The organism is Streptomyces flavochromogenes (assembly GCF_000717595.1).
Classification (GTDB): Bacteria; Actinomycetota; Actinomycetes; order Streptomycetales; family Streptomycetaceae; genus Streptomyces; species Streptomyces flavochromogenes.
Genome location: NZ_JNZO01000018.1, coordinates 113873 through 227890, shown reverse-complemented (window position 1 = coordinate 227890; position 114018 = coordinate 113873). Strand labels below are relative to the sequence as shown.

General features: G+C 72.5%; 105 protein-coding genes, 2 tRNA genes and 1 riboswitch (2 of these 108 only partly in view). Of the genes, 47 read left to right on the top strand and 60 right to left on the bottom strand.

Translation table 11 applies throughout. The annotated features are described in order from the left end of the window. The 14 genes from IF00_RS0122780 to IF00_RS0122715 all read left to right on the top strand — a co-directional run. Positions 1-923: the 3' portion of an aspartate aminotransferase family protein gene (locus IF00_RS0122780; protein ID WP_030320850.1), read on the top strand. Its footprint begins 508 nt before the window's first position; the window shows 923 of its 1431 coding nt (coding positions 509-1431); its start codon lies off the left edge, out of view; the stop codon is at positions 921-923. After that, the gene (locus IF00_RS0122775) at positions 917-1984 is read left to right on the top strand and encodes an NAD-dependent epimerase/dehydratase family protein (RefSeq protein ID WP_030320846.1); all 1068 of its coding nucleotides are present in this window, start codon (positions 917-919) and stop codon (positions 1982-1984) included. Before IF00_RS0122780 ends, IF00_RS0122775 begins: the two co-directional genes overlap by 7 nt. A gap of 12 nt (positions 1985-1996) precedes the next feature. Next, a complete protein-coding gene (locus IF00_RS0122770) occupies positions 1997-3070 on the top strand; it encodes a glycosyltransferase family 2 protein (RefSeq protein WP_051820558.1) in 1074 nt (357 codons plus the stop codon). Continuing rightward, positions 3063-4199, top strand: coding sequence for an endonuclease/exonuclease/phosphatase family protein (locus IF00_RS0122765; RefSeq protein ID WP_030320842.1), 1137 nt, complete (start codon positions 3063-3065; stop codon positions 4197-4199). Before IF00_RS0122770 ends, IF00_RS0122765 begins: the two co-directional genes overlap by 8 nt. Further along, the gene (locus IF00_RS0122760; protein WP_030320841.1) at positions 4196-5176 is read left to right on the top strand and encodes an endonuclease/exonuclease/phosphatase family protein; all 981 of its coding nucleotides are present in this window, start codon (positions 4196-4198) and stop codon (positions 5174-5176) included. The genes IF00_RS0122765 and IF00_RS0122760 overlap by 4 nt, the downstream gene beginning before the upstream one ends. A gap of 17 nt (positions 5177-5193) precedes the next feature. After that, complete coding sequence (locus IF00_RS0122755) at positions 5194-6159, top strand: aldo/keto reductase (protein ID WP_030320840.1); 966 nt, start codon at positions 5194-5196, stop codon at positions 6157-6159. Continuing rightward, on the top strand, positions 6149-8131 hold the full coding sequence (locus IF00_RS0122750; RefSeq protein ID WP_030320839.1) for an MMPL family transporter: 1983 nt from the start codon (positions 6149-6151) through the stop codon (positions 8129-8131). The genes IF00_RS0122755 and IF00_RS0122750 overlap by 11 nt, the downstream gene beginning before the upstream one ends. Before the next feature lie 91 nt (positions 8132-8222). After that, the gene (locus tag IF00_RS0122745) at positions 8223-9206 is read left to right on the top strand and encodes a LuxR C-terminal-related transcriptional regulator (protein ID WP_030320838.1); all 984 of its coding nucleotides are present in this window, start codon (positions 8223-8225) and stop codon (positions 9204-9206) included. Positions 9207-9345: 139 nt separating this feature from the next. Next, on the top strand, positions 9346-9600 hold the full coding sequence (locus IF00_RS0122740) for a DUF3311 domain-containing protein (RefSeq protein WP_051820574.1): 255 nt from the start codon (positions 9346-9348) through the stop codon (positions 9598-9600). Continuing rightward, the gene (gene mctP / locus IF00_RS0122735) at positions 9597-11222 is read left to right on the top strand and encodes a monocarboxylate uptake permease MctP (RefSeq protein WP_030320836.1); all 1626 of its coding nucleotides are present in this window, start codon (positions 9597-9599) and stop codon (positions 11220-11222) included. Before IF00_RS0122740 ends, mctP begins: the two co-directional genes overlap by 4 nt. Before the next feature lie 83 nt (positions 11223-11305). Next, positions 11306-11911 carry a hypothetical protein gene (locus IF00_RS0122730; protein ID WP_030320835.1) on the top strand — a complete coding sequence of 202 codons (606 nt, stop codon included), beginning with the start codon at positions 11306-11308 and terminating at the stop codon, positions 11909-11911. A 43-nt stretch (positions 11912-11954) separates the two neighbouring features. Then, positions 11955-12455: a GNAT family N-acetyltransferase gene (locus IF00_RS0122725; RefSeq protein ID WP_030320834.1), complete on the top strand. Its 501-nt coding sequence runs from the start codon at positions 11955-11957 to the stop codon at positions 12453-12455. A gap of 20 nt (positions 12456-12475) precedes the next feature. Continuing rightward, a riboswitch (cobalamin riboswitch) is annotated at positions 12476-12641 on the top strand. Positions 12642-12774: 133 nt separating this feature from the next. Beyond that, positions 12775-15150: a ribonucleoside-diphosphate reductase subunit alpha gene (locus tag IF00_RS0122720; protein WP_030320833.1), complete on the top strand. Its 2376-nt coding sequence runs from the start codon at positions 12775-12777 to the stop codon at positions 15148-15150. Then, complete coding sequence (locus IF00_RS0122715; RefSeq protein WP_030320832.1) at positions 15150-16166, top strand: ribonucleotide-diphosphate reductase subunit beta; 1017 nt, start codon at positions 15150-15152, stop codon at positions 16164-16166. Before IF00_RS0122720 ends, IF00_RS0122715 begins: the two co-directional genes overlap by 1 nt. A 297-nt stretch (positions 16167-16463) precedes the next feature. Here the strand turns inward: IF00_RS0122715 and def are convergent, their stop codons facing one another. The 8 genes from def to IF00_RS0122665 all read right to left on the bottom strand — a co-directional run bounded on the left by def (position 16464) and on the right by IF00_RS0122665 (position 24106). After that, complete coding sequence (gene def / locus IF00_RS0122705) at positions 16464-17099, bottom strand: peptide deformylase (protein WP_030320831.1); 636 nt, start codon at positions 17097-17099, stop codon at positions 16464-16466. Positions 17100-17205: 106 nt separating this feature from the next. Then, a complete protein-coding gene (locus tag IF00_RS0122700; protein ID WP_030320830.1) occupies positions 17206-18186 on the bottom strand; it encodes a tetratricopeptide repeat protein in 981 nt (326 codons plus the stop codon). A gap of 79 nt (positions 18187-18265) precedes the next feature. Then, positions 18266-19558 carry an HD-GYP domain-containing protein gene (locus IF00_RS0122695; protein WP_030320829.1) on the bottom strand — a complete coding sequence of 431 codons (1293 nt, stop codon included), beginning with the start codon at positions 19556-19558 and terminating at the stop codon, positions 18266-18268. Continuing rightward, the gene (locus IF00_RS0122685) at positions 19555-21201 is read right to left on the bottom strand and encodes an HD-GYP domain-containing protein (protein WP_245234607.1); all 1647 of its coding nucleotides are present in this window, start codon (positions 21199-21201) and stop codon (positions 19555-19557) included. The genes IF00_RS0122695 and IF00_RS0122685 overlap by 4 nt, the downstream gene beginning before the upstream one ends. Positions 21202-21350: 149 nt before the next feature. Beyond that, positions 21351-21668, bottom strand: a complete 318-nt coding sequence (gene rsrA, locus IF00_RS0122680; protein WP_030320825.1) for a mycothiol system anti-sigma-R factor — start codon at positions 21666-21668, stop codon at positions 21351-21353. Further along, positions 21665-22321: a sigma-70 family RNA polymerase sigma factor gene (locus tag IF00_RS0122675; RefSeq protein WP_030207302.1), complete on the bottom strand. Its 657-nt coding sequence runs from the start codon at positions 22319-22321 to the stop codon at positions 21665-21667. The genes rsrA and IF00_RS0122675 overlap by 4 nt, the downstream gene beginning before the upstream one ends. 242 nt (positions 22322-22563) lie before the next feature. Next, positions 22564-23205 (bottom strand): alpha/beta hydrolase family protein, encoded by a 642-nt coding sequence (locus tag IF00_RS0122670; protein ID WP_106975869.1) that lies wholly within the window; start codon positions 23203-23205, stop codon positions 22564-22566. Between the two features lie 46 nt (positions 23206-23251). Beyond that, the gene (locus tag IF00_RS0122665) at positions 23252-24106 is read right to left on the bottom strand and encodes an SOS response-associated peptidase (protein WP_030320821.1); all 855 of its coding nucleotides are present in this window, start codon (positions 24104-24106) and stop codon (positions 23252-23254) included. 50 nt (positions 24107-24156) lie between these two features. Between IF00_RS0122665 and IF00_RS0122660 the strand changes: the two genes are divergently transcribed. The 4 genes from IF00_RS0122660 to IF00_RS43960 all read left to right on the top strand — a co-directional run bounded on the left by IF00_RS0122660 (position 24157) and on the right by IF00_RS43960 (position 27697). Beyond that, on the top strand, positions 24157-24852 hold the full coding sequence (locus tag IF00_RS0122660; protein WP_030320820.1) for a M50 family metallopeptidase: 696 nt from the start codon (positions 24157-24159) through the stop codon (positions 24850-24852). Between the two features lie 20 nt (positions 24853-24872). Further along, positions 24873-26204, top strand: a complete 1332-nt coding sequence (gene aroA / locus IF00_RS0122655) for a 3-phosphoshikimate 1-carboxyvinyltransferase (protein ID WP_030320818.1) — start codon at positions 24873-24875, stop codon at positions 26202-26204. Between the two features lie 3 nt (positions 26205-26207). After that, positions 26208-27221, top strand: coding sequence for a ribosome small subunit-dependent GTPase A (gene rsgA / locus IF00_RS0122650; protein ID WP_030320816.1), 1014 nt, complete (start codon positions 26208-26210; stop codon positions 27219-27221). A 152-nt stretch (positions 27222-27373) separates the two neighbouring features. Next, on the top strand, positions 27374-27697 hold the full coding sequence (locus tag IF00_RS43960) for a DMT family transporter (protein ID WP_078944810.1): 324 nt from the start codon (positions 27374-27376) through the stop codon (positions 27695-27697). Here IF00_RS43960 and IF00_RS0122645 read toward each other — a convergent pair. After that, the gene (locus tag IF00_RS0122645) at positions 27589-28242 is read right to left on the bottom strand and encodes a TetR/AcrR family transcriptional regulator (RefSeq protein ID WP_030320811.1); all 654 of its coding nucleotides are present in this window, start codon (positions 28240-28242) and stop codon (positions 27589-27591) included. The two genes, IF00_RS43960 and IF00_RS0122645, sit on opposite strands and share 109 nt — an antisense overlap. A 121-nt stretch (positions 28243-28363) precedes the next feature. Between IF00_RS0122645 and hisN the strand changes: the two genes are divergently transcribed. Together hisN and IF00_RS0122635 are read left to right on the top strand one after the other, a co-directional pair. Continuing rightward, positions 28364-29173: a histidinol-phosphatase gene (gene hisN / locus IF00_RS0122640; protein WP_030320808.1), complete on the top strand. Its 810-nt coding sequence runs from the start codon at positions 28364-28366 to the stop codon at positions 29171-29173. Between the two features lie 183 nt (positions 29174-29356). Next, complete coding sequence (locus IF00_RS0122635; protein ID WP_030320807.1) at positions 29357-29743, top strand: CBS domain-containing protein; 387 nt, start codon at positions 29357-29359, stop codon at positions 29741-29743. A 61-nt stretch (positions 29744-29804) separates the two neighbouring features. Here the strand turns inward: IF00_RS0122635 and IF00_RS0122630 are convergent, their stop codons facing one another. Next, on the bottom strand, positions 29805-31289 hold the full coding sequence (locus IF00_RS0122630) for a catalase (protein ID WP_078944809.1): 1485 nt from the start codon (positions 31287-31289) through the stop codon (positions 29805-29807). A 94-nt stretch (positions 31290-31383) separates the two neighbouring features. On the opposite strand from IF00_RS0122630, the gene IF00_RS42790 reads away from it, so the two are divergent. Beyond that, complete coding sequence (locus IF00_RS42790) at positions 31384-31812, top strand: Fur family transcriptional regulator (protein ID WP_030320802.1); 429 nt, start codon at positions 31384-31386, stop codon at positions 31810-31812. On the opposite strand, the gene IF00_RS0122620 is transcribed toward IF00_RS42790, so the two are convergent. The 4 genes from IF00_RS0122620 to IF00_RS0122605 all read right to left on the bottom strand — a co-directional run bounded on the left by IF00_RS0122620 (position 31794) and on the right by IF00_RS0122605 (position 37140). After that, positions 31794-31867 (bottom strand) — tRNA-Met (locus IF00_RS0122620). The two genes, IF00_RS42790 and IF00_RS0122620, sit on opposite strands and share 19 nt — an antisense overlap. 72 nt (positions 31868-31939) lie before the next feature. After that, on the bottom strand, positions 31940-33913 hold the full coding sequence (locus IF00_RS0122615; protein WP_030320800.1) for a tetratricopeptide repeat protein: 1974 nt from the start codon (positions 33911-33913) through the stop codon (positions 31940-31942). A 204-nt stretch (positions 33914-34117) separates the two neighbouring features. Further along, positions 34118-34191 (bottom strand) — tRNA-Met (locus IF00_RS0122610). Between the two features lie 45 nt (positions 34192-34236). After that, positions 34237-37140, bottom strand: coding sequence for a UPF0182 family membrane protein (locus IF00_RS0122605; RefSeq protein ID WP_078944808.1), 2904 nt, complete (start codon positions 37138-37140; stop codon positions 34237-34239). 135 nt (positions 37141-37275) lie between these two features. Between IF00_RS0122605 and IF00_RS0122600 the strand changes: the two genes are divergently transcribed. Further along, complete coding sequence (locus tag IF00_RS0122600) at positions 37276-37827, top strand: PPA1309 family protein (protein WP_030320796.1); 552 nt, start codon at positions 37276-37278, stop codon at positions 37825-37827. A 68-nt stretch (positions 37828-37895) separates the two neighbouring features. Here IF00_RS0122600 and IF00_RS0122595 read toward each other — a convergent pair whose 3' ends face one another. The 4 genes from IF00_RS0122595 to IF00_RS0122580 all read right to left on the bottom strand — a co-directional run bounded on the left by IF00_RS0122595 (position 37896) and on the right by IF00_RS0122580 (position 41179). Continuing rightward, positions 37896-38984: a YlbL family protein gene (locus tag IF00_RS0122595; RefSeq protein WP_030320795.1), complete on the bottom strand. Its 1089-nt coding sequence runs from the start codon at positions 38982-38984 to the stop codon at positions 37896-37898. A gap of 66 nt (positions 38985-39050) precedes the next feature. Further along, positions 39051-39185 carry a hypothetical protein gene (locus tag IF00_RS48075; protein WP_374115399.1) on the bottom strand — a complete coding sequence of 45 codons (135 nt, stop codon included), beginning with the start codon at positions 39183-39185 and terminating at the stop codon, positions 39051-39053. A 312-nt stretch (positions 39186-39497) separates the two neighbouring features. Next, entirely contained in the window at positions 39498-39962 is a 465-nt protein-coding gene (locus IF00_RS0122585) for a molybdenum cofactor biosynthesis protein MoaE (protein ID WP_030320794.1), read from the bottom strand. Between the two features lie 107 nt (positions 39963-40069). Continuing rightward, positions 40070-41179: an SDR family oxidoreductase gene (locus tag IF00_RS0122580; protein ID WP_030320793.1), complete on the bottom strand. Its 1110-nt coding sequence runs from the start codon at positions 41177-41179 to the stop codon at positions 40070-40072. 214 nt (positions 41180-41393) lie between these two features. Between IF00_RS0122580 and IF00_RS0122575 the strand changes: the two genes are divergently transcribed. Next, entirely contained in the window at positions 41394-42824 is a 1431-nt protein-coding gene (locus tag IF00_RS0122575) for a zinc-dependent metalloprotease (protein ID WP_030320792.1), read from the top strand. Then, positions 42821-43345 (top strand): NUDIX hydrolase, encoded by a 525-nt coding sequence (locus IF00_RS0122570; RefSeq protein ID WP_030320788.1) that lies wholly within the window; start codon positions 42821-42823, stop codon positions 43343-43345. The genes IF00_RS0122575 and IF00_RS0122570 overlap by 4 nt, the downstream gene beginning before the upstream one ends. A gap of 58 nt (positions 43346-43403) precedes the next feature. On the opposite strand, the gene IF00_RS0122565 is transcribed toward IF00_RS0122570, so the two are convergent. From IF00_RS0122565 to IF00_RS0122550, 4 genes are all read right to left on the bottom strand, one after another. Further along, entirely contained in the window at positions 43404-44159 is a 756-nt protein-coding gene (locus IF00_RS0122565; RefSeq protein ID WP_030320786.1) for an AIM24 family protein, read from the bottom strand. Between the two features lie 19 nt (positions 44160-44178). Then, entirely contained in the window at positions 44179-44859 is a 681-nt protein-coding gene (locus tag IF00_RS0122560; protein ID WP_030320784.1) for an AIM24 family protein, read from the bottom strand. A gap of 14 nt (positions 44860-44873) precedes the next feature. Next, positions 44874-46526: a TerD family protein gene (locus IF00_RS0122555; protein ID WP_030320782.1), complete on the bottom strand. Its 1653-nt coding sequence runs from the start codon at positions 46524-46526 to the stop codon at positions 44874-44876. Between the two features lie 156 nt (positions 46527-46682). Continuing rightward, the gene (locus tag IF00_RS0122550) at positions 46683-47258 is read right to left on the bottom strand and encodes a M48 metallopeptidase family protein (RefSeq protein WP_030320779.1); all 576 of its coding nucleotides are present in this window, start codon (positions 47256-47258) and stop codon (positions 46683-46685) included. A gap of 213 nt (positions 47259-47471) precedes the next feature. On the opposite strand from IF00_RS0122550, the gene IF00_RS0122545 reads away from it, so the two are divergent. Further along, entirely contained in the window at positions 47472-48602 is a 1131-nt protein-coding gene (locus IF00_RS0122545; protein WP_030320778.1) for a ThiF family adenylyltransferase, read from the top strand. A gap of 68 nt (positions 48603-48670) precedes the next feature. After that, entirely contained in the window at positions 48671-50020 is a 1350-nt protein-coding gene (locus IF00_RS0122540; RefSeq protein ID WP_030320776.1) for an ABC1 kinase family protein, read from the top strand. Between the two features lie 5 nt (positions 50021-50025). Here IF00_RS0122540 and IF00_RS0122535 read toward each other — a convergent pair whose 3' ends face one another. From IF00_RS0122535 to IF00_RS0122515, 5 genes are all read right to left on the bottom strand, one after another. Continuing rightward, positions 50026-50208, bottom strand: coding sequence for a hypothetical protein (locus tag IF00_RS0122535; protein WP_030320775.1), 183 nt, complete (start codon positions 50206-50208; stop codon positions 50026-50028). Positions 50209-50332: 124 nt separating this feature from the next. Beyond that, complete coding sequence (locus tag IF00_RS0122530; RefSeq protein WP_030320772.1) at positions 50333-50656, bottom strand: hypothetical protein; 324 nt, start codon at positions 50654-50656, stop codon at positions 50333-50335. After that, positions 50653-51024, bottom strand: a complete 372-nt coding sequence (locus tag IF00_RS0122525; protein ID WP_030320770.1) for a WhiB family transcriptional regulator — start codon at positions 51022-51024, stop codon at positions 50653-50655. The genes IF00_RS0122530 and IF00_RS0122525 overlap by 4 nt, the downstream gene beginning before the upstream one ends. Positions 51025-51197: 173 nt before the next feature. Then, positions 51198-51551: a hypothetical protein gene (locus IF00_RS0122520; protein WP_030320769.1), complete on the bottom strand. Its 354-nt coding sequence runs from the start codon at positions 51549-51551 to the stop codon at positions 51198-51200. Between the two features lie 173 nt (positions 51552-51724). After that, positions 51725-53902, bottom strand: coding sequence for an ATP-dependent DNA helicase UvrD2 (locus IF00_RS0122515; RefSeq protein WP_030320767.1), 2178 nt, complete (start codon positions 53900-53902; stop codon positions 51725-51727). Positions 53903-54049: 147 nt separating this feature from the next. On the opposite strand from IF00_RS0122515, the gene IF00_RS0122510 reads away from it, so the two are divergent. Further along, positions 54050-54292, top strand: coding sequence for a mycoredoxin (locus tag IF00_RS0122510; RefSeq protein ID WP_030320766.1), 243 nt, complete (start codon positions 54050-54052; stop codon positions 54290-54292). Positions 54293-54381: 89 nt separating this feature from the next. Here the strand turns inward: IF00_RS0122510 and nudC are convergent, their stop codons facing one another. The 6 genes from nudC to IF00_RS0122480 form a co-directional block, all read right to left on the bottom strand. After that, complete coding sequence (gene nudC / locus IF00_RS0122505; protein ID WP_030320763.1) at positions 54382-55329, bottom strand: NAD(+) diphosphatase; 948 nt, start codon at positions 55327-55329, stop codon at positions 54382-54384. A gap of 35 nt (positions 55330-55364) precedes the next feature. Next, complete coding sequence (locus IF00_RS0122500; protein ID WP_030320762.1) at positions 55365-56792, bottom strand: dipeptidase; 1428 nt, start codon at positions 56790-56792, stop codon at positions 55365-55367. Between the two features lie 10 nt (positions 56793-56802). Beyond that, positions 56803-60234, bottom strand: a complete 3432-nt coding sequence (locus tag IF00_RS0122495; protein WP_051820556.1) for an ATP-dependent helicase — start codon at positions 60232-60234, stop codon at positions 56803-56805. 69 nt (positions 60235-60303) lie between these two features. Continuing rightward, entirely contained in the window at positions 60304-61113 is an 810-nt protein-coding gene (locus tag IF00_RS0122490) for a hypothetical protein (protein WP_030320760.1), read from the bottom strand. Positions 61114-61202: 89 nt separating this feature from the next. After that, positions 61203-64859, bottom strand: coding sequence for an ATP-dependent DNA helicase (locus IF00_RS0122485; RefSeq protein ID WP_063740680.1), 3657 nt, complete (start codon positions 64857-64859; stop codon positions 61203-61205). Positions 64860-65083: 224 nt separating this feature from the next. Then, positions 65084-65449 carry an MGMT family protein gene (locus tag IF00_RS0122480; RefSeq protein WP_051820555.1) on the bottom strand — a complete coding sequence of 122 codons (366 nt, stop codon included), beginning with the start codon at positions 65447-65449 and terminating at the stop codon, positions 65084-65086. A gap of 168 nt (positions 65450-65617) precedes the next feature. On the opposite strand from IF00_RS0122480, the gene IF00_RS0122470 reads away from it, so the two are divergent. The 3 genes from IF00_RS0122470 (at position 65618) to IF00_RS0122460 (ending at position 71571) form a co-directional block, all read left to right on the top strand. Further along, positions 65618-68269, top strand: a complete 2652-nt coding sequence (locus IF00_RS0122470; RefSeq protein ID WP_030320757.1) for a lysylphosphatidylglycerol synthase transmembrane domain-containing protein — start codon at positions 65618-65620, stop codon at positions 68267-68269. Positions 68270-68349: 80 nt separating this feature from the next. Further along, complete coding sequence (locus tag IF00_RS0122465) at positions 68350-69921, top strand: alpha/beta hydrolase (RefSeq protein WP_030320756.1); 1572 nt, start codon at positions 68350-68352, stop codon at positions 69919-69921. A gap of 54 nt (positions 69922-69975) precedes the next feature. Continuing rightward, complete coding sequence (locus IF00_RS0122460; protein ID WP_030320754.1) at positions 69976-71571, top strand: alpha/beta hydrolase; 1596 nt, start codon at positions 69976-69978, stop codon at positions 71569-71571. Between the two features lie 66 nt (positions 71572-71637). Here IF00_RS0122460 and moeZ read toward each other — a convergent pair whose 3' ends face one another. From moeZ to IF00_RS0122405, 12 genes are all read right to left on the bottom strand, one after another. Then, positions 71638-72816 (bottom strand): adenylyltransferase/sulfurtransferase MoeZ, encoded by a 1179-nt coding sequence (moeZ, locus tag IF00_RS0122455; protein WP_030320753.1) that lies wholly within the window; start codon positions 72814-72816, stop codon positions 71638-71640. Positions 72817-72879: 63 nt separating this feature from the next. Then, entirely contained in the window at positions 72880-73623 is a 744-nt protein-coding gene (locus tag IF00_RS0122450) for a spherulation-specific family 4 protein (RefSeq protein ID WP_030320751.1), read from the bottom strand. After that, on the bottom strand, positions 73611-74582 hold the full coding sequence (locus IF00_RS0122445; RefSeq protein ID WP_030320749.1) for an NAD-dependent epimerase/dehydratase family protein: 972 nt from the start codon (positions 74580-74582) through the stop codon (positions 73611-73613). Before IF00_RS0122445 ends, IF00_RS0122450 begins: the two co-directional genes overlap by 13 nt. Before the next feature lie 190 nt (positions 74583-74772). Further along, positions 74773-76233, bottom strand: coding sequence for a hypothetical protein (locus IF00_RS0122440; protein ID WP_245234606.1), 1461 nt, complete (start codon positions 76231-76233; stop codon positions 74773-74775). A gap of 13 nt (positions 76234-76246) precedes the next feature. Then, positions 76247-77926 carry a glycosyltransferase gene (locus IF00_RS0122435; protein ID WP_030320746.1) on the bottom strand — a complete coding sequence of 560 codons (1680 nt, stop codon included), beginning with the start codon at positions 77924-77926 and terminating at the stop codon, positions 76247-76249. 190 nt (positions 77927-78116) lie between these two features. Then, complete coding sequence (locus tag IF00_RS0122430; RefSeq protein ID WP_030320744.1) at positions 78117-79760, bottom strand: dipeptide ABC transporter ATP-binding protein; 1644 nt, start codon at positions 79758-79760, stop codon at positions 78117-78119. Next, entirely contained in the window at positions 79757-80746 is a 990-nt protein-coding gene (locus tag IF00_RS0122425; protein WP_030320743.1) for an ABC transporter permease, read from the bottom strand. The genes IF00_RS0122430 and IF00_RS0122425 overlap by 4 nt, the downstream gene beginning before the upstream one ends. Further along, on the bottom strand, positions 80746-81720 hold the full coding sequence (locus tag IF00_RS0122420) for an ABC transporter permease (protein WP_030320741.1): 975 nt from the start codon (positions 81718-81720) through the stop codon (positions 80746-80748). Before IF00_RS0122420 ends, IF00_RS0122425 begins: the two co-directional genes overlap by 1 nt. Further along, complete coding sequence (locus tag IF00_RS0122415) at positions 81717-83447, bottom strand: ABC transporter substrate-binding protein (protein ID WP_030320739.1); 1731 nt, start codon at positions 83445-83447, stop codon at positions 81717-81719. The genes IF00_RS0122420 and IF00_RS0122415 overlap by 4 nt, the downstream gene beginning before the upstream one ends. A gap of 232 nt (positions 83448-83679) precedes the next feature. Then, positions 83680-83775, bottom strand: coding sequence for an Ms4533A family Cys-rich leader peptide (locus IF00_RS47845; protein WP_342451050.1), 96 nt, complete (start codon positions 83773-83775; stop codon positions 83680-83682). A 100-nt stretch (positions 83776-83875) separates the two neighbouring features. Next, positions 83876-85258 carry a DUF3152 domain-containing protein gene (locus IF00_RS0122410; protein ID WP_030320737.1) on the bottom strand — a complete coding sequence of 461 codons (1383 nt, stop codon included), beginning with the start codon at positions 85256-85258 and terminating at the stop codon, positions 83876-83878. An 8-nt stretch (positions 85259-85266) separates the two neighbouring features. Next, positions 85267-86235: an alpha/beta fold hydrolase gene (locus tag IF00_RS0122405; protein ID WP_030320735.1), complete on the bottom strand. Its 969-nt coding sequence runs from the start codon at positions 86233-86235 to the stop codon at positions 85267-85269. A 141-nt stretch (positions 86236-86376) separates the two neighbouring features. Here IF00_RS0122405 and IF00_RS0122400 point away from each other — a divergent pair, with 141 nt between their 5' ends. The 4 genes from IF00_RS0122400 (at position 86377) to IF00_RS0122385 (ending at position 88316) form a co-directional block, all read left to right on the top strand. After that, positions 86377-86592, top strand: coding sequence for a hypothetical protein (locus IF00_RS0122400; protein ID WP_030320733.1), 216 nt, complete (start codon positions 86377-86379; stop codon positions 86590-86592). A 163-nt stretch (positions 86593-86755) separates the two neighbouring features. Beyond that, positions 86756-87415 carry a TetR/AcrR family transcriptional regulator gene (locus IF00_RS0122395; protein ID WP_030320731.1) on the top strand — a complete coding sequence of 220 codons (660 nt, stop codon included), beginning with the start codon at positions 86756-86758 and terminating at the stop codon, positions 87413-87415. Between the two features lie 127 nt (positions 87416-87542). Next, on the top strand, positions 87543-87770 hold the full coding sequence (locus IF00_RS0122390) for a DUF3107 domain-containing protein (RefSeq protein ID WP_030207540.1): 228 nt from the start codon (positions 87543-87545) through the stop codon (positions 87768-87770). A 276-nt stretch (positions 87771-88046) separates the two neighbouring features. After that, complete coding sequence (locus IF00_RS0122385) at positions 88047-88316, top strand: hypothetical protein (RefSeq protein ID WP_030320729.1); 270 nt, start codon at positions 88047-88049, stop codon at positions 88314-88316. 71 nt (positions 88317-88387) lie between these two features. Here IF00_RS0122385 and IF00_RS0122380 read toward each other — a convergent pair whose 3' ends face one another. After that, positions 88388-89110, bottom strand: a complete 723-nt coding sequence (locus IF00_RS0122380) for a ferritin-like fold-containing protein (protein WP_030320727.1) — start codon at positions 89108-89110, stop codon at positions 88388-88390. Positions 89111-89592: 482 nt separating this feature from the next. On the opposite strand from IF00_RS0122380, the gene IF00_RS0122375 reads away from it, so the two are divergent. Together IF00_RS0122375 and IF00_RS0122370 are read left to right on the top strand one after the other, a co-directional pair. Then, positions 89593-92235, top strand: a complete 2643-nt coding sequence (locus tag IF00_RS0122375) for a DEAD/DEAH box helicase (protein ID WP_030320725.1) — start codon at positions 89593-89595, stop codon at positions 92233-92235. 128 nt (positions 92236-92363) lie between these two features. Then, positions 92364-93254 (top strand): alpha/beta fold hydrolase, encoded by an 891-nt coding sequence (locus tag IF00_RS0122370; RefSeq protein WP_030320724.1) that lies wholly within the window; start codon positions 92364-92366, stop codon positions 93252-93254. Between the two features lie 21 nt (positions 93255-93275). Here the strand turns inward: IF00_RS0122370 and IF00_RS0122365 are convergent, their stop codons facing one another. Continuing rightward, on the bottom strand, positions 93276-94205 hold the full coding sequence (locus IF00_RS0122365; RefSeq protein ID WP_030320723.1) for an NYN domain-containing protein: 930 nt from the start codon (positions 94203-94205) through the stop codon (positions 93276-93278). A 174-nt stretch (positions 94206-94379) separates the two neighbouring features. Between IF00_RS0122365 and IF00_RS45115 the strand changes: the two genes are divergently transcribed. After that, positions 94380-94532: a hypothetical protein gene (locus tag IF00_RS45115; protein ID WP_086024648.1), complete on the top strand. Its 153-nt coding sequence runs from the start codon at positions 94380-94382 to the stop codon at positions 94530-94532. A gap of 94 nt (positions 94533-94626) precedes the next feature. On the opposite strand, the gene IF00_RS0122355 is transcribed toward IF00_RS45115, so the two are convergent. From IF00_RS0122355 to IF00_RS0122345, 3 genes are all read right to left on the bottom strand, one after another. Then, positions 94627-95232 carry a MarC family protein gene (locus tag IF00_RS0122355; RefSeq protein WP_030320722.1) on the bottom strand — a complete coding sequence of 202 codons (606 nt, stop codon included), beginning with the start codon at positions 95230-95232 and terminating at the stop codon, positions 94627-94629. A 284-nt stretch (positions 95233-95516) separates the two neighbouring features. Further along, positions 95517-96380 (bottom strand): PHP domain-containing protein, encoded by an 864-nt coding sequence (locus IF00_RS0122350; protein WP_030320721.1) that lies wholly within the window; start codon positions 96378-96380, stop codon positions 95517-95519. A gap of 105 nt (positions 96381-96485) precedes the next feature. Then, positions 96486-97124 (bottom strand): DUF6758 family protein, encoded by a 639-nt coding sequence (locus tag IF00_RS0122345; RefSeq protein WP_030320720.1) that lies wholly within the window; start codon positions 97122-97124, stop codon positions 96486-96488. 177 nt (positions 97125-97301) lie between these two features. Between IF00_RS0122345 and IF00_RS0122340 the strand changes: the two genes are divergently transcribed. Beyond that, positions 97302-98531, top strand: a complete 1230-nt coding sequence (locus tag IF00_RS0122340; RefSeq protein ID WP_030320718.1) for an MFS transporter — start codon at positions 97302-97304, stop codon at positions 98529-98531. A 129-nt stretch (positions 98532-98660) separates the two neighbouring features. After that, positions 98661-98933, top strand: coding sequence for a hypothetical protein (locus tag IF00_RS0122335; RefSeq protein ID WP_030320717.1), 273 nt, complete (start codon positions 98661-98663; stop codon positions 98931-98933). Positions 98934-98979: 46 nt separating this feature from the next. Here the strand turns inward: IF00_RS0122335 and IF00_RS0122330 are convergent, their stop codons facing one another. Continuing rightward, complete coding sequence (locus IF00_RS0122330) at positions 98980-99564, bottom strand: suppressor of fused domain protein (protein ID WP_030320716.1); 585 nt, start codon at positions 99562-99564, stop codon at positions 98980-98982. Positions 99565-99991: 427 nt separating this feature from the next. Here IF00_RS0122330 and IF00_RS0122325 point away from each other — a divergent pair, with 427 nt between their 5' ends. Next, positions 99992-101119, top strand: a complete 1128-nt coding sequence (locus IF00_RS0122325; protein ID WP_030320715.1) for a magnesium and cobalt transport protein CorA — start codon at positions 99992-99994, stop codon at positions 101117-101119. 25 nt (positions 101120-101144) lie between these two features. Then, positions 101145-101654 carry a hypothetical protein gene (locus tag IF00_RS0122320; RefSeq protein WP_030320714.1) on the top strand — a complete coding sequence of 170 codons (510 nt, stop codon included), beginning with the start codon at positions 101145-101147 and terminating at the stop codon, positions 101652-101654. A gap of 61 nt (positions 101655-101715) precedes the next feature. Here IF00_RS0122320 and IF00_RS0122315 read toward each other — a convergent pair whose 3' ends face one another. Then, positions 101716-102474, bottom strand: a complete 759-nt coding sequence (locus IF00_RS0122315; RefSeq protein ID WP_030320713.1) for a hypothetical protein — start codon at positions 102472-102474, stop codon at positions 101716-101718. 268 nt (positions 102475-102742) lie between these two features. Between IF00_RS0122315 and IF00_RS0122310 the strand changes: the two genes are divergently transcribed. Genes IF00_RS0122310 through IF00_RS0122300 form a run of 3 tightly spaced genes read left to right on the top strand, consistent with a single transcriptional unit; the run spans position 102743 to position 105775 of the window. Further along, positions 102743-104026: a magnesium transporter MgtE N-terminal domain-containing protein gene (locus tag IF00_RS0122310; protein WP_030320711.1), complete on the top strand. Its 1284-nt coding sequence runs from the start codon at positions 102743-102745 to the stop codon at positions 104024-104026. Further along, a complete protein-coding gene (locus tag IF00_RS0122305) occupies positions 104016-104597 on the top strand; it encodes a DUF1003 domain-containing protein (protein WP_030320710.1) in 582 nt (193 codons plus the stop codon). The genes IF00_RS0122310 and IF00_RS0122305 overlap by 11 nt, the downstream gene beginning before the upstream one ends. Before the next feature lie 44 nt (positions 104598-104641). After that, positions 104642-105775: an Mrp/NBP35 family ATP-binding protein gene (locus IF00_RS0122300; RefSeq protein WP_030320708.1), complete on the top strand. Its 1134-nt coding sequence runs from the start codon at positions 104642-104644 to the stop codon at positions 105773-105775. A 46-nt stretch (positions 105776-105821) separates the two neighbouring features. On the opposite strand, the gene IF00_RS0122295 is transcribed toward IF00_RS0122300, so the two are convergent. From IF00_RS0122295 to sigE, 5 genes are all read right to left on the bottom strand, one after another. After that, a complete protein-coding gene (locus IF00_RS0122295; RefSeq protein WP_030320706.1) occupies positions 105822-106448 on the bottom strand; it encodes a hypothetical protein in 627 nt (208 codons plus the stop codon). Positions 106449-106522: 74 nt separating this feature from the next. Continuing rightward, positions 106523-106999, bottom strand: coding sequence for a sec-independent translocase (locus IF00_RS0122290; RefSeq protein ID WP_030320704.1), 477 nt, complete (start codon positions 106997-106999; stop codon positions 106523-106525). Positions 107000-107090: 91 nt separating this feature from the next. Continuing rightward, entirely contained in the window at positions 107091-108953 is a 1863-nt protein-coding gene (locus tag IF00_RS0122285) for a trypsin-like peptidase domain-containing protein (RefSeq protein WP_078944806.1), read from the bottom strand. Between the two features lie 78 nt (positions 108954-109031). Further along, positions 109032-109982 carry an anti-sigma factor family protein gene (locus tag IF00_RS0122280; RefSeq protein WP_030320701.1) on the bottom strand — a complete coding sequence of 317 codons (951 nt, stop codon included), beginning with the start codon at positions 109980-109982 and terminating at the stop codon, positions 109032-109034. After that, positions 109979-110737 (bottom strand): RNA polymerase sigma factor SigE, encoded by a 759-nt coding sequence (sigE, locus tag IF00_RS0122275; protein WP_073912007.1) that lies wholly within the window; start codon positions 110735-110737, stop codon positions 109979-109981. The genes IF00_RS0122280 and sigE overlap by 4 nt, the downstream gene beginning before the upstream one ends. Before the next feature lie 142 nt (positions 110738-110879). On the opposite strand from sigE, the gene IF00_RS0122270 reads away from it, so the two are divergent. Continuing rightward, positions 110880-111545: an O-methyltransferase gene (locus IF00_RS0122270; RefSeq protein WP_078944805.1), complete on the top strand. Its 666-nt coding sequence runs from the start codon at positions 110880-110882 to the stop codon at positions 111543-111545. 116 nt (positions 111546-111661) lie between these two features. Here IF00_RS0122270 and IF00_RS43950 read toward each other — a convergent pair whose 3' ends face one another. Beyond that, complete coding sequence (locus IF00_RS43950; RefSeq protein WP_009997451.1) at positions 111662-111829, bottom strand: DUF3117 domain-containing protein; 168 nt, start codon at positions 111827-111829, stop codon at positions 111662-111664. Between the two features lie 312 nt (positions 111830-112141). Here IF00_RS43950 and chcB point away from each other — a divergent pair, with 312 nt between their 5' ends. Then, on the top strand, positions 112142-112945 hold the full coding sequence (chcB, locus tag IF00_RS0122260) for a 2-cyclohexenylcarbonyl CoA isomerase (RefSeq protein WP_030320697.1): 804 nt from the start codon (positions 112142-112144) through the stop codon (positions 112943-112945). Between the two features lie 26 nt (positions 112946-112971). On the opposite strand, the gene IF00_RS0122255 is transcribed toward chcB, so the two are convergent. Further along, positions 112972-113559, bottom strand: a complete 588-nt coding sequence (locus IF00_RS0122255) for a DNA-3-methyladenine glycosylase I (RefSeq protein WP_030320696.1) — start codon at positions 113557-113559, stop codon at positions 112972-112974. Continuing rightward, a complete protein-coding gene (locus IF00_RS0122250; RefSeq protein WP_030320692.1) occupies positions 113556-113882 on the bottom strand; it encodes a hypothetical protein in 327 nt (108 codons plus the stop codon). The genes IF00_RS0122255 and IF00_RS0122250 overlap by 4 nt, the downstream gene beginning before the upstream one ends. A gap of 103 nt (positions 113883-113985) precedes the next feature. On the opposite strand from IF00_RS0122250, the gene folP reads away from it, so the two are divergent. Further along, positions 113986-114018: the 5' portion of a dihydropteroate synthase gene (gene folP / locus IF00_RS0122245; protein ID WP_051820553.1), read on the top strand. 855 nt of this gene lie beyond the right edge of the window; 33 of the gene's 888 nt are visible here — the first part of the coding sequence; it begins with the start codon at positions 113986-113988; its stop codon lies beyond the right edge, outside the window.

Below are 114018 nucleotides of genomic sequence, written 5' to 3'. Positions count from 1 at the left end.
ATCAGTCCGGGTTCCAGTTCCCCGGCATCCCCGGCGTGGAGATCTTCCGGTACGGGGACCTGGCGTCGGTCCAGCGGCTCGTCACCGAACTCCGCACCGACAAGGGCGAGTCGGACGTGTACGCGATCCTCATCGAGCCGCTGTCGGCGTCGACGATGAACGAGTGCTCGGAGGAGTTCCTGCGCGGGCTCCGGGAGTTGTGCACGGCCGAGAACATCGTGCTGCTCTTCGACGAGATCTACACCGGCTGGGGCAAGACGGGCACCCTCTTCCACTTCATGCGGTACGAGGGCCTGGTCCCCGACATCCTCACCACCTCGAAGTCCTTCGGCGGCGGCAAGTCCTCCATCTCCGCCTTCGTGGCCCGCGAGCCGGTCTTCCGCAAGGCCTACGACAACCTCACGGACGCCCTTCTCCAGTCGACGTCCACCACCTACTACGGGTTCGGCGAAGAGGCGGTCACCGCCATCGAGGCCGTCAACGTGGCCGTCGAGGACGACTATCCGGCCCGCGCCCGGGACATCGAGCGGATCCTCGCCCCCGGTCTGGCGCGGATCGCCAAGGAGTACCCGGACGTGGTGGCCGAGGTCCGCGGCCACGGCGCGCTCCACGGGGTCTTCCTGCACAAGGGCCCGAAGATCCTGGAGCTGGTGACGAAGCTGGTGCCGGGTGCGATGACGAAGGATCCGCGCTTCCGCACCAAGCTCATCACCTCGTCGGTGGTCAACGCCCTCTACCGGGACCACGGCATCTACACGTACTACACGCTCAACGGCGAGAACCCGCTGATGGTCGCCCCCTCGCTGGTAGCCGAGCCGCACGAGGTCGAGTTCTTCCTGGACTGCCTCGACAAGACCCTCGCCCAGGGTCTGCCCCGTCTGCTCACCCGTTTCGTCAAGGAGAAGGTGTCGTCGCTGTGGTAGAGCGCATTGTGGTGACCGGCGGTGCCGGCATGCTCGGTTCGACCCTGATCGACCGCCTGCTCGGCGACGGCCGCCAGGTGCACTGCGTGGACCTGCGGGCCCCGCGCACGGAGCACGAGAACCTGACGCACACCGTCTCGGACGTCCGGGACGCGGTGACGATGAAGCGGGTCACGGCGGACGCGGACGTGGTGGTGCACTGCGCCGCCGCCCTGCCCAGCTACCCGGCCGACATGATCCGCTCGGTGATCGTCGGCGGGACCGAGGCGGTCCTGACCGCAGCGGAGGCGAACGCCGTGCCCCGGGTCGTGCACATCTCCTCGACCGCCGTGTACGGACTGCCGAAGGTGGTGCCCACGCCGGAGGAGTACCCGCGCGAGCCCGTCGACACGTACAGCGCCGCGAAGGCGGAGGCCGAGGAGGTCGCCGAGCGGTTCCGCGGCCGGGAGATGTGCGTACCGGTCCTGCGGCCCAAGACCTTCCTCGGGCCGGGCCGGATGGGGCTGTTCGCGATGCTCTTCGAGTGGGCCGAGGAGGGACGGAACTTCCCGGTCCTGGGCCGGGGCGACGTCCGCATCCAGATGTTCGACGTGGACGACCTGGTCGACGCGGTGGTGACCGCGATGGACGCGCCGGCCGCGACGGCCGACGACACCTTCAACCTGGGGGCCACCTCGTTCGGCACCATACGCGAGGACTTCCAGGCCGTCCTGGACGCCGCCGGGCACGGCAAGCGGGTCCGGTCGATGCCCGCGAAGCCGGCGCTCGCCGCGCTCAGCCTGCTCCAGCGCTCCGGACTCTCCCCGGTGTACGGACGCCTGCTGCACAAGCTCCTCGACGACAGCTTCGTCTCCACAGAGAAGGCCCGGGACGTCCTCGGGTTCCGGCCGAAGCACTCCAACCAGGACGCGATCCTGCGCACCTTCGCCTGGTGGCGCGAGCACCGGCGCACCACCGCCGCGCTCCCCGCCGGCGCCCGCCCCGCGAAGAAGGGCGAGGGCGTCACCAGTGTCGAACCGTGGCGGCAGGGGGCCCTCTCCCTCGCCAAGGTCCTTTTCTAGGAGAAGCCGATCATGTCCGCTCCGCTGGTCTCCGTCATCGTCCCCAACTACAACTACGGCCGCTCGATCGGCCTGTGCGTCGAGGCCGCCCTCGCCCAGACGTATCCGAACATCGAGGTCCTCGTCGTCGACGACTGCTCCACCGACGACTCCGCCGCGATCGCCGCCGCGGCCGGCGCCCGGGTGGTCTCCACCGGCGTCAACAGCGGGGTCGCGGTCGCCCGCAACCTCGGCGCCGACCTGTCCTCGGGCGAGATCCTGGTCTTCCTCGACTCCGACGTCGCCATGCACCCCGACGCCGTCGCCAAGTCCGTCGAGCTGCTCGGCTCCGGACAGGGGTACGGGGCGATCTGCGGCACCTACGAGCCGGAGCCGCTCATCCGCGACAGCCTGATCGAGGAGTACCGCTCGCTCCAGCAGTACTACCTGCTGCTGAAGTCCGAGGGGGTCATCGACACCGTCCACACCGCGATCCTGGCGATCCCCCGGCGGGTCTTCGACGAGGTGGGACCGTTCAACCCGGTCCTGCGGCACACCGAGGACCAGGACTACGGGCGGCGCATCTCGGAGCGGTACACGGTGCTCAGCTCCCTGGAGGTGCGCGGCCGGCACGACCACGACGACACCGTGCGGATCGTCCTCGACAAGGTCTTCGCGCGCGCCCGGCTCGCCGTCCCGCTCATCCTGGGCAGGCGGCACCTCCAGGGCGGCTTCGTCACCGGTCCGCGCGCCGGGGCCAGCCTCGCCGCACCCCTGACGGTGGCCGCGCTCGCCGCACCGCCTCTGTGGGGAGCGGTGTGGACGCTGCTGCCGCTCGGCCTGTTCGTCCTCGGCGTGTGGGGCGATCTGGACATGTACCGGGAGGTGCGGCGGCACCGGGGGCGGATGTTCCTCGGGTACTTCGTGGCCGTCAACTTCCTGGTGAACCTGACGGTGTTCGCGGCGATCGGTGTCGCGGGCGTGCAGTGGCTGTGCTCGAAGCGGTTCCGGCGCCTGTACGACCCGCAGCCCCGGCCGGACCTCCCGGCGGCGACGGCCGGGGCGAGCGGTGCGACCGGGGTGGCCGCGGGGGTTTCCCGTGGCTGACACGCTCGCGTCGGCCGACGCTCCGGCGGAGACCCCGGCCGCGGCCGTACGGGTCGCCCCGGCCCGGCGGCACCTGAACCGCCTCGTCCTCGGCGCGGCCCTCGCCTGGCTCGTCCTCCTCCTCGTCGAGTGGGCGGCGGACGGCCGGATCTGGCTCGGGCATCTGGTGGGCATCGTCCCGCCGGCCGCGTTCGCCCTGGTCCCGCTGCTGCTCGCCGCGCTCGCCCCGCTCGCCCGGGGCGCCGCCCGGTGGCGGAGCCTCGCGGCCGCCGCGCTCGCCCTGGTCACGGGCTTCGGACAGTCGGGCTTCGACCCGGCGGCGCTGTGGCGGCCGGAGCCGGGGACCGGGCCGGACTCCGTGCGGGTCTTCGCCTGGAACACCAACTCGTGGAACCAGCTCCTCGGCACCCAGGACCACTTCTACGCCTTCCTGAAGGCGAAGGACGCGGACGTCTATCTGCTGCACGAGTACCAGCACGTGACCGCCGACCGGAAGGGCAGGCTGCCCGTCGACGACCTGCCACGGCTGCGCCGGGAGTTCCCCGGCCACGAGGTCGCCGTCCGGGGCGAGCTGGTGACGCTCTCCCGCTTCCCGATCCTGCGGCAGCCGGCCGTGGGCCCGGCCGGCGACCTGCCGGCGGGCGCGGACTGGCAGGCGGAGTACCGGGGGAACAAGGTGCTGCGGACGGATGTGCGCGTCAAGGGCCGGACGGTGTCGTTCTACAACGTGCACATGCCGGTGTGGAACAGCATGCCGGACGGGCTGCTCTCCGCCGCCTTCTACCGCCACATGAGGGAACGGTTCTCCCCCCGCCGGGCGCAGTACGCCGGCCTGGAGGCCGACCTCGCGGCCAACCGGAACCCGGTCGTGGTGGCCGGCGACTTCAACGCGACGGCGGCGATGTCCGACCTCGACCCGCTGCGGGAGCGCCTGGACGACGCGGCGGACGTGAGCACGGACCCGTACCCCACGAGCTGGGAGGAGGGCGGCTGGAAGCCCTTCTGGCGGACCGACTGGGCGTTCACGGGCAACGGTGCGAAGGCCGAGCGCTACGAGTTCAACGAGCCGGAGAAGCTCTCCGACCACGCGGTGCAGGACCTGTGGGTGTCCCTGCCGGGGAACGGGTGACCGCCGTGCTGCTGTCCTGCGCCCTGGTCTGGGCGGTGTTCCTCGCCCTGCACCTCGCGCTGAACGGGCGCTGGTGGCCCTGGCTGGCGGTCTCCCTGCTGCCGCCGCTCGTCCTCGCCGCCGTCCCGCTCGTCCTGCTCGTGGCCGCCGCGGTCACCCGCGGGTGGGCGGCGGGGGCGCTCGCCGCGGGCTGTCTGCTCGTGGGCTGGCCGCAGAACGGGGTCAACCTGCGTGCGCTGCGCCGCCGTTCGGAGTCCGCGGAGGGGCTGCGGCTCGTCTCCTGGAACACTCAGCACTGGAACCAGGGAGGTGACCCCGAGCGCTTCTACGCCTTCCTGCGTTCCCTCACGGCGGACGTCTACGTCCTCCAGGAGTACCTGAACGGCTTCGAGGGCGGCGAGGTCTGGGACATCGACGACGAGGAGCGGATCCGGGCCGCGTTCCCCGGACACCACCTGGCCGTCGCCAACAACTCCGTGACGCTGTCCCGGTTCCCGCCCGCCGGTCCGCCCGTGCCGGTCGGCGTCTGCTCGCTCCGGGTGGACCTGCGGGTCGGCGACGGCGTCCTGTCCACCTACAACGTGCACATCCCCGTGCAGCTGACCGTGACGAACCCGCTGCGCCCGGCCTTCCTCCGGGACATGCGGCGCCGGGCCGCCGCCCGCGACCGGGAGTACGCGGCACTCGTCGACGATCTGCGCGGCAACCCCCACCCGGTCCTGGTGACCGGTGACTTCAACACGAGCGCGGCCATCGGGGACATCCGCCGGATGCCACGCTCGCTGCGCGACGCGATCGGTGCCTGCCGTTCGGTCCTCCCGGCCAGCTGGAACGCCCGTGCGCGACTGCGGCTCTGGCGGATCGACTGGGCGTTCACCGGCGGCGGCGCCCGGGTGGGCTCGTACCGCTTCCGCGACGCCGAGGGCCTGTCGGACCACCTGGTCCAGGAGCTGACCGTCACCACCCCCCACGCATGAGAGAGAGGAAAGAACCGATGGAGTACACCAACCTCGGCGGCCCCGAGGGTCCCCGCGTGAGCACCCTGTGCCTGGGAACCCTGCCGTTCGGCACCCGGATCGACGAGGCCGCCGCCTTCGCCGTCCTCGACCGCTTCCACGAGGCCGGCGGCACGTTCATCGACACCGCCAACACCTACGCCTTCTGGGAGCCGGGCGCGACCGGCGCCGAGAGCGAGCTGCTGATCGGCCGCTGGCTGCGCAGCCGGGGCGTCCGGGACGAGATGGTGCTCGCCACCAAGGTCGGCGCGCTGCCCGACCCGCCCGGTTCGGCCTGGCCGGAGTGCGCGGAGGGGCTCTCGGCCCCGGTGCTGCGCCGGCAGGTGGAGGAGAGCCTGCGGAACCTGGGCACGGACCGGATCGATCTCTACTACGCGCACATCGACGACCGGCGGACGCCGGTCGCGGAGACCATGGGCGCGTTCGGCGAGCTGGAGGACACGGGGAAGATCGGCCGGGCCGGCTGCTCCAACTTCGCGGCCTGGCGGATCGAGGAGTCGCGGGGCGCCGCGGTCGCCGCCGGGGTGCCGGACTACGCGGCCGTGCAGCAGCGGTACACCTATCTGCGGCCGCGCCCCGGAGCGGAGTTCGGGGTGAACCCGCACGCCTCGGAGGAGCTGCTCGACTATCTGGGGACGCGTCCGGAGCTGACGTTCACGGCGTACACGACCCAGCTGACGGGGGCGTACACCGATGCGGGCAAGGAGGTGCCGGAGCAGTACCGGCACGAGGGTTCGGAGCGGCGCCTCAAGGTGCTCGCGGAGGTCGCGGCGGAGCTGGGCGTGACCGCCAACCAGGTGGTTCTGGCCTGGGCGTTGGGCGGTGAGCTGCCCGTACTGCCGGTGATCGGGGCGAGTTCGACGGCGCAGCTGGACGAGACGCTCGGCGCGGTGGGGCTGCGCCTGGACGACGAGCTGAGGAAGCGGCTCGACGATGTCGACTGAACAGGCCGCACGGATACGGGATGTCGCGCTCCGCCACCGGGTGGCCGTGGGCGTGGCCTGGCTGCTCGTGCTGGTGCTCGGCGGCACGGTGGCGGTGCCGGGTCTCGGCCGGCTCGACCAGTCGTTCACCGCCTCCGGCGGGCCGGGACACCGCGCGAACCAGGCGATCCAGGAGCGGTACGGGAACGGGGCCGCCGTCGCCCCGCTGGTCGCGGTCGCGACCTGGCCGGCGGCCACGGACGTACGGTCCCCGGGCGTGGCCGGGTCGTTCGCGGACAACGTCCGGCGGGTGGCGGGGCCGGGCGCGCGGACGGTCTCGTACGCGGGCACGGGCGACGAGGGGTTCCTCGGCGCGGACGGCCGCACGGTGTACGCGCTGGTCTACCCGGGCGCCGGAAAGCCGGACCTCGCGGGGCTCACGGCCGTGGAGGAGGCCGCGGGCACCCTGCGCACGGGTCTGCGCTCGGCGCTGCCGGAGGCCCGGGTCGAGGTGACGGGCGTGCTCCCGCTCCAGCACGACAGCGCGGTGACCGGGCCGGGTGCGGTGGCCCTCGCGGTGAAGGCGGCCTGCGCGCTCGGGCTGCTCGTCCTGCTGGTCCTGGCGTTCCGCTCGCCGCTCGGGGGCCTGGCGCCGCTGCTGCTCGCCGGGGCGACCTCGGTGGGGGCGCTGGTCCTGGTGGAGGCGGTGGCCGGGTTCACCGAGATCAGCTTCATCGTGGTCTACCTGGTGCCGGTCACGGCCCTGGTGCTCGCGGTGCACCGCTGGGCGCAGCCGCCGGAGAGCGCCGCCCGGTCCGCGGTGGCGGCCGGTGCGGCGGGGGCGGCGGCCTGCGCGGTCCTGGCGCTCTTCCCGGCGGCGTTCCTGCGCTCGGTCGGGGTCGCGGGTCTCGCGGTGTGGGCGGTGGGCACGGCGGCGACCCTCACCCTGGCGCCGGTGCTCCGCCCGGTGGCGACGCGGGCGACACGGCCCCCGCGGATCCCCCGCACCTCGCGGACCCCGCGTACGCCGACGCCGGCCCGGGCCGGACGGACCGCGCGTACGACGCCGGTACGGGCCGGTCGGCTGCCCCGCCCGATCCCGGCGGCCGTCGGCCTGACCCTCCTCGTCCTGCTCGCCGGCGCGGCCACGCAGCTCCGGGTGGGCAACCCGGAGGCGCACGCCCTGGTGGCGAGCGGCCCGGCCCGCGACGGTCTCGGCCGGCTCACGGCGGCCGGGGTGCCGACAGGGGTCCTGAACCCGCTGGAGGTCCTGGTCCCCGCGGGCGAGGACGCGGAGGCCGTGGCCGCGCGGGCGGCCCGGGTCCCCGGGGTGCTGCTCGCGGCGGCACCCGAGGCGGCCGAGTGGCGGCGCGACGGTTCGGCCGTGGTCGTGGTCGTGCCGGAGGAGGAGCCGATGACGGCGGCGGGGGCGGCGACGGTGACGGCGCTGCGGTCTGCGTTCAAGGGCGGGAGGCCCCCGGCTCTGGTCGGCGGCTCGGGCGTGGTCGACCGTGATCTCGTGGACGGCGTCTACCGGCTCCTCCCCTACGCGGTCCCGGCGGCCGCCCTCGCCGCCTTCCTCGCCCTGGCCGCTCTCACCGCGGCGGGCACGGCGGCCCGCGCCGTGTGCCGTGCCCTCCTCGCCGCCGTCGCCGCGGCGGGCGCGCTCACGGTCCTGTGGCAGTGGGGCCCGCCCGGCACCGGGGCCGTCACCGGCTGGGTCCCTCTCGTCGTCGGCGCCTTCGCCTTCTGCGTGTCGCTCGACCGCTCGGTGGCGTCGGCGGCGGGCGGCCCCTCGTGGGCGGGGCCCGTGGCGGCCGGGGCGGGCGCGCTCGCGGTGCTCGCGGTCGGGGTCGGCCCGCAGGTCGAACTGGCCCTGCTCGTCTCGGGTTTCGCGATGGCGGCGCTGTTCGACGCGTCGGTCGGCCGCCACCGTGCCCCGCCCGGTTCCCCCGCGCGTCCCATACCCCGGACTTCACTCCAATTGGTCTAGACCTAGATGGCCCCTCCCGCTTAGCATCGACGACCGCGATCACGATTGCGGGGCGGTCGCGGCACGGAACGCGACGAGGGGGAGACAGGGGATGCTGGAGGCGCTCGGCATAAAGGAGTCGACGGAGGCCGTCTACCGCTTGCTCCTGGAGCGACCCGAGTACGACGTGACGGAGATGGCGGCCCATCTGGGCCGACCCGAGCCCGAGGTCCGCGAGGCGCTCGCCTGTCTCGCGGACCTCAAGCTCGTGCTGATGGACGACTCCTCGGGCGAGGTCGAACCCTTCAACCCGGACGTCGGCTTCTCCTTCCTGCTCTCCCGCGCCGAGGCCGAGCTGAGCAAGCGGAAACGCCAGGTCGAACGGGCGGGACGGGCCGTGGCAGGCATCCTCGCCTCCTACGCGGACCACTCCGAGCCGGGCGTCCGGCACGACCTGGTGGACCGCATCACCGGCCTCGACAACGTTCGGGAACGTCTGGAGGACCTGGCCGCGAACGCCCGGACCGAGTGCCTCTCCCTGCTCCCGGGCGGTGCGCAGCTCCCCGACACCATGGACGCGAGCCAGCCGCTCGACCAACTCGCCCTGGAACGCGGCGTGAAGATCCGGTCGATCTACCAGGAGAGCTTCCGCAACGACCCGCCGACCGTCGAATACGTGCGCTGGTACTGCGATCTCGGCGGCGAGGCGCGGACCGTTCCCGTGGTGCCGATGCTCATGGTGATCGTCGACCGGGAGGCCGCGCTCGTCCCCGTCGACCCGGAGGACGGGCGCGCGGGCGCCCTGGAGGTCCGCAGCCCCGGCCTGGTGCACGCGCTCGTCGTGCTCTTCGACCGGCTGTGGGACGCGGGCACCCCGTTCGGCGAGAGCCCGCGCCGCGACGAGCACGATCTCTCACCACAGGAAAGGGAGTTGCTCATGCTGCTCGGCATCGGCTGCACGGACGACATCGCCGCCCGGCGACTCGGGATCTCACTGCGGACCGTACGCCGGATGAGCTCGGAGCTGATGAACCGGCTCGGCGCGCGCAGCCGGTTCGAGGCGGGCGTGCGGGCCGCCAAGGAGGGCTGGCTCTGAGCACCGCGCCGGGGGACCGCTCCCACGACGCGGCTGACGGAGTCCCATCCGTTATGCGGACAGGGGTTCCATGGAGCGGAACAGTCCCCTAGATTTCCCCAGCATTACCGAGGTGATCAGCGAGGGGACCGGAATCGCCATGCCAGAAGCGACACAAGGGAAACAACCCACCATCACGCCCCTGAGAGTGGTGATCGCGCTCTGCCTGTTCGCGCCGTTCGTGGCGATGCTCTGGGTGAGCTCGTACGCGAAGGTCGAGCCGCTCTTCGCGGGCATCCCGTTCTTCTACTGGTACCAGATGCTCTGGGTGCTGGTCTCCACCGCGCTCACCATGGTCGCGTACAAGCTGTGGCAGCTGGACCAGCGTGCCCGCAAGGGGGGTGACGAGCGATGAAGGACGGCGTGAACGGCGTCGCACTCGCCGTCTTCATCTTCTTCTTCCTGGCCGTCACGGTCATGGGATTCCTCGCCTCGCGCTGGCGCAAGGCCGAGAACGAGAACAGCCTCGACGAATGGGGCCTGGGCGGCCGGTCGTTCGGCACCTGGGTGACCTGGTTCCTGCTCGGCGGCGACCTCTACACCGCGTACACCTTCGTCGCCGTCCCGGCGGCCATCTACGCGGCCGGCGCGGCCGGCTTCTTCGCCGTCCCGTACACGATCCTGGTCTACCCGCTGATCTTCACCTTCCTGCCGCGCCTCTGGTCGGTCTCGCACAAGCACGGGTACGTCACCACCTCGGACTTCGTGCGCGGCCGCTGGGACTCCAAGGGCCTCTCCCTCGCGGTGGCGGTCACCGGCATCCTCGCCACCATGCCGTACATCGCGCTCCAGCTCGTCGGCATCCAGGCCGTCCTGGACGTGATGGGCGTCGGCGGCGGCGAGACCACCCACTGGTTCATCAAGGACCTGCCGCTGCTCATCGCCTTCGGCGTCCTCGCGGCGTACACGTACTCCTCGGGTCTGCGCGCCCCCGCGCTCATCGCCTTCGTCAAGGACACCCTGATCTACATCGTCATCGCGGTGGCGATCATCTACATCCCGATCAAGCTGGGCGGCTTCGACGAGATCTTCGCCAAGGCGGGCGAGGCGTACGCGCAGACCAACCCGGCGACCGGCAAGCCGCGCGGCTCGCTCGTCCCCGGTGAGGCCGGCCAGTGGACGTACGCGACGCTGGCGCTGGGCTCGGCGCTCGCGCTCTTCATGTACCCGCACTCCATCACGGCGACGCTGTCGTCCCGTAGCCGTGAGGTCATCCGCCGCAACACCACGATCCTGCCGCTGTACTCGCTGATGCTGGGCCTGCTCGCGCTGCTCGGCTTCATGGCGATCGCCGCCGGGATCCAGGTGAAGAACGGCCAGCTCGCCATCCCGCAGCTGTTCGAGACGATGTTCCCGGACTGGTTCGCCGGCGTCGCGTTCGCCGCGATCGGCATCGGCGCGCTCGTGCCGGCCGCGATCATGTCGATCGCCGCGGCCAACCTCTTCACCCGCAACATCTACAAGGACTTCATCAAACCGGACGCCACCCCGGCCCAGGAGACCAAGGTCTCCAAGCTGGTCTCGCTGCTCGTGAAGGTCGGCGCGCTCGCCTTCGTCCTCACCATGGACAAGACGGTCGCGATCAACTTCCAGCTGCTCGGCGGCATCTGGATCCTGCAGACCTTCCCGGCCCTCGTCGGCGGTCTCTTCACCCGTTGGTTCCACCGCTGGGCACTGCTCGCCGGCTGGGCCGTCGGCATGATCTACGGCACGGTCGCCGCGTACGGGGTCGCCAGCCCGACCCAGAAGCACTTCGGCGGCTCCTCCGCGGAGATCCCGGGCATCGGCGAGATCGGCTACATCGGTCTCACCGCCTTCGTCCTCAACGTGGTCGTCACGGTCGTCCTGACCTTCGTCCTCAAGGCCGTCAAGGCCCCCGAGGGCGTCGACGAGACCTCCCCGGAGGACTACACGGCCGACGCGGGCGACCGCGGGGTCGACCCGAAGCTCCCGAAGGTCGGCGCCGAGACCCACTGATCCACCGCCGGACCTGACGAAGGCCGCCCTGCCTCCCCCGGAGGCATGGCGGCCTTCGCCGTCCCCGGGCGAAGATGCGGGACATGCGCACCGGACCACGACTCACCCTGCTCGCCCTGCTCCCCGTCGCCCTCGCCGTCACCGGCTGCGGCACCGAGACGCCGGGCGGCCGCCCGGCGCCCGGCCCGGCCGAACTGGACGCCCGCGCCCGCTGGGCACAGACCGACACGGACCATGTGTACGTCACCGAGGCCGAGGGGTTCGAGGCGTCCCGGATGGCATCGGGGGTCATCGGCGACGACGGCTTCCAGGTCATGTATCTGAGGAAGGACGGCGTCCGCCTGACCGTCTCCGCCGAGCGCCGCCCCTTCACGGAGAAGGAGTGCGCCGCGGCGGACACCGCCGGGCCGGACGGCTGCGTCCGGGACGGCGACCGCTGGTATCTGCGGTCCTCCGGGCAACACGCGTACGTCCGCGCCGAGAACGGGCTGCGCGTCGAGGTCGCCGCCCCGCTCGCGGTGGACCGGGCGGTGCTCAGGGGCGCCGCCGAGCGCACCCACCGCGCCGACGCCGCCGAGCTCGACGCCGTCCTGCCGGAGCGGACGGGGGGCGGTCAGCCCGTCGAGCGGGGCGACCTGCCGCCGGTGGGCGACGGCGCGCCCGACAACTCGGTGGGGGCCGGAGGCTGACACCCGCTGGAGGCGCCCGGACCGCCGGAGGCACACTGCCCTCATGGACTTCACGATCAGGGCGGTACGGCCCGAGGACTTCGAGGCGCTCGGTGAGCTCACCGCGGGGACCTATCTGGACGACGGGCTGCTGAAGTACGGGGCGGAGGACTCGTATCTGCACGTGCTCCGGGACACGGCCCGGCGGGCGCGCGAGAGCGAGGTGCTCGTCGCCGAGGACGCCGACGAACGGCTGCTCGGCGGGGTGACCTTCGCCACCGGCTCCACTCCGTGGGCGGACATCGCGATCGAGGGCGAGGCCGAGTTCCGGATGCTCGTGGTCTCCCGGGAGGCCCGCGGCCGGGGCGTCGGAGAGGCCCTCGTACGGGCCTGTATCGATCGGGCACGTGCCCTCCCCGGGTGCCGCCGCATCGTGCTGTCCACGGACGCCACGATGGTCTCCGCGCACCGGATCTACGAGCGTCTGGGCTTCGTCCGCACCCCGGACCGGGACTGGGAGCCGATCCCCGACCACCGCCTGCGCACCTACTCCTTGGAGTTCTGAGCCGGGGGACGACACAACATGTGGGGGGTTCCGCAAGCGGCGCCCCCCACATGTATGCTCATCCTCGCTGTCGACGCAGGGGAATCCGGCGCGAATCCGGAACTGTCCCGCAACGGTGTGCTTCGTACGGATACGACGTATTCGGGCGAGGTGAGTCCGAGGACCTGCCGCCAGCGCATCCGGTCCGTCCGTTCCGGGTGCCAATGACGTCCGGGCCTCGCGGAGTGGGCCGGTGGAAGCGTCGTGTCCGGCGTTACGGATGCCCGCCTGCCCGCCTTCCCCCGCCGCGGCCCCGAGCCGAGCGAGGGAGAGCCCCCACGTGACCATCGCGCCCGCCGATCCGGCTTCCGCCGAGGCTTCCGCGGTCGAGAGCGACGGCCCCGGGACCGTGCTGCTGCGGACCCTGACCGACCTCACCGCCGATCTCCCCGACACCGACCCCGGCAAGGTCGCCGCCGCCGCGCTCCGCGGCCGCAGCGCCGTGGCGGACGAGGCGGAACTGCGCGAGCTGGCCACCGAGTCGGCCGCCGGTCTGATCGCCGAGGACCCGGCGTACTCCCGGCTCGCCGCCCGGCTCCTGACGATCACGATCGCCGACGAGGCGGCCGGCCAGGGCTCGTTCTCCTTCTCGGCCTCCGTCGCCGTGGGTCACCGCGAGGGCCTGATCGCCGATCGCACCGCCGAGTTCGTGGCACTGCACGCGGACCGGCTCGACGCGACGATCGACGCGGCCGCCGACGACCGCTTCGGTTACTTCGGCCTGCGCACCCTCTACTCGCGCTACCTGCTGCGCCACCCGATCACCCGCAAGGTGATCGAGACCCCGCAGCACTTCATGCTCCGCGTGGCCTGCGGTCTCGCCGAGGACGACAGCGTCCGCGCGCTCGACGAAGTCACCGCCCTCTACCGCCTGATGAGCCGGCTCGACTACCTGCCGTCCTCCCCCACGCTCTTCAACTCCGGCACCCGTCACCCGCAGATGTCCTCCTGCTACCTCCTGGACTCCCCGCAGGACGAGCTGGACTCCATCTACGACCGCTACCACCAGGTGGCGCGTCTCTCGAAGCACGCGGGCGGCATCGGCCTCTCCTACTCCCGCATCCGCGCCCGCGGTTCGCTGATCCGCGGCACCAACGGGCACTCCAACGGCATCGTGCCGTTCCTGAAGACCCTCGACGCCTCCGTCGCCGCCGTGAACCAGGGCGGCCGCCGCAAGGGCGCCGCCGCCGTCTACCTGGAGACCTGGCACGCGGACATCGAGGAGTTCCTGGAGCTCCGCGACAACACGGGCGAGGACCAGCGCCGTACGCACAACCTGAACCTGGCGCACTGGATCCCGGACGAGTTCATGCGCCGGGTCAACGCCGACGCCGACTGGTCGCTGTTCTCCCCGGCGGACGTGCCCGAGCTGGTCGACCTGTGGGGCGAGGAGTTCGACGCCGCCTACCACAAGGCCGAGGCGGCGGGCCTGGCCCGCAAGACGATGCCGGCCCGCGACCTGTACGGCCGGATGATGCGGACGCTGGCCCAGACCGGCAACGGCTGGATGACCTTCAAGGACGCCTCGAACCGGACGGCCAACCAGACCGCCGAGCCCGGCCACACCGTCCACTCCTCCAACCTCTGCACGGAGATCCTGGAGGTCACCGACGACGGCGAGACCGCGGTCTGCAACCTGGGCTCGGTCAATCTCGGCGCCTTCGTCGTCGACGGCGACATCGACTGGGAGCGCCTCGACTCCACCGTCCGTACGGCCGTCACCTTCCTCGACCGGGTCGTCGACATCAACTTCTACCCGACCGAGCAGGCGGGCCGCTCCAACGCCCGCTGGCGGCCGGTCGGCCTGGGCGCGATGGGCCTCCAGGACGTCTTCTTCCAGCTGAAGCTGCCGTTCGACTCCGCGGAGGCGCGCGCGCTGTCCACCCGTATCGCCGAGCGCATCATGCTCGCCGCGTACGAGGCCTCCGCCGACCTCGCCGAGCGCAGCGGTCCGGTCCCCGCCTGGGACAAGACCCGCGCCGCCCGCGGTGTGCTGCACCCGGACCACTACGACGTGGAACTGAACTGGCCGGAGCGCTGGGCCGCGCTGCGCGAGCGGATCGCCGCCGTCGGCATGCGCAACAGCCTTCTCCTCGCCATCGCGCCGACCGCGACGATCGCCTCGATCGCCGGTGTGTACGAGTGCATCGAGCCGCAGGTCTCCAACCTGTTCAAGCGCGAGACGCTCTCGGGCGAGTTCCTCCAGGTCAACTCGTACCTGGTCGACGAGCTGAAGAAGCTCGGCGTGTGGGACGCGCAGACGCGTGAGGCGCTGCGCGACTCCAACGGCTCGGTGGCCGGCTTCACCTGGGTCCCGGCCGAGGTGCGCGAGCTGTACCGCACGGCGTGGGAGATCCCGCAGCGCGGTCTGATCGACATGGCCGCCGCCCGGACGCCGTTCCTGGACCAGTCGCAGTCGCTGAACCTGTTCCTGGAGACGCCGACGATCGGCAAGCTGTCGTCGATGTACGCGTACGCCTGGAAGCAGGGCCTGAAGACGACGTACTACCTGCGCTCCCGTCCGGCGACGCGGATCGCCCGCGCCGCCCAGGCCGCGACGCCCGCCGCCGCCATTCCCGTCCAGCAGGCGACCCCCGACGCGGACGCCCTCGCCTGCTCCCTGGAAAACCCCGAGTCCTGCGAGGCCTGCCAGTAATGAGCACCAACGAAAAGAAGAACCTCCTCGACCCGGGCTTCGAGCTGACCCTCCGCCCGATGCGCTACCCGGACTTCTACGAGCGCTACCGGGACGCGATCAAGAACACCTGGACCGTGGAGGAGGTCGACCTCCACTCGGACGTCGCCGACCTCGCCAAGCTGACGCCGGCCGAGCAGCACATGATCGGCCGTCTGGTCGCGTTCTTCGCGACGGGCGACTCGATCGTCTCGAACAACCTGGTCCTGACGCTCTACAAGCACATCAACTCCCCGGAGGCGCGCCTGTACCTGTCGCGCCAGCTGTTCGAGGAGGCCGTGCACGTCCAGTTCTATCTGACGCTGCTCGACACCTACCTGCCCGACCCCGACGACCGCGCCGCCGCGTTCGACGCGGTCGAGGAGATCCCCTCCATCCGCGAGAAGGCGCAGTTCTGCTTCAAGTGGATGGACTCGGTCGAGAAGATCGAGAAGCTGGAGACGGCCGCCGACCGCCGCCGCTTCCTGCTGAACCTGATCTGCTTCGCGGCCTGCATCGAGGGCCTGTTCTTCTACGGCGCCTTCGCGTACGTGTACTGGTTCCGGTCGCGCGGTCTGCTGCACGGCCTGGCGACCGGCACCAACTGGGTGTTCCGCGACGAGACGATGCACATGAACTTCGCCTTCGAGGTCGTGGACACCGTCCGCAAGGAGGAGCCCGAGCTCTTCGACGACGCGCTCCAGCAGCAGGTCACGGACATGCTGAAGGAGGCCGTCGAGGCCGAGCTGCAGTTCGGCCGCGACCTGTGCGGCGACGGCCTGCCCGGCATGAACACCGAGTCGATGCGCGAGTACCTCCAGTGCGTCGCCGACCAGCGCCTCCAGCGCCTCGGCTTCGCCCCGGTGTACGGCTCCGAGAACCCGTTCTCGTTCATGGAGCTCCAGGGCGTCCAGGAGCTCACGAACTTCTTCGAGCGCCGTCCGTCCGCCTACCAGGTCGCGGTCGAGGGCTCGGTGGACCTGGACGAGGACTTCTGAGCGTCGACGTCCGCGCGCGAGGGGCGAGTTCACCCGCCCGGGCACCCGGCCTAAAATGATCTTGTTCCGTGGGGCCGTCGTACGGCGGCCCCACGGGCACGTCCTGCAGCACGCACCCCTGGGGGGAACATCATGATCCGCTTCGCTCGTACGCTCACCACCGCCGCGCTCACCGCTCTGCTGGTCGGCGGCGCGACCGCCGTCGCCGTCGCCGGCGACATGAGCTGGCAGTAGTCGCACAAAGGCCGGGCCCCGCTCCTTCGCGAAGGAGCGGGGCCCGGCCCATGTCCACGGCGATCAGGCGTTCGACACCGTCTCGTAGCGCGGGGTGCCCTCTTCCATCTGGCGCAGGGCGTCCTTGCGGTCCCGCTTGGAGAGGCGGTCGATGTACAGGTAGCCGTACAGGTGGTCCGTCTCGTGCTGGAGGCAGCGGGCGAAGTAGCCCGTGCCGCGCACCTTGATCGGGTTGCCCTGGGCGTCCTGGCCGTGGACCTCCGCGTAGTCGGGGCGGGCCAGCTCGGCGTAGGCGGTCGGCACGGAGAGGCAGCCCTCGTTGGACTCGTCGAGGACACGCAGCTCGGCCGGGAGCTCCTGGAGGACCGGGTTGATCACGACACCGGTGTGCCGGGCGCCCTCGTCGTCGGGGCAGTCGTAGACGAAGACCTTGAGGTCCACGCCGATCTGGTTCGCGGCGAGGCCCACACCCTCGGCGGCCTTCTGGCTCGCGAACATGTCGTCGATCAGCGCCGCGAGCGAGTCGTCGAACTCGGTGACGTCCTTGCACTCCTTGTGGAGCACCGGGTTGCCGACCACCGTGATCGGGCGGGCCGTGCCGCGCTCACGGTGGGCGAGCTCGCGTGCCTCGCAGTCCTCCGTGTCCACGACGAACCCGTCGTTGATCTGCGTCTGCTCGTCCGTCTCCTGCTGCGCCATGTCCGGCCGCGCCTTCCTGAAAACCCGATTCCGTCGAGAGACAGCCTACGGGCCCGGCAGGGCGGGTGGCTCCTGGATCAGGCCGGATCCGGGAGCCGCCCGAGGCTCAGCAGACCTCTTCGAGATCGCGCCACTCACGGCTGTCGGGGCTGTCCGCCACCCAGCCGTCGAGGAGCCCGCGCACCAGGCCCGCCGGGGCGGCGAGGCCGCACTCCCGCTCCGGGACCCACAGCTCGCCCGGCGAGCGGTGCCCGAGCGGCCCGGGATGGCCCGGCTCGCTGTGGTCGTGCGGGTCGGAGTGCTCGCCCTCGCCCTCGGCGCTCGGCATCGTCGACTCGGAGCAGGCACGACAGAGCAGTCGCACGGAGGACGACCAGTCCTCCGCGGCGAAACCCGCTTCCGCTGCCAGCTGCTCCAGGGCGTCCCGGTCGGCCTCGGTGGCCGCCTCCAGGAGGACCACCCAGGTGGGGACGGGTGAGGGGGCCCACAGCTCGATCTCGTCGAAGACCGGGTAGGAGGGGCCGGCGGTGGTGGTGCGCTCGCCGTTCGGCACGCCGTCGTGGAGGACGACCTCGCCCCAGCGGCGCCCGGAGGACGGCAGCGGAATGGAGAGGACCTCGATCCGGGCCGGGTCGAGCCGGCGGCCCCACACCACCTCGGCCTCGCCCTCGGGCGACAGCCGGACGGCGGCGCTGCCCAGCTCCATCCCGGCGGGCTCACCGGTGCCCGCGGCGGCGCCCGGGACCTTCAGTCCGTAGGCCTGCCAGGCACGACGGGCCAGCGGCCAGTCCTGGAGCGCGGTCGCGGCGATGCCCACGTTCCACCAGTCGGGGGCGCCGCTCTCCTTGTCGAGGAGCGCGACGGCACGGAGCCCGGCGGCGCGCGCCTGCTCCCAGTCGTGCCGGAACTTGTGCAGCAGCGCCAGGTTGAACCAGGACTCCGAGAGCCAGGGCTCCAGATCCGCCGCGCGCGTGAGAAGTGCGCCCGCGTCCTCGTACCGGCCGTCGCCGATCAGCGTGAACGCGCGGTCGGTGGCCTGCCGCCATGAGGCGGAGGGCCGATGCCGTACCTTCCCGAAGATCTTCACGATTCCCGCCTGCCGGTCGCTTCACCCTCTTGTTCGCATCCAACCATGCCCGGTCGGACGCGCGCTCATTACCCATGGGTTACCCAGTCGCGACGGAGGTCACCCCAGCCGCTCCGCCCCGCGCCAGGACCCTGGCCAGGCATTCGACGACATCCGGGTGATGATCGCGGGCAGTGCCGAGCCTGAGCCGCTCCAGGGCGTCGAGGGCGGCGCCCGCGCCCTCGCCGCCCGCGAGGTCGTCGTACGCGTTCACGGTCCGGACGATCCGGGCGGGCAGCGGCTGCTCCCGGTACGGGTCGGCCTGGCGCTCCACGACGACGGCGACCGCCTCGGGCACACCGGTTCTACGGACGACCTCGCCGCCGAGGAGGGCGATCCGGCGCTGCTCCTCGGTGGGCAGCAGGGCGGTGGCGCCGCCCTCGACGGGGTCGACGAGGGAGAGCTGGCCGATGTCGTGCATGAGCGCCGCGTGCTCCAGGACGGCCAGCTCGGCGCCGGAGAGGCCCAGCTCCCGTCCGACGGCGGCGCTGAGGGCGGCGACCCGGCGGGCGTGGCCGGGCGGGGTGCAGCCGGCGATCTCGGTGGCGCGGGCGAGGGAGGCGATGGTCTGCCGGTTGACCGTGCGCACGGCGGCGTACCGGCGGAAGGAGACCTGGGTGAGCAGCAGCGGCACGGCGAGCACGGGCAGGGCCCAGAGTCCGGCGGCGGCCACGCCGAGCGCCATGACGGTGCCGGTGGCGCCGACGGCGGAGCCGATGCCGAGGAGGGCGCTCAGTTCGTCGCGGAGGAGGGGGCCGTACGGGAATCCCGTGCGGGCGCGGAGGACGAGGGCGGCGAGGACCGCGTCGCACAGGGCGGTCAGGACGAGCAGCAGGACGAGGAAGAGGGCGTACGCCGGGCCCTGGCCGAGGTGCTCGACGACGGCCCCGGAGTTGTAGAGGGGCTGGAAGCAGAGCGCGGCGAAGCCGACGGTGAGGACGCGGCGTGCGACGTGGTCGGGGCCGGGCCCCCGGCCGCGGGCGATGTGGGGGACGATCCCGGCGAGGCCGGCGGCCACGACGACGGCGACGATCTGGAGGACGCCGTGAGTGGTGGCGGTCCCGGCGCTCGCCCCGAGCAGGGCGTAGGCGAGGGCCCCGGCGGCGGCGAGCGGCGCGGGCTCCCTCCCCCCGGGCGCCTCGCGCACGGAAGGTGCGCCGACGCCGGGTGCGGCGCCCCAGCGGGCGAGCTCGCCGAGGACGATCAGGGCGCCGAAGGCGAGGGCGTTGCCTGGTTCGTCGATGCCGTACCAGAGGGTGGAGGCGAATCCGGCCAGGCTCAGCAGGAGCGCGGCCCCGTGTACGGCGCCGACGGTGACGGCGCCGGGCCTCATGCGCGCTCCTTGGGCCTGGTGCCGGGCGTTTCAGGTCGCCGTGCGGCTTCGGGCGCTACCGGTGGTCGTGGGGCTTCGGGTGCCTTCGGTGGTCGTGCGGCTCCGGGTGCCTCCGGTGGTCGTGCGGCTCCGGGTGCCTCCGGTGGTCGTGCGGCTCCGGGGACGTCCGGTGGCCGTGCGGCTCCGGGCACTTCCGGTGGTCGCGCGGCTCCGGGTGCCTCCGGTGGTCGCGCGGCTCCGGGTGCCTCCGGTGGTCGTGCGGCTCCGGGGACGTCCGGTGGCCGTGCGGCTCCGGCATCGCGCGGCGGCGGCACGTTCCCGCCGGTCGGCGCCGCTGCGGTCTCGTCGGCGGTGACCGTGGGCTGCCAGCCGTGCCGGTCCAGGGCGCGGACGAGGGCGGCGACCATCCGGGCGTCGAACTGGCTGCCGGCGCAGCGCTCCAGTTCGGCGACGGCCGTCGGCACCGGGCGGGCCCGGCTGTAGGAGCGGGTGGAGGTCATGGCGTCGAAGGCGTCGGCGACGGCCACCACCCGGGCGAACTCGGGGATCTCGTCGCCGTGCAGCCCGTACGGGTAACCGCTGCCGTCCATGCGTTCGTGGTGGTGGAGGATCGCGGCCCGCGCCTCGCCGAGGAAGCCGATGCCGCGGACCATCTCGTGCCCGTACTCCGGGTGCAGTTCGATGACCCGGCGCTCCTCGGGGGTGAGGGGGCCGTCCTTGCGGAGGACCCGGGTGGGCACGCCCAGTTTGCCGACGTCGTGGAGGATGCCGGCAAACCGTACGACGTCGAGCCGGTCCTCGGCCATGCCCAGCTCGCGGGCGATCAGCACGGAGGCGTGACCCACGCGTTCGCTGTGGCCCCGGGTGTAGCGGTCCTTGATGTCGACGGCCTGGACGAGGGCGCGGATGGTGGCCTGGTGGGCGGCGCGCTCACGGTGGTACTGGGCGAAGACCCAGCAGGAGATGTACATCGGGAGGAGCACGAAGAGGGCCGACACGGGCCCGTACGTGCTGCGCCAGAGGACGGCCATCATCAGTCCGGCGAGTCCGTGCACGGCGTGCGGGGCGAGCGCCCGGCCGAGGAGGCCGCGCCAGGCGGCCCGCGGGGGCAGTCCGTCGGCCGTCGCCCGGATGCCGCCGTCGAGGGCGGTCAGGACCAGGCAGAACGTGAGCGCGGCGGCGCCCGCGGGCAGCAGCGCGTACGGGAAGTCGGGGGCGTCGTGGCCGTGTCCGAGGGCGCGGGCGCAGCTGAGGACCTCGGCCACCTGGGCGGCGGCCCAGGTGGCGAGGGCGGTGGCGGCGGCCCGCCAGGCGCGGCGGGGGGCGGCCGGGGGTTCGTCGACGCGGGCGAGGAGGCTGCCGGGCAGCGCGGTCAGCGCGGCGGCGGCGGGCGGCAGGAGGAGCGCCGCGGCGAGGAGGACGGGGAAGAAGGAGCCGGTTCCCATGGGGACGGAGCCGCCGAGCGCGCGGCCGAGGAGGCGGCAGCGGGCGGGCAGTTCGCAGAGCGCGTACAGGGCGGCGAGGAGCGCGACCGTGGCCCAGGGGGTGGCCGCGCCGGGGCGCAGGGCGGGGAGGACGGAGGCCCCGGCGCCCAGCAGGGCGCAACCGATGTACACGCGGGCCGCCCGCGGAATGACCTTCACGCCCATCATCCCCGTCACGCTAGCGAGTTGAACGGCCCGTGACGGCGGGGTGGAGCGGATTCGCACCATCGGGTGATACAAGCTGATATACGCACGAGGCCGCCGCGATCGTGTCGCGACGGCCTCCTTCTCCCTCTACGGAAGGGGAGTCACTCCTGGGGCGCCGGCGTCGTCGGCACGATCGGCGCGATCTCCTGCTCGGGCACCAGGTGCCCGGAGCGGATCAGGTCGATCCGGCCCATGACCTTGGACCGCAGGTCGGTGGGGACGTCGTCACTGCCGCAGCAGCGCTTGACGAGCTTCTTCACCGCCTGCTCCAGGCCGTACTTCTCCAGGCACGGGGAGCACTCCTCGAAGTGCACCTCGAACTTGGTGCAGTCACTGTCGGGCATCTCGTTGTCGAGGAACTCGTACAGATGATCCAGGACTTCCGAGCAATCCGTCTCGTGCGGCTCTCCGCAGCTCATGAGCCCGAGCCTTTCAGATCGTTCGACGACTCTCCGGCGCCCGCGGGTACCAGCCCGCGGTCGCGAGCGTAGTCCTCGAGCATGCCGCGCAGCTGGCGGCGACCCCGGTGCAGCCGTGACATCACCGTACCGATGGGTGTCCCCATGATGTCCGCGATCTCCTTGTACGCAAAGCCCTCGACATCCGCGAGATAGACGGCGATGCGGAACTCCTCGGGAATCGCCTGGAGCGCTTCCTTCACGTCGGAGTCCGGGAGGTGGTCGAGCGCCTGCGACTCGGCCGAACGCAGGCCGGTCGACATGTGCGACTCGGCGCGCGCGAGCTGCCAGTCCTCGATCTCCTCGGCGGCGCTGCGCTGGGGCTCGCGCTGCTTCTTGCGGTACGAGTTGATGAAGGTGTTCGTGAGGATGCGGTACAGCCAGGCCTTGAGGTTCGTACCCTCGCGGAACTGGTGGAAGGATCCGTACGCCTTGGCGTAGGTCTCCTGCACCAGGTCCTCCGCGTCCGCGGGGTTGCGCGTCATGCGCAGCGCGGCCGAGTACATCTGGTCGAGGTAGCCGAGGGCGTCCCGCTCGAAGCGCGCGTTGCGCTCCTCGGTCGTCTCCTCGGGGCCGTCGTCGGTCCCTGTGTCGGTCCCAGTGACCGGACCCACCTCCTCCAGCGCGACGGCGAGTCCGAGGGCGGACCCGCTCGTTTCGGAGGATAGACGAGGAACCGCTCCGCCCGCCGCCCGAATCCGGGCTCCCTTGGGAGCGGGCAGCACTGTCCAGTCGAGGTCAGCGGCCTGCGCGCGCTCGGGGCAGATGGTCGAACCCATGCGACGGACTCCCTCTTCCTTGCTCTCACACCGACGCACGGAACAACAGTGGTCCCCCACTCGGCATTCCCGCTCCGTCAGCGGAGGGAGAGGATCCATTCGGCGACCCCGTCCACCAGGAGCGCCATCGCCTCGTCCGGCCCGAGCGGCGCCCGTTTGGGCAGGGCGAAGCCGTGGTCCCCGTCCGGGATCCCGACGAGGCGGTACGGGCCTTCCGGGAACTCGGCGGGCCGTCCGAAGGGGTCGTTGCCGCCCTGGACGACGAGCGTCGGCAGGCCGCTGCCGAGGAGCTCGTCGGCCCGGGATTTCTCCGGCCTGCCCGGCGGGTGCAGGGGGAAGCTCAGCGCGAGGACGGCGAGCGCTCCCAGCTCCCGCCCGGTGCGGCAGGCGACCCGGGCGCCGGCGCTGCGGCCGCCCGCGATCACCGGGAGCCCGGGCCGGGCGAGGGCCGGCCAGAGGCCGCGCCAGCCGGTGTCCAGGGTCTTGGGGGCGGGCGCGACCTTCTTGCCCGCCACCCGCCAGGGCTGCTCGACGAGGGCGACGGCCACGCCCCGGGCGGGCAGCGCGGCGGCCAGCGCCTGGAGGTCACGGGCCTCGATGCCGCCGCCGGCTCCGTGGCCGAGGGCGAGGACGGCCCACGGCTTCGTCCCCCCGGGCACCTCGTACCAGGCGACGCGGGCATCCCCCGCGTCGGTGGAAACGGTCTCGTACTGTGTCACGTCGGTCACGTCCCCATCCTGCCGTCCGGCGGCGCGCGCGACGGTCTCAGAAGAGCGTGCCGACCTCCGGGCCGTCCAGCTCCGTCAGGAGCTCGGGCCCGTTGTTGCGGACGTTGCTGACCGCGGTCGCCACCGGATAGGCCCTCATCAGGCCCTCCGGCGGTGGGGCGAGCAGCCCGCGAAGCTCCTCCGGCCGGGTGGTCGCCGGGTCGAGCCAGGCGTCCCAGCGGTCCTCGGTGAGCATCAGCGGCATCCGGGGGTGGATGTCGGCGAGCGAGTGCGGGCCCTCGGCCGGGGCCACGCCCAGCGGCCCGGTCTCCGCCTCGGTGGTGATCACCGAGCAGGTCACCCACCACGCCAGGGGGTCGCCGTCGGGCCGGGTGCGGTCGCGCCAGAACTCGTAGAGCCCCGCCATCGCGAAGACCGAGCCGTCCGCCGGGGTCACGAAGTACGGCTGCTTCCGGGGCCGCTTCCGCTTCCCCTCGACCTCCAGGTCCCGCTCCCCCGCGCCGGTCACCCACTCGTAGTAGCCGTCGGCGGGCAGGATGCACCGGCGGGCCGAGAAGGCCCGCTTGAAGGAGGGCTTCTCGTCCAGGGTCTCCGCCCGTGCGTTGATCATCCGGGCGGCGCCCTCCGGCGACTTCGACCAGGACGGCACCAGACCCCATCTCAGCGCGCGCAGCTGACGAACCGGACGCGGGGATTCTGCGTCTTTCAGAGGACGTTCCAGAACGGCCCAGACCTCTTTGGTGGGGGCCACGTTCCAGTCCGGGGCCAGAGTCTCCTCCGGCTCCCTCCCCCCAGCTCCCGACTCCGCTCCGGCAGGAGGGACCCCCAGCTCGACCCCGAAGATCCCGACGAGGTCCTCGGGCCGCCGGCTCGCTGCATACCTTCCGCACATACGTGCCACACTGCCACGATCCCCGACCCCCCTGAGGAGCGGCCCGAAAGATGGACCTCTCGATGGACCTCTTCAGCCCGCAGGCCGCGCCGGCCGAGTGGCTGGTGATCGCCACCGGCGTCGCCGCACTCGCCGTCACCGTGCCCCGCCGCATATGGCTGCTCGCCCGCAACGCGATCACCATCGCCCACGAGGGGGGCCACGGACTTGTCGCCCTCGCCTCCGGCCGGCGCCTCGAAGCGATCCGGCTGCACTCGGACACCAGCGGACTGACCGTGAGCCGCGGCCGCCCGACCGGACTCGGCGTGGTCCTCACCCTGGCCGCCGGCTACCCCGCTGCCCCGCTGCTCGGCCTCGGCGGTGCCGCGCTGCTCGGCACCCATCGGGTGACCCTGCTGCTGTGGGTGGCGACGGCCCTGCTGCTCGCGATGCTCGTGATGGTCCGCAACGCGTACGGGGTCCTCACCGTCCTGCTCACCGGCGCCGCCTTCCTCCTCGTCTCCTGGCTGACCTCCCCCGAGGTCCAGTCGGTCTTCGCGTACGCCGTGGTCTGGTTCCTGCTGCTCGGCGGCGTCCGCCCGGCCTTCGAGCTCCAGCTGAAGCGACGCCACGGCGGCGCCCCCGACTCGGACGCGGACCAGCTCTCGCGGCTCACCCATGTGCCCGCCGGAGTGTGGCTGGTCTTCTTCCACGCCGTCGCGATCTCCTCCCTGATCGGCGGCGGGCGCTGGCTCCTGGGCTTCTGACTCCCCCGTACAGTGAGTCCATGACCGCAGCCACCTCCGCGCACATCGACCCGCCCACCGACCTCTGGCCCGCCCCGTATGCCCGCGGCGCCGTCGACGCGACCGTCACCGTGCCCGGATCGAAGTCGGTCACCAACCGCGCCCTCGTCCTCGCCGCGCTGGCGTCCGAGCCGGGCTGGCTGCGCCGCCCGCTGCGCTCCCGCGACACCCTCCTGATGGCCGAGGCGCTCCGTACCCTCGGTGTGCGGATCGAGGAGGGCGTGGGTCCCGACGGTTCCGGCGAGGCCTGGCGGATCATCCCCTCCCCGCTGCGCGGCCCCGCGACCGTCGACGTCGGCAACGCCGGCACGGTCATGCGCTTCCTGCCCCCGGTCGCGGCGCTCGCCGACGGCCCGGTGCGCTTCGACGGCGACCCCCGCTCCCACGAGCGCCCGCTGCACGGCGTGATCGACGCGCTGCGCGCGCTCGGCGCCCGCATCGACGACGAGGGCCGCGGCGCCCTTCCCATGACGGTGCACGGCGCCGGCGGTCTGGACGGCGGCACCGTCGAGATCGACGCCTCCTCGTCCTCCCAGTTCGTGAGCGCCCTGCTGCTGTCCGCGCCCCGCTTCAACCAGGGCGTCGAGGTACGGCACGTGGGGGCCCGGCTGCCTTCGCTGCCGCACATCCGGATGACGGTCGACATGCTGCGCGCGGTCGGCGCCCAGGTCGACGAGCCGGAGCACGGCGGCGCCCCGAACGTGTGGCGCGTGGCGCCCTCCGCGCTGCGCGGCCGGGACCTGGTCGTCGAACCCGATCTGTCGAACGCGCAGCCGTTCCTTGCGGCGGCCCTGATCACCGGCGGCCGTGTGACGGTCCCGGACTGGCCGGCGCGAACCACCCAGCCCGGTGACGCGCTGCGGGAGATCTTCACCGAGATGGGTGGATCCTGCGAGCTGACCGAGGCGGGCCTCACCTTCACCGGTACGGGCCGGATCCACGGCATCGACGTCGACCTCGGCGAGGTCGGTGAGCTGACGCCCGGCATCGCGGCGGTCGCCGCCCTCGCGGACTCCCCGTCGACGCTGCGCGGGGTCGCCCACCTCCGGCTGCACGAGACGGATCGGCTGGCGGCACTCACCAAGGAGATCAACGAGCTGGGCGGCGACGTGACCGAGACCGAGGACGGTCTCCACATCCGCCCGCGCCCGCTGCACGGCGGCGTCTTCCACACGTACCACGACCACCGCATGGCGACGGCGGGCGCGATCATCGGCCTCGCGGTCGAGGGCGTGGAGATCGAGGACGTGGCCACGACGGCGAAGACCTTGCCCGACTTCCCGAGGATGTGGACCGAAATGCTCGGGGCCTGAACCATGCGGCGTTACGGCAAGCACACCGACGAGGACGACATCCGCCAGCGGCCCAACCGCAAGGGCACCCGTCCCCGCACCACGATCCGCCCGAAGCACGAGGACGCCGTCGAGGGCATGGTCCTCACCGTCGACCGCGGCCGGCTGACCGTCCTGGTCGACGACCGGGCGGTGACCGCGATGAAGGCGCGCGAACTGGGCCGCAAGGCCGCCGTGGTCGGCGACCGCGTCTCGCTCGTCGGCGACCTGTCCGGCGAGAAGGACACCCTCGCCCGGATCGTGCGGATCGGTGAGCGCAGCTCGGTGCTGCGCCGCACGGCCGACGACGACGACCCGTACGAGCGGGTGGTCGTCGCCAACGCCGACCAGCTGGCGATCGTGACCGCCCTCGCCGACCCCGAGCCGCGCCCGCGCCTGATCGACCGCTGCCTGGTCGCCGCGTACGACGGCGGCCTCACCCCGCTGCTCGTCCTCACCAAGTCGGACCTGGCGCCGCCGGACGACCTCCTCGACATGTACGGCGCGCTCGGTGTGCCGTACGTGGTGACCACGCGCGACGAGTTCGTGGACGGGGTCGCCGCCGAGCGGGTCCACGAGCACCTCAAGGGCCGGACCACCGCGTTCGTCGGGCACTCCGGCGTCGGCAAGACGACCCTGGTCAACGCCCTGGTCCCGCCGGAGCGACGGCGGACCACCGGGGTCGTCAACGCGGTCACGGGCCGCGGCCGGCACACCACCACCTCCGCGCTCGCCCTGCCGCTCAACGACAAGGAGGGCGGCTGGGTCATCGACACCCCGGGCGTCCGCTCCTTCGGCCTGCACCACGTCGACCCGTCCCGGGTCATCCTCGCCTTCCCCGACCTCGTACCGGGTACGGAGAACTGCCCGCGCGCGTGCAGTCACGACGAGCAGGACTGCGCGCTCGACGCGTGGGTGGCGGAAGGGCACGCGGATCCGGCGCGGCTCTTCTCCCTGCGCAGGCTGCTCGCGACCCGGGAGCGCCGCGAGGGCGACTGAGTCCCTGAGCCGGCCTTCCCGGGCCGCCCCGCCGAGCCGCCCGCGTTTGCGGGCGGCCGCGCCGTACACGTTTACGGACGACCACGACCGGTAAGTGCATAATCGCACCAAGTGCGACGAAGCAGTCACCGACGGCGTGGGAGGCACTGACGATGGCGTGGCTGCTGGTGGTGGTGGCGGGCTTTCTGGAGACGGGGTTCGCGGTCTGCCTGAAGCTCTCGCACGGGTTCACCCGACTCTGGCCGACCGTCGCGTTCGCGGTGTTCGCCCTGGGCAGTTTCGGTCTCCTCACGCTCGCCCTGCGGAAGCTCGACGTGGGTCCGGCGTACGCGGTGTGGACCGGGATCGGGGCGGCCGGGACGGCGATCTACGGAATGATCTTCCTCGGCGACGTGGTCTCCACGCTCAAGATCATCTCGATCACTCTGGTCATCGTCGGCGTGATCGGGCTCCAGTTGTCCGGCTCGGCGCAATGACCGTCCGCCCGCCACCCTTCCAGAGAGGGGAGCGTGGGCGCCACGACATGGCTGAGGGCCAGCCGGACCGCCAGTTCGCAGCCCACCGCCCACCGCTCCCCCGCGCAGGCCGCGGTCGCCGCCACCAGCTCGCCGGGGGCGGGCGGCCCCTCGTCGGCGCGGCGCTGCGCGGGGACGGCCGCGGGGCGCGCGCCCGGCCTGGCGGGCCGGGGCATGGGCAGCCGCTCGTCCCAGGCACCCGTGAGCAGAGCCCGCAGCACGGGCCGGGAGGCGGCCCGGGTGACGATCCACTCGGCGACCGCTACCAGGTTCCGCTCGGGCGGGCCCGGGGCGTCGAGCAGCTGCCGGACGCCCTGGAGATAGGTGTCGGCCTCCCGTCGCACCAGCGCGCGGGCGAGGCCGTCCTTGCTGCCGAACTCGTTGTAGAGGGTCTGCCGGGAGACCCGGGCGGCCACGGCGAGGTCGGCCATGCGGACGGCGGACCACGACCGGTGCGCGAGCGCGCCGAGAGCGGCGTCGAGCAGGGCCTCGCGGGCATTCGGCATCGGCGCCTCCCGGGCCGGGGAATCGATTCCGTGCTCAGCGTCGGCAGGTGTCCCCGCACTGTCAAGGGGCGCCGGTGGACGGTTCTCCGCGCGGGGATCACACGGGGATAGAGTGCCGACCATGGCCGATTACCACGATGATCTGCGTCTCGCCCATGTCCTCGCGGATGCCGCCGACGCGGCCACCATGGACCGGTTCCAGGCACTCGACCTCAAGGTCGAGACGAAGCCGGACATGACTCCGGTGAGCGAGGCCGACAAGGCCGCCGAGGAACTGATCCGGGGGCAGCTGCAGCGCGCCAGGCCCCGCGACGCGATCCTGGGCGAGGAGTACGGCGTGGAGGGCTCGGGCCCGCGCCGCTGGGTGATCGACCCGATCGACGGTACGAAGAACTACGTGCGCGGGGTGCCCGTCTGGGCGACTCTGATCGCACTGATGGAGGCCGGGGACACCGGATTCCAGCCGGTGGTGGGCGTGGTGTCGGCCCCGGCTCTCGGCCGGCGCTGGTGGGCGGCGAAGGGCCTGGGGGCGTACACCGGGCGCAGCCTCGCCTCTGCGAGCCGGATCGGGGTCTCCAAGGTCGCCTCCCTGGAGGACGCCTCGTTCGCGTACTCCTCGCTGAGCGGCTGGGAGGAGCAGGGCCGCCTCGACGGATTCCTGGACCTCACGCGCGCGTGCTGGCGGACCCGGGCGTACGGCGACTTCTGGCCGTACATGATGGTCGCCGAGGGCTCGGTGGACATCTGCGCGGAGCCGGAGCTGTCGCTGTGGGACATGGCCGCGGTGGCGGTCGTGGTCCAGGAGGCGGGCGGTACGTACACGGGCCTGGACGGCCGGCACGGTCCGCACAGCGGAAACGCGGCGGCGTCGAACGGTCTGCTCCACGGCGAGCTGCTGAGCTACCTCAACCAGGAGAACGCGGAGGGCTGATCGCCCCACCGCGCCCGGTCGAACGCCCGCGTTCGAGCGCCCTCGGCACTCCCCGGGGGCGCCTCGCGCGCCCCCTTGTCGGGTCCGTCCCCCGGTGCCACTCTGAGAGTCCCCCCACTTGTGAACTTGTGAATTGGTTCTCGTTGAAAGCGGGAACGTTTCACCAAGGAGGTGGCTCCGCCCATGCTCGTCCGTGACGCCATGAGCACCGTGGTCCTCACCATCGGCCCCGCACACACCCTCCGACAGGCCGCCCGGCTGATGGCGGCGCGCCGCGTCGGCGCGGCCGTCGTCCTGGACGGGGACGCCGGGCTCGGCATCCTCACCGAGCGGGACATCCTCAACTCGCTGGCCCGCGACCAGAACCCCGACATCGAGACCGCCGACTCCCACACCACCCACGACGTCGTCTTCGCCGCCCCGACCTGGACGCTTGAGGAGGCGGCCGGCGCCATGACCCACGGCGGATTCCGCCACCTCGTGGTCCTCGACGACCACGGTCCCGTCGGCATCGTCTCGGTCCGGGACATCATCCGCTGCTGGATCCCGCTGCACAGCGTCGCGGGATGACGCGAGAGCGGGCCGGACTCCGTACGGAAATCCGGCCCGCTCCCTCTTTCGGCAGGCGCCCTCAGCCGCGCAGGGCCTGGATCGCGGCCTCCAGCCGCTTGCCGAAGTCTTCGTCCGCCCGGCGGAAGTTGCCGATCGCCCGCTCGGCGATGTCCTCGCGCGAGACCTTGGCGATGAAGCCGGCCAGGTTGTCGACCAGACGGCCCTTCTCGGCCTCCGACATCAGCCGGTAGAGGTCACCCGCCTGTGTGAAGTCGTCGTCCTCGGCGTGGACGGCGGCGGCGTGGTCGCCGGTGACGCCGGTGACCGGGGTGGACTGCCACAGCGGCCGGCCCGTCTGGGACGGGCCGCCGAAGGAGTTGGGCTCGTAGTTCTTCGCGCCCTTGTGACGGCCGTCGTAGAGGAAGCCGTCACGGGAGTGGGTGCGCGCCTCGGTGGCGTGCGGGCGGTTCACCGGCAGATGGTCGGCGTTGATGCCGACGCGGTAGCGGTGGGCGTCGCCGTAGGCGAAGAGCCGGCCCTGGAGCATCTTGTCCGGGGACGGGCCGATGCCGGGCACGAAGTGCGCCGGGCTGAAGACGGACTGCTCGACCTCGGCGAAGATGTTCTCCGGGTTGCGGTTGAGCTCCAGCCTGCCGATCTCGATCGGCGGGTAGTCCTCGTGCGGCCACACCTTGGTGAGGTCGAACGGGTTGAAGCGGTAGGTCGCGGCGTCGGCGGCGGGCATGATCTGGACCTGCACGGTCCAGGTCGGGAAGTCGCCGCGCTCGATGGCCTCGCGCAGGTCGCGCTGGTGCGAGTCCGGGTCCTCGCCGGCGAGCCGGTTGGCCTCGTCCTGGGTGAGGTTCTTGATCCCCTGGTCGGTCTTGAAGTGGTATTTGACCCAGAAGACCTCGCCGGCCTCGTTGTTCCACTGGAACGTGTGCGAGCCGTAGCCGTTCATGTGGCGGTACGAGGCGGGGATGCCGCGGTCGCCGAAGAGCCAGGTGACCTGGTGGGTCGACTCCGGGGAGAGGCCCCAGAAGTCCCAGACGTTGTCCGCCTCCTGCGAGCCCGAGTACGGGTCGCGCTTCTGGGTGTGGATGAAGTCGGGGAACTTGATGGCGTCCTTGATGAAGAACACCGGGGTGTTGTTGCCGACGAGGTCGTAGTTGCCCTCCTCGGTGTAGAACTTCAGCGCCCAGCCGCGCGGGTCGCGCACCGCGTCGGCCGCGCCGAGGCTGCCCGCGACCGTGGAGAAGCGCAGGAACGTCTCGGTCTGCTTGCCGACCTCGGAGAGGAACGCGGCTCGCGTCCACCGCGAGACGTCACGGGTGAGCGTGAAGGTGCCGTAGGCGCCCGCACCGCGCGCGTGGACCACGCGCTCCGGGATGCGCTCACGGTTGAAGTGGGCGAGCTTCTCCAGCAGGAGCTGGTCCTGGACGAGGACCGGACCGCCGACGCCCGCCGTCTCGCTGTTCTGGTTGTCGGCGACCGGCGCGCCGGCCTCCGTGGTGAGCGGTCCCTGCGTCACGTGCGCCTCCTGCGTCCCGTCCTGCGCTGCCATACACGATCCTACATTGGACATTGTCCAAGTCAAGTGAACATCCAAAGTCACACCTGTTCGGGAAGCCGAGGCCGCGACTGTTACCCTGGCCCCCATGAGCGACCTGTTGGAACGACTGCGCGGACGCGGCTGGCGGATGACCGCGCAGCGACGCGTCGTGGCCGAGGTCCTCGACGGGGATCATGTGCACCTGACCGCCGACGAGGTCCACGCGCGCGCCGTGTCGCGACTTCCAGAGATCTCGCGCGCGACCGTCTACAACACGCTGGGCGAGATGGTCACCCTCGGCGAGGTCCTCGAGGTCGCGACCGACGGACGCGCCAAGCGCTACGACCCCAACGCCCACCGGCCGCACCAGCACCTGGTCTGCGGCCGCTGCGGCGCGATCCGGGACGTCCACCCGGGCGGCGACCCGCTGGCGGACCTGCCGGACGCCGAGCGCTTCGGCTTCACGATCTCGAACGTCGAGGTCACGTACCGCGGCAGGCCTTCGTTGCTACTGAGTAGCGGGGACAGGATTTGAACCTGCGACCTCTGGGTTATGAGCCCAGCGAGCTACCGAGCTGCTCCACCCCGCGTCGGTAAACCCGACTCTACGGGACGCCACTCGACCAGCGCAAATCCATTACCGCGCGGCCATCACGCCGCCGTCACGCGGTCAGCTCCTGATGCAGTGCCTCGCTCAGCCGCGCCGCCCGCTCCGCGACCTCCGCAGGACCCAGCTCCACCGCGCGGGCGCACCAACGGCGCCCCTCGGTCAGCTCCCCTCGGCGCGCCGCGAGCAGCGCGAGCCGGAGCGCGGCGCGCCCGTGGCCGGCCCGGGCGGCCCGGGTCCACCAGAGGGCGGCCTCGCGCTCACTGCCCTCGCGGGCGAGCAGCAGCCCGAGGTTGAAGGCTCCGTTGCGGCTGCCGGCCTCGGCCGCCTCGCGGTACCAGCGGTCGGCCTCGGCCAGGTCGCCGCGCCCGGCGGCGAGCATGCCGACCCGCACCTGGGCACGCCGGTGGCCCTGCTGGGCCGCCCGCTCGTACCACTCCTCGCACTCGGTCTTCTCCTCCCGGGGCGCGCCGAGGACGGCCGGGCCCGGGTCGGGGCGACGCGCGTCGAGCACCGAGGCGAGCCGGAAGGCCGCCTCGGCGCTGCCGCCGCCGGCCGCGCAGCGAAGGTGCCGCTCGGCGGTGCGCTCGTCGCCGTCCCGGAGGGCGGCGATGCCCACCTGGAGGGCGGCCTCGGTGTGCCCGGCGGCCGCGGCCCGCTCGTACCAGACGAGGGCCGTACGGTCGTCGTCGCGGCCCGCGTGGAGGATGCCGAGGTTGAACGCGGCGTCGACGCTGCCGGCCTCGGCGGCCTTGGAGAACCAGGGCTCGGCGCCGTTGGCGTCGCCGGCCTGGAGCAGCAGCACGGCGAGCGCGTTGGCGGCCTCGCGGTGGCCCGCGTAGGCGGCCCGGCGGTACCACTGCTCGGCCTGCGGGATGCGGTCCTGCGCGGCGCAGAGCAGGCCGAGGTTGTAGGCGCCGTTCACGTCGCCCGCGTCCATGGCGGCCCGGTACCAGCGCTCGGCGGTCTGCTGCTCGCCCCTGGCCGCGTGCAGCGCCCCGAGGGCGTTGGCGGCGTTGCCGTCGCCGTCCTGGGCGGCACGCAGCCACCACACGGCGGCGCTCTCCTCGTCGCCCGCGTCGCGGAGCAGGAAACCGAGCGCGCAGGCGGCCTTGGCCTCGCCCTCCTTGGCGGAGCTGAGGTACCAGCGGCCGGCCTCCTTGAGCTCGCCGCGGTGCTCCAGGATCGCGCCGAGATGGAGCGCGGCGCGCCGGTGGCCGCGCGCGGCGGCCTGCCGGAACCACTGCTCGGCCTCGGTGGGCTCGCCCCCGGGCTCGCCGACGCGCCCGGCCGCGGCGTCGGTGGCCGGGGCGGCGGCGGGCGCGCCGGTGGGCACGAGCGCGCCGGTGCCGGGGACCCGGAGCCTGGTGCCGGTGTCGTGCGGACCGCGGGTGGTCTCGGTGGCGCGGCGCTCCAGGGAGAGGGCGAGCCGGTACGCGGCCTCGCGGTGGCCCTGCTCGGCGGCGGCGCGCAGCCAGCGCTCGGCGCCGACGTCGCTGCGGTGCTCCAGGAGGTCGGCGAGGGCGTACGCGCCGAGGGCGTGGCCCTGCTCGGCGGCCTGCCGCAGCCAGTACTCGGCGGCCGGCTCGTCGCCGCGCTCACGGTGGTGACGGCCGAGGGCGTGGGCGGCGGGCGCGGAGCCGGCGACGGCGGCGACCCGCCACCAGCCGGCGGCCTCTTCGGCGTAGCCGCGCTGGTGCAGCAGGACCCCGAGGTTGTTGGCGGCGGCCCGGTCGCCCTCGGCGGTGGCACCGCGCAGGTAGGGCTCGGCGCCGTCGAGGTCGCCGCGGCGCAGCAGCAGCGCGCCGAGCGCGCTCATCGAGGCGAGGTCGCCGCTCTCGGCGGCACGCCGGTGGCGGGCCTCGGTCTCGGTCTCGTTCTCCGTGTCGGCATCGGTCTCGGCGGTGGTGTCGACGGCCGCATCGACGGCCCCTACTGCCTCGATGATCTCGTCTGCGGCGTTCCTGGCATGCCGCTGCACAAACCGCCCTGTCTCCAACAGAGTTGCCCTGTCCCCCATAAATACCATCGTCGCACCACCCGCAACCCGAGCACACCTGGTATACCGCAGCCAGTGAGGTCACTCAGCGTTTTGTCGACATGCCCACAGAGAGACAAGTCAAACACGACTCACGCCAACTCGCCCCTTCCCTACCGCTCTTCGGGCCCCCCGCGCACGCCGACACACGACGAGGGCCCGGATCCTTATGGATCCGGGCCCTCGTCCTCTGAGTAGCGGGGACAGGATTTGAACCTGCGACCTCTGGGTTATGAGCCCAGCGAGCTACCGAGCTGCTCCACCCCGCGTCGGTAAACCAACCGTATCACGGTCGCGGGGTGGAAAACCTCAGGTCAGCCGCTTGACCCCGGCGTCTGCAGCTTCGCCCCGGCCTCCGCGGCGCGCTGGAGCGCCGCCTGGAGGTCCTCCTGGGCCTTGCCGTACGCCGTCCAGTCGCCCTTCGCCAGCGCCGCCTCGCCCGCGTCGTAGGCCTTCTGGGCGTCCGAGATCGCCTGCTTGAGCGCGGCGTCGTTGGACGCCGGCGGCGGGTTGGTGGTGCCCGGCGGGGTCGTCGGCGAGGTGGGCGGCGGCGTGGTGGGCGCCTCCACTCCGAAGACCGCGTTGAGCGCCTTGGTGAGGTTGTCCTCGAACACCGTGGTGTCCTTGGTCGTGTCACCGTTCGGCTGGTCCGCGTCCACGTACGACACCGCGACCTTCTTCAGCAGCGGGTAGAGCGCGTTGCGTCCCTGGGCGTACACCGGCTCCACGTACAGGAACCCGCCGTCGAGCGGGACGGTCAGCAGGTTGCCGTACTGGATGTCGGAGTCGGCGCCCTTCATGTCCCGGACGAAGGTGGCGACGGAGGGCAGACCGTTGAGCTTGCTCTGCACCTGCGCCGGACCCGGCACGTCCTCGGTGACCCGCAGCAGTCTCAGCCGGCCGTACTCCTTGCTGGTGGCGTCGGCGTCGACCGCCATGAAGCCGCCCAGGTTGGGCCGGCCGTTCGGCGTGAACGTCGTCGTCAGCGAGAAGCGCTGCGCCGTGTCCCCGGGCATCTTCATGCTCAGGTAGTACGGCGGGACCGCGTTGCCGTCCTTGTTCGTCGGGTCGTCCGGCACCTGCCAGGCGTCCGAGCCGCTGTAGAACTGCGCGGGGTCGGTGACGTGGTAGCGGGTCAGCAGCTCGCGCTGGACCTTGAACATGTCCTGCGGGTACCGCAGGTGCTGCATCAGGTCGCCGTCGATCTCGGACTTGGCCTTGACCGTGCCCGGGAACGCCTTCATCCAGGTCTTCAGGACCGGGTCCTGGGTGTCCCACTGGTAGAGGTTCACCGTGCCGTCGTAGGCGTCGACGGTGGCCTTCACCGAATTGCGGATGTAGTTGACCTGGTTCTGCTGGGCGACGACCGCGCGCTGCTGGTTGCCGACGGTCAGCGAGTCGGCGGTCGTGTCGCCGAGCGTGGTGCGCGAGGCGTACGGGTAGCCGTTGGTCGTCGTGTAGGCGTCGATGACCCACTGGATGCGGCCGTCGACGACCACCGGGTAGGCGTCGCCGTCGATGGTCAGCCAGGGCGCGACGGCCTCGACGCGCTCCTTGGGCGTGCGGTTGTAGAGGATCCGCGAGCCCTCGCCGATGGCCCCCGAGTAGAGGATCTGCGGCTCGCTGAACGCGACCGCGTAGGCCGCGCGGTTGAAGGTGCTGGAGAGGTTGACCCCGCTCTTGCCCTCGTAGCTGGTGGTCTTCTCGCCGTTCTCCTCGTAGTCCAGCTCCTTCTGCGGGCCGCCGACGATCGAGTACTGATCGGTCTTCTCGCCGTAGTAGATCCGCTGCTGGTACGTGCCGAGCATCCCCGTCGTCGGCAGACCGGCCTCGGTGAAGATCGGGGAGCCGTTGGCGTCCGTCTGCGTGCCCGCGGCCATGATCGCGCCGTAGCCGTGGGTGTAGGTGAAGTGGTCGTTGATCCAGTTCCGCTTCGGGATGCCCTTGATGTTGAGCTCACGGAGACCGACGACGGTGTCCTTGCCCGCGTACCGGTCCACGTCCAGGGTGGTCGGGAACTGGTAGTACTTCCGCTTCTGCTCCAGCTGCTGGAACGTCGGCGACACGATGTTCGGGTCGAGGACGCGGTAGCTGGCCGCCGAGTCGGCGTTGCTGCGCAGCTGGTCCTTGGCCTTCACCGTCGACTTGCCCGAGTAGTTCTCGAGCTTCGTCTCGTCGATCGCGTACGCCTTGCGGGTCGCGTCGATGTTCTTCTGGATGTACTCGGCTTCCTTGGCCTGCTCGTTCGGCTGGACCTGGAACTTCTGCACGATGGCCGGGTACAGGCCGCCGATCAGGATCGCGGAGAGCACCATCAGACCGAAGCCGATCACCGGCAGCTGCCAGGTGCGGCGCCAGAGCGTGGCGAAGAACAGCACGGCGCAGATCGCGGCGATGCAGAACAGGATGGTCTTCGCCGGCAGGTAGGCGTTGGCGTCGACGTACCGCAGGCCCGTCCAGTTGCCGGTGGCCTTGAAGTCGCTGGACTTCACGGCCAGGCCGTACCGGTCGAGCCAGTACGCCACGGCCTTCAGCGCCACGAAGACACCGAGCAGCACCGAGAGGTGGCCGGTCGCCGCGGCGGTCGCACGCGCACCCGGGCTGGTGATCCGCAGCCCGCCGTACAGGTAGTGCGTGAGCGCGGCGGCGATCAGCGACAGGACGACGGCGGCGAAGCCGAAGGCGAGCAGGAAGCGGTACCAGGGCAGGTCGAAGGCGTAGAACGACACGTCCAGCCCGAACTGCGGGTCCTTCTCCCCGAACTTCACGCCGTTGACCCACATCAGCCAGGTGCGCCACTGGCCCGAGGCGGAGGCGCCGGCGATCAGCGCCACCAGGGCGGTGACCGCGAGCAGCACCCACTTCCTGAACGGTGCGAGGCCCATCCGGTACCGGTCGAGGCTCTGCTGCTCCAGGGACATCGCGCTGAGCGGCGGCCGCAGCCGGTACGCCAGCCAGATGTTCAGGCCGACGGCGAGCCCCATCAGCAGACCGAAGACGGCGAAGAGGCCGATCTTGGTCCACAGCGTGGTCGTGAACACGGACGAGTACTTGACCGAGCGGTACCAGAGCCAGTCCGTCCAGAACCCGGCGAACATCACGAAAGCCATGGCCAGAACGGCCAGCACCCCGAGTGTCATGAGCAGGGTACGGGCCCGCCGGGACGGCCGGCCGACCCTCATCCTTGGCCCGGACGGGCTACCGCCGCGGTCCGGCATCTGGAAAGCCAACGTGCGCCCCTCGATGTTGATGCGTCTGAAAGCAGGCCCCGCGATCGTAGAGCCCAATGGTGCAACTTACTGAGGCTTTACCTAGTTCCCGTGTTCAGGGGAAGAGGAGGCAGGATGTTGGTCATGTCCAACGTTTCCCCCTCCGGCCCGGCAATGGCCGCGAGCCCCCTCACCCGCGCGGTGCTCGAGATCGACGAGTACGCGGCGGGCCTCGGCTGGGACCAGCCGGCCCGCCTGTTCGCCCTGGTCGACACCGCACGGCTGCGCGCCAAGGAACCCGCGCTCGCCTCCCAGCTGGGCCTGGGTGACGATGCCACCGCCTACACCCCGATCGAGCAGGACAAGCTGCCGCGCGGGAAGCCCCTCGACGAATTCCTCGGCACCATCGCCTGGCCCGCGGGCGTGGCCGGCTGCGCCATGACGGTGGAACGGCTCATGCTGCCCCCGTCGGCGGAGGCCCAGGTCCCGCAGGGCCTCAACGAGAAGCAGCTCGCCAAGTGGGTGGCCGCCCACCCGGACCGCCAGGAGGTACGGATGACCGTGGCCGTGCTCCGCGGCGGTGCCCGCGAGGCGGCGATCCGGCTCCGCGAGAAGGACACCGCGACCGAGGTCCTGACCGGCCCCGACCTGGTGCCGGGCCTCGCCGAGGCGCTGGCGGCGACCTTCGAGAGCTGACCTCCGCACGAAGCGGAAGGGGCGCCCGGTCGGTGACCGGGCGCCCCTTCCCACGTACGGACGCGGACTCAGCTCTTCGAGCAGCTCGGCAGGGACTTCGTGTCGCCGGCGCGGAGCTTCTCCAGGGACTTCGTGGCGTCGTCGATGGTGTCCACCTTGACGAGGGTGAGCCCGTCGGGTGTGTCCCTCGCGGCGTTCTCGCAGTTGTCGGCCGGGGTGAGGAAGTACTGGGCGCCGGCGTTGCGCGCGCCGACCAGCTTCATCTCGATACCGCCGATCGGGCCGACCTTGCCCTCGTCGTCGATGGTGCCGGTGCCGGCGACGAAGCGGCCGCCGGTGAGGCTCTCGGGGGTGAGCTTGTCGACGATGCCCAGCGCGAACATCAGCCCGGCGCTGGGACCGCCGACATCGGCCAGATTGATGTCGATCGTGAACGGGAAGACGTGGTCGGTGCCGGCCTGGATGCCGACGACGGCCCGGTCGCCCTCCTCGGAGGTGGTGGTCGTGATGACCACCTTCTGGGTGACCGTGGGCTCCTTGCGGGCCTTCTCGGCGGCGGCCGCCTCCTTGGCGGGGACGATCGTGAACTCGACGTCCTGGCCGGGCTTCCGCTTCACGACCTGCTTGGCGACATCGGCCTGCGCGGTGATCGCCACCCCGTCGACGGCCTTGATCACGTCACCGGCGTGCAGCTTGCCCTCGGAGGGCGAGCCCTTGATCACGGTGCCGACGACGACACGCGAGACGACCGGGATGTTCAGCTCCTTGAGGGCGGCCACCTTGGCGCTCTCCTGGGACTGGCTGAACTCCTCGGCGTTCTCCTGGCTCGACTGCTCCTCGGTCTTGCCGTCCGGGTAGAGCGTGTCGTGCGGCACCACCACGTTGTCGTGGGCCAGCCAGCCGTAGACCGCCTCGACGGCGTTCATCTTGTAGTCCGCGCTCGTGACGCGGACCGTCGTCATGTTGAGGTGCCCGTCGGTCGGGTACGTCTTGCGTCCCTCGATGTGCAGAACGGGCTCTCCCCGGGCCTCGCCGAGGGTGTTGACCGTGGGGCCCGGGCTCATCTCCGCGTACGGCACCGGGATCAGGACGCCCGCGATGAGCAGACAGATCAGGACCAGGGTGGAGGCGAGCATCGTCGCGGTGCGGCGTGGCATGGAACGACAGTACGGGACTCGCCTGTGGGTGCACCCCTGGGGCGGTCCGTACGAGGCGGGCCGGCGTCAGCTCGACGGCGAGGTGGCGGCACCGCCCGCGGCGGCGGCCGGTTCGCGCTCGGCACGAGCGGAATCGGGGGTCGTGGTGTGGGCGCGTTCCATCGCGTCCCGGAAGCGCGCGTAGCCGGCGAGTTCGGCCACGTCACCTATCGTCTTGTTCCTCGAAGCCCAGCTTCCCCATATCGCCGCGCCGACGACTGCGAAAAGCGGAATCAGCAACCAGGCCAGCGCTGCCATCCCGACCTCCCATCCCCAGTGAGTTGATCAGCAGACTGTCTCATCTGTGAGACCAACGCTCGCGCCTGGGGGGCGGTTACGCAAATCGGGCGTTCGGCTACGCCCTGTCGGCGCGTCGCCTTGCCGCCGCGACACGTAGGGGTGACGGGTCTCAGCAAGCGCCGACCCTCCCCCAGCCTCCGGCCGGGGGGACCCCCACACCAGGGGTGACGGGTCTCAGCAAGCGCCGACCCACTCCTCGGTGCCGTCCGAGAAGGTCTGGTGCTTCCAGATGGGGACCTCGTGCTTGAGGTCGTCGATGAGCTTGCGGGAGGCCTCGAAGGCCTCACCGCGGTGCGGGCAGGAGACGGCCACGATCACCGCGATGTCGCCCACGGCCAGGTCGCCCACGCGGTGCACGGCCGCCAGCGCGCGGACCGGGTAGTCGGCGACGACCTTCTCCGCGACCCGGCGCAGCTCCGCCTCGGCGGTGGGGTGGCACGAGTAGCCCAGACCGTCGACGTCGGCACCGCCGTCGTGATTGCGCACGGTGCCCACGAAGAGCGTCGTGCCGCCGGAGGCGTCGTCCCCGACCGCCCGGAAGACCTCGTCGAGGGAGAGCGGGGTCTCCCGGATCGCGAGGAGCTTGATCGGATCGGCGGCGGCCTGCTCGCCGGGGTGGTCAAACGACGTCGGTGCCATGCGTCCATCGTGCCGTACGCGCGCGGGATCCCGGAATAGCGGTTTCGACCGGTCGTCGGCGGCCTCCGTAGGAGGGTCCTACAGGCCGCCGGACCCGTCCTCCCCGGTCAGATCCCCCGCCGCTTCCGCATCTGCCGGACGAGCGCCGCCGTACCGAGCAGGGCCACCGTCGCACCGGCCGCGCCCGCCGCCGTGGCGTCCTTGCGGCCCAGCCGGCGGCCGGCGACCGTGTGACGGCCCTCGACCTCCTCCAGGAGCGCGGCGAGGACCTCCTCGTTCGTCCACTTCGGCCGCCAGCCGGCGTCGTGCAGGCGTCCGACACTGACCACCCACGGGTGCATCGTGTACGCGAGGTCGCCCGCCGGGGACGGGGTGAGCCCGATCCGGTGGAGCCGGGCCGCGGCACCGAGGGCGACGGCGGAGGGCAGCTCCATGCGCCGGATCCCGGAGAGCTCCTCGACCTCCTCCTGCTCCAGCCAGCCCTCGCAGCCGACCGCGAACTCGCCTTCGACCTTCTCAAGGGCCGCGTACTCCAGGGCGCTGACCAGGTCCTCCACATGGCAGAACTGCCAGGTGGGCCGGGAGCCTGCGACGACGAGCAGCCGGGGCGACTCGAAGTAGCGGGTCAGCGCCGTGTCCGTACCGCCGACGAGGACGGCCGGGCGGACCACGGTGACGTTGAGGCCGGGGTGCGCGCGCGGGGCCCGGCGGCCGAGGCGCTCGATCTCCAGCATGTCGCCCACGCCGGTGGCCTCGGCCGTGGCCCTGAGCTCGGCGTCCTCGGAGAGCGGGATGTCGTTGTCGGCCAGCGCGCCGTAGACCATCGTGGAGGTGCACAGCACCACCCGGTGGACCCCGGCGGCGGCCGCGGCGGTCAGCACGGTCTGAGTGCCGCGCACGTTGTAGGCCGTCCGGGCGGCCGGGTCGGTCTCCAGGTCGAGATCGACGGCGAGGTGCACGACGACGTCCGCGCCGCGCAGCTTCTCCGCGATGGCCGGGTCGCGCACGTCGAGGATGTGCCACTGCGCCTCGGCGACCTCGCCCCGGCGCTCGTCGATGGCGACGACCTTCTTGATCTCGTCGGACGCGGCGAGGCGCCTCGTCAGCAGGTCACCGACGCCGGAAGCGGCACCGGTGACCGCGACGACGGGGCCGCGCGCGGCGGACCGGGTTGAGAGGTTTCGCGCTCCGCGAACCTGTGGATCTGGGGAACTCACCGGGCGTCTCCAGCGGTTGTCTTCAGTACGTACACGGATGACGCGTACGGACCAGGTGGCGTCCATCCTGCCGCAGGGCACGGCCCGGCGGAGCACCGAGCCCATTTCCGGCCCGGATGTCTACGCTGGTGGTGTGCGGGGCCTGTCTGGACAGGCCCTGGTCGGGCAGTCGCCGTCGGCAGGAGGCCGGCGGCCCTACGAGCCGAGGAAACCTGTGAGTGACACCCCATTCGGATTCGGCCTTCCGCCGGAGGAGCCGGAGAACGGCGACGAGGGCAAGAAGAAGGACCCCGCCGGAGGTGGCCAGGGGTCCGGCGGCCAGGGCGGCAACCCGTTCGGGGCGAACCCGTTCGGCTTCGGCGGGCTGCCCGGCATGGGCGGGCCGGGCGGGGCGGACAATCCGTTCGCGGCGATGTTCGGCTCACTGAACCCCAACGATCTCGGTGCGGCCTTCCAGCAGCTCGGCCAGATGCTGAGCTACGAGGGCGGTCCCGTGAACTGGGACATGGCCAAGCAGATCGCGCGCCAGGTGGTGGCCCAGGGAACCGCCGACGGCACCAAGGACGCCAGCGTGGGTCCGGCGGAGAAGGCCGCGGTCGAGGAGGCCGTGCGCCTCGCCGACCTGTGGCTGGACGGCGTGACCTCGCTGCCCTCGGGCGCGAGCACGGCCGTGGCGTGGAGCCGTGCGGAGTGGGTCGAGGCGACGCTGCCGGCGTGGCAGCAGCTCGTGGACCCGGTCGCCGAGCGGGTCGGCTCGGCGATGGGCGACGTCCTGCCGGAGGAGATGCAGGCCATGGCGGGCCCGCTGATCGGCATGATGCGCTCCATGGGCGGCGCCATGTTCGGCCAGCAGATCGGCCAGGCCGTCGGCGCGCTCGCCGGTGAGGTCGTCGGCTCGACCGACGTCGGTCTGCCGCTCGGGCCGGCGGGCCGGGCCGCGCTGCTGCCGCTGAACGTCGAGGCCTTCGGCAAGGACCTGGGCGTGCCCTCCGACGAGGTGCGGCTCTACCTGGCGCTGCGCGAGGCCGCGCACCAGCGTCTCTTCGCCCACGTGCCGTGGCTGCGGGCGCATCTGTTCGGCGCGGTCGAGGGGTACGCGCGGGGAATCAAGGTCGACACCTCGAAGCTGGAGGAGGCGGTGGGCCAGCTCGACCCGACGCACCCGGAGCAGCTTCAGGAGGCCCTCCAGCAGGGCATGTTCCAGCCGGAGGACACGCCGGCGCAGAAGGCGGCCCTGGCCCGTCTGGAGACGGCGCTGGCCCTGGTCGAGGGCTGGGTGGACGCGGTGGTCCACGAGGCCGCCAAGTCGCGCCTCACGTCGGCGGACGCGCTGCGCGAGACGCTGCGCCGGCGCCGGGCCTCGGGCGGTCCCGCCGAGCAGACCTTCGCCACGCTGATCGGTCTCGAGCTGCGGCCGCGGCGGCTGCGGGACGCGGCGCGCCTGTGGGCGTCGCTGACGGACGCGCGCGGGGTCGACGGCCGTGACGGTCTGTGGGAGCACCCGGACATGCTGCCGACGGCGACCGACCTGGACGACCCGGACGGCTTCGTGCACCGCGAGCACCTCGACTTCTCCGAGATCGACAAGATGCTCGGCGAGGCGGCCAAGGGCGACGCCCCGGAAGACGGGGACGGCAAGGAGTGACTCTGCACGACGACGCGGTCCTCGTGCTCAAGGGGTACGAGGACCAGCCGGAGCTGCGCGACCTGTATCTGGCGCACCTGGACGCGCATCCGGACGGCATGTACAAGCCCTGCGGGGCCGGGCATCTGACCTCCAGCGCGCTGGTGGTCGACGCGGCGCGCGGGCGGGTGCTTCTGACCCTGCACAAGAAGCTGGGCATGTGGCTGCAGATGGGCGGTCACTGCGAGGCGGGTGACGCGACGGTCGAGGCGGCCGCGCTGCGGGAGGCGACCGAGGAGTCCGGGATCACGGGACTGACCCTGCTGCCGGGCGGCCCGGTGCGGCTGGACCGGCATCCGATCCCGGCGCCCTGCCACTGGCACCTGGACGTGCAGTACGCGGCGCTGGCCCCGGCCGGTGCGGTGGAGCAGATCAGCGAGGAGTCGCTGGACCTGCGCTGGTTCACGTACGAGGAGGTGGCGGGCGTGGCGGACACGTCGGTGGTCCGTCTCCTGGAGAGCACGCTGGCGCGGCTTCCGTAGGGCACGCGCGCGTGAGGGGCGGTCGGCATGCCGACCGCCCCTCACGTCCGTCCGGTGCCTAGTTCCAGGCGTTGTTCTGGTTCTGGGCGTGGGAGCCGTGCTGTCCGGCGCCGAACTGGGCGGCGATGCCCTGCCCGATGGCCGCGTTCTGCGGGGGCATGACCTCGCTGGGCTGGACGAGCGCGAAGCCCTGGCCGAGGAAGCTGAGTTCCCAGCCCTCGCCGGTGTTGCCGCGGCGGGTGCGGACGCTGGAGCTGTGCGTCTGCGCCTGCATCTGGACGCGCAGCCCGGTGGACCAGGCGACGATGGCGTCCGCGTCGACGCTCACGTACTTCTCGGGCGTGACCTGCATCATCAGCGGCTGCCCCGAGGTCATCAGGGCGACCCGGCCGCGGCCGGAGATGTTGAGCTGGTACTTGCCGGTGCCGGAGACGCCGTACTGGCTGTCGACGGCGATGACCTCGGTGTGGAGGGTCGAGTCGAGCGCCAGGACGTAGGCGCTGTCGACGGTCAGGCCCTCCTGCTCGACGTCCACGATGTGGACGTACTGGGCGAGGTTGGCGAAGTAGACCGTGCCCTGGCCGGAGCAGCGCATGAGGTCGAGGCCCTCACCGGTGCGGGCCTGGGCCCGGCGCTGGCTGGGGGTCTTGTACTCGCCGTCGAAGTCGACGAGTCCCTGGTACGCGACCATGGCGCCCTTGCGGGCCAGGATGTCGTCCTGCCCGGTGAGGGTGACCCGCAGGAGCTGCGGGTTCTGGATGACGTACCGCTCCTGGCTCTGCTGTTCGGCGTGGTTGAAAAGCGGGCTCTGCATGGTGTGTTCTCGCTCCCCCTCAGCCCCGGACCCGCAGGCGGTCGGTGCTGTCCTCGCTCGGCTGTACGACGACGATGCCCTGGCCCGAGAAGGCCATCTGGAATGCCTCGCCGCTGCCCCGCCCGATGAGGGAGGACGCCTTGAAGCTGCGCTTGCCCTTGACCTTGAGCGACGGCGACCAGGCGACGAGCGCGTCGGGGTCGACGTACGTCTCGTCGTCGCCGCGTCCGCAGTCGACGACGATCGGGGTGCCGCGCGAGGTCAGGGCGACCCAGCCGGTGCCGGCGATCTCGACGTTGAACAGGCCCTGGCCGGCGAACTTCGCCAGCCCCTTGACCCGCTCGACGCCCCACTGGAGGTGCGCGTCGAAGGCGAGCAGGTTGGTGCCGTTGACCGAGATCGAGTCGTTCTGGAGGTTGATCACGACGACGTCGGCGCCGTAGTCGGCGAGGTAGAGCAGTCCGTCGCCGGAGCACTTCATGATGGGCGCGCCCTCGCCGGTGACCCACTGCTGGGCGACCTGGCGGGCGGCGGGCGGGTTGGGCTCGTAGGTGATGTAGCCCTCGTAGGACACCATCGAGCCGGTCCGGGCGTAGAGGTCCTGGCCGGAGGCCATGGCCACCTGGAGCATGGCGCGGCCGTGGTTCTCCATCCGGGCCGCGACGGGGGTCGGGGCGTAGCCCGCGAATTGCTGGTTCATGACTTCGGGCTCCCTCAGACCTCGTAGGGCTGGACGACGATGAAGTTGCCGGGGGCTCCCCGGAACTGGAGGTTCACGGTCTCTCCGCTGTGGCCGGGGTAGGCGTTGCGGCGGAGCCGCACCTGGCTGGAGAGGATGACCTGGGACGCGGACGACCACGCCACGACGGCGTTGCAGTCGGCGAAGGTGGTCGGCGTGACGGGCAGCACCACGGGCACGCCGTGGGTCTTCACGACGACGGTGCCGGTGCCCTGGAACTGCATGGTGAAGAGGGCGCCGCCGGGGATGCCGTGGCCTTCGATGCGCCGCACCTCGTACTGCAGGGACTCGTCGAACGCGAGGACGTTCTCCGCGGAGACGCAGATGCCGTCGCCCTGGAGCTCGATCGGGTGCAGGTGGGCACCCTCCTCGGCGAGGAAGAGCTGGCCGCGGCCGGTGCAGCGCATCAGCTGCATCTCCTGGCCGGTGGCGTTGCCGACGATCCGGCCGGTGAAGCCGGCGCCCTTGTGGGAGAAGTCGACCTTGCCCTGGTACATGACCATGGAGCCCTGCCGGGCGAGCACGGGCATGCCGCCCATGGCCAGGTCGACCCGCATGAGCTGCTGGTTCTGCGGTGTCCAGCGGGCGCCGGTGGCGGTCTCCTTGTACGGCGCGAGCGCGGCGGCGAGGCCCGCTCCGGTGGCCGGGACACCCTGCGGGACGCCGGGCTGCTGACCGTACGACGGCTGCTGACCGTACGGGGCGGGGGCGGCCTGGCCGTAGCCGGGCGCCTGCGGCGGCTGACCGGGGTACTGGCCGGGCGCCTGCGGCGGCACCTGGCCGGGGTACTGGCCCGGAGGCTGTCCCGGGACCTGGCCGTAGGCGGGCGGCTGCTGCCCGTACGGGGCGGGAGCCGGGGCGGGCGGCGGGACCGGGGCGGGAGCCATCGGCGCCACCATGGTCGGGGCCGTGTGCACCGGCGGCACGGGCGCGGGCGGAGCCGGCGGCGCGCCGAACGCGGGCGCCGGTGCGGGCGCCGGAGGCGCGCCGAAGGCGGGTGCGGGCGCCGGAGCCGCGGGGGCGCCGAACGCCGGGGGCGCCGTCGCCTGCGGCGGCGGGGCGAAGCCGGGCGCGGCCTGCTGCTGGGCTGCGGGCTCCTCTTCGGCGACCTCGCCGCCGAAGTTCCGCAGGAGCGCGTCGAGGCCTCCGTCGAAGCCCTGGCCGACGGCGGCGAACCGCCACACGTCCTTGAGGTAGAAGTCGCCGAGCATCACCGCGCGCTCGGTGGTGAACTCCGCGCCGGTGAAGGCGTACCGGGCGACCTCTTCGCCGCCCGCCACGATCCGCAGGTGACCGGGGCCGACCTGCGACATCTGGCCGGCGCCGTCGATGGTCGCGGTGAACGACAGCTTGTGGATGTTGGCGGGGATGCGGTCGAGAGTCACGCGGAAGGACTCGGTGTCTCCGGACTGCGCCCCGAGCAGCTGCACGGACTCCTCGGGCGTCTTCGGCTGGTTGAAGAAGACGAAGTAACGGTCGTCGGAGAGCCGCTCGTCCGCGTCGAGTCCGAAACAGCTGATGTCGAAGGTCAGTCCGGGCGCCGCGATCTGCACACCGATGTACAGATCGGTACCCGCGGTGAGATCACTGATCTTGGCCTTGTGGCCGCGTTGGAATTCCCTGGCCATGCGTAACGACCGTCCCCCATCCCGAATGGCGAATGCTCGCGCCAGGCTAGCCGCTGAGTGCGACATTGAGACAGCGCAGGTCGCTTTCGGTACGGAATCGGGAAACCCCGGTCACGCGCACGTGCCCCCGGAGTCACTCCCCGCAAGCGGACGGGGTCACTCCTCGCGAGTGCCCGGGAGGTGCGGGAGGCGTTCGGCGGCGACGACGCCCTCCAGATAGCCGCGGGCCCGCTCGGTGCGGGGATACGCCTCCAGGAGCCGCCAGAACCCGGGGCCGTGCCCGGGGACGAGCAGATGGGCCAGCTCGTGCAGGAGGACGTAGTCGACGACGTATTCGGGCATGCCCTGGAGCCGGTGGGAGAGCCGGATGCTGCCCTCGGAGGGGGTGCAGGAGCCCCAGCGGGTGTTCTGGTTGGTGACCCAGCGCACGGAGCTGGGGCGGGCCCTGCCGCCGAAGTACTGCTCGGACAGCCGCAGCGACCGCTCGGTCAGCTCGCGGTCGCCGAGGACGCTGCGGCTCTCCTGGGCGGCGAGTTTGTCCAGCATCACGCGGACCCAGCGGCGCTCCTCGGCCTCGGACATCCGGGCCGGGATGAGCACGACGGTCCGGTCGCCCTCGCGGTAGGCCGAGACGGTTCTGCTCCGTCGCGCGCTTCTGCGGACCTCGACCGCACTCGTCCCCGCACCGCGGTGCGGCTCGTCGGTCACGCTGCGCTGTGGGTCGGCGGGCACGGCCCCGACGTTACCCGCTGTCAGCGGGGGAAGTCCCGCCTCCGAAGTGGTTTCGGCAACGATCCGCTCACACCCCACACGATTCGAATGACTAATCGCCTCGCCTGTGGACAACTTTCGGCGCCCATCACGGCGGCGGGGCATTCTCGGATCGGGCGGCGAAAGGCCGTTGTCGATCATGAAGCTGTCGATCATGAATGCGGGGCGGGGGAAATGCATCCGATGGTGAAACCGGCGCTGCGGCGCGCGTGGCGGAGTCTTCGCAGCGTGCAGTTCGGGGTCACCCCCGCGCACGCGGTGGTGCTCGATCCGGTCGACCAGGGGACGGGGACCCTGCTCGGGCTGCTCGACGGCACCCGCGGCACCGAGCTGCTCCGGTCCGAGGCGAGGACCCTCGGCCTGCCGCACGGACGCCTCGACGCGCTGCTCGGGCGGCTCGAGTCGGCGGGACTGCTCGCCGACGCCTCGACCGGGCGGCCGGGGAAGGCCGGGCCGGCGGCCGGAGCGGTGGACACCGCCCTCGACCCGCTCCGCGCCGACCTCGCCTCCCTCTCCGTCGTCCACCCCGAGCCGGAGCTTGCGGTACGGACCCTGGCGGCCCGGCGGGCCGTGCGCGTCCAGGTCCGGGGCGCGGGGCGGGTGGGGGCGATGGTGGCGGCGCTGCTCGCGGCGGCGGGCGTGGGCGGGGTCGAGGTCGTCGACTCGGGCCGGGTCGAGCCCTGGGAGACGGCCCCCGGCGGACTGCCTGCCGAGGCGGTCGGCGAGCGCCGGGCGACGGCGGCCCGCCGGCTGGTCGGCCGGTGGCGGAGATCACGCGGCCCGGGTGAGGGCTCCGGCGGCGTCGGGCTGTCACTCGTGGTGGTGACACCGCGGGACGGTCTCGGCGCGTACGTCCCCGATCCGCTTCCGGCACAGCGGTGGGTCACCACGGGAACCCCGCATCTGTACGCCGGAGTCCTGGAGGCCACGGGAGTCGTCGGGCCGCTCGTCCTGCCGGGTGGCACGGCGTGCGCGCGGTGTCTTCAGGAGGAGCGGACGGACCGGGAGTCGGACTGGCCCCGGCTCCTGGCCCAGTGGCGCTCCGGCGCCCGGCATCCCCTGCCCGCCTGCGACCTGGGTCTCGCGACGGCGGTGGCGGGTCTTGCCGCCGCGCACGCGCTCGCCTTCCTCGACGGGGATCTCCCGTCGAGCACGGGCACCCGCTGGGAGACGTCGCTCCCGCTGTCGGAGTGGCGGGCGGAGCGGCTGAGACCCCATCCGGCCTGTCCCTGTGGAGCGGCGCGCGGCGGAGAGGGGGAGTGTGCCTCGGCAGCCGGAGGCACGCAGGACACAATGGCGGGGTAACGGCCCTGCGCGGCACGGCAGGGATAACCGCTTTGCGCGGCACGGCAGTCTGGGTTTTGGAGGGGCGTATGTCTGATCTACCCCGGAAGGCGGTCACCCGGACCGCCAAGTTGGCCGCGTTGCCACTCGGCTTCGCGGGCCGGGCCACATGGGGCCTGGGCAAGCGGATCGGCGGGAGATCGGCGGAGATCGTCGCCCGCGAGCTCCAGCAGCGCACGGCCGAGCAGCTGTTCAAGGTGCTCGGTGAGCTCAAGGGCGGGGCCATGAAGTTCGGGCAGGCGCTGTCCGTCTTCGAGTCGGCCCTTCCCGAGGAGGTGGCCGGGCCCTACCGGGCGGCCCTGACGAAGCTTCAGGACGCGGCGCCGCCGATGCCGACGCGCACCGTGCACGCCGTCCTCGAGGAGCGGCTGGGCACGGAGTGGCGGGATCTTTTCCTGGAGTTCGAGGACAAGCCGGCGGCGGCCGCCTCGATCGGGCAGGTGCACCGGGCCGTGTGGCACGACGGGCGCGAGGTCGCGGTGAAGGTGCAGTACCCGGGCGCGGGGGAGGCACTGCTCTCGGACCTGACGCAGCTGAGCCGGTTCGCCCGGCTGCTCGGCCCGCTGATTCCGGGGATGGACATCAAGCCGCTGATCACCGAGATGAGGGACCGGGTCTCGGAGGAGCTGGACTACGCCCTGGAGGCGGCGGCCCAGCAGAAGCACGCGGAGGAGTTCGCGGACGACCCCGACGTACGGGTGCCGGCGGTGGTGCACCTGGCGGACCAGGTCCTGGTGACCGAGTGGATGGACGGCATCCCGCTCGCGGAGGTGATCGCGGACGGTACGGAGGAGCAGCGGGACCGGGCGGGCCAGCTCCTGGCCCGCTTCCTCTTCTCGGGGCCCGCGCGCACCGGTCTGCTGCACGCCGATCCGCACCCGGGGAACTTCCGGCTGCTTCCGGGCGCCGACGAGGACGAGGGCCCGGAGAACTGGCGGCTCGGGGTGCTCGACTTCGGCACGGTGGACAGGCTGCCGGGCGGGCTGCCGGAGACGATCGGCACCTGTCTGCGGATGACCCTGGAGGGTGAGGCCGAGACCGTCTACGAGCTGCTGCGGGCGGACGGCTTCGTCAAGAAGTCCGTGGCGCTCGACCCCGACGCGGTCCTGGAGTACCTGCTGCCGATCATCGAACCGGCCGAGGCGGAGTCCTTCCTCTTCACCCGGGGCTGGATGCGCACCCAGGCGGCCCGCATCGCCGATCCGCGCTCCCCCGCCCACCAGTTGGGCAAGCAGCTCAACCTGCCTCCCTCGTACCTGCTGATACACCGGGTGACGCTGAGCACCATCGGGGTGCTGTGCCAGCTGAACGCGACGGTGCGCCTGCGGACCGAGCTGGAGGAGTGGCTGCCGGGCTTCGTGCCGGCCGCCTCGGACTGACGGGGTCACCACCAGGAGGAGTCGAGGCGGCCTTCGATCGCACGGATGTTGGCGCGGGCGCAGTCCTCGCAGAAGTAGCTGCGCCGGCCGTTCTCCACCGAGCAGGTCCAGGTCAGCGGCAGGGTGTCGGCCGTCTTGCCGCAGCGCGCGCAGACGAGGGACTCCTCGGGGGTACGGGCGTCGTTCACCCTGGTGACGATAACCCGACGAAGCGCCGCGGACCCGACAACGCACCGCGGGGGCCGGTCCGTTCGGACCGGCCCCCGCGGGGGCGCCACTGGGGGCGCGGGTGGGTTCAGTGCATGGCGTTCGTCAGTGCATGACGGCCATGGCCAGCGCGCGGCGGGCGCGCAGCGAGACGCGCTCGGCGCGGCGCTGCATGCGTCGGGCGGCGACCAGGCGCACGGCCTGGCGTTCCGCGTCGGCCTCGCGGTGGCGCTCGCGCATATGGGCACGGGCCAGGGCTTCTGGGGCGAGTTGCATTTCACGGGTCCTGTTCTGACGCGCGGTGGGCGCGGCGGAGGGGAAGAAGACTGGGGTCGCGGAGCCGGCGGGCTCGCTGGTGGAAGAGGTCATCGGGGCCTGCTTCTGGGGATCGTGCGTGAGGGGGCGGTCGATGGTTCCGGTGGCGCTCATGCCGCGACCGGGTTCTTGCGCGGACGGCCACGGGGCCGCTTGCGGGCGACGACCACGCCCTGGACGAAGAGCTCGCCGCCCCAGACGCCCCACGGCTCGCGCCGCTCCTGGGCGCCGGCGAGACAGGCGGCCACGAGCGGGCAGGTCCGGCAGAGGGACTTCGCGTACTCGACGTCGGCCGGGGACTCCGCGAAGAAGACCTCCGGGTCGTAGGCGCGACAGGGGACGGGGACGCCGAGGTTCTCGATGGCGTCGTCGAGCGCGGTGAGCGTGCTGAGGGGGGTCAAAGTGGGGTCCTCCGTGGGGCGGCCGGGCTGGGCGATCGATTCGGAAGGCGGTACGGACGGGGCGTGCGCTTCGAGTTGCACGGTGGTCTTTCCTCGTCTGGTCGTTCCGGCCTGTTGACCGGGGTTTCGGCTGGTACCGGGGTGCGTCTGTCCCGAGGCGTCCTCGTGTCGTCGTCCCCGTTCGGGGACAAACAAAAGGGCCGCGGATCCCGGGTGGGGTTCCGCGGCCCTGAAGGCGCCGGTCTGATCATGGATCAGACTGGATCACTCCAGGGTTCGAGCCCACGGAAGGCCCACATCTTGTGGTCGTGCGTCGTCGTCTGCTGCTGGGTGCCGGCACCGGTCGCCGCAAAGGCATAGGCCTTGGCCTTGCCTGCTGCTCCTGCTTCCAGTGCCTTGGTCGGTCGCTCATTGCGAAGCTCCACGGCAGGTCGCAGACCGGCGCCGGCAAGGCCGGAGACGGGCAGACCGGTGCCAATGAACGCCGAGGCGGAGAGGCCGAGCGAGCAGGCGGAGACGACGGAGCGATCGGTCATTTTGGCGGTGCTGACGAAGCCGGCACGGCTGATGAAGCTGGCGGTGCTGGTCTGAATGACGTTGCTGATCACGTGGAATCGCCTCCTCTCGGCGTCTCGGAGGGCTCGGGTGCGAGCCGGACCCTCATGTTTATTTGGACAAGTACAGCACAGAAGCAGGGCTTCTTAGAAGCCGCTGTTTCCGTGGTTAAGAACCTATGGGGCTTGACGGGGCAGGCGCAAACTATTTTTCCCACGAGTTTTACTCAGCTGTCGTCGAGGCCCGCCCCGCCGTCCTCACCTGCGCAGATGGCCAGGACGTCGGCGCCGAAGCGGTCGAGCTTGCGGGCACCGACGCCGGAGATCGAGGAGAGCTCCCCGCCGGTGCCGGGGACCCGCTCGGCGATGGCCATCAGCGTCTTGTCGGTGAACACGCAATACGCCGGCTGGCCGAGCTCCCTGGCCTGATCGGCGCGCCAGTCGCGGAGCCGCTCGTACAGCGCCTCGTCCATGTCCGAGGGGCAGTCCTCGCAGCGCATGAGCTTCATGGCGCCCGCCTCGGTGAGGGTCGCCCCGCAGACCCGGCAGAGAACGGGGCCGCGCGGCTTGCGGCGGCCGGCGGCGGCGCCCCGCTCGAAGGAGCCGGACCCGCCCGAGGCGATGGTGCCGAGGGAGCCGGAGCCGGGCCGCAGGCCCTTGAGGAAGCGGCTGGGGCGCCGGGAGGCCCGGCCGCCCGGGGAGCGGGAGAGTGCCCAGGACAGCGTGAGGTGGAGCCGGGCGCGGGTGACGCCGACGTACAGCAGGCGCCGCTCCTCCTCGACCTGCTCGTCGGTCTTGGCGTAGGTGATGGGCATCATGCCCTCGGTGAGGCCGACCAGGAAGACGGCGTCCCATTCGAGGCCCTTGGCGGAGTGCAGCGAGGCGAGGGTGACGCCCTGCACGGTCGGCGCGTGCTGCGCGGCGGCCCGCTCGTCGAGTTCGGCGACCAGGTCGGAGAGGGTGGCCCCCGGCCTGGCACGGGCGAAGTCCTCGGCGAGCCGGACGAGGGCGGCGAGGGACTCCCAGCGGTCGCGGACGGCGCCGGAGCCCGAGGGCGGCTGTGAGGTCCAGCCCTTGGTCGAGAGGACGGCCCTGACCTGTGCGGGCAGGTCCTCGGCGTCGTCGAGGAGGGAGTCGTTGCCCCCGGCGCGGGCCGCGCCGCGCAGGGCGATGCCCGCCTCGCGTACCTCCTGGCGCTCGAAGAAGCGCTCGGCGCCGCGCAGCTGGTAGGGCACCCCGGCGTCGGCGAGGGCCTGCTCGTACACCTCGGACTGCGCGTTGATCCGGTAGAGGACGGCGATCTCGCCGGCGGGGACGCCGGCGGCGATGAGGTCCCGGATGCGGCGGGCGGTGCCCTCGGCCTCGGTCGGTTCGTCCGCGTACTCCGTGTAGACGGGATCGGGGCCGGGGTCGCGCTGCGAGATCAGCTCGAGGCGGTGCTCGGCGGCCCGGCCGCGGGCCTGGCTGAGCAGCCCGTTGGCGAGGTGGACGACCTGGGGGGTGGAGCGGTAGTCGCGGACCAGCTTGACCACCGTGGCCCCGGGGTGGCGGGTGCGGAAGTTCAGCAGGTGGTCGGGCGTGGCGCCGGTGAAGGAGTAGATGGTCTGACTCGCGTCGCCGACGACGCACAGGTTGTCGCGGTCGCCGAGCCACAGGTCGAGCAGCCGCTGCTGGAGCGGGGAGACGTCCTGGTACTCGTCCACCACGAAGTGCTGGTACTGGCTCCGGATCTGGTCGGCGATGTCGTGCCGGTCCTGGAGGATGCCGACGGTGAGCAGCAGCACGTCCTCGAAGTCGATCACCGAGCGGTCGCGCTTCAGCTGCTCGTACATCGCGTAGATCTGGCTGATTTCCGCCGGGTCTCGGGGGGCGTCCCGATGGGCCTTGGCGACGATGGCCGGGTAGTCGGCGGGGACGGTCTGGGTGACCTTGGCCCACTCGATCTCGCCGGTGACGTCCCTCAGTTCGTTCCGGTCGAGCCGGATCCGGCAGCGGGCCGCGGCGTCGGCGACCAGCTGGATCTTCCGCTCCAAGAGCCGGGGCAGATCGCCACCGACTGCTTTCGGCCAGAAGAACTGAAGCTGACGGAGGGCCGCGGAGTGGAACGTGCGCGCCTGGACGCCGCCCGCCCCGAGCTGCCGGAGCCGGCCGCGCATCTCGCCCGCGGCACGGTTGGTGAACGTGACGGCCAGCACACTGGCGGGCTGGAGTCTGCCCGACCGCACCCCGTACGCGATGCGGTGGGTGATCGCCCGTGTCTTGCCCGTGCCGGCGCCCGCCAGCACGCACACCGGGCCGGTCAGGGCCAGGGCGACCTCGCGCTGCTCCGGGTCGAGCCCGTCGAGCACCGCGTCGGCCGTCTCCGGGACCTGCGGGAAGAGAGTGGAGTGCGTTGCTGCTGTCACCCCCCAATGCTGCCAGGTCCGCCGAGCCGGCCGCGGAGGCTTGTCCACAGGCGGTGTCCGCGGTCATACGAATTCCGGGAATGGCCGGGACAAGGCGTACGTTCTTCCTCTCGGCACCCGTCAGCGAACCAAGAGGAGCGCCTCGCCATGCAGGGCACTGTGACGATGTACAGCACCACGTGGTGCGGCTACTGCCGTCGGCTGAAGAGCCAGATGGACCGCGAGGGCATCGCGTACACGGAGATCAACATCGAGCAGGACCCCGAGTCGGCGGCCTTCGTCGAGAAGGCGAACGGCGGAAACCAGACCGTTCCGACCGTCCTCTTCCCGAACGGCTCGACCCTGACGAACCCGAGCCTCGCCCAGGTGAAGCAGGCGCTCAGCGTCTGAGCCACCCGGCCCCCCAGCACACGAGGAACCCCCGACCGGTACGGACCGGCCGGGGGTTCCTCGCACGTGGGCGGAACGTGTCGTATCTCTCAGATCACGTCGCCGGGCTTCGGCAGCGGCTTGCCGTACCAGCGCTCGATCAGCCGCGAGGCGATCGAGATGCCGTACGGCGGGATCACCTCGCCCGACTCGAAGGCGGCGGCCAGGTCCTCGCGGGAGAACCAGCGGGCCTCGTGTATCTCCTCGCCGTCCACGGTGATCTCCGAGGAGGTCGCGCGGGCGAAGAACCCCAGCATCAGGCTGGACGGGAACGGCCAGGGCTGGCTGGCGACGTACTCGACCTCGCCGACCGTGACACCGGCCTCCTCGAAGACCTCGCGGACCACCGACGCCTCGATGGACTCGCCGGGCTCGACGAAACCGGCGAGGGTCGAGAAGCGGCCCTCGGGCCAGTGGACCTGACGGCCGAGCAGCGCCCGGTCCTCCTCGTCCGTGACCAGCATGATCACCGCGGGGTCGGTCCGCGGGTAGTGCTCCGCACCGCACGCCTGGCAGCGGCGGATGTGCCCGGCGGCGGCGATGACGGTGCGCTCGCCGCAGCGCGAGCAGAAACGGTGGAGGCGCTGCCAGTTCTCCAGGGCCACCGCGTGCACCATGAGACCCGCGTCCCGGTCCGACAGCAGCAGTCCGGCCTCGCGGAGCCCGGCGGGCCGCGCGGACTGGTCCATGCGACCAGGCAGCGAGTCCTTCTGGAGCGCGAAGTAGGAGACGCCGTCGGCGTCCGTGCCCAGGAAGTAGCGGTGCGTCTCGGTGACCGGGGCCTCGAACGCCGGGGTCATGACGAGTTCGGTCCTGCCGTCCGCCGTGTCGTCGATCAGCACCTGGCCCCCGGAGACCACGAAGACCCGCGTGGTGGGGTGGCTCCAGGCCGCCGCCAGCCACGCCTCGTCGAGGCGGTGGTGCGCGGCGCGGTCGATGCCGCTCGGAGCGGTGAGCGAGATCGGGCGGTCCGCTGACGCGTTCTTCAAGGTGCTCACAGGTGCTTCCAACTCCCCCGGATCGGTGTATGGGTTCAGCGCTCGGCGACGGGGGCGTGCCCGAGGGCGGCGGACAGGTCACCCCACAGATGAGCGGTCGTCTCGACGCCCTTCATGAGGAGATCGAGTTCGATCTTCTCGTTGGGGGCGTGCCAGCCGTCGGACGGGACGGAGATGCCGAGGAACAGCACGGGTGCCTCCAGGACGTCCTGGAGGTCGGCGGCCGGTCCCGAGCCGCCCTCGCGGGTGTAGCGGACCTTGGCGCCGTCGAAGGCCCTGCTCATGGCCCCGGCGACCGCCGTGAGGGCGGGGTGGTCGAGCGGGGTGAGACACGGGCGGGTCGGGGCGCCGAAGACGATCTCGTACCGGATGCCGGCGGGGACGAGACCGGCGAGCCAGTCCCGTACCGCGAGCTCGATCTTGGCCGGGTCCTGGCCGGCGACCAGCCGGAACGACAGCTTGAGCTGGGCTGAGGCGGGGACGATCGTCTTGCCGCCGGGTCCCTGGTAGCCGCCGCCGATGCCGTTGACCTCGGCGGTGGGGCGGGCCCAGACCCGCTCCAGGGTCGAGAAGCCGGTCTCGCCGAGGGTGCCGTGCGACTTCGCCGTGCGCAGCCAGGCGGCCTCGTCGAAGGGCAGCTCGGCGATGAGGGCGCGCTCGGCGTCGCCGAGCTCGGTCACTCCCTCGTAGAAGCCGGGGATCGCCACGTGCTCGTCGGCGTCGTGGAGGGCGGCGACGATCCGGCCGGCGACGGTGGCCGGGTTCGGCACGGCGCCGCCGAAGGAGCCGGAGTGGATGTCCTGGTCGGGTCCGTACAGCTCGATCTCGCAGTCGGCGACCCCGCGCATGCCGGTGCACACGGTGGGGGCGGTCTCGGACCACATGCCGGTGTCGGAGACGATCACGGCGTCGGCGGCGAGGCGCTCGGCGTGCGTCTCGACGAGGGTCCGGAAGTGCGGCGACCCGGACTCCTCCTCACCTTCGACGATCAGCTTGAGGTTGACGGCGGGCGCGGTGCGGCCGGTGACGGCGAGGTGCGCGCGGACGCCGAGGGTGTGGAAGAACACCTGCCCCTTGTCGTCGGCCGCCCCGCGCGCGTACATCCGTCCGTCGACCACGGTCGGCTCGAACGGGTCCGTGTGCCAGCCGTCCTCGCGGGCGGCGGGCTGCACGTCGTGGTGGCCGTAGACGAGGACCGTCGGCGCGGCCGGGTCGTCGGAGGGCCACTCGGCGAAGACGGCGGGGGCGCCGTCCGTGTCCCAGACCTCGACCGTGGTGAAACCGGTCTCGGTGAGCTTGGCGGCGAGCCACTCGGCACTGCGCCGTACGTCCCCGGCGCGGTCCGGCTGCGCCGACACGGAGGGGATGCGCAGCCACTCCGCGAGGTCGCCGAGGAAGGCGGCACGGTGCTGCTCGATGTACGTACGTACGGCGTGGACGGCGCTGTCCGGGGTCTCGCTCATGCCCCCGAGCCTATCCGGCGCCCGGGGGTGCCCCTCCCGGCAGGAGGGCCTGATCGGCGTCCGGAGCCGGCTCTCCGAGGAGGAGGGCCTCCAGCTCGGCCCGGCCGGGCAGTCGGGTGGGGCGGGCGACCTCGCCCGTCCGCACGTAGACGAAGGCCGCGGCCACGTCCTCGGGCGCGAGACCGTGCTGCTCGGCCCAGGCGAGCCGGTAGATCGCGAGCTGGAGCGGGTCCGCGGTGCGCAGCCGGCTCGTCTTCCAGTCGACGATCTCGTACGCGCCGGAGTCCGGGTCCCGGTAGACGGCGTCGATCCGGCCCCGGACGACCCGGCCGCCGAGCGAGAGGTGCACGGGGACCTCGACGCGGTACGGGGTGCGGTGGGCGTACTCGGTACGGGCGAAGGCCTCCTTCAACTCGTCGAGGTCCCGCTCGTCGAGGATCTCCGGCTCGCCCGCGAAGTCCTCCCCGCCGGGCAGGTCCTCGGGTCCGAGGAACGGCAGCGGCAGCTCCTCGAACCGGGACTCCACCCAGGCGTGGAACCGAGTGCCCCGGCGGGCCGCCGGCTGCGGCGCCTTCGGCATCGGCCGGGCCAGCTCCTGGGCGAAGCCGTCGGGGTCTGCGGCGAGGCGGAGGACCTGCGAGGCCGAGAGGTACGCGGGGAGGACGACGTCACGGGTGGTGGCGCGGGCACGGCGGAGTTCGGCGGTGAGGGCGGTGAGGTCGCGGTCCCAGGAGGCGATGGCTCGCGCGTCCTCGGGGGTGAGCGACCGGGCCTCCTCACGGGGTGCCGGGATCACGTCCGCGTGGGTGTCCTCCGGGAAGGTCTCCTCGTCCCAGACGGGTTCCTCTTCGTCCGGCCAGAGGTCCTCCGGGTGCGGGTCCGGGAGGTCGGGCGCCGCGCTGACGGGGTTGTGCCCACCCTCCCCCGCGCCCTGCGGGGCGACGGCCCACAACCTGGCCAGGACGTCGTCCGCCGCCTTCCGGCGGCGTCCGAACGACTCCCCGTCCAGCGGGAGCGGCCACGTCTCCTCGCTCTCCGCCTCCGTCAGGGTCGGGTTCTGGGCGTCCTTCTCCGGTTCCTCCGCCCAGGCCTCGATCTCCCCGTGACCCGTCTCGCAGTGGGCGTACAGGGCCTTGAGGAAGTCCGACGGGCCCCGGGGCCGCTTCTGGGACGGGCCCCACCAGTGGGCCGAGCCGAGGAGGAGGGTGCGGGGGCGGGTGAAGGTCACGTAGCCGAGGCGGAGTTCCTCGGTGTGCTGGTGGTCCCGCATCTCGTTCTTGAAGGCCGTGAGCGCCTTGGCGTTCCAGGTGTCGATGGCCGGCAGCGTGGCCGCGTCGCCGCGCAGGGCGTGCGGGAGGACCTGCGGCTGCGAGGTCCACGACTCGCGGGCCCGGGCGCTGGGGAACTGGCCGGCGACCAGGCCGGGGACGGCGACGACATCCCACTCCAGGCCCTTGGACTTGTGGGCGGTGAGGACCTTGACGGTGTTCTCGCCGCCGGGCAGGGCGTTGTCGAGGCCCTTCTCGAACTGGACGGCCGTGCGCAGGAAGCCGAGGAACGCGAGGAGGCTCGCCTCGCCGTCCAGGGAGGCGAAGCCGGCGGCGATGTCGAGGAAGTGGCCGAGGGTCTCGCGGCGGCGGGCGGCGAGCGCGTGCGGGGAGGCGGACAGTTCGACTTCGAGGCCGGTCGCGGAGAGCACCCGGTGCAGGACGTCCATGAGCGGGTCGGCGAGCGAGCCGCGGAGGGCGCGCAGCTCGGCGGCGAGGCGCGCGAAGCGGACCCGGGCGTCGGCGGAGAAGGCGAGGCCGTCGTCGGCCGTTCCGCCGGAGTCGAGGAAGGTGTCGAGCGCGTCGGCGAGGGAGACGACCTCGGCCGGGTCGACGCCTTCGACGGCGGCGGCGAGCCGCTGCTCGGGGTCGGGTTCGTCGCCGCCCCGGTGGACGAGGTGTCGGGCCCGCCTGCCGAGGAGGGCGAGGTCGCGGGGGCCGATGCGCCAGCGGGGGCCGGTGAGGAGGCGGACCAGGGCGGCGTTGGCCCCCGGGTCCTGGAGGACCTCGCAGACGGCGACCAGGTCGGCGATCTCGGGCAGGTGGAGGAGGCCGGAGAGGCCGACGACCTCGACGGGTACGTCACGGGCGACGAGGGCCGCGTGGATGGCGGGGAAGTCGCCGGCCGTACGGCACAGGACGGCGATCTCGCCGGGCTCCCGCCCGGTGCGGACGAGGTGGGCGAGGGAGTCGGCGAGCCAGTCGATCTCCTCGGCGTGGGTGGGGAGGAGCGCGATGCGGACGCTTCCGTCGGCCTCGGCGCCGGGCGCGGGGCGCAGCGCCTCCACGCCCGCGTGCATCGCGCGCAGGGGCGCGGCGAGTCCGTTGGCGAGGTCGAGGAGGCGGCCGCCGCTGCGCCGGTTCTCGGAGAGCGAGTAGCGGTCGGCGGGGCTGCCGTCCGCGTGCGGGAAGTGCTCGGGGAAGTCGTCGAGGTTGGCGACGGAGGCGCCGCGCCAGCCGTAGATGGCCTGGCAGGGGTCGCCGACGGCGGTCACCGCGTGGCCGGTCGCCCGCTGCCCGGTGCCCTGGCCGAAGAGTCCGGAGAGCAGCAGCCGCTGGGCGACGGACGTGTCCTGGTACTCGTCGAGGAGGACGACCCGGAACTCGTCACGGAGGATCTCGCCGACCTCGGGCCGGGTGGTGGCCAGTTCGGCGGATCGGGCGATCTGGTCGCCGAAGTCGAGCAGGTCGCGGGAGCGCTTGGCGGCCCGGTAGCGGATGACGAGGTCGAGGAGCTCGCGGCGGGCGGTTGCGGCCTCGGGGATCTTGCGCAGCTCGGCGTTGCTGAGCTTGGCCTCGGCGAGGGCGGCGAGCAGCGCGGAGTCGTACGAGAGGAGTCCTTCCGGCGGTACGAGGTGCTCGGCGAGCTCGGCGTCGAGGGCGAGGAGGTCGGTGATCAGGGTCGTGAAGGAGCGGGTGAGCGCCGGGTACGGGCCGGGGGCCTCGCGCAGGACGCGGGCGGCGAGCTGGTAGCGGGTGGCGTCGGCGAGGAGCCGGGAGGTGGGTTCGAGCCCGATGCGGAGGCCGTGGTCGGTGAGGAGCCGGCCGGCGAACGCGTGGTACGTGGAGATCTGCGGCTCGCCCGGGGGATCGTCCGGGTCGATGACGTCGGGGTCCGTCACTCCGGCGCGGACGAGAGCGGTGCGGACGCGCTCGGCGAGCTCACCGGCGGCCTTGTTGGTGAAGGTGAGACCGAGGACCTGCTCGGGGGCGACCTGGCCCGTCCCGACCAGCCAGACCACCCGGGCGGCCATCACCGTCGTCTTGCCGGAGCCGGCTCCGGCCACGACGACCTGCGGGGCGAGCGGCGCGGTGATGCAGGCCGTCTGCTCCGGGGTGAACGGGATGCCGAGGAGCTCCTTGAGCTGCTCGGGGTCGGTGATGCGTGCGGTCACCTCAAAGAGGCTAACGCGGACGGCTGACAGTCCGGTCCGGTCCGGCCCGGATCTCGCGGGGGACCTTCGTCACGCGGGCGTTCCGCCGTCGAGCTTCGACAGGTCCACCGTCTCGTCGGCGGGCGGGACGACCACGCGGACGGGCTTGTCGTAGTCGGAGAGCACGATGGCGCCGGGTTCCTCGCCACCGGCCTTGACCATCCTCAGGATGTACGGCTTGCCCTCCTGGGAGACGGACACGGTCGTGGTCTCGCCTTCGGCCTTCTTCTTGACCAGGGTCGCGACGGGGGTGTCGTCGACCTCGGCGTCGGGGCCCCTGGTGAGTCCGCGGCGTTCCTCCTTGTCCTCGCCGAGATCGTCGAGGAGCGCCTTCAGGTCGCAGACTCCGCTGAGGTCGGCGCTGCCGGCCTGCCCTGGGGCGATCTTCAGCCAGCGGCCCTTGACCAGCTCGACCGTGGTGTCGATCTGCGGCTCGGGCATCCCCTGGGAGGCCATGGAGACGCGCCAGAAGGCCTCGTCGCCCTTCATGTACGTGATCTCGTCGACCTTGCGCAGTTCGGCGGTGCCGCCCTTGATCTTCATCACGCCGGTGCACTCGTTCCGGTCGTTCACCGCGAAGTCGATGTCGAGGGGTTGTCCCTCCGTGACGAGCCGGCCTGTCATCCGGAGCGAGGTGGCCGACTGGGTCGCGGTGACCGCCTTGTCGCCGATCTCGTCGGCGGTGAGACCGGAGAACGGATCGGGCGACGGTGCCGACACCGAAGGTGCGGCGGCCGCGGTGCCGGTCGTCGCGGCCCAGGCCGCGACAGGTGCGGGACCTGTGACGACGGCGACGGCGCAGACGACGGCCGCGGCGCGGAGCTTCCGGTGGGACGCCATGCGAGCCTCCTCGCGGTTTTCCCGATCCCTGTCCACCAGGGTCTCCCCCCGCGCGCGTGCCCGCGACTCCGCACCCCGGGGCCGTCGGGTCAGTCGACGACCTGGCGGCCCTCCGGCTGGGCGCTGCACGAGGCGCGGAACGAGCAGGTCGTGCAGTGCTGGCCGGTGGTGGGGGTGAAGCGCTCGTCGAGGACCCGGCCGGCGGCGTTGGCGAGCAGCTCGCCGACCCATTCCCCGGCGAGCGGTTCCTGTGCCTGGACCTTGGGGAGGGCGTCGCCGCCCTCCTTCTGCGGGGCGGCCTGCCGCAGCTGGACGAGTTCGGCGCCGCCCGGCTCCGGCCGCCGCCCGTCGAGGACCTCGTCGAGGGCGCCCTCCCGGACCGCGAGCTGGTAGACGGCGAGCTGCGGGTGCTGGGCGACCTCGTCCTTGGTGGGGGCCGACTTGCCGGTCTTGAAGTCGACGACGTACGCGCGGCCGTGCTCGTCCGTCTCGACGCGGTCCATGGAACCGCGGATGCGGACCTCGTACGCGCCCGCCTCCAGGGTCACGTCGAAGCCGTGCTCCGAGGCGGCCGGGGTGCGGCCGCCCCGGTCCATGACGTGCCAGCTCAGGAAGCGTTCGAGCGCGACGCGCGCGTTCTGCTTCTCCTGGGCCGACTTCCAGGGGGCGTCGAACGCGAGGGCGTCCCACACGGAGTCCAGACGGGCCATGAGGACGTCGAGGTCGGCGGGGGTACGGCCGGAGGCGACCTCGTCGGCGAGGACGTGGACGACGTTGCCGAAGCCCTGGGCGGCGGTGGCGGGGGCCGCCGCCTTGACCTCGCGGCCGAGGAACCACTGGAGGGAACAGGTGCTCACCAGGTTGTCCAGGGAGCTCGGCGACAGGGCGACGGGCCGGTCGCGGTCGCGCAGCGGCTCCGGGCCGCGGGTCGGCTCGAACAGGCCCCACCAGCGGTCCGGGTGCGCGGCCGGGACCAAAGGCTGGCCGTCCTCGTCGGTGAGCGCGGCGAGCTCGGCGAGGCGGTGGGCGGCGGCGTCGCGGAGCGCGGGCGAGGCGTCCGGGTCGACGGTGGTGGCGCGCAGCTCGGCGACCAGCGCGGAGACGGCGAGGGGGCGGCGGGGGCGGCCGGGCACGTCCTTGGGCTCGGCGCCGAGCTCGGTGAGGAAACGGGAGGGCTGGTCGCCGTCCTCGGCGGCGGCCTTCACGGCCGTGACGACGAGCCGGTCACGCGCGCGCGTGGCGGCCACGTAGAAGAGGCGGCGCTCCTCGGCGAGGAGTGCGCCGGGGGTGAGGGGCTCGGCGAGGCCGTCCCGGCCGATGCGGTCGGCCTCCAGGAGGGAGCCGCGACGGCGCAGGTCGGGCCAGAGTCCCTCCTGGACCCCGGCGACGACGACGACGCTCCACTCCAGGCCCTTGGAACGGTGGGCGGTCATGAGGCGGACGGCGTCGGGGCGTGTGTGACGGCGGGTGAGGGTGTCGGCGGCGATGTCCTGCGCGTCGAGCTCTTCGAGGAAGTTGAGGACACCGCGGCCGCCGACGCGCTCCTCGGCGCGGGCGGCGGTCTCGAAGAGGGCGCAGACGGCGTCGAGGTCCCGGTCGGCGTTGCGGCCCGCGGGCCCGCCGCGGAGCGCGGCCCGCTCGAGCCGGCCGGGCCAGGGGGTGCCGTTCCAGAGGACCCAGAGGGCCTCCTCGGCGGTGCCGCCGTCGGCGAGGAGGGTGCGGGTGTCACGGAGCAGGTCGCCCAGCCGCTTCGCGCCCCGGGCGTAGGCGGGGTCGTGGGCGGCGAGGCGCTCGGGCTCGGCGAGGGCGCGGGCGAGCAGGACGTCGGAGGGGGCGGGGACCTTCGTCCCCGCGGCCCGCTCCTCGTCCCGCAGTGCCCGGCCGAGTCGGCGGAGGTCGGCGGGGTCCACGCCGGCGAGGGGGGAGGCCAGCAGCTCCAGGGCGGTCTCCGTGCGGAGCCATTCCGCGGCGGGCTCCGGTGCCTCGGGGTCGGGTGCGGCGCCGTCGTCGGTTGTGCCCACCGGTTCCGCCCCGGCGGAAGGCATGCCCACGACCGGGTCCGATCCCGACGCGGCCCCACCCGCGACCGGGTCCGATCCCGACGCGGCCCCACCCGCGACCGGGTCCGAACCCGACGCGGCCCCACCCACGACCGGGGCCGAACCCGACGCGACCCCACCCACGACCGGGTCCGAACCCGACGCGGCCCCACCCACGACCGGGGCCGAACCCGACGCGACCCCACCCACGACCGGGGCCGAACCCGACGCGACCCCACCCACGACCGGGGCCGAACCCGACGCGGGCCTGCCCGCTGCCTGTGCCACCGCCCGCAGCGCCAGCAGCAGCGGGGCCACCGCCGGTTCGTGACGCAACGGGGTGTCCGCCGCGTCCGTCTCCACCGGGACTCCCGCCGAGGTGAGAGCGCGACGGAGGGACGGGAGGTTGGCGCCGGCCCTGGTGAGGACGGCCATGTGCTGCCAGGGGACGCCGTCCTCCAGGTGGGCGCGGCGCAGCAGGTCGGCGATGTTCTCGGCCTCGGCCGAGGCCGTGGGGTACGTGTACGCCTCCGCCCGGCCGCCGTCCCGCGCCGCCGTGAGGTCCCGGTGGGCGCGGACCTTGTCGGCGGGGAGCCGGGGCATCGGCATCCGCTGGGCGAGCAGCCGGGTCGCGCCGAGCAGCTCGGTGCCCGAGCGGCGCGCGGTGCGCAGGACCCGGACGTCCGCACCGCCGAAGGTCGCGGGGAAGTCGAGGATGCCGTTCACATCGGCGCCCCGGAAGGCGTAGATGGACTGGTCGGGGTCGCCGAAGGCGACGACCGTGCTGCCGCCCGTCGACCGGCCACCGCCCCTCGCGGACGCCCTTCGGACGGCCCCTGTCGCACCGCCCGCGAGGGCGTGCAGCAGCCGGACCTGCGCCGGGTCGGTGTCCTGGTACTCGTCGACGTAGATCGCGTCGTACGCGGGCAGGCTGATGTCCTCGGCGAGGAGTACGGCCCGGTGGACGAGCTCCGTGTAGTCGAGGACGCCCTGGAGGTCCAGGACGTCGAGGTACTCGGCGAGGAAGCCGGCGGCGGCCTTCCAGTCGGGCCGTCCGACCCGCTCGGCGAAGTGGGCGAGGGCGTCCGGTTCGAGGCCGAGTTCACGGGAGCGGGCGAGGACGGCCCGTACCTCGTCGGCGAAGCCGCGGGTGGTGAGGCAGGCGCGGAGTTCGTCGGGCCAGCGGATGCTCCCGAGCCCGGCCTTCTCCAGGTCGATGTGGCCGGCGAGCAGTTCCCGCACGGCGAGGTCCTGCTCGGGTCCGGAGAGCAGCCGCAGGGGCTCGGCGAACAGTTCGGCGTCCTGGTGGGCGCGGATCAGGGCGTAGCAGTACGAGTGGAAGGTGGTGGCCTGCGGCGGGCGGCGGCCGCCGAGCCGGGCGGCCATGCGGTCGCGGAGTTCGACGGCGGCCTTGCGGCTGAAGGTGAGGACGAGGAGCCGTTCGGGGTCGGCGCCCTTCTCCATCCGGGCGGCGACGGCCTCGACCAGGGTCGTCGTCTTGCCGGTGCCGGGTCCGGCGAGGACGAGAAGAGGTCCTCCGTCGTGGTCAACCACTTCGCGCTGGGTTGCGTCCAGCTGAGGGGAATCCATCGGGGCCGGCGTGGTACGCACCAGTCGGTACGCGCCCGGGTTCCGCGGCCGTCCCGAACCCGGGTACGGCTGTCCCTGGTACGGCGGCGTACGCCGGGTGGTCGAGGAGGTACTCACGTGGGTCGCCGGTCCTGGTGGGAGTGGTGGTGCGGGTGAGGCGGCTGTCCTCCGCGGCCGGCCGTCGGGCTCGTCGGCCCGCCGTCGCCTCGGGAGACGCGAACGTCGACGTTACGCGAAACGGCACGCCGCCGAGCCGTACTCCGCGCCCCGTCCCGTCCCGCGTCCGCCCCCTCCGACGCCGCTCACGCCCCTCCCGGCACGGTCGTCCCCGGCCGGCGGCCTCAGGTGTGAGTTCCGTCCCAGCGGGCCCGCCGCATGTCGATCCTCGGCAGGTGTCCCTCGGCCGCCGGGCCCCGCTCGCGCAGCGGCGTGCCCTCCTCGCGGTAGTGGTCGAGGGCCCTCAGTTCGTGCCCGGGGAGCAGCGTGCCGTCCGAGCGGACCACCCGCCACCAGGGCGCGGTCCCGCCGTACAGGGCCATGACCCGGCCGACCTGGCGGGGCCCGCCGTCGCCCAGCCATTCGGCGACGTCGCCGTAGGTCATCACGCGGCCGGACGGGATCCCGTCGGCGACGTCGAGGACCCGTTCCGCGTACTCGGGCAGTTCTCCGGTCTCCCCCACGGGCACCTCCATGCTCATCCGCCCCATCCTGCCTCACCCCACCGACATGGCCCTGATGCCTCCGCGCGGCGGCTCTTCGTGCCACCATCGTGCGGGCGGTGACTGGTGATACGAGATCAAGAGCGACAAGTACAAGAACAGCAGCCGGAACAACAGCGAGAACGAGAACGACACAACGCGCATGCAGAGACGGACATGGTGATGGCCCCGGACACCCAGCCCCCCGAGGAGGGCCAGGCCGACGTGCCCGAGCGCGTCTCCGGCGACGAGCCGCTGCTCGCCGCCCGGGTCCACCGCCCCTCGGACCTGATGCGGCTGCTCGCCGGTCTGCTCGCCATCGGGCTCGTCATCGCCGTCGCCGCGTTCGCCCACGCGACGACCTCGGGCCTCGAGGAGGACATCAACAAGGGTGCCGTCGGCGCACCCGATGTCTTCGTCAAGATCGCCGGTCTCGTCTCCTCCATCGCCGTTCTGCTCGTCCCCGTAGCCTTCGCCATCGAACGCCTGATCAAACGTGACGGGCTGCGCATCGCGGACGGTGTCCTCGCCGCGGTGCTCGCGCACGGCCTCACCCTCGCCACCGACCTCTGGGTCGCCCAGGCCGCGCCCGGCACCATCCAGGACGCCCTGACCCAGCCGGCGTCCGGCGGGGGGCTCACCGACCCCGTGCACAACTACCTCGCGCCGGTGATCGCGTACATGACCGCCGTCGGCATGGCCCGCAGGCCGCGCTGGCGGGTGTCGCTCTGGGTGGTGCTGCTGCTCGACGCGTTCACCATGCTGGTGGCCGGCTACACCACCGCGCTCTCGATCATCCTGACCGTCCTGATCGGCTGGACGGTGGCGTACGGCACGCTGTACGCGGTCGGCTCCCCCAACGTGCGGCCCACCGGGCAGACCCTCCTCGCCGGTCTGCGCCGGGTCGGCTTCCGCCCGGTCACGGCGCTGCGCGCCGAGGGCGTGCCCGACTCGTCGGACAGCGGCGACCGGGGCCGCCGGTACATCGTGACCCTGGAGGACGGGCCGCCGCTCGACGTCACCGTCGTCGACCGCGAGCAGCAGGCGCACGGCTTCTTCTACCGCGCGTGGCGGCGGATCACCCTGCGGACGATCACCACCCGCCGGTCGATCGTCTCGCTGCGGCAGGCCCTGGAGCAGGAGGCGCTCCTCGCGTACGCGGCGATCGCCGCCGGGGCGAACGCACCGAAGCTGATCGCCACCTCCGAGCTCGGCCCGGACGCCGTGATGCTCGTCTACGAGCACATCGGCGGCCGCAGCCTCGACTCGCTCGACGACGACGAGATCACCGACGAGCTGGTCCGCAGCGCCTGGCGGCAGGTACGGGCGCTCCAGTCGCGCCGGATCGCGCACCGCCGGCTCACGGGCGACGCGATTCTGGTGGATCGTTCCGGCAGGGTGATCCTCACCGATCTGCGCGGCGGAGAGATCGCGGCCGGCGATCTGATCCTGCGGATGGACATCGCCCAGCTGCTCACCACCCTCGGTCTGCGGGTCGGTGCCGAGCGCACGGTCGCCGCCGCCGTCGAGGTCCTCGGCCCGGACGCCGTCGCCGACTGTCTGCCCCTGCTCCAGCCGATCGCACTGAGCCGCTCCACGCGCGCGACGCTGCGAAGACTGGCCCGGGACCGGTCGGCACGCGAGCGGGAGGCGGTGCTCGCCGCCTCGGAGGCGGCGAAGCACGAGCGGGAGCTGGCGAAGGCCCAGGCCGCGGAGGTCGCCGCGGACCCGACGGCCGCTCGGGCGGAGACCAAGGCCGAGAAGAAGGCGGACAAGAAGGCCGAGAAGCGGGCGCTGGACACGGCGCTCGACGAGGCCCGCGAGGAGGACCTGCTGGCCCAGATCCGCCAGCAGGTACTGCTCATCCGCCCGCAGGCACCGGCGGAGCCCGTCCGGCTGGAACGGATCAAGCCGCGGACCCTGGTCAGTATGATCGCGGGCGCGGTCGCCGCGTACTTCCTGCTGTCGCAGATCTCCCGGACGCCGCTGTCGACGATCAGCGAAGCGGACTGGCGGTGGGTGGCGGCCGCGGTGCTGTTCTCCGCGATCAGCTACGTGGCGGCGGCCATGAGCCTGCTCGGGTTCGTGCCGGAGCGGGTCGGGTTCTGGCGGACGGTGGTGGCGCAGGTCGCCGGATCGTTCGTGAAGATCGTCGCCCCGGCCGCGGTCGGCGGCGTCGCCCTGAACACCCGCTTCCTCCAGCGCTCGGGGGTGCGGCCCGGGCTCGCGGTGGCGAGCGTAGGCGCCTCCCAGCTCTTCGGGCTCGGGGCGCACATCCTGCTCCTGCTCGCCTTCGGCTATCTGACGGGAACGGAGCGGTCGCAGTCCTTCACCCCGTCGAGGACGGTCATCGCCGGTCTCCTCACGGTCGCGGTGCTCGTGCTCGTCGTGACGGCCATCCCGTTCATGCGGAAGTTCGTCTCGACGCGGCTACGCTCGCTCTTCGCCGGCGTGGTCCCGCGCATGCTGGACGTGCTCCAGCGGCCGATGAAGCTGATCACCGGCATCGGCGGGATGCTGCTGCTCACCCTCACCTTCGTGCTCTGCCTGGACGCCTCGATCCGGGCCTTCGACCACAACAACGTGTCGATCAGCTACGCGAGCGTGGCGGTCGTCTTCCTCGCGGGCAACGCGCTCGGCTCGGCGGCGCCGACCCCGGGCGGCGTGGGAGCGGTCGAGACCGCGCTCACCTTCGGTCTGGTGGCGGTCGGCCTCCCCATCGAGGTCGCGACCCCGGCCGTCCTGCTCTACCGCCTGCTGACCCTGTGGATCCCGGTCCTCCCGGGCTGGCTCTGCTTCAACTGGCTGACGAAGCGCGAGGCGCTGTAGGCGGCGCGGTCGCGTCCTGGCGCCACCCGCATGGACCCCCGTCCCGCGCGGCGGCGGGGGCGGCGGCCCACCATGGGCCTATGCCGATCTCCGCCGCCCAGCGCGCCGCTCTGCTCACCGCCGCCACCGTGCTGCTCGCCGCCGGGTGCTCGGACGGGGGCGACGAGGCGGACGGAACGAAGCCGAGCGGCACGGCGGGGCTCTCCGCACTGGCGGCGCAGAAGCTGTCCTGGGCCCCGTGTCCGGCACCGTCCGCCGCCGAGGGCGGCGGGCCCGCCCCCTCCCCGCTGCCCGGGGGCGCAGCCTGGGAGTGCTCCTTCCTCCAGACGCCGCTCGACTGGGCGGTGCCGGAGGGCGAGACCATCGAGCTCGCGCTGATCCGGGCCCGGGCCCGTGACCAGGACCGGAGGATCGGTTCGCTCGTCTTCAACTTCGGCGGGCCGGGCGGCTCCGGCGTCACCGGGCTGCCCGGGTTCGCCAACGAGTACGAGGGCCTGCGCGGCCGCTACGACCTGGTCTCCTTCGACCCGCGCGGAGTGGGCCGCAGCGACCCGGTGGAATGCCTCAGCGACAAGGAGCTCGACGCCTACTACGCGCTCGACTTCACGCCCGACGACGAGGCCGAGGAGCGGACGCTCTCGGACGCGCAGAAGAGGTACGCGGCCGGCTGCGAGAAGAACGCGGGGCCCTCCCTGCCGCACGTCGGCACCGAGAACGCCGCCCGGGACATGGATCTGATGCGCCAGGTGCTCGGCGACGACAAGCTCCACTACTTCGGCATCTCGTACGGCACCGAGCTCGGCGGCGTCTACGCCCATCTCTTCCCCAAGAACGTCGGCCGGGCCGTCTTCGACGCGGTCGTCGACCCGGAGGCCGGTGTCGAGGAGGGGGCGCTCGGCCAGGCGAAGGGCTTCCAGCTCGCCCTGGACAACTTCGCCCAGGACTGTGTGGACCGCGGCGACGAGTGCACCCTGCCCGGCTCGACCGTCGCCGAGATCGAGGGCTTCGTGATCGATCTCCTCGTCTCCCTCGACAAGGAGCCGATCGCCGGCATCGGCGACCGCAAGCTCACCCAGACGCAGGCCACCAACGGGATCGCGCAGGCCCTCTACTCCAAGGAGTTCTGGACCTATCTGGAGCAGGGTCTCTCCGACGCCGAGGGCGGCGACGGGGCGCTGCTCCTCACCCTCTCCGACTCGATGAACGGGCGCGGCCAGAACGGCTCCTACAGCAACATCCAGGCCGCCAACGCCGCCATCAACTGCGTCGACTTCAAGGAGCGCTACACCCTCGGCCAGGCCAAGGAGCGACTCCCCCAGTTCCGCGAGGCCTCCCCCGTCTTCGGCGACTTCATGGGCTGGGCGCTCTCCAGCTGCTCGCAGTGGCCGGTGCCCGGGACCTGGGAGCACCCGGACGTCTCCGCCCCGGGCGCGGCGCCGATCCTGGTCGTCGGCAACACCGGCGACCCGGCCACGCCCTACGAGGGCGCCCGCTCGATGGTGAAGGCGCTCGGCGACGGGGTCGGCGTGGAGCTGACGTACGAGGGCGAGGGCCACGGCGCCTACACCAGCGGCAGCGCGTGCGTGAAGAAGGCGGTCGACGCCTACCTCCTGGACGGCAAGGTCCCGGTCTCCGGCACCGTCTGCAAGTAGCCCGGAGGGCTCCCCCTAGGATGGGCCGCCCTGTAGGGCTCCTGGGGGGAACACATGTCCATACGCATACGGGTGGCGGTCCTGGCCGTCACCGGCCTGCTGGTCGCCGGCTGCACGAGCGCCGGCGGCGGGGCACCGGCCGCCACCCCGGGCCCGAGGACGACCACGACCGACGCCGAGCCGTCGGTCACCGCCGCCCCCTCGGCCACCGCCACCACGCCCCCGCTCCCCGCCTCCCTCACCGGCCAGCGCCCCGTCTGGAAGGCCTGCCCGGCCCCCGGGCCCGGCAGGGCGGAGCCGGGCGCGAACTGGCGCTGCGCGAACGTGAAGGTGCCGCTCGACCACGCGAAGCCCGCGGGGGCGACGATCCCGATCGCCCTGATCCGCAAGGAGGCGGACCGCAAGGCCGGCCGCATCGGCTCCCTGCTCTTCAACTTCGGTGGCCCCGGCGCCTCCGGCGTCGACATCCTGCCGCAGGTCGAGGAGGACTACGGCAAGCTCGCCGAGCGCTACGACCTGGTGGGCTTCGACCCGCGCGGCGTCAGCCGCAGCTCCGGCGTCGTCTGCCGGACCGACGCCGAACAGGCCGCCGCCGAGGCCACCGTCGACCTCACCCCGGACTCGGCCGCCGAGGAGGCCGCGTACCTCAAGGACAACGCCGCCTTCGCCGCCGGCTGCGCCCGCCGCTCCGGCACGCTCCTGCCGCACACCACGACCACCGAGACCGCCCGCGACCTGGACCTGATCCGGCGGGTCCTCGGCGACGACAAGCTCCACTACTTCGGCATCTCGTACGGGACACAGCTCGGCGGCACGTACGCGCACCTCTTCCCGAAGAACGTCGGACGGCTCGTCCTCGACGCGGTCGTCGACCCGACCGCCGACTCCGTGGGCCACGCCCGTCACCAGACGATCGGCTTCCAGCGGGCCCTGGGCAACTATCTGAAGAGCACCGGCCAGGACCCGGAGGACGGGACCGAGCGGATCGCGCGCCTGCTGCGGAAGCTCGACCGTGCGCCGCTGACCGTCGGCGAGCGAAAGCTCACCGAGGGCCTGGCCCTCACGGGCATCGCGGTGACGCTGTACGGGCAGTCCAACTGGCCCCTCCTGACGGCGGCCCTCGCGGAAGCCGAGAAGGGCCGCGGCGGCGCCCTGCTCGAACTCGCCGACTACTACAACGACCGTGACGAGAACGGCCACTACGCCACCCAGACGCACTCGCAGCGCGCGATCTCCTGCGCCGACTCCAGCACGCGGCCGACCGCGGCGGAGGCGAAGGCGCTGATCCCCGAACTCCGGCGGCTCTCCCCGGTGTTCGGCGAGTTCCTCGCCTGGGACACGGCCGGCTGGTGCGCCGAGTGGCCGGTGAAGGGCGAGCGGGCGACCCCGGAGGCGAGCGCCCCGGGCGCCGCACCGGTCCTCGTCGTCGGCACGACGGGCGACCCGGCGACCCCGTACGAGGGCGCGGAGAGAATGGCGAAGGAACTCGGCGACGGGGTCGGCGTCCTCGTCACCAACGAGGGCGAGGGACACGGCGCGTACGGCACGTCGTCGTGCGCGACGGCGACGATCGACGCGTACCTCCTGGACGGCAAGGTCCCCGCGTACGGCACGACCTGCTCCAGCGGGGCGGCCCGTAGCGGGGCGTGACCCGCGACAACGCATGAGGAGGGGCCCGGATCTCGTGTCGAGATCCGGGCCCCTCCGTTCGGCCGCCTAGTAGACCGGCTTCTCGGGCTCGATCTGGTGGACCCAGCCGATCACGCCGCCGCCGACGTGCACCGCGTCGGCGAAGCCCGCGGACTTCAGCACCGCGAGGACCTCCGCGCTGCGGACACCCGTCTTGCAGTGCAGGACGATGCGCTTGTCCTGCGGGAGGTCCTGGAGGGCGGTGCCCATCAGGAACTCGTTCTTCGGGATCAGGCGCGCGCCCGGGATCGAGACGATCTCGTACTCGTTCGGCTCGCGGACGTCGATGATGTCGATGTTCTCGCCGTCGTCGATCCACTCCTTGAGCTGCTTCGGAGTGATCGTGGAGCCGAGCGCCGCCTCCTGGGCCTCCTCGGACACGACGCCGCAGAAGGCCTCGTAGTCGATGAGCTCGGTGACGGTCGGGTTCTCGCCGCAGACCGCGCAGCCGGGGTCCTTGCGGACCTTCACCTGGCGGTACTGCATCTCCAGGGCGTCGTAGATCATCAGGCGGCCGACCAGCGGGTCGCCCACGCCGGCGAGGACCTTGATGGCCTCGGTGACCTGGATGGAGCCGATGGACGCGCACAGCACACCCAGGACGCCGCCCTCGGCGCAGGACGGGACCATGCCCGGCGGCGGGGGCTCCGGGTAGAGGCAGCGGTAGCAGGGGCCGTACTCGGACCAGAAGACGGACGCCTGGCCGTCGAAGCGGTAGATCGAACCCCAGACGTACGGCTTGTTCAGCAGCACGCAGGCGTCGTTCACCAGGTAGCGGGTGGCGAAGTTGTCGGTGCCGTCGACGATCAGGTCGTACTGGCTGAAGATGTCCATCACGTTCTCGGCCTCGAGCCGCTCTTCGTGGAGGATCACGTTCACGTACGGGTTGATGCCGAGCACGCTGTCGCGCGCCGACGCGGCCTTGGAGCGGCCGATGTCGGCCTGGCTGTGGATGATCTGGCGCTGGAGGTTCGACTCGTCGACCTCGTCGAACTCCACGATGCCGAGCGTGCCCACGCCGGCGGCGGCCAGGTACATCAGCGCCGGCGAGCCGAGGCCGCCGGCACCGACACACAGCACCTTCGCGTTCTTCAGCCGCTTCTGCCCGTCCATCCCGACGTCCGGGATGATCAGGTGGCGGGAGTACCTGCGGACCTCGTCTACGGTGAGCTCGGCAGCCGGCTCGACCAGGGGTGGCAGCGACACGGGGACTCCGGTTGTCGGTATGTCAGTACGGTTGTTCTCCCCGTAACACTGCCACGCCTCTTCTCATTCCGAGACACCCGGTCCGATCCGCGAGACGATTTCGTCCCAGTAGCCGGGCAGCGAGTGGAATGGCGCACTTTGTCCCGGCCCCCCCGCGCGGTCGGTGAAGAAGATCGTCCCGGCCCCCTGCCAGCGGGCGATCCGCAGGGCCTCGTCCAGGTGGGTGCGCGGAACGCCGTGCACGAGATGGACGAACTTCGCCTCCGTGTACTCGGCCGTCCACTCGGCCACCTGCGACCAGCGGTAGTCCGCCCAGGCGCCCGAGAAGGTCACCAGCTGGTCGGCGGTCTCGGCGTAGCCCGGGTGGGGATGGGTGCCGTGACCGAGGACGAGGTGGGCCTCGCCGCCGAGGACCGCCTCCAGGGTCGCGGTGACCCGCCGCACCCCGGCCAGGTCCGCCCGGTCCGCGGGGCAGCGGTCCAGGTAGTAGCCGTCGACCTTGTACCAGTCGACGAAGCGGTGGGCGTCCGAGACCAGCTCGCCGAACGGCCGGGAGCCGTACGCGGCGTCCAGGTGCCCGAGGACCCTCACCCCGGCGTTGCGGAGCCTCCCCGCCGCCTCCAGACAGTGCGGGTCCGGACGGCTGCCCGGGCCCTCCGCCACATTGAGCACCGCCCAGTGCAGCGGGGTCCCGGGGCGGGTCAGCTCGCCCCACTCGACGGGGGCGAGCAGCGGGTGGGCGTAGCCGGGCACGCCCACCCCCAGGGCTTCCTTCACCGCCCCCGCGGTCGCCGTCAGATGCGACACGCCGCCTCCATCCAGATGTCGGCGAGCGACTCCTCCAGGTTGATCCGGGGCCGCCAGCCGAGCCGGTCGCGGGCGGTCCGGACGTCGGCCTGCTGCCAGGGGCCGCAGCCGTCGGGGTACGGGTAGGGGGCGGCGGCCAGCTGGTCGGCGATGGTCCCCTCGGTGCGGGGGGCCCCGATCATCGGGCGCTGCGGCATGCCGTGCGGGGCGTCCAGCTCGTGCAGGTTGCCGGAGTAGCCGGCCACCCTGGCGAGGACGGCGGCGGCGTCCCGGAGCCGGACCGCGCGGCCGGTGCCGATGTTGACGACGCCCTGGGCGGCGGAGAGCGAGGCCGCGTGCACGGCCCGCGCCACGTCCCGTACGTCGACGAAGTCCCGCTGCACGCCGAGGCCGCTGAGCTTGAGCTCGCCGTCGCCGGCCTGCATGGCCCGGCGCATCGCCTCGGCGAGCCGGCCGAGCGGCGATCCGGCGGGAGTGCCGGGGCCGACGGGCGAGAAGACGCGGAGGACCACGGCGTCGAGGCCCGAGCCCAGGACGAGTTCGGTCGCCGCCAGTTTCGACACCCCGTACGGACCGCCGGGGCGGGGGACGGCGTCCTCGGCGGTGGAGGAGCCGGGCTGGCTGGGCCCGTACTCCGAGGCGCAGCCGACCTGGACGAGCCGGGCGCCGCAGCCGCTGCGGCGCAGGGCCTCGCAGACGGTGGCGACGGCGACGGTGTTGTGCCGGGTCAGGTCGCGGGCGCCGCCACGGGTGGCTCCGGCGCAGTTGACGACGACCCCGGGGTGGACGGCGTCGAGGAACCGGGTCAGCGCGCCCGGGCTGCCGGAGGCGAGGTCGAAGCGCACGTCGGCGTCGTCGCCCCGGCCGAGCGCGGTGAGGTGGACCGCCGGGTCGGCGAGGAGCCGGTCGGCGACGAAGCGGCCGATGAAGCCGTTGGCTCCGAGCAGTAGCACCCTCATCGCGCGGCCCCTTCGTGCCGACCGGCCGTTCCTTGGGGTTGCGGGGTCATGGTCTTCGGTCTCCTTGCGAGGTGATCAGAGAGGTGACGGGGCGCGCCCGCGGCGTCGGCTCCGCGGGTGCGCAAAGGTTTCCTGACGGGAGGCTCGGCGGGGTGGGGGGTGCTGTGGCCGCCCGGCCTCCGTCGGGTTCTCACGGGGTGGCGTGGGCCGAGGCCCGGGTGAGGGAGCCGGTCGCGTGGGCCAGCAGGCCGAGCGCGGCGGCGCCGCAGACGAGGGTGGGTACGGCCCCGGGGCCCCAGGTGTCGACGACGGCCCGCACGGGGGTGGCGAGCACGTCGAAGCCGGGGAGGGGGACGCGGGCGGCGAGGACGCTCGTGAGGGCGAGCGCCTCGGCGGCGCTGGCGGCGGCGAGGGCGGCCGCGGCCGTCTCGGGGAAGCCGTGGACGGTGAGGAGCCGGGCGAGCAGCAGGAGCGCGCCGAGGGCCAGGGCCCCGGAGCTGAACCCGGTGAGCCCGAGCAGCAGGGTGAGGGCGAGGAGTTGGAGGGTCACGGTGCCGAGGAGCAGCGGGCGGGTGCCTGCGGCGAAGTCGGCGAGGCCCCGGCTGTCGGCGATGCGGCGGCGTGCCCGGTGGGCGAAGAGCCGGGCGCACCAGGCGGCGGGGGCGACGGCGAGGGCGAGGGCGAGGACCGGTCCGGGGGCCAGGTCCCAGGGGCCGTCGGGGCCGCCGCTGAGGATCTGGGTGAGGAGTCCGTCGCCGCAGACCGCGTACGCCACGAGCCAGACGGTCCAGAGCCGGGCGGCGGGCACGCTGCCGCCGTCGGGGGCGCGGAACGGGCCGCGCCGGACGGCGAGGAGGAGTGCGCCGGTGAGGAGCAGGGCCCCGGTCGCGCCGACGGCGAGACGCACGGGCCCGTGGGTGACGGCGAGTCCGATGCCGGTGAGTCCGGCGGCGGCGCCGGGGGTGAGCACGGCGAGCGCCCAGGCGTCGGTGTCCCCGTGCGGGGGGACCGGGGGCGCGGAGGTCTCGCTGCCGCGTGGCACGCGCACGTAGAGCTCCTCGGCCAGCGAGAACACGTCCCGGTGCCGGAAGCGCGCGGCGGTCCGGTCGGTGAACCCCTGGGCCTCCAGCCCGGCGGCGATCTCCAGCGGGTCGACGGCCCGGGCGCAGAGCTCCCGGTGCCGGTGCATGAGGACTTTGACGGGGTCGGCGGTGCCGCGGCGGGGGCGGGCGGCGGGGACTCCGGCCGATGTGGGAGCTCCGGCCGGGGCGGGCGCCGCCGGGCCCCGGCCGGGGAGGTCTCCCGCCGGGGCGGGCGCGGGGCCGGCCGTCCCGGCGGAACCGGACCGATCGTCCGCGCCGGACGGGCCGGACAGATCCGACGGGCCGGACAGGTCCGACGGCTCCGACGGGTCGGTGGTGCCGGAGGTCCCCGTCGGGCCGGGCTGCGTTGTCGTCCCGCCCTCCCGCAGGGGTGTCGCCGCCTCCCCCGGGGCCGGGGCTATCCCGGACGGCGGGGCGTCGGCGGGCCCCTCGGGGGTGCGCGGTTCGAGGGCGCCGTCGGTACGAGGGGTCAGTGCGGGGGCGCCGAGGAGGGCCTCGGAGCGGGCGTCCCAGGCTCCGGGGCTCGTCGGGGCGGCGGAGCCGCGCATGGGGGTGTCTCCTTCAGGCATCGGGGGCTCCCGTCCCGGCCGCGGCCTTGGGCGCCCAGCTGCCCGGCACGTGCGCCTCGGCGGGGTGGGCGAAGGGCACGCCGTCCCCGGGGCGGTGGCGCACCGGCGCGTGGGAGAGGAGTTCCAGGTAGATGCCGCGGAACGCGGCGAGGTTCTGTTCGACCGTGAAGAGTTCGAGCGCGCGGGCGCGGGCGGCGGCGCCCAGGCGGTGGCGGCGCTCGGGCTCGCGGAGCAGTGCGAGGCAGGCGTCGGCGAGCGCCCGGGGGTTGCGCGGGGGGACGACGAGCCCGGTGCCGCCGATGATCTCGACGACCGCGCCGACGTCGGTCGAGACGGTGGCCCGCGCGCAGAACATGGCCTCGACGAGGCTCGTGGGGAAGCCCTCGACGACGCTGGACAGGACGACGACCGCGCCGGAGGCGTAGGTGTCCTCCAGGGTGGGTGCCTCGGGGCCGCCGAGCTCCTCGAAGGTGACCGGGTTCTCGCCGACGGCGTGCGCGCCGGCGGCCTCGTCGGGAAAGAGCTGGGCGGCGAGCCCCTTGATGTGGGCGAGGTACGCGCCGGAGCCCGGGTCCCGTACGGGTACGGCGACGATCCTCAGCCGGGCGTCGGGCTGCAGGGCGCGGATCTCGGCGAAGGCGTGCAGCAGGGCGATGAGGTCCTTGGCGGGTTCGACCCGGCCGACCCAGACGAGGGTGGCGGGGTCGCCGCTCTCCTCGTCCTCGCCGACCTCGGCGAAGCGGTCGGCGGCCATGCCGGGGTGGGCGGTGCGGATCCGGGCGCGGTCGGCGCCGCACTTCTCCTGCCAGCGGCGGGTGTGGGCGTTGCCGGGGGTGAGGAGGGCGGCCTGCCCGTAGACCTCGGCGGCGAGCCGGCCGTGGAGGGCGGCGAGCAGGGTGCGCAGGGGCGCGGAGCGGTCGGCGCCGGCGGCCGAGAGGTAGTGGGAGCGGAGCTGTACGCCGTATTCGGTCACGAGCAGCGGGGTTCCGAAGAAGCGTTTGGCCAGCAGTCCGGGAAGCGCGGTGGTGCCGCCGGCGGCGGCGTGGCAGAGGTCGGCCGCGCCGAGCGCGTCCTCCGCGTACCAGTCGAGGGAGAGGGGGCGCAGGGTGCGCTCCAGGTGCTCGACGAAGGCGAGGTGGTCGGGGAGCCCGGCGGCGGCCGCGCCTCGGCGTGCGCCGGGCGCGCGGCAGGCGGATTCGAGGGTGCGGACGGCGTCGTCCGAGCGGAGCGCGCCGGGGAGCCCGCCGCGCTCGCGGGCGAGTTCGGCGAGTGCGTAGAGCCCTTCGGCGAAGGCGATCCCGAGCTCGGCCCCCGTCTCGGCCTCCCCGGTCCCGGCGGTGTGCTCCCCGCACACGCCCACCGCGAGCCGGTGGAGGGCCTCGACGAACCGGCGTCGTTCGCGCCGGCCGTAGGCGCGGCGGGCGGCGCGGCGGTCGCCGAAGGCGGTCCGTTCGAGGAGGTTCCGGGCCGTCGGGCCGCTGTCGGAGCCGCCCAGGTCGGCGGTGCGTGCGACGCGGGCGTTCGGGGGGAGCGGTCGCGGGATGCCGGACCCGCCGACGGCGTACAGGTCGAACTGGTGCTGCCCGAGCCCGCGTACGAGCCGCTCGCACCAGAGTCCGGGCTCACCGGCGGCGTACGGGTAGCCACCCTCCGTGAGCAGTCCGATCCGCATGAGTGCACCCCCGATCTCCCTTGACGTCGGCCACCGTCGGTCCGGCGACTCGCAGCGGGAAGAACGTAAGCGGAGATACCGGTGGTGCGACGGACGGTTGTCCGTCGCACCACCGGAAGGGGTGAATGCACGTAACTTTCCCACCCCGGTAGCGTTCTGTCGCGGTACGCGCCGGAGTGGTCACGGAGGGTCAGGCGACGGCCAGTTCCTGGCGTCCTTCGCGGCGCAGTTCCCGGCGTTCCGTCGCACGGACCGGGTCGAGCGAGGGGACGGCGGCGAGCAGCTGCCGGGTGTACGGGTCCCGGGGCGTGCCGTACACCTCGGCGACCGTGCCCTGCTCGACGATCCGTCCCGCACGCATGACGGCGACCCGGTCGCTGACCTGCCGGACGACGGCGAGGTCGTGGGCGATGAAGACGAGCCCGAGCCCGAGTTCGGCCTGGAGTTCGGCGAGCAGCGCGGTCACCTGGGCCTGGGTGGTGACGTCGAGGGCGGAGACCGGTTCGTCGCAGACGACGATCCGGGGTTCGGCCGCGAGCGCGCGGGCGATGCCGACGCGCTGGCGCTGTCCGCCGCTGAACTCGTGCGGGTAGGCCTCGTACCGGTCGGGGTGGAGTCCCACCCGGTCGAGCAGCTCCCGCACCCGGCCCCGTATCCGGGCCTCGTCCCGCTCCCCCGCCACCCGCAGCGGGTCGGCGATCGACTCGCCGACGGAGCGGCGCGGGTTGAGCGAGGCGACCGGGTCCTGGAAGACCATCTGGAGTTCACGACGGTACGGGCGCAGTTCCCGCTCCGGCAGGGCGCCGATCTCCCTTCCTCCGTAGAGAAGTCGGCCGCCGGTCGGGTCGAGGAGCCGCACGAGCATGCGGCCGAGGGTCGTCTTGCCGCTGCCGGACTCCCCGACGACACCGAGGGTTTCGCCCGCGTGGAGCGTGAGCGAGGCGCCTTCGACGGCGGTCACCGCCCTCGACCCCCGTCCGAACACCCGCCGCAGGTCGTGGACTTCGAGAAGCGGCGAGCCCTTCTGCAGAGGCTCGCGCACCGGTCCGTCGAGCCGGGGCACGGCGGCGAGCAGCCTCCTCGTGTACGGCTCCGCCGGCGCGCCCAGCATCCCGCCCACGGGACCGCGTTCGACCTCCCGGCCGTCCTGCATGACGAGCACCTCGTCGACGCTCTCGGCGGCGACGCCCACGTCATGGGTGACGAGCAGCAGCGCCGTGCCCGTCTCGCGCCGCAGCTCGTGCAGCAGGTCGAGGATCTGGGCCTGCACGGTGACGTCGAGGGCGGTGGTCGGTTCGTCGGCGACGATGAGCCGGGGCTCACAGGCCAGGGCCATCGCGAGCAGGGCGCGCTGACGCATGCCGCCGCTGAACTCGTGCGGGCGGGAGCGGGAGCGGCGGGCCGCGTCGGGGATGCCCACCCGGTCGAGGACCTCGACGGCGCGGGCGCGGGCGGCCCGCCGTGAGCCTCCCGCGTGGACGCGGTACACCTCGGCGATCTGGTCGCCGACGGCGTAGTAGGGGTCGAGGGCGGACAGCGGGTCCTGGAAGACCATGGCGGCGACTCCGCCGCGCAGCCGCCGCAGCTCGCCGGCCTCCGCCGTGCCGACGTCGATGCCGCCGACCCGTACGGTCCCGCCGACCCGCGCACCTGTCCCCCGGTGGAGGCCGAGGAGGGCGCCGGCGACGGTGGACTTGCCGCTGCCGGACTCGCCGACGAGGGCGAGGGCCCGGCCCTCGTCGAGGGTGAAGGAGAGGCCCTCGACCGCCCGTACGGGATCGCCGGACCGGGCGAACTCGACGGTGAGGTCCGTCACTTCGACGATCGGGGTCACGTCAGGACCACCCTTCGGTCGGCGGCGGCGTACAGCAGGTCGGCGACGACGTTGGCGAGGACGACGAACGTGCCCGTCACCATGACCACGCCCACCACCACGGGCAGGTCGATCGCCTTCACCCCGTCGATGAGGGTCTTGCCGAGCCCGGGGATCCCGAAGAGGGACTCGGTGAGGACGGCCCCGCCGAACATCGACCCGAGGTCGACGGCGCTGATCGCGATGACCGGCGGGACGGCGCCGCGCAGCGCGTGGCGGGTGACGACGGACCGCTCCCCCACGCCGTAGGCGCGGAAGGTGCGGATGTGGTCCTCGGCGAGGGTCTCCAGGGTGGCGCTCCGGGTGAGCCGGGCGTACTTGGCGGACTCGAAGAGTCCGAGGGTGAGCCAGGGGAGGAGCAGGTTCCAGCCCCACTGCTCGGGGTCCTCGCCGAACGGCACGTAGCTGGGGAAGGGCAGCCACTGGAGGTAGGCGCAGACGGCCATGAGGAGCAGCAGTCCGAGGATGAAGACGGGGGTGCCGCTCCCGGCGAGGGTGAGCAGGGTGAGGATCCGCTCGGTGGGGCCGCCCCGGCGGAACGCGGAGAGCAGTCCGGTGCCGACGCCGACGACCAGCCAGACGACCAGCGCGCCGACGACGAGGGACGCGGTGGCGGGGAGCCGTTCCAGGACGAGCTGGGTGACCTGCTGGTCGCTCTGGTACGAGAGGCCGAGGCAGGGCGCGTCGCAGTGCACGAGGGAGACGCCGGTGGAGTAGTCGCGGCCGACGAAGACGCCCTGGAGGAAGTGCAGGTACTGGACGAACATGCTGTCGTTCAGACCGAGTTGCTCACGGACCTGGGCGATCTGCTGCGGGTTGCAGCGCTCGCCGCAGGCGAGCCGCGCGGGGTCGCCGGGCGCCAGGTGGAAGAGCGAGTACACGAGGACGGAGAGGGCCAGCAGGACGAGCACGGCACCCGCGAGCCGCTGGAGGACGAAGCGGGTCATCAGGAGGCCTCCTTGCGGGTGCCGACGCGCAGCCGGCTCGCCTCGCGCGGGTCGAGGGCCGTGCGGACCGCGTCGCCGAGGACGGTGAAGGCGAGCACGGTGACGAAGAGCAGTCCGGCGGGCAGCAGGACGTACGCCGGGTCGGCGCGGAACCAGGTCTGCGCCGTCGACAGCATCTGTCCCCAGGACGGCGTGGGCGGGGTGACGCCCACGCCGAGGAAGGACAGGGACGCCTCGACGACGATGTTGGTGGGGACGAGGATCGCCGCGTAGGTGATGACGGGCGCGGCGAGGGAGGGCAGCAGCTCGCGGCGGGCGGTCCGCCAGGGTCCGGAGCCCGCGAGCCGGGAGGCCGCGACGAAGTCGAGGCTCTTCAGGGTGAGGGTCTGGGCGCGCACGATCCGGGAGGTCCCGGCCCAGCCGAGGAAGCCGATGACGAGGATCAGCAGCAGGGGCCGGGGGAAGCCGCGCGGGACGACGGCGGTGAGGGCGACGGCGAGGACCAGCATCGGGAGGGCGACGAGGACGTCGGTGACCCGGCCGAGGACGCCGTCGATCCAGCGGTTGCCGAGGCCGGTGGCGAGGCCGACGAGGACGCCGATGAGGATCTGGACGGCGGTGGCGCCGACGGCGACGAGCAGGGAGATCCGGGCGCCGTGGAGGAGGCGGACGAACAGGTCGCGGCCTGTGCCGGGTTCGACGCCGAGCCAGTGGTCGGCGCTCGCGCCGCCGAAGGCGCCGTACGGGACGCCGCCGCGGGCCGAGTCGACGAGGTCGTCGTGGTACGTGTTCGCGTCCTGCCCCTCCAGGGCGGCCAGCAGGGGTGCGCCGAGGGCGAGGAGGACGAGCAGGAGGAGGACGGCGGCGGAGACGAGGGCGGCGGGGCGGGTGCGGAGCCGTCGCCACACCTGCCGGGCGGCGCCCGTGGCGGGGAGGCCCGCCACGGGCGCCGTCGTGTCGGTCAGAGCGGTCACTTGACCGAGACCTGCGAGATGTCGAGGACGCCGGTCCAGTCGCTGATGACGACGTTCTTGACGTTCTTGCCGACGAGCCGCTTGTAGACGGGGTGGAAGAGCGGCACGTCGAGCGCCTGCTCGCCGATCTTCTTGTCGAGGGCTCCCCAGCGGGCGGCGGCGGCCTTGAGGTCGGTCAGCTTGTTGATCTCGTCGATCTCCTTGTTGACCGCCGGGTCGTTCAGCTGCGCGTGGTTGTAGTTCGAGCCGTTGGTGACGATCTGGCGTCCGTCGAAGATCGGCGCGAGGAACGGGCCGCCGGCCGGCCAGTCGGCACCCCAGCGGGAGAGGAAGAAGCCGGGCGCGTCCTTGACGCTCCAGCGCTTCTCGTTGAAGGAGTTGGGCTGCCGGCCGTCGAGCTTGACGGTGATGCCGGCCTTGCCGAGCGCCTCCTGGACGGCGGTGGCGATCTCGGGGCTGGTGGTGCGGTTCTGGGCGGTGGAGTGGAGCAGGGTGACGGTGAGCCCGTTCGGGAAGCCGGCCTCCTTCAGGAGGTGCGCGGCCTTCTCCGGGTCGCCCGTCTTCCCGGCCGGGAAGTGGTCGTACGGCGTGAAGCCGAAGGCCTTCTGCTCGGGCAGGAAGGTGGTGGCGGGTTCGGCGAGCGCGGAGCCGCCGGCGGCGTTGACGACGCTGGTGCGGTTGATCGCGTACGAGATCGCCCGGCGGACCTTCGGGTTGTCGAAGGGCTTCACCTTGGGGTTGAAGGCGATGTAGTTGGTGAAGCCGAAGTGGCCGGTGCCGACCCGGGCGGCGAGGGCCTTGTCGGAGCCCACCTGGGCCAGCTCGGCCGGGCCGAGGTTGGTGTCGGTGGTGACGGCGGAGGCGTCGGCGCCGGTGGAGGTGGCGAGGCGCTGGTTGATCACCGCCTCGTCGAGGCCGGACCGGACGTCGATCTTGTCCGGGTAGGCCTTGCGCTCCTCGTCGGTCCTGGGGTCCCAGTGCTCGTTGCGCTCCAGGGTGAGGCGCTCGCCGTCGTTCTCGTTCCTGACGACCTTGTACGGGCCGGAGGAGACGGGGTGCTCCTCGTACGTCGCACCGGTGTCCCTGGCCTTCGGAACGGGGGTGAACTGGGTCTGGGTGGCGACGAAGGGGAACTCGCCCTCGGGCTTCCTCAGCTTGAAGACGATGGTCCGGGCGTCGGGGGTGACGATGGACGCGAGGCCCTTCTTGTCCTTGTAGGGGCCCTGGTACGCGTCGCCGCCGACCAGCCAGTCGCGCAGGTACGGGGCTCCGCCGGAGAGTTCGGCGGCGAAGGAGCGCTCGATGCCGTACTTGATGTCGGCGCTGGTGATGGGCGTGCCGTCCTCGAACTTCAGGCCCTCCTTCAGCGTGTACGTCCACTCGGTGGCGTCCTTGTTGGGGCGCCCGGTGTCGGTGGCGAGGTCGGGGACGACCTGGGTGCCGGCGGCGCCCGCCTCGCGGTTGCGGGTGGTGAGCGTACGGAAGACGAGGGAGGGGACGTTGCCGCCGCCGGAGGTGTAGAGGCGGGCGGGGTCGAAGTCGGTCTGGGCCTCGGAGTTGAGGACGGTGAGCGTGCCGCCCTTCTGCGGGGCGCCCGCGGCCTTGCCGGAGGTGCCGCCCGTGGCGCCGGTGTCCTCGGGGCCCGCGCAGGCGGCGACGCCCAGGGTCAGGACGAGACTGACGGCGGTCGCTGCCACGCGGCGCGAAACGACGGACGATTGACGCATCGGAGAAGACCTCTCGGAGAACTGCGGTGACGGGAAGGGGAATTCCACGCAGGCAGCGGCGAGCGGCGGCATCCGAAAGGAATGGCCGTGCACAGGAAATCAGAGGAGAGAGCCGCGCCTGCGGGGAGGAAACACCCGGGCGCGGAAAGCCGTCGGCAGTGCGGAAAAGCGAGAAAGGGCCGACGGGCGCTCGGGCCGGGGGTACCGCCCGGGCCATGGGGCCCGGGGGGAGTCAGCTACAGAGAACGTCGGCGACGGAATGCGCGGCCACACCGATGAGCGCCAGCTCGAAGGCGGCGCGATCGGATACGACGTGACGGTGCGACATGCCGAGAAATATGAACGAACGCGCGAACGATGTCAACGCGGTGCGACGATTCCCGAGACGCCCGTCTCATCATGTGATCACCGAAAGGACGGTTCGGATCTCAACTCCCCGGATGCACCCAGGGGTTGGGGCGGCACTTGATTCCGTCGATGTTCAGGGACTTCGTCTGCTGCTGCATCACGGGCGCGAGCGCGCCGGGAGTGCCGCAGTTCACGTGACCGTGCCCCAGCCGGTGTCCGACCTCGTGATTGATGAGCATCTGGCGATACGCGAACATCGCCTTGGGACCGAAGGTCTCCGAACCCTGCGCCCAGCGGAACGCGTTGATCATCACGCGGTCCGTCTGCGCCGAGTCACAGGACACGTTCTCGGCCAGGGTGTCGAGCCCGGACTTCTCGCACCAGACGCCGGTGGTGCCGGGGCTGGCGAGCGTGATGACGAACTGGGGCTCACCGCTGGAGATGCGCTCGAAGGTCATCTCGCCGTTGCCGGCCCAACTGCGGCGGTCGTTGAGGGTCTTGAACACGGCCGTGGCGAACAGGTTCTGGTCGAGACCGAGGCCCTCCTCGACGTCGATCCGGTAGCGGACCAGATTCCCCTTGCCGGGCGCCTTCTGGAAGCCGGGCACGGCCGCGAACTTGCCGGAGCCCTTGAGCTTCGGGTCGATCGGGTACTGGAGGGCGATCAGCTGCTCGTACGTCGGCGGCGGCACCGCGGTCGGGGCGGGCGCGGCCGGGCTCGACGGGGTGGCCCGCTCTTCGGAACGGGAGGCGGAGGTGTCGTCCGAGGCCCGCTCGTCCGGCTGTCCGGCGGCACGGGCGGCACCCGCGGCCTCGTCCTTGTCGGCGACCTGTCCGGTGACGACGACGGCGAGGACGGTGGCGACGGCGGCGGCCGCGACGCCGGTGAGGGTGCGGCCGAGGCCGCCCCTGCCGGTCGGCTCGTCGGCCTCGGGGACGGTCTCGCGGCGGGGGCCGGGGATGAACGGCGCCTGGGGGGCGGCCTGTTCGGTCTCGTCGGTACGGGAGGCGCCGTGCCGCGGGGCGTACGGGCGGGGCCCGGAGCCCTCCTCGTGCTGCGGATGCCCGCCCCGTACGGAGCTCCCGTAGAGGGGGACGCCGTGCGCGGGGGTCCCGAGAGCCGCGTGCGCCCCGGTGTCGTAGGCCCCTCCGCCGTACCCGGGACCGCCGTATGCGGGAGTTCCGTGCGCGGGCGTCCCGTACACGGGGGTGCCGTGCGCCGGGGTCCCGTACATCGGAGTGCCCTGCGCCGGGGTCCCGTACATCGGGGTTCCGTGCGCCGGGGTCCCCGCCGGGTCCTGGCCGCCGCCCGCGGTCCTGCGTCGGCGGCCCGTGCCGCCCTGCGGCGGGCGGCCCGGCTGCCTGCCCGGCGCTCCGGCCGCCGGCGGGGCCTGTTCGGCCGCCGCCTGCCGGCCGGTGTCGGCCACCGAGGGCGCGGAGCCCTTACGGCTATGTCGTCCCACGCCCCGGATCAGCTCCCGCCGTGATCGGCGATCAGGTCCCGGGCGGCCTGCGCGACCGTCTCGGGGTACTCCATCATCGCCACGTGCCCCGCCTCGGGAAGGGTCAGCAGACGCGAGCCGCGGAAGGTCGCGGCCGCCTTCCGCGCCATCCGGTACGAGACGAGCTGGTCGCGCCCACCGTAGACGAGGAGCGTCGGTGCGAGAACCCGTTCGGCCTGCCGCCACAGTCCGTGCTGACCACCGAGCGTGTACGCGTCGACGATGCCGCGCGAGGAGCGGGCCATGACGTCCCAGAAGTAAGGGAGCTCCAGACGCCGCTCCATCTCCTCCACGGCGTGCCGCAGGCCCTCGTCGGTGACCCGCCCGGGGTCTCCGTAACAGAGCGAGAGAACACCGCGGACGCGCTGCTCGGCCGTCCAGTCCTTCGTGAGCCTCGCGAAGACCGAGGCGACACCGGGCACCGCGAGCAGCACCGTCGGCCAGGCCGTGCGCTGGGCGCGCAGCTCGGGCAGCGCCGGTGAGACGAGGGTGAGCGTGCGGACCAGGTCGGGACGCGCCGCGGCGACGCGGGTGGCGACGGCGCCGCCCAGCGAGTTGCCGAAGAGGTGGACCGGCCCGCGACCCGTGGAGTCGAGGAGCCGGATGACGGCGCGCGCGTGCCCGGTGACCGAGTAGTTGCCGTCGTCGGGCGGCGCCGAGTCGCCGAAGCCGGGCAGGTCGACCGCCTCGCCGTCGACGAGGTCCGCCAGCAGCGGCATCAGGGCGGACCAGTTCTGCGAGGAACCCCCGAGTCCGTGGACGTACAGCGCGGGCGGCAGACCGGGCTCGACGCCCGGCCGGGCACGCACGGTGAGGGTGAGCCCGGGCAGCGAGACGGAGCGGAGCTCCTCGCCGTCGGCGACCCGTACGGCGCGCGCGGGGCGCGACGCGGAGGGCGCGGCGGCGGTCCGGGTTTCCGGCAGCTCGGTCGACGACATGGCCGCAATATTACGAGACGATCACGCGCGGAGACGTGTGGGTGCCGTCACAGGTGCGTATGCGGCGAGCCGCGTGTGCTCCTAGGCTCGGAGAGAGGGCCATCGGAGACGACCGCGACCCGCTGCTCCGGGAGGAACCTCATGACTGTCGATCCGACCGAGCCGGACACATTCACCGAGGAAGAGGACGTCGTGCTGGACCAGGAGATCCCGGAGGCCGACGCTGCCGAGCAGCACACCGAACTGCAGCAACGCGACGACGAACCGCTCACTCATGTCGAGCGCGACTCGGCGAACGAGGCGGACTCGTCCGAACAGGCACGGGTCGTCACCCTGGACGAGGACGACTACCGCTGAGCGGACGTCTACCGCCGATTTGTTCGGTTTAATTTTGAATCGACTGTCGACCCGGACGTCCGGTCCGTGAAATTCTGCGTCCGCACCGCGCACAGCCGGGTTACCCAAAAGTACGATGGCGGCGCGCGCGACAGCGTGCATGGATCGATTTTTGGGAGGCCGCGTGAGCGCCATCGAGCAGACAGAGGCAGCACGCCCTCGGGGCACGCGCCTGCCGCGACGTGCCCGACGGAACCAGCTCCTCGGCGCCGCCCAGGAGGTCTTCGTCGCCCAGGGGTACCACTCGGCCGCGATGGACGACATCGCCGAGCGCGCGGGCGTCAGCAAGCCGGTGCTCTACCAGCACTTCCCCGGGAAGCTGGAGCTCTACCTGGCCCTGCTCGACCAGCACTGCGAGTCCCTCCTCCTGGCGGTGCGCACGGCCCTCGCCTCCACCACGGACAACAAGCTGCGCGTCGCGGCCACGATGGACGCCTACTTCGCGTACGTCGAGGACGAGGGCGGCGCCTTCCGGCTCGTCTTCGAGTCCGACCTGACCAACGAGCCCGCCGTACGCGAGCGCGTGGACCGGGTGAGCCTGCAGTGCGCCGAGGCGATCTCCGATGTCATCGCCGAGGACACCGGCCTCTCCAAGGACGAGTCGATGCTGCTCGCCGTGGGTCTCGGCGGCGTCTCCCAGGTCGTGGCCCGCTACTGGCTGTCGAGCGGCTCCGCCATCCCGCGCGACAAGGCGGTCGGACTGCTGACCTCGCTCGCCTGGCGCGGCATCGCCGGCTTCCCGCTGCACGCGGTGGACGGCCAGCTGAGCGCCGAGGGTCACTGAGCATTCCCGCGGGCTTGTTCGCTCCTGGCGTGCGGCGGCTGAGCCGTACGCGTCCCCTCACCGGGCTAATGTGTGCAGCGTACGGCGCGGTATTCGCGCAACGCTGACCGTTCGGAGGGACATAGCCGTGGAGGTCAAGATCGGCGTGCAGCACGCACCCCGGGAGATCGTTCTGGAGAGCGGGCAGTCCGCCGAGGAGGTGGAGCGCGCCGTGGCCGACGCGCTGGCCGGCAAGGCGCAGCTGCTCAGCCTCTCGGACGAGAAGGGCCGCAAGATCCTCATCCCGGCCGAGAAGATCGCGTACGTGGAGCTCGGCGAGCCCGCCGTGCGCCGCGTGGGTTTCGGCGCGCTCTGAGCCCAGGATCTGCGGGAAGGGCCCGGTGGACCGTCACGGTCCGCCGGGCCCTTCGCCGTACGGGCCACCGGCGCCGTTCGCCGTGCGAGCCGCCGGGGCCCGCCATGGGGGTCACCGGGTGCCCTCCGCCATGTGGGCGCGCGGGCCGTCACGCCATGCCCTCGTATGTCCGAATGACCACGTCAGGGCGTACGGGAGGATTGCGTTCCGGAGCCCTGGGGTAGGAGGGATCTCGACCGCACCACCCGCCCCGCACCCCTCGCGAGGTGATTCGCTGTGTTCCTGGAAGCCCTCGGCTCCGCCCTGCTCGGTTTCGCCCTGGCCTGGGCCGCCGTGCACCGGCTGCCCGACCGCCTCCCCGTCCGGGTGATCGTCCTCGCCACCGGAGCGCTGGGCGGCGTCTTCGGCGCGCTCGTCACCCACGGGGCCCTCGGCCCCGGTCACTTCCTCGCCACCCTCATCGGAGCGGTGGCAGTGGCGGCGGTGCTGCTCTCGCTGCTGATCCGGCCCGCCTCGCGCAGGCTGCGACGATCAGCGGCGGCGTGAACAGCGCCGCCCACCCCCTTCCCGTACGACGGGAGCGACTTCGTGCGGGAACCTCTTCGTACGGGTGATGCTCAGGCGGCCAGACCGAGCGCGGCCATGCGCTTGGTGTGGGCCTCGGTGATCCGGGAGAACATCCGGCCGACCTCCGCGAGGTCGAAGCCGTCGGCGACGCCGCCGACCAGCATGGTCGACAGCGCGTCGCGCTCGGCGACCACACGCTGAGCCTGCGAGAGCGCCTCGCCCATCAGACGGCGCGCCCAGAGCGCGAGCCGGCCGCCGACACGCGGGTCCGCGTCGATCGCGGCGCGGACCTTCTCGACGGCGAAGTTGCCGTGACCGGTGTCGTCGAGCACGGAGACGACGAGCCCACGCGTGTCGGAGTCCAGGCGGGCCGCGACCTCACGGTAGAAGTCACTGGCGATCGAGTCGCCGACGTACGCCTTGACCAGGCCCTCCAGCCAGTCCGACGGCGCGGTCAGGCGGTGGAAGTCGTCGAGCGCCTTGGCGAAGGGCTCCATGGCCGCGGTCGGCTCCGCGTCGACGGCGGCGAGGCGGTCGCGCAGCCGCTCGAAGTGGTGGAACTCGGCGGAGGCCATCTTCGCCAGCTCCGCCTTGTCCGCGAGGGTCGGCGCCAGCTTGGCGTCCTCGGCGAGCCGTTCGAAGGCCGCGAGCTCTCCGTAGGCGAGGGCGCCGAGGAGGTCGATCACGGCGGCGCGGTACTGCGGCTCGGCGGAAGCCGTCGCCCAGTCCTTGGCTGCGATCCCGGTGGGTGTGGCGTTGTCAGGCGTCTCCATGGAGCGCACAATAGCCCGCTCGGGCACCGGGGGAAGGCGCTGGTCAGTCAGTGTGACCGTGCCCTCATCACCATTTCTCCCAACACACATGCGCGATTCCGGGGTACAGTGGTAAGGCGCCTGCTGAGTATGCGGACATGCTTTCGCACGTTCGGACGTATCCGGTGGGCCGACTCATGAATGAGGATGCCCGGTCGGTGGCCCGATCGGCTCCGGCCCGACAGCCCTTCCGGCGGACCCGCGGAAGGGTCACCTCAGCGGTACGACGCTCGAGCGACGGCAGTGGTCCCGTGCCACCCGGCAGCGATCCCCCGATCGCGCCGGCAGTTCCTGGCACGGTACGACCCCCTTCGTTCGCCTCGCACCGCGTCCACAGAAGAGGCAGCACCCTGACTACGACTTTCCGAGACCTCGGAATCCTTCCCGAGACGGCCGAAGCCCTTGAGGCGGTCGGCATCGTCAACCCCTTCCCCATCCAGGAGATGACTCTCCCGGTCGCCCTGACCGGCACCGATGTCATCGGCCAGGCCAAGACCGGCACCGGCAAGACCCTCGGATTCGGTCTGCCGATCCTGGAGCGCGTCACCGTCCCCATGGACGTCGAGGCCGGCCGGGCCAAGCCCGAGCAGCTGACCGACGCCCCGCAGGCGCTCGTCGTCGTCCCCACCCGCGAGCTGTGCCAGCAGGTCACCAACGACCTGCTCACCGCCGGCAAGGTGCGCAACGTCCGGGTGCTCGCCATCTACGGCGGCCGTGCGTACGAGCCCCAGGTCGAGGCGCTGAAGAAGGGCGTCGACGTCGTCGTCGGCACCCCCGGCCGTCTGCTCGACCTGGCCGGCCAGCGCAAGCTCGACCTGTCCCACGTCAAGGTCCTCGTCCTGGACGAGGCCGACGAGATGCTCGACCTGGGCTTCCTGCCCGACGTCGAGAAGATCATCAACATGCTTCCGGCGAAGCGTCAGACCATGCTGTTCTCGGCGACCATGCCGGGTGCGGTCATCGGCCTGGCCCGCCGCTACATGTCGCAGCCGACGCACATCCGCGCCACCTCGCCCGACGGCGAGGGCGCGACCGTCGCCAACATCAAGCAGCACGTCTACCGCGCGCACAACATGGACAAGCCGGAGATGGTCTCCCGCATCCTGCAGGCCAACGGCCGCGGGCTCGCGATGATCTTCTGCCGCACCAAGCGCACGGCGGCCGACATCGCCGAGCAGCTGGAGCGTCGCGGCTTCGCCTCGGGCGCGGTCCACGGCGACCTCGGCCAGGGCGCCCGCGAGCAGGCGCTGCGCGCCTTCCGCAACGGCAAGGTCGACGTGCTCGTCTGCACCGACGTCGCCGCCCGTGGCATCGACGTCGAGGGCGTCACCCACGTCATCAACTACCAGTCGCCGGAGGACGAGAAGACGTTCCTCCACCGCGTGGGCCGCACCGGCCGCGCCGGCAACAAGGGCACCGCGGTGACCCTGGTCGACTGGGACGACATCCCGCGCTGGCAGCTCATCAACAAGGCGCTCGAACTGGACTTCCACGAGCCGGTCGAGACGTACTCCTCGTCCCCGCACCTGTTCGAGGAGCTGGACATCCCGGCGGGCACCAAGGGCATCCTGCCCCGCGCCGAGCGGACCCGTGCGGGTCTGGGCGCGGAGGAGCTCGAGGACCTGGGCGAGCCCGGCGGACGCCGTGCGCGCGGCCCGAAGAACGACCGGACCGAGCGGACCGAGGAGCGCCCGGAGCGGACGCGGACCCCGCGTCAGCGCCGGCGTACCCGTGGCGGCGAGCTCGACGCCACGGCGTCGACGGCCTCCGCGGCCCCGGCCGTCGAGACCGCGCCGGTGACGGACGAGGCGAAGGCCGAGTCCGGCCCGCGGACCCCGCGCCGCCGCCGTCGCACCCGCGTCGGCGCCCCGGGCTCCGCGCCGGTGACCCAGGCCGCCCAGACGGCTCCCGCCCAGGCAGCGCCTGCCGCGACGGTCGTCCAGGCCGAGCGCAGGGCTCCGGCCGCCCGGACCGTGGTCGAGGACGCCGCTCCGGCGCCCGTGGCCGAGACCGTCGTGGTCAAGGCCCCCGTCGTCGAGGCCCCCGTGGTCGAGGCCCCGGCCGCCGAGCCGAAGGCCCCGCGCCGCCGCAGCCGTACCGCCGCCCGTCCGGAGGCCGTGCGCACCGCCCCGGCCCCGGTGGCCCAGGAGCCGGCCCCGGCCCCGCGCCGTCGTCGTCCCCGAGTGGCCCGCCCGGTCGAGGACACCGTGTCGTTCCAGACGGTCGAGACGGCCGCGGCCGCCCTGCGTGCCGCGAAGGCCGCTCCGGTCGTCGAGGCGCCCGTCGTCGAGGCCCCGGCCGCCGTGGCGCCGGTCGTCGAGGCCCTGGTCGCCGAGGAGCCGAAGAAGGCTCCCCGCCGCCGTACCGCCAAGAAGGCCGTGGCGGAGCCGGTCGCCGAGGCCGTCGCCGCCGCTCCGGTGGTGGCCGAGCAGGTCGCGGCCGCTGTCGCGCCCGTCGTCGAGGCCGCCGCCCCGGTCACTGCCGAGGTTCCCGCGCCGCGTCGTCGCCGTGTGGTGCGGAAGGCCGCCGGTTCGCCGGTGACCTCCACCCCGGTCGTCGAGCCCGTCGTCGAGCCGGCGCCCGCGCCGGTCGTCGAGGAGGAGCCGAAGAAGCCCGCGCGTCGCCGTGTGGTCCGCAAGGCCGCCGGTTCGCCGGCCACGTCGACCGCGGCCGTGATCGTCACGGCCCCGGTCGCCAAGGCAGCCCCGGCCGTCGTCGAGGCCCCGGTCGTCGAGGCCGCCGCGGCCGTCGTCGAGGCGCCGGTCGAGGAGGCCGCCCCGGCCGTCGTCGAGGAGCCGAAGAAGGCTCCCCGCCGCCGTACCGCCAAGAAGGCCGTGGCGGAGCCGGCCGCCGTCGCCGTCGAGGCCCCGGCCGCCGAGGAGGCCCCGAAGGCTCCCCGTCGTCGCGCGGCCAAGAAGGCCGTCGCCGCCGAGGCGCCCGACGCCTCGGAGCCGAAGACGCCGACCCGTCGCCGTACGACGAAGAAGGCCGCCGCGGAGCCGGTCGCCGAGGCCGCCGAGGAGGCCCCGAAGGCCCCGCGCCGTCGCACCACCAAGAAGGCGGCGGCCGCTCAGCCCGAGAGCTGATCCCGCCCGACCTCACGACCGCGGCCCGGCCCCTGGAGAGGGGCCGGGCCGCGGTCGTGAGGTCGAGGGCGGACGCCGTGGGACAGGGACCCCGGGCCGGTCCCGGCGCGCACGGTTACAGTCCAGATATGAGCAAGCCCCGGTCCCTCGTCCTGCCGCCCGGCACCCGTGCCCACCACCTCGTGACCGCGCGGGGCGACTTCGCCGTGCTCGACACGGAGCCCCTGGGCGAGCGGCGCGGGACGGTGCTGCTTCTGCCGGGGTACACCGGCAGCAAGGAGGACTTCCTGGCCCTGCTCGGCCCGCTGAGCGAGGCCGGGTACCGGGCCGTGGCGGTGGACGGGCGCGGTCAGTACCAGTCCCCGGGCCCCCGCGGCCGGGCCGGATACCGTCGCAGGGCGCTCGCGCTCGACGCGGTGGCCCAGGCCTCGGCGCTCGGCGACGGCCCGGTCCATCTGCTCGGCCACTCGTTCGGCGGCCTGGTGGCCCGTGCGGCCGCCTCGCTCGCCCCCGCCGCCTTCCGCTCCCTCACCCTGCTCTCCTCGGGCCCCGGCCGGGTCGCCAGGCCGCAGCGCGTCCGGGTGCGCGTGCTGCGTGTCTCGCTCGCGTTCCTGCCGAAGGAGCGGGTGTGGCAGGCGATGTGCTGGCTCGACAGCCGGGGTGAGGAGCCGGACACCGACGACGCGCCGCAGCTCGCGGGCTTCCTGCGACGGCGCTGGATGCGGACCCGGATCGCGCAACTGGCGGGCGCGGGGCGGCTGCTGCTCAGCCGTCAGGACGGTACGGCGGACCTCGCCGCGCTGCGGATGCCGCTGCACATCGCGTACGGGGCGGACGAGATGGTCTGGCCCACGGCCGCCCTGGCGGCGACGGCCGCCCGCACGGGCGCGCACCACACGGTGGTGGCGGGTGCCGGCCACTCCCCCAACGTGTCGCACCCGCAGGAGCTGACGGACCGTCTCACCGGCTTCTGGGAGCGGACGGCGGCCCCCACCGGAGCGGGCAGCACCGCCCGCTGACCGCGGCCCCGTGGGCAGCCGTCAGAACTGCCCCTTGAGGTGCTGCCAGAAGCCGTCCCGCAGGGCGCGCCGGAGTGCGGCGTGGCCGCGCAGGGACCGGCTGAGGAGGCGCTCCGCCTCGACGAGCAGGTCCTGGTCGACGGCCCCCGGCAGATAGGGCGCGCCCGGCAGGAGCTCGGCGAGCCGGTCCCGGCCGCGTTCGCCGAGCCAGACCGCCGCGATCTGGGCGCCGACGAACCGCACCTCCTCACGGGACGGCGGCGGCTCGCCCTCGTTCTCGTACGTGGTGACGGGACGGCGGGTGACGTACGGGCGGCAGAAGTCGAGCTCGAAGGTGCGCTGGCTGTCGACCTCCCAGAGGAGCGCCTCGGCCTGGTTGCGGCCCTCGGCGGCCTCGATGCCCCAGAGGTGGACGCGGGCACCGTAGCCCTGGGCCGCCTCGACGGCCGACACGAGGTCCTCGTCGCCGCCGACGAGGGCGGCGTCGCTGATGGCGCGGTGGCGGGCGAGCGACTCCAGGTCGGTGCGGATCAGGGAGTCGACGCCCTTCTGCTGGTTGTTGGCGTTGAGGTTGCCGAGGCGCACCTTGACGTCGGGCAGCTCGGCGATGGCCTGCTGCTCGGGGGTGTGGATACGGCGTCTGGCCCCGTCGTACCAGTAGACGCGGAGCAGTCGGCTGTCGGCGAAGATCGTGCGGGCCTTGTCGATGAAGGCCTCGATGAGGCCTTCGGCGTCGAGGTCGAAGGAGCGCCGGTCCTCGGTTCCCGTCACCAGCAACCCGGCCGCAGCATGGACGTAACCCGCGTCGACGAAGATGGCGTGAGTGGAGGGGGTCTTGGCGACCTCGGCCAGCATCCGCTGGAGGAGCTCGTTGGTGCGCTCCAGGCGCGCGTCGAGTGCGCGCAGGCGGGCGTCGGTCTCGGTCACCTGAGTGGTGTCTGCGTCGTTCATACGCGGCTCATTCTCCGCCGCTCCGGGCCCGGCCGCCACACCCTCTACCCGCCAGTAGTTAGACATCCGAAAATTTTCCTTAGCGTAAGGAATGTTTGCAGGATGCATGTCGTTGGAGCCATACGTAACGCAGTTCTCCATCAGGAGGATCAACTCAGACGAAGGGAGAAGCCTGTGCGCTTCGAAATCCTGCGACTCGACGACATCGACGGCACGCCCGTCGACCGGACCGTCGTGGACGCCGCCTCCGTCAACCGGATCGTGCAGCAGGCCGCCTCGATCGGCCAGCGCATCTGGATCCGCCCCGCCGAGACCTCGGCCTCGTAACAGGCCCGGTCCACACCACGCACCGCGCCCCCGCACGGACTTCGCAAGAGCGGAATCCGTACGGGGGCGCAGTGGTGTCCGGGGGTCCGGCGCGTCAGGCGTTCTGGATCACCTGCGTGACGCCGTTGATGATCTGCTGCACCGCGATGGCGGAGAGCATCATGCCGGCGAGCCGGGTGACCAGGACGACGCCGCCGTCCTTGATGACCCGGATGATCAGCAGCGAGTACCGCATGGTCAGCCAGAGCACGACGTGCATGGCGACGATGGCGGCCCAGACGGAGACCTGCGCGGCCGCGCCGTCGGCGTTCTGGACGGCCAGGATGACCGAGACGATCGCGCCGGGGCCGGCGAGCAGCGGCATGCCGAGCGGCACCAGGGCGACGTTGACGTCCTTGGTCTGCTTGGGCTCGTCGGTCTTGCCGGTGAGCAGGTCGAGCGCGATGAGCAGCAGCAGGAGACCGCCCGCGATCATCAGCGCGGGGACGGAGACGTGCAGGTAGTTCAGGATCTGCTGGCCGAGCAGACCGAAGACGGTGATGACGCCGAAGGCCACGGCGACGGCCTGCCAGGCCATCCGGCGCTGCACCTTGGCCGCACGGCCGGAGGTGAGGGCGAGGAAGATCGGGGTGATCCCGGGGGGATCCATGATCACGAAGAGGGTCAGGAACAGCGAGCCGAAGACGGCGACGTCGAACACGGTGGGGTGCCTTGCGGGAGAGGTCGAACGGTGGGGTGTGGCCCGGCGGGCGGAATGTGGGATTCCGAAGGCAGGGCAGGAAGAGCGCCACCCCGCGTCACGGCACGGAGCCGTAAGGGGGCGGACCAGAAGAAGAGAAGCCGCCGGGCAGGCCGGGGACAGACCGCGCGGCCCGCACCCGGAACACGGGACAGCGGGCCACGGAGCGCGGCGGACCTCCCGGTGGGCCGGGAGACGGGTCCCGCGGCGAAGGTCCGGACCCCGTGGAGCCCGGCAGCCGGCGGCTAGGCGGCTGATCCCCCCGCGCCGGGGACCGGGAAGGCCCCCGCGGCTCGGCGGGTGATCTCGCCGTAGATCTCGGGGTCGGTCGTGTACTCGCCGAGACGGCAGGTCTTCCGGCTGCCGTGGTAGTCGCTGGAGCCGGTGGTCAGCAGACCCAGCTCCCTCGCGAGCCCGCGCAGCCGCGCCCGCGTCGCCTCGTCGTGGTCCATGTGGTCGACCTCGATGCCGTCGAGTCCGGCCTCGGCGAGCCGGGCTATCGAGGCCTCGGGCAGCACCTGGCCGCGCTTGACGGCGAGCGGGTGCGCGAAGACGGTGACGCCGCCGGCCGCCTTGACCAGGCGGATGGCGTCGATCGGGTCGAGCTCGTGCTTCTCTACGTACGCCCGGCCGCCGTCGGCGAGCCACGCGGGCGTGAACGCCCCGGACACGTCCGGTACGACCCCGAGCTCGACGAGCGCCTCGGCGATGTGCGGACGGCCCAGGGAGCCGTCACCGGCGATGCGGGCGACCTGCTCCCAGGTGACGGGGACGCCGAGCTCCTGGAGCTTGCCGACCATGGCACGCGCGCGCGGGACCCGGTCGTCGCGGACGAGCTCACGCTCGGCGAGGAGCGCCGGCTCCTCGGGGTCGAAGAGGTACGCGAGCATGTGCAGGCCGATGCCGTCGACCCGGCAGGACAGCTCGGCCCCGGTGACGAGGGTCAGCCCCTCGGGCAGTGCGGCGATCGCCTCGGCGTGGCCCCGGGTGGTGTCGTGGTCCGTCAGCGCGACGACGTCGAGCCCGGCGGCGGCCGCGTTGCGGACGAGCTCGGCCGGGGAGTCCGTACCGTCGGAGGCCGTGGAGTGGGTGTGCAGGTCGATGCGCACGACGCGGTACTCCAGGGCTTCGGCACGGACGAGGGACGCTCCAGCATAACGGGCGAATCGAACACGCCCGTACGGAAGGAGCCGGCCCGGCCGGCCGGGCGCACGTCAGCTCAGCAGCCTCGGCGTCAGCGCTCCGCACGGCAGGAGTTCGACCTCGGCGCCCGCGTCGCGCAGGTCCGTCAGGACCAGTTCGTCGTACATCAGGAGGCCGGACTGCTCCGGCCAGACGATCGCCCACAGCCAGAGACCTCGCGCCTCCCCCGCGAACACCGCGCGGTCCTGCGGGGCGCCGTTGACGTGCCAGAGCGGGGTCGGGCGGCCCGCGGCGAGGACCTTCGTCTGCGGGGGCTTGTCGATGGCCATGCCCGCACCGGGGTCGGGGCCGTCGATGCCGGCATACCGGGCGCCGAGCCCGACGCCGAGTTCCTCGGCGACCAGGAGCAGCTCGCCGATGCCGCCGAGCGGTCCGGGGCCCGAGCAGGCGACGGCGGTCGCGCGTCCGCCGCTGCGGTCGTCACCGGCGTACGCGACTCCGGTGAAGAGCCAGCCGACGGGCAGGGGCCACGGCATCCACACCGGCACGTGGGACCGGTGCACCACGACACCGAGGGCCTCGACGCTGGGCGGGATCACGGGCTGGAGCGGGTGCACCGAGCCGTGCACGTCGCACTGCCAGGAGTCGGCGAACAGCCCCGGCGCCCTGACCCGGCCACCACACTTCGGACAACTGGGTTCGCCCCTCATAGGGCTCAACGGTCCTACCACCGGGGCCCCGCGTCAAGGACGATCACCGACGATCACCCGTCCGGCCCGTGGCGTTCACCTCCTGCCACTCCCGAATATAGATGTAGCTTGCACTCATTAGTCGCTCTAACTTATTCTGTGTATATCGCAACCATCTCGGCGCGGAGGAGCGGCACCATGGAGAGAGCAGAAGAGAACGCCGGCGGAGGCAGCATCCTGCGTCAGCCACCGGCCGTCTGGGCCACTGCCGGCGCGTCCGTCGTCGCCTTCATGGGCATCGGCCTCGTCGACCCGATCCTGCCGTCGATCGCCCAGGGCCTGGACGCGACGCCCAGCCAGGTGTCGCTGCTCTTCACCTCGTACTTCCTCATCACCGCCGTCGCGATGCTGGTGACCGGCTTCGTCTCCAGCCGCATCGGGGGACGCAGGACCCTGCTGACCGGGCTCGCGCTGGTCGTCGTCTTCGCCGCCCTCGCCGGCACCTCGGACTCCGTCGGCGAACTCGTCGGCTTCCGGGCCGGCTGGGGCCTCGGCAACGCACTCTTCGTCTCGACCTCGCTCGCCGTGATCGTCGGCGCCGCGGCCGGCGGCAGCGCGGCCGCGATCCTGCTCTACGAGTCGGCACTCGGCCTCGGCATGGCCTGCGGGCCGCTGCTCGGCGCCGTGCTCGGCGACGCCAGCTGGCGCTACCCCTTCTTCGGCACGGCCGCGCTGATGGCGATCGGCTTCCTGTGCATCGCGGTCTTCCTCAAGGAGCAGCCCAAGCCGGCCCGCAGGACCTCGCTGCTCGACCCCATCCGGGCGCTGGGCCACGGCGGACTCGCCTCGGCCGCGGCGGCCGCGTTCTTCTACAACTACGCCTTCTTCACGGTGCTCGCCTTCACCCCGTTCGTACTGGACATGACGCCGTACAAGTCCGGTGCGGTGTTCTTCGCCTGGGGTGTGCTGCTCGCCGTCTTCTCGGTCCTGGTCGCACCCAGGCTCCAGCGGCGCTTCGGCTCGCTCACCGTCCTCGGCGGCTCACTGGTGCTGCTCGCGGTCGACGTGGTGGTGCTCGGATACGGCGATCACACGACCGCGATCGTCTGCACCGTCCTGTCCGGCGCGTTCATCGGCGTCAACAACACCGTCTTCACCGAGCTCGCCCTCGGCGTCTCGGACGCCCCGCGCCCGGTGGCCAGCGCGGGCTACAACTTCGTCCGCTGGTTCGCCGCGGCCGCCGCCCCGTACTTCGCCCCGAAGATCGAGGAGTGGAGCGACGTCCACATGCCGTTCGTGGTGGCGGGCGTGGCCGCGGCGCTCGGCGCCGTGGTCGTCCGGGTCCGCCGCGACGCCCTCACCCTCGAAGCCCGCGAACTGGCCCCGAAGCACGCCACGGAGGACGGCGTCGGCGTCTTCGCCGGCTGAACCCCGGGACACCGCGCCGGCCCCCGGGAAGGCCACGGCGGCCGGGGCGGCGGTCCGGCACCGGCCCCGAGGACGGGACGGACGCGCCGTGGCCGGTTTGCCCCGGGAGACGCGGGCAAGACGGACCCCATGAGAGGCATCGACTCCGTCATAAGAACCGTGGCCCGCGTCCTCGCCGGAATCCTGGTCGTCTGGATCGTCCTGGACCTGCTCGACGCCAATCGGGGCAACACCGTGGTCGGCTGGTTCCACAGCGCCGCCGACTGGCTCGCCGGCTGGTCGATCGGACTCTTCGGCGTCTCCCAGCACACCCTTCAGGTACTGCTCGACTACGGCATTCCGGCGATCGTCTACGTGGTGATCGCCAACCTCGTCGCCAGCAGGACCGTCACCCGGACCTGAACCGGAGAAGCCCGCCGAGCGGAACGCCTTCCGGCCCGGGGTTCCCTCAGTCCAGATTCACGGACCTGCGCAGCGGATCGCGCAGGTCCGTGCCCTGCGTCAGCCAGCGTTCCTCCAGGGCCTGTGCCCCGTGGACCCGCTTCCACGCCGCCTCGTTCGAGGTCATCGGGAGCAGCGGCAGGAACCGCACCGGGTCCATCGGCTCGTCGAGCTCCAGGTCCTCGACCAGACCGCCGGACTCGGCGACCAGGACCGAGCTGAAGGCGGCGCCCGGCCAGAGCGGGTCGCCGACGTCGAGCGAGGCTCCCGCCGCCACGATGACGCCCTCGACCTGCGGGGTGGCGGCGAGGACCGCGAGCGGGCGCAGCACCTTGTCGGTGTCGGCGAGGCCGGCCCGTACGGTCAGGACGAGCTCGGCGCGCGGCCCCTTGACCGGGTCGGCGAGCGCGGCGGTCGGGTCGGCCATCGGCTGTGCGGACATGCCGAGGGTCGCGTACCGCACGAGGTCGCCGTCGATGAACCGGAGCACCTCGATCCGGTCCGTGCCGAGGAACGTCACCGCGGCCCGCGCGTCCGGTTCTCCGAGGGCTGTCCGCAACCGCGCCTCGACCAGAGCAAGAACTTCTCCCATGTCCTGAGCATAAAGCGCGTATGGAACGGGCAAAGGAAGGGATTGACCCTCAGTCGGCTGATAGTCTTGGCCGCTGGTCGGGAGTCCCGAACTCCCGACTACTCGTCACACGTCATCCCTCACGAGGGACCGGCCGGAGGAGGTGGGGCTGCGATGGACCGAAGTCGATCGGGCAGTACCAGCCGCTCTTCCGCCCCGCACCCGAGCCCGGTGCGTACGTACTTCCGGTGATTCCCGGCCCGTATCCGTACGGACCCGCCTCTCCGGCATCTCGCACGACGGAAGAGCATCTCGCCTTTGCCTGTCTGTAGCGAACGCCGTCACCGCGACCTCTCGGTGCCGCCCGCTTTGTGGACGACGTAGCTCCACGTCCCCATTCCGGGCTGTTCCACGCTCGCCGACGGCTTCTCCGTGAAGGAGCATGCCCATGTCGATGATCCGTGACCTGCGCGCCGCCGTCCGTCCGAGCCTGCGGCACCCCCTGCGCAAGACCCCCACCACGTACACCTCGTACGACCCCACCCGCGACCACACGGCCTCCAGCGCCGTCGTCGACTGCGCCGTCTACCGCGACGGACGCCGCATCGACGACCGCGAGTGCCTCACCCCGCGCGGCGCCATGAGCCAGGTGCGGGAGAGCGGCGGCTTCGCCTGGATCGGCCTGCACGAGCCGACCGAGGCCGAATTCGCCGGTATCGCCGCCGAGTTCGGGCTGCACCCGCTCGCCGTCGAGGACGCCGTCCACGCCCACCAGCGGCCCAAGCTGGAGCGGTACGACGACACCCTGTTCACCGTGTTCAAGACGATCCACTACGTCGAGCACGCCGAACTCACCGCGACGAGCGAGGTCGTCGAGACCGGCGAGGTCATGTGCTTCACCGGCCCCGACTTCGTCATCACCGTCCGGCACGGCGGTCAGGGCTCCCTGCGCAACCTCCGGCACCGCCTCCAGGGCGAGCCCGAGCTGCTCGCCAAGGGGCCCTCCGCGGTGCTGCACGCCCTCTCCGACCATGTCGTCGACGGCTACATCGCGGTCGCCGACGCCGTCGAACTCGACATCGACCAGCTGGAGATCGACGTCTTCTCACCGGCCGCGAAGGGCTCGACGCGCGGTACGGACACCGGCCGGATCTACCAACTGAAGCGTGAGGTACTGGAGTTCAAGCGGGCCGTCACGCCGCTGCTCCGCCCGATGCAGCTGCTCTCCGAGCGGCCGATGCGGCTGGTCGACCCCGACATCCAGAAGTACTTCCGGGACGTCGCCGACCACCTCGCGCGCGTGCAGGAGCAGGTCGTCGGCTTCGACGAACTACTCAACTCCATCCTCCAGGCCAACCTGGCGCAGGCGACCGTCGCGCAGAACGAGGACATGCGCAAGATCACCTCGTGGGCGGCGATCGTCGCCGTCCCCACCGCGGTCTGCGGCGTGTACGGCATGAACTTCGACCACATGCCGGAGCTGCACTGGAAGTACGGCTACCCGATGGTGCTCACCGGCATCGTCGCGATCTGTTTCACCATCCACCGCACGCTGAAGCGCAACGGCTGGCTGTGACCGCCCGGGGGCTAGGCTTCGGGCCATGACTGAAGAGCTGCTCGGGTCCGCCCTCGTCGAGGAGGCCACCAAGAAGTCCGGCCTGGTGTGGGTCCGCGGCACCGGCCCGGCCCGCGCGCTCTGGCACGTCTGGTTCGACGGCGCCGCGTTCGTCGTCGGCGACGGCCCCGGCGAGCAGCCGCTGCCGGGCCTGGTGGACGGCGGGACGGCCGAGGTCACGGTCCGCAGCAAGGACAAGGGCGGCCGTCTCGTCGCCTGGACGGCCGCCGTGCGCGAGATCGCCCACGGCAGCGAGGAGTGGGACGCGGCGGTCGCCGAGCTGAAGGGCAAGCGGCTCAACGCACCCGACGGCGAGGCCATGACGGGCCGCTGGGGGCGCGAATGCCGGGTCCTGCGACTCGACCCCCGGTCCTCGACCACGGAGCTGCCGGACGGCTCCCTGGCGGCCGTACCGCTGCCCTCCGCGGCCACGACCCGCGACCCGGTGCCCTCCGGTCTCCCCAAGCTGCTGCTCAAGCGACGCAGGCGACGCTGAACCGGGGCCGGGTCCGCAGGCGCCGCCGTCCGGGACCGGCGCCGCGGAAGCGGGCCCGGGATCAGGTCCTCGGCAGCTGCTTGCCGTAGTCGAGGGTCTCTTCCTTCGACGGCTCGGTGAGCGGGAAGTCCTTGTTCCACTCGGAGAGGACCACCAGGCCGGCTCCCCCGCCCCGCGCGAACTGCAGCGGGTACGGGTCCCCCTGCAGCGCCACGTCGAGGGTGCCGCCCTCGCCGTCCGCGCCGCCCTTGACCTTGACCGTGCGGATCCCGCCGATCTGGTCCCGGTCGCCCTTGACCTTCTCCCCGTGCAGCCCGGTCAGCCCGGTCAGCAGCAGGTCCATGTCGGTGAAGCCGCGCAACTGCTTGTACGCGGGGTCGCCCTGCGGCACCTTCACGTACTTGTCGTCGAGCTTGTCGGCGGCCTCGGCATCCGCCTCCGTCGGCTTGTCGCCGCCCTCGGCCCCGTGGGACCAGAAGTCCGCGTCCGCCTTCAGATAGAGCGCCTCGCCGACCCGCAGCAGCTCGAAGGTGCTGTTCTTCGTCGTCACCGAGCCGGAGGCGCCGTCCTGCTTGAGGCGCATGTTCAGCTTGAAGGTGTCGCCCTTGCTGACGAGGGTGCCCGAGAGCCGTACCGCCTTCGCGGTGTCCGCGGCGGTCCGTGCCTTGCCCTCGATCTCGGCTGCGGAGAGCTTCCCGACCCCGTTGGTCCCCTCGTCCGGATCGGCGGCACAGGCCGTCAGCCCCACGGTCAGACCGGCGCAGAGCGCGAGCGGCGCGAGGGCCCGGTGGATACGCGACGACGCGGCACGAACGGCCATCAGCGCTGCCTCTCATGTCGTGGGGGACACGGACCGCGGCCCGTACGGGGGACCCGGGGCGGCGGCCTTCTGTTCTGCCAGTTCTGCCGGGTGGGAGGGCCGGCGTGCCGGTGGGGACGGCAGACCGCAGCGTACCCGGGACGGGTGACGCGCCCGGCAGCAGCCGTACGGAGGCGCTGCCGGGGCGGGGCGGAACGGCACGGGCTAGCCTGAACCCGGCAAAGCTCGGCAATGACTCGAATCGTGCGGCACCGAGGAGGCGCGTGGCATGGCGGCAGGCGCCCCCAGGATCTTCGTCTCCCACCTCGCCGGAGTCCCGGTCTTCGACCCCGTCGGCGACCAGGTCGGCCGGGTCAGCGACCTGGTGGCCATGCTGCGGGTCGGCCGCAGGCCGCCGCGGCTGCTCGGCATGGTCGTGGAGGTCCTCAGCCGCCGCCGGGTGTTCGTGCCGATGACCCGGATCACCGGCGTGGAGTCCGGCCAGGTCATCACGACCGGTGTCGTCAACATGCGCCGCTTCGAGCCACGCCCCACCGAGCGCCTCGTGCTGGGCGAACTCCTCGACCGGCGCGTCCGGCTCGTCGGGCCCGGCGGGCAGGAGGGCGAGGAGGTCACCGTCCTCGACGTCGCCATCCAGCAGCTGCCCGCCCGCCGCGACTGGGAGATCGACAAGGTCTTCGTCCGCAAGGGGAAGGGCGGGGTGCTGAGCCGCCGGGGCGAGACGCTGACCGTCGAGTGGTCGGGCGTCACCGGCTTCTCCCTGGAGGAGCACGGGCAGGGCGCCGAGAGTCTGGTCGCCACCTTCGAGAAGCTGCGCCCCGCCGACCTCGCCAACGCGCTGCACCACCTCCCGTCCAAGCGGCGTGTCGAGGTCGCCGCCGCGCTCGACGACGACCGGCTCGCCGACGTCCTCGAAGAGCTCCCGGAGGACGACCAGATCGAGATCCTCGGCAAGCTGAAGGAGGAGCGCGCGGCCGACGTCCTGGAGGCGATGGACCCGGACGACGCGGCCGACCTGCTGTCCGAGCTGCCGGAGGAGGACAAGGAGCGGCTGCTGACGCTGATGCAGCCGGACGACGCGGCCGACGTACGGCGGCTCCTGGCGTACGAGGAGCGCACGGCGGGCGGTCTGATGACGACGGAGCCGATCGTGCTGCGGCCGGACGCCACGGTCGCGGACGCGCTGGCCCGGGTCCGGCAGCAGGATCTGTCGCCGGCGCTGGCGGCGCAGGTGTACGTGTGCCGGCCGCCGGACGAGACGCCGACGGGCAAGTACCTGGGCACGGTGCACTTCCAGCGGCTCCTTCGCGATCCGCCGTTCACCCTGGTCAGCTCGCTCGTGGACAGCGATCTTCCGCCGCTCGGCCCGGACACCCCGCTGCCGGCCGTGACCAGTTATCTCGCCGCGTACAACATGGTCGCGGCGCCCGTGGTGGACGAGAGCGGGTCGCTGCTCGGCGCCGTCACCGTCGACGACGTGCTCGACCACCTGCTCCCGGAGGACTGGCGCGAGACCGACTTCCACGACGAGGGGGCCGTACATGGCGGCTGAGCGCACGCACGACCGCGAGCGGGAACGGGACCGTGACCGGGAGCGCGACCGGCCGGGTCCCCGCATCCGGCTCGACCTGCCGCGCGAGCGGCGGGCCAAGCTCCTTCCGGAGTACGACCCCGAGGCCTTCGGGCGGCTCTCCGAGCGGATCGCCCGCTTCCTGGGAACGGGCCGGTTCCTCGTCTGGATGACCCTGACGATCATCGTCTGGGTCGTCTGGAACATCTTCGCGCCGGGCCCGCTCAAGTTCGACGAGTACCCCTTCATCTTCCTGACGCTCGCGCTGTCCCTCCAGGCCTCCTACGCGGCCCCGCTGATCCTGCTCGCGCAGAACCGTCAGGACGACCGGGACCGGGTCAATCTCGAACAGGACCGGAAGCAGAACGAGCGGTCGATCGCGGACACCGAGTACCTCACCCGGGAGATCGCGGCGCTGCGGATGGGCCTCGGCGAGGTGGCCACCCGCGACTGGATCCGCTCGGAGCTCCAGGACCTGATCAGAGAGCTGGAGGAGCGCCGGGATCTATTCCCGTCGGCCGACACCCGGGGAAGTGACGTACCCGACCGTTGACAGGCCTTTCATGGGCCGGTGGTCGGCGCCGTACCATCGTCGGTATGGCTATGGAAGACGCGGTGCTCGAAGCACTGGCGACGGTGAACGACCCCGAGATCAACAAACCGATCACTGAGCTCGGCATGGTCAAGTCGGTGGAGATCGAACCGGACGGCAAGGTCGCCGTCACGGTCTACCTGACCGTCTCCGGCTGCCCGATGCGCGAGACCATCACCCAGCGGGTGACCGAGGCCGTCTCCGGCGTCGAGGGCGTCACCGGCGTCGATGTCGCGCTGGACGTGATGAGCGACGAGCAGCGCAAGGAGCTCGCGGCGGCGCTGCGCGGCACGACCGCCGAGCGCGAGGTGCCGTTCGCGAAGCCGGGCTCGCTGACCCGGGTGTACGCGGTCGCCTCCGGCAAGGGTGGCGTCGGCAAGTCGTCCGTCACCGTGAACCTGGCCGCGGCGATGGCCGCCGACGGCCTGAAGGTCGGCGTCGTCGACGCCGACATCTACGGCCACAGCGTGCCGCGGATGCTGGGCGCGGACGGCCGTCCGACCCAGGTCGAGAACATGATCATGCCGCCGTCGGCGAACGGTGTGAAGGTCATCTCCATCGGCATGTTCACCCCGGGCAACGCGCCGGTGGTGTGGCGCGGCCCGATGCTGCACCGCGCGCTCCAGCAGTTCCTCGCGGACGTGTACTGGGGCGACCTGGACGTCCTGCTGCTCGACCTGCCCCCGGGTACCGGCGACATCGCGATCTCGGTCGCGCAGCTCGTGCCGAACGCGGAGATCCTGGTCGTCACCACCCCGCAGCAGGCGGCGGCCGAGGTCGCCGAGCGGGCCGGCTCCATCGCCGTCCAGACCCACCAGAAGATCGTCGGCGTCGTTGAGAACATGGCGGGCCTGCCGTGCCCGCACTGCGACGAGATGGTCGACGTGTTCGGCACGGGCGGCGGCCAGCGGGTCGCCGACGGTCTGACGCAGACCACGGGCGCGACGGTCCCGGTCCTCGGCTCGATCCCGATCGACGTACGGCTCCGCGAGGGCGGCGACGAGGGCAAGCCGGTCGTCCTCTCCGACCCGGACTCCCCCGCGGGCGCGGCCCTCCGCGCGATCGCCGGCAAGCTCGGCGGCCGCCAGCGGGGCCTCTCGGGCATGAGCCTGGGCATCACGCCGCGCAACAAGTTCTGAGGTCATGACGAAGGGCGCCCCCTCGGGGGCGCCCTTCGTCATACCGTCACGCGTAGGCGTCGAGGTCCTTGATCTGGGCGAAGCCCAGCCCGTACGCGCTCATCCCGCGCCCGTACGCCCCGATGTGCACGCCCGCCGCGGACCCCGCCAGGACCCACCCGAACTCCGACTCGCGGTAGTGGAACGGCATCGGCACCCCGTCCACGGGCAGCGACAGCGTCGACCACTCCGCCCCGTCGAGGTCGTCAGCCAGCTCGAACGCCGTCTCGGTCTGCTGGTCCAGCCAGTTGTCCCGCATCGCGTGGTCCAGCGAGGCGGGCCAGGTGTGGACGAGCAGCCCCGAGCCGGCCAGCCAGGCCGCCGAGGACACGGTGGTGGCGTCGAGGACGCCCGTGCCGTCACCGGTCCGCCGGACCGGGCTCGCGGCCACCGTCACGACGACCGCGAACCGCTCCTTCTCCGCGCCGCTCGCGTCCGTCTTTATCGACGGCGTCTCACCGTGCCCGGTCGACCCGTGCTGCACGCTGCCGTCCGCCGCCGTGCCCACCTGCATGAGCCAGCGCGGCCCGGTGAACGCCTCGTCGAGGCCGTACCAGGCGAAGGGTGCGCGCAGATAGCCCTCGGCGGTCCGCCGGGCCAGGGGTACGCCCTCCACCCGACTCGTGGTCTCCATCTCGGCCGCCTCCTCGTTCCGTCAACAGAGGGAGGATAGCCACCGGGACGCGTCGGGTTGGTGACAGCCCGTCGTCAGGTCGCGTCGGAGTCGTACGGAGGACGCTCCGCGGTGTCCGTCTTGTCCTGCTTCTTCAGCAGGTCCGGGGTGCCGTTCGCGGCGGTGACGGCGCCGGAGGAACCACCGGCCGAGGGGGAGCCGTTGACGGCCGAGGGCTGCGGCTCACGGCCGTGCACCGCGTCGGCGACGTCGTTCATCTCCTTCTTGAGGTCGAAGCTGCCCCGCAGCTCCTTGAGCTCCCGGAGGTCCTCGTTCTGCTCCATCTGCTTGCGGAGGAACGTCTTCGGGTTGAGGTCCTCGAACTCGAAGTCCTTGAAGTCCGGCCCCAGCTCGCTGCGGATGTCCTCCTTCGCGCTGTCCGAGAACTCACGGATCTTCCGGATGAAGCGCGAGACGTCCTGGATGACCTTCGGGAGCTTGTCCGGCCCGAAGACGAGCACGGCGAGGACGACGAGCGTCACCAGCTCGAGTGCGCCTATGTCGCTGAACACCTAGTAGCTCCTTCATGCCGGTCAAGGGCCCGGTCCACGGTACCCGCCGAAACTGCCGGACGGGTACCTCCCGGTGTCCGTCGTATGGCGCTCAGGTGCCCTGGGACGAGCCGAGCGTCAACGTCTTTGTCAGCTCTTTGCCGTCCCGGGTCAGGGTGAGCTTCAGCCGGTCGCCGGGGCGGTGGGCGCGGATCTTCACGATCAGCTCCTCGCCGTTGTGCACGCGCTGGCCGTCGACCTTGGTGATGACGTCGCCGGGGCGGAGCCCCGCCGTCGCGGCCGGGCCGCCGGGCGTGACGGAGGCGGAGCCGTCCTTGCCCTTCTCGCCGACGCGCGCGCCGTCGCCGTTGAACTGCATGTCGAGGCTCACACCGATGACGGGGTGGGTGGCCTTGCCGGTGTTGATGAGCTCCTCGGCGACGCGCTTGCCCTGGTTGATCGGTATGGCGAAGCCGAGGCCGATGGAGCCGGGCTGGGAGGCGCTGCCGCCCTCTCCCTCGCCCGAGCCGCCGCCGGCCGCGCGGATGGCGCTGTTGATGCCGATGACCCGGCCCTTGGCGTCGAGGAGCGGGCCGCCGGAGTTGCCGGGGTTGATGGGGGCGTCGGTCTGGAGGGCGTCGACGTAGCTGATGTCGCTGCCGTCTCCCTTCTCCCCTCCGGCGGTGATCGGGCGCTCCTTGGCGCTGATGATGCCGGAGGTGACCGTGTTGGAGAGGTCGAAGGGGGCGCCGATGGCGACGACGGGGTCGCCGACGCGGACGTTGTCGGAGTTGCCGAGCGGCAGCGGCTTGAGGCCGGAGACGCCGGTGACCTGGACGACGGCGAGGTCGTAGCCGGTGTCCTTGCCGACGACCTTGGCGCGGGCGGTCTCTCCGCTGGAGAAGGTCACCGAGATGTCGCGGGAGGACTGGGCCCCGTCCACGACGTGGTTGTTGGTGAGGATGTGGCCCTTGGTGTCGAGGACGAAGCCGGTGCCGGTGCCGGACGAACCGCCGCCCTTGACGTGCAGGGTGACGACACCGGGCAGGGCGCTGGCCGCGATCCCGGCCACGCTCTCCGGGGCCCGGTCGGTGTCGCCGGAGTCCGCCTGCGGCAGCTCGACGGTGGTGATCCCGCCGTTCCGCTCGACGTACGCGCCGATGCCGCCGCCGATGACGCCGGTGACGAGCGCGAAGGCGAGCGCCCCGGCGATGGCGAGCCCCTTGCGGGACTTCTTCGCGGGCAGGGGCGGGAGCCCGGGCCCGCCGGCCCCCCAGGGGTCGTACTGCACCCAGGGCGCACCGGCCTGCGGCGGCACGGCGCCACCCTGCGTGTGAAGCGGGGGGTGGGGGTGCGGCTGGGGCTGGGCCTGCGGCGGTACGGGGGGTACGTGGGCCTGCTGCGGCGGTACGTGCGCCGGGGGCCGCTGTACGGGCGGTGCGGGCGCCCAGGGGCCCGGCTCGCCGTAGGGCGGCGTCCGGTACTCGTCGGGCGCGTGCAGGGGCGTCGGGGCGGGCCCGCTGGGCGCCTGGACGGCCGGGGCCGGAGGGGCGTCGGCCCCGGCGGCGTCGGTGACCGGAAGGGTCTCGGTCCCCCGGTCCCCGGTCGTCTGAGCCTCGGTCACCGGAAGGGCCTCGGTCGGTGCCGCGTCCGCGGGGGCCTCGCTCTTGGTCAGCAGCACGGCGGGCGCGGGGGCGTCGGCGGGCGCGGGCATCACCGCGGTGTCCCCCGCGCCCCCGGCGTCCGCCACATCCGTCACGTCGGACGGGCCGGTGCCGGCGTCCGGCGCCTCGGAGGCTTCCGGTGCTTCGGTCGACGGCTGCGGCGCGGGCAGCGGGAAGTCGCCGTCGGCGTCATGTGCGGCGACGGCGGTGACGCCCTCCGTGGGGTCGTCGGCCGGAGGCGGCGAGGGTATCCGTGCCGCCTCCGGTGCGCTCGACGGCCGGCTCCACCAGTTCGGCTTCCCGTTGTTCATGCTCTCCCCGCAACCCGCTGACCCGTCCGCGCCCCGTTGGGCGGGCGCCGCTGTCCCTGGATTCAACCAGGTCGCGGGTCAGCGGGGGGAGCCGAGCGGTGCGGTGGTCGGACTAAGCGCCGGACCGGTTCCGGGACCGAAGGCCAGTCGGAGGGCCGGCCCCGTCGGTCGTATGAACGGCGACAGGGCGAGCAACGACTGCGTGGCCGGGTCCCGGAGCCGCATCGCCACCAGCGGCATGGCCGGGGACCGCACCGCGTCCGGCGGGACGGCGCCCGCCGGGACCGTGCCCGGACCGACCGGTGACACCGGCCCGTGCGGCAGGGCCGCCGGGATGCCGGGAGTCAGCGGAGCCCCGGATGCCACCTGTGAGCCGTCGACGGACTGGGCGCCACGCTCGCCGGAGCGCGTACCCCGCGAGACGGCCGTGCCGCCGCCGGGGCCCGTGGCGGTGGCACGCAGCGGGGTGACCGCCGTGCCGGTGCCCTGGCCGCCGCGCGCGCTCGCGTTCACCGAGGCCTCCAGCGGCAGGGTGCCGCCGAGGGCGATGGCCGCGAACGAGACGGCGCTGGCCGCCGCGAAGGCGAAGCGCCGGCCGCGCCAGGAGGTTCCGGACGCGCGGTCGCCGACCTCGTGGATGCGGAAGCCGGTCTGCGGGGCGGCGTGCGGGGAGTGCGGGGTGACGACGGCCGCCGTGGCGAAGCCGTCGGACCTCACGCCGCCCGCGCCGAGGAGTTCTTCGAGGGGGCCTCTCGGTCCGCCGGGTCCACCCGGCTCACCGGGGCCCCCGGGTAGCCCCTGCAGCCGGGCGAGGAATCCCTCCGAGGGCGGCGGCGGAGCCGCCGAGGCGAAGACGCTCTTGAGGGTGCGCTGCGCGTCGGCCTCCGCCTTGCAGCGGGCGCAGGTCGCGAGGTGGGCGAGGACCCGATCGCGGGAGTCGTGGCCGAGCTCGCCGTCGACGAGCGCGGCCAGCCGGTCCCCGAGGTGGTGCTCCGCGGGGGTCGGTGACGAGGGAACTGTGCCGCTCACGCTGTCCCTGCCTCCCATCCGACGGAGGCCAGGGCACGCTCCGCCCGTGCCTCGGGCGAGCGGTGCTTGAGGGCCTTGCGCAGGTGGGAGCGCCCGCGGTGGATACGGCTGCGGACGGTGCCGAGCTTCACGCCGAGGGTCGCGGCGATCTCCTCGTACGACAGCCCTTCGATGTCGCAGAGGACGACCGCGGCACGGAACTCGGGCGCGAGGGTGTCGAGGGCCTGCTGCACGTCCGCGTCGAAGTGGGTGTCGTTGAACACCTGCTGCGGCGAGGGCTCACGGCTGGGCAGGCGCTCGGCGGCGTCGTCGGCGAGCGCGTCGAAACGGATGCGCTGCTTGCGGCGGACCATGTCGAGGAAGAGGTTGGTGGTGATGCGGTGGAGCCAGCCCTCGAAGGTGCCCGGCGTGTACGTCGACAGCGAGCGGAAGACGCGGACGAAGACCTCCTGGGTCAGGTCCTCGGCGTCGTGCTGGTTGCCGGTCAGCCGGTATGCGAGGCGGTATACCCGGCCGCTGTGCGTGCTGACGATCTCCTCCCAGGTGGGCGGAGTCCACGCCTGCGATTCCGCATCCGATGCGAAGGTCGCGGTGGTGGGAGCGGAGTCGGCGGTGCGGATTCGGTCAGCGGTGTCGGTCACGGATTTCGGCTCACCCGCCGACCTGAGAAGACGCCGAAGCACTCCTCCCCGATCCACAGGCGCAGCCGCACCTCCCCTGTCGGCTCTGGTGGTGTCCAGTGGAGCCCCTACCATAGCCACCTCGCCCGTTAGCTCCGGATAAGAATCTTTACGCGAATTTGGAACCGGCTCCCCCGGCTTCCTCCTGCCGCGTCCTTCCCCTGGTGAACGCCCGGTCCCATCTGCGGGTTCCCGCTGACAGCGGATACAGTCACCGTTGCGTCAACTACGGGGACAGGAGAGGGCCATTACCGCCAACCGGCAGACGAGCTGGTCGTTCGCCGACGCCTTTGTCGCCGAGGACGAAGCTCTGCGCTGGGCCCGGGAGCGGGCCCGGGAGGCAGGGCTGCCCTCGGTGTCGCCGGGCACCGGTGGGGCGCTGCGCCTGCTCGCGGCCACGGCGGACGCGAAGGCGGTGGCGGAGATCGGCACGGGCACCGGCGTGTCCGGCATCTACCTGCTGCTCGGGATGCGGCCGGACGGCGTCCTGACGACGGTGGACCTCCAGCCGGAGCGGCAGCAGCTCGCCAAGACGGCGTTCCGCGCGGCGGGTTTCGCGGGCAACCGGGCGCGGTTCATCCCCGGCCGGGCCCTGGACGTCCTGCCGCGCCTCGCGGACGGCGGGTACGACCTCGTGTTCTGCGACGGCGACCGGCTCGAGTACCTGGACTACCTCGCTGAATCGTTGCGCCTGCTGCGACCTGGCGGACTCGTCTGCTTCGAGGGCGTCTTCGCGGACGGCCGCACGGTCGACTCGGGGGCCCAGCCGGCCGAGGTCCAGCGGGTCCGCGAGCTGCTGCGCACGGTGCGGGAGAGCCACGAGCTCATCCCTTCCCTGCTGCCGGTGGGCGACGGCCTGCTGTGCGCGGTCCGCCGCGGCTGAGAAGCCCCCGCTCCGCCCCGCCTCCGACGCACCGGCCGGCCGGCCGGCCCCGGACACACCACTGCCCCGGCACGGTCGGGACCGTGCCGGGGCAGTGCTCAGGATGCGAGGGAAGGTCAGCCGACGACCTTCTTCAGGGCGTCGCCCAGCGCCTCGGCCTCGTCGGGAGTCAGCTCGACGACAAGCCGACCGCCGCCTTCGAGCGGAACGCGCATGACGATGCCCCGCCCCTCCTTGGTCACCTCGAGCGGGCCGTCACCCGTCCGCGGCTTCATGGCCGCCATGCTTGTTCCCCTTCCTGAAACCAGCTCTTTGTCAGCCGGGCAGCTCCATGACCTGGAGCACGCGTCACCGGCTTCGAACACATTGCTTCCAGGTCATTATCCCGCATGGCAGGACCCGATGACCAACATCGAATGGCATCGCTTGCGCAACGCGCTCTCTCAAAACCCCACATTTCGGCGATCGGCCTGCGATACTTCGCCGCTCGGGGTCCGGCCGGGCCCTTCGAATCTTTGACGCAGCTCACATGGGCGGGGCGGGTGATGTCCGCCATGCTGTGCAGGTCAACCACGCAAAGAGGCGAAGGGAACCCCATGGCCGACACGGTGCTGTACGAGGTGAGCGACGGGCTCGCCACCATCACGCTCAACCGCCCCGAGGCCATGAACGCGATGAACGTGGCGGCGAAAGTCGCCCTCCGCGACGCGGCCGAGACGGCCGCGGCGGACCCCGCCGTACGGGCGGTGCTGCTCACCGCGGCGGGTGAGCGGGCGTTCTGCGTCGGCCAGGACCTGAAGGAACACGTGGGTCTGCTCATGGCGGACCACGAGAACGGCACCCAGGAGACCATGAACACGGTCCGGGACCACTACAACCCGATCACCAAGGCGCTCGCGGGCATGCGGAAGCCCGTCGTCGCCGGCGTGAACGGCGTCGCGGCCGGGGCCGGCTTCGGCTTCGCGCTCGCGGCGGACTACCGGGTGGTCGCGGACACCGCGTCGTTCAACACCTCCTTCGCGGGGGTCGCGTTGACCGCCGACTCGGGGATGTCCTGGACGCTCCCCCGTCTGATCGGCCCGAGCCGCGCCTCCGACCTGCTGCTCTTCCCGCGTTCGATCACCGCCCAGGAGGCGTACGAGCTGGGCATCGCGAACCGCGTCGTCCCGGCCGCCGACCTCACCGCCGAGGCCGAGAAGGTGGCCCGCAAGCTGGCGGCGGGCCCGACGGTGGCGTACGCGGCCCTGAAGGAGTCCCTCGCCTACGGCGCCGACCACTCCCTGTCCGAGGCACTGGACAAGGAGGAGGAGCTCCAGAACCGGGCTGGCGCCTCCGAGGACCACACGATCGCGGTCCGCGCCTTCATCGCCAAGGAGAAGCCGAAGTACCTGGGCCGCTGAGGGGGCCGCAGGCAGGGCCCGGGGGGCTACTTCCCGCCCCGGGCCACGCACCCCTTCACGTGGTCGTCGACCAGCCCACAGGCCTGCATCAGGGCGTAGGCCGTGGTCGGGCCGATGAAGCGGAGGCCTCGTTTCTTGAGGGCCTTCGAGAGGGCCGTGGACTCGTCCGTGACCGCCGGGACGTCCGCGACCGTACGCGGGACCGGACGGGTCGTCGGATCGGGGGCGTACGACCAGATCAGCTCGTCCAGTTCGCCCGGGGCCCAGCCGGCCAGCAGTTTCGCGTTGGCCAGGGTCGCGTCGATCTTGGCCCGGTTGCGGATGATGCCCTCGTCCACGAGGAGCCGCTCGCGGTCCGTGTCACCGAACTCGGCGACCGAGGCGATCCGGAAACCGGCGAACGCCGCCCTGAAGCCCTCGCGGCGGCGCAGGATCGTGATCCACGAAAGACCGGACTGGAACGCCTCCAGACAGAGCCGCTCGAACAACGCGTCGTCGCCGTGGACCGCGCGGCCCCACTCCTCGTCGTGGTACGCCACGTAGTCCTCGGTCGACAGGCCCCAGGGGCAGCGCAGCCGCCCGTCCGGGCCCGGCACCGCGCCGCCGGCCGTCACGCCGGCCCGTCCTCTCCGTCACCGGCGGCGGCCGCTCCCGCGAGCGCCTCCTCCAGCTCGGAGATCCGGGCGTCGCGCTCGGCCAGCTCGGCGCCGAGGCGGACCAGCACGTCGTCCACGTCCGCCATCCGGTAGCCGCGGACCGCGACGGGGAGACGGAGCGCCTCGACGTCCGCGCGGTCGACCGGGCGGGCGGCCGGGAGCGGGTCGACGAGCTCCTCGGGCGCCACGTCGGGCAGCACCTCGCTGTCGCCGCCGCCGACCACGGCCAGGGTCACCGCGGCCACGACCACGACCATCGTGATGAGCAGAAACCAGAACACCTGCGTGCCTCTCCCCGGAGTGGAAAACGTCCCGTGCCGATCGTGCCATGCGCCACCGACAGCTAGGGTCGCAGGCGAACGGACACGAGGGAGGACAAAAGGGATGCTGCGCTTGGGACGGCGTGAATTCGGGCCG

Coding starts and splice junctions, on each gene's coding strand:
- IF00_RS0122730 (WP_030320835.1), top strand. CDS start 11,306: ATGCGCACCGGACCACGACTCACCCTGCTCGCCCTGCTCCCCGTCGCC.
- IF00_RS0122715 (WP_030320832.1), top strand. CDS start 15,150: ATGAGCACCAACGAAAAGAAGAACCTCCTCGACCCGGGCTTCGAGCTG.
- IF00_RS0122665 (WP_030320821.1), bottom strand. CDS start 24,106: ATGTGCGGAAGGTATGCAGCGAGCCGGCGGCCCGAGGACCTCGTCGGG.
- sigE (WP_073912007.1), bottom strand. CDS start 110,737: ATGGTAGGGGCTCCACTGGACACCACCAGAGCCGACAGGGGAGGTGCG.
- IF00_RS0122295 (WP_030320706.1), bottom strand. CDS start 106,448: ATGGAGACCACGAGTCGGGTGGAGGGCGTACCCCTGGCCCGGCGGACC.
- IF00_RS0122335 (WP_030320717.1), top strand. CDS start 98,661: ATGAGAGGCATCGACTCCGTCATAAGAACCGTGGCCCGCGTCCTCGCC.
- IF00_RS0122375 (WP_030320725.1), top strand. CDS start 89,593: ATGACTCTCCCGGTCGCCCTGACCGGCACCGATGTCATCGGCCAGGCC.
- IF00_RS0122365 (WP_030320723.1), bottom strand. CDS start 94,205: ATGAACGACGCAGACACCACTCAGGTGACCGAGACCGACGCCCGCCTG.
- aroA (WP_030320818.1), top strand. CDS start 24,873: ATGACCGCAGCCACCTCCGCGCACATCGACCCGCCCACCGACCTCTGG.
- IF00_RS0122745 (WP_030320838.1), top strand. CDS start 8,223: ATGCTGGAGGCGCTCGGCATAAAGGAGTCGACGGAGGCCGTCTACCGC.
- IF00_RS0122595 (WP_030320795.1), bottom strand. CDS start 38,984: ATGCCACGCCGCACCGCGACGATGCTCGCCTCCACCCTGGTCCTGATC.
- IF00_RS0122325 (WP_030320715.1), top strand. CDS start 99,992: ATGTCGATGATCCGTGACCTGCGCGCCGCCGTCCGTCCGAGCCTGCGG.
- IF00_RS0122540 (WP_030320776.1), top strand. CDS start 48,671: ATGTCTGATCTACCCCGGAAGGCGGTCACCCGGACCGCCAAGTTGGCC.
- IF00_RS0122630 (WP_078944809.1), bottom strand. CDS start 31,289: ATGGCAGCGCAGGACGGGACGCAGGAGGCGCACGTGACGCAGGGACCG.
- IF00_RS0122305 (WP_030320710.1), top strand. CDS start 104,016: ATGGCGGCTGAGCGCACGCACGACCGCGAGCGGGAACGGGACCGTGAC.
- IF00_RS47845 (WP_342451050.1), bottom strand. CDS start 83,775: ATGTCGCACCGTCACGTCGTATCCGATCGCGCCGCCTTCGAGCTGGCG.
- IF00_RS0122500 (WP_030320762.1), bottom strand. CDS start 56,792: ATGAGCGAGACCCCGGACAGCGCCGTCCACGCCGTACGTACGTACATC.
- IF00_RS0122300 (WP_030320708.1), top strand. CDS start 104,642: ATGGCTATGGAAGACGCGGTGCTCGAAGCACTGGCGACGGTGAACGAC.
- hisN (WP_030320808.1), top strand. CDS start 28,364: ATGGCCGATTACCACGATGATCTGCGTCTCGCCCATGTCCTCGCGGAT.
- IF00_RS0122425 (WP_030320743.1), bottom strand. CDS start 80,746: ATGACCCGCTTCGTCCTCCAGCGGCTCGCGGGTGCCGTGCTCGTCCTG.
- IF00_RS0122755 (WP_030320840.1), top strand. CDS start 5,194: ATGGAGTACACCAACCTCGGCGGCCCCGAGGGTCCCCGCGTGAGCACC.
- IF00_RS0122340 (WP_030320718.1), top strand. CDS start 97,302: ATGGAGAGAGCAGAAGAGAACGCCGGCGGAGGCAGCATCCTGCGTCAG.
- IF00_RS43960 (WP_078944810.1), top strand. CDS start 27,374: ATGGCGTGGCTGCTGGTGGTGGTGGCGGGCTTTCTGGAGACGGGGTTC.
- IF00_RS0122660 (WP_030320820.1), top strand. CDS start 24,157: ATGGACCTCTCGATGGACCTCTTCAGCCCGCAGGCCGCGCCGGCCGAG.
- IF00_RS0122470 (WP_030320757.1), top strand. CDS start 65,618: ATGGTGATGGCCCCGGACACCCAGCCCCCCGAGGAGGGCCAGGCCGAC.
- IF00_RS0122370 (WP_030320724.1), top strand. CDS start 92,364: ATGAGCAAGCCCCGGTCCCTCGTCCTGCCGCCCGGCACCCGTGCCCAC.
- IF00_RS0122545 (WP_030320778.1), top strand. CDS start 47,472: ATGCATCCGATGGTGAAACCGGCGCTGCGGCGCGCGTGGCGGAGTCTT.
- IF00_RS43950 (WP_009997451.1), bottom strand. CDS start 111,829: ATGGCGGCCATGAAGCCGCGGACGGGTGACGGCCCGCTCGAGGTGACC.
- IF00_RS0122345 (WP_030320720.1), bottom strand. CDS start 97,124: ATGAGGGGCGAACCCAGTTGTCCGAAGTGTGGTGGCCGGGTCAGGGCG.
- IF00_RS0122415 (WP_030320739.1), bottom strand. CDS start 83,447: ATGCGTCAATCGTCCGTCGTTTCGCGCCGCGTGGCAGCGACCGCCGTC.
- IF00_RS0122460 (WP_030320754.1), top strand. CDS start 69,976: ATGTCCATACGCATACGGGTGGCGGTCCTGGCCGTCACCGGCCTGCTG.
- IF00_RS0122695 (WP_030320829.1), bottom strand. CDS start 19,558: ATGAGGCCCGGCGCCGTCACCGTCGGCGCCGTACACGGGGCCGCGCTC.
- IF00_RS0122530 (WP_030320772.1), bottom strand. CDS start 50,656: ATGAGCGCCACCGGAACCATCGACCGCCCCCTCACGCACGATCCCCAG.
- IF00_RS0122555 (WP_030320782.1), bottom strand. CDS start 46,526: ATGGCCAGGGAATTCCAACGCGGCCACAAGGCCAAGATCAGTGATCTC.
- IF00_RS42790 (WP_030320802.1), top strand. CDS start 31,384: ATGAGCGACCTGTTGGAACGACTGCGCGGACGCGGCTGGCGGATGACC.
- IF00_RS0122310 (WP_030320711.1), top strand. CDS start 102,743: ATGGCGGCAGGCGCCCCCAGGATCTTCGTCTCCCACCTCGCCGGAGTC.
- IF00_RS0122405 (WP_030320735.1), bottom strand. CDS start 86,235: ATGTCGTCGACCGAGCTGCCGGAAACCCGGACCGCCGCCGCGCCCTCC.
- IF00_RS0122600 (WP_030320796.1), top strand. CDS start 37,276: ATGTCCAACGTTTCCCCCTCCGGCCCGGCAATGGCCGCGAGCCCCCTC.
- IF00_RS0122480 (WP_051820555.1), bottom strand. CDS start 65,449: ATGGGGCGGATGAGCATGGAGGTGCCCGTGGGGGAGACCGGAGAACTG.
- IF00_RS0122330 (WP_030320716.1), bottom strand. CDS start 99,564: ATGGGAGAAGTTCTTGCTCTGGTCGAGGCGCGGTTGCGGACAGCCCTC.
- def (WP_030320831.1), bottom strand. CDS start 17,099: ATGGCGCAGCAGGAGACGGACGAGCAGACGCAGATCAACGACGGGTTC.
- IF00_RS0122615 (WP_030320800.1), bottom strand. CDS start 33,913: ATGGTATTTATGGGGGACAGGGCAACTCTGTTGGAGACAGGGCGGTTT.
- IF00_RS0122285 (WP_078944806.1), bottom strand. CDS start 108,953: ATGAACAACGGGAAGCCGAACTGGTGGAGCCGGCCGTCGAGCGCACCG.
- IF00_RS0122320 (WP_030320714.1), top strand. CDS start 101,145: ATGACTGAAGAGCTGCTCGGGTCCGCCCTCGTCGAGGAGGCCACCAAG.
- IF00_RS0122435 (WP_030320746.1), bottom strand. CDS start 77,926: ATGCGGATCGGACTGCTCACGGAGGGTGGCTACCCGTACGCCGCCGGT.
- IF00_RS0122585 (WP_030320794.1), bottom strand. CDS start 39,962: ATGGCACCGACGTCGTTTGACCACCCCGGCGAGCAGGCCGCCGCCGAT.
- IF00_RS0122645 (WP_030320811.1), bottom strand. CDS start 28,242: ATGCCGAATGCCCGCGAGGCCCTGCTCGACGCCGCTCTCGGCGCGCTC.
- IF00_RS0122445 (WP_030320749.1), bottom strand. CDS start 74,582: ATGAGGGTGCTACTGCTCGGAGCCAACGGCTTCATCGGCCGCTTCGTC.
- IF00_RS0122740 (WP_051820574.1), top strand. CDS start 9,346: ATGCCAGAAGCGACACAAGGGAAACAACCCACCATCACGCCCCTGAGA.
- IF00_RS0122440 (WP_245234606.1), bottom strand. CDS start 76,233: ATGCGCGGCTCCGCCGCCCCGACGAGCCCCGGAGCCTGGGACGCCCGC.
- rsgA (WP_030320816.1), top strand. CDS start 26,208: ATGCGGCGTTACGGCAAGCACACCGACGAGGACGACATCCGCCAGCGG.
- IF00_RS0122635 (WP_030320807.1), top strand. CDS start 29,357: ATGCTCGTCCGTGACGCCATGAGCACCGTGGTCCTCACCATCGGCCCC.
- IF00_RS0122315 (WP_030320713.1), bottom strand. CDS start 102,474: ATGGCCGTTCGTGCCGCGTCGTCGCGTATCCACCGGGCCCTCGCGCCG.
- IF00_RS0122490 (WP_030320760.1), bottom strand. CDS start 61,113: ATGGCGTCCCACCGGAAGCTCCGCGCCGCGGCCGTCGTCTGCGCCGTC.
- IF00_RS0122400 (WP_030320733.1), top strand. CDS start 86,377: ATGACTGTCGATCCGACCGAGCCGGACACATTCACCGAGGAAGAGGAC.
- rsrA (WP_030320825.1), bottom strand. CDS start 21,668: ATGAGCTGCGGAGAGCCGCACGAGACGGATTGCTCGGAAGTCCTGGAT.
- chcB (WP_030320697.1), top strand. CDS start 112,142: ATGGCCGACACGGTGCTGTACGAGGTGAGCGACGGGCTCGCCACCATC.
- IF00_RS0122560 (WP_030320784.1), bottom strand. CDS start 44,859: ATGAACCAGCAATTCGCGGGCTACGCCCCGACCCCCGTCGCGGCCCGG.
- IF00_RS0122380 (WP_030320727.1), bottom strand. CDS start 89,110: ATGGAGACGCCTGACAACGCCACACCCACCGGGATCGCAGCCAAGGAC.
- IF00_RS0122510 (WP_030320766.1), top strand. CDS start 54,050: ATGCAGGGCACTGTGACGATGTACAGCACCACGTGGTGCGGCTACTGC.
- IF00_RS0122565 (WP_030320786.1), bottom strand. CDS start 44,159: ATGCAGAGCCCGCTTTTCAACCACGCCGAACAGCAGAGCCAGGAGCGG.
- IF00_RS0122770 (WP_051820558.1), top strand. CDS start 1,997: ATGTCCGCTCCGCTGGTCTCCGTCATCGTCCCCAACTACAACTACGGC.
- IF00_RS0122750 (WP_030320839.1), top strand. CDS start 6,149: ATGTCGACTGAACAGGCCGCACGGATACGGGATGTCGCGCTCCGCCAC.
- IF00_RS0122725 (WP_030320834.1), top strand. CDS start 11,955: ATGGACTTCACGATCAGGGCGGTACGGCCCGAGGACTTCGAGGCGCTC.
- IF00_RS0122465 (WP_030320756.1), top strand. CDS start 68,350: ATGCCGATCTCCGCCGCCCAGCGCGCCGCTCTGCTCACCGCCGCCACC.
- IF00_RS0122605 (WP_078944808.1), bottom strand. CDS start 37,140: ATGCCGGACCGCGGCGGTAGCCCGTCCGGGCCAAGGATGAGGGTCGGC.
- mctP (WP_030320836.1), top strand. CDS start 9,597: ATGAAGGACGGCGTGAACGGCGTCGCACTCGCCGTCTTCATCTTCTTC.